This is a genomic window from Streptomyces sp. NPDC000075 (assembly GCF_040301925.1).
GTDB classification, from domain to species: Bacteria; Actinomycetota; Actinomycetes; order Streptomycetales; family Streptomycetaceae; genus Streptomyces; species Streptomyces polychromogenes.
The window spans coordinates 1-115343 of record NZ_JBEPFL010000006.1 but is presented as its reverse complement, the minus strand read 5'-3'; the positions used below and the strand labels follow the sequence as shown (position 1 = coordinate 115343).

86 protein-coding genes, 1 pseudogene and 1 riboswitch (1 of these 88 running past the window's edge) are annotated in these 115343 nt (G+C 72.5%); of the genes and pseudogenes, 25 read left to right on the top strand and 62 right to left on the bottom strand.

Translation table 11 applies throughout. The features are described 5' to 3' along the window. On the top strand, positions 1–593 hold the 3' portion of the coding sequence (locus ABT403_RS09795) for an NADP-dependent oxidoreductase (protein WP_344166145.1). 328 nt of this gene lie to the left of the window's left edge; only the last 593 of its 921 coding nucleotides appear in the window; its start codon lies beyond the left edge, outside the window; it ends in the stop codon at positions 591–593. A 41-nt stretch (positions 594–634) separates the two neighbouring features. Here ABT403_RS09795 and ABT403_RS09790 read toward each other — a convergent pair whose 3' ends face one another. From ABT403_RS09790 to ABT403_RS09755, 8 genes are read right to left on the bottom strand one after another with little or no spacing between them, the layout of a single operon-like run. After that, entirely contained in the window at positions 635–991 is a 357-nt protein-coding gene (locus tag ABT403_RS09790) for a 4Fe-4S dicluster domain-containing protein (RefSeq protein ID WP_344166144.1), read from the bottom strand. Beyond that, the gene (locus tag ABT403_RS09785) at positions 988–2574 is read right to left on the bottom strand and encodes an FAD-dependent oxidoreductase (protein WP_344166143.1); all 1587 of its coding nucleotides are present in this window, start codon (positions 2572–2574) and stop codon (positions 988–990) included. Before ABT403_RS09785 ends, ABT403_RS09790 begins: the two co-directional genes overlap by 4 nt. Further along, on the bottom strand, positions 2571–3902 hold the full coding sequence (locus ABT403_RS09780; RefSeq protein ID WP_344166142.1) for an LLM class flavin-dependent oxidoreductase: 1332 nt from the start codon (positions 3900–3902) through the stop codon (positions 2571–2573). The genes ABT403_RS09785 and ABT403_RS09780 overlap by 4 nt, the downstream gene beginning before the upstream one ends. Before the next feature lie 29 nt (positions 3903–3931). Then, positions 3932–4879, bottom strand: a complete 948-nt coding sequence (locus ABT403_RS09775; RefSeq protein ID WP_344166141.1) for an ABC transporter permease — start codon at positions 4877–4879, stop codon at positions 3932–3934. After that, positions 4876–5694 (bottom strand): ABC transporter ATP-binding protein, encoded by an 819-nt coding sequence (locus tag ABT403_RS09770; protein WP_344166140.1) that lies wholly within the window; start codon positions 5692–5694, stop codon positions 4876–4878. The genes ABT403_RS09775 and ABT403_RS09770 overlap by 4 nt, the downstream gene beginning before the upstream one ends. A 6-nt stretch (positions 5695–5700) precedes the next feature. Further along, positions 5701–6753, bottom strand: a complete 1053-nt coding sequence (locus tag ABT403_RS09765) for an ABC transporter substrate-binding protein (RefSeq protein ID WP_344166139.1) — start codon at positions 6751–6753, stop codon at positions 5701–5703. A 23-nt stretch (positions 6754–6776) separates the two neighbouring features. Next, positions 6777–7331, bottom strand: a complete 555-nt coding sequence (gene ssuE / locus ABT403_RS09760; protein ID WP_344166138.1) for an NADPH-dependent FMN reductase — start codon at positions 7329–7331, stop codon at positions 6777–6779. A gap of 21 nt (positions 7332–7352) precedes the next feature. Beyond that, positions 7353–8282 carry a TauD/TfdA dioxygenase family protein gene (locus ABT403_RS09755; protein ID WP_344166137.1) on the bottom strand — a complete coding sequence of 310 codons (930 nt, stop codon included), beginning with the start codon at positions 8280–8282 and terminating at the stop codon, positions 7353–7355. An 833-nt stretch (positions 8283–9115) separates the two neighbouring features. Here ABT403_RS09755 and mutA point away from each other — a divergent pair. The 3 genes from mutA to meaB are packed head-to-tail and all read left to right on the top strand — an operon-like array spanning position 9116 to position 14197. After that, on the top strand, positions 9116–10993 hold the full coding sequence (mutA, locus tag ABT403_RS09750) for a methylmalonyl-CoA mutase small subunit (RefSeq protein ID WP_344166136.1): 1878 nt from the start codon (positions 9116–9118) through the stop codon (positions 10991–10993). 7 nt (positions 10994–11000) lie between these two features. Then, positions 11001–13202: a methylmalonyl-CoA mutase gene (gene scpA, locus ABT403_RS09745; RefSeq protein WP_344166723.1), complete on the top strand. Its 2202-nt coding sequence runs from the start codon at positions 11001–11003 to the stop codon at positions 13200–13202. An 11-nt stretch (positions 13203–13213) separates the two neighbouring features. Continuing rightward, complete coding sequence (meaB, locus tag ABT403_RS09740) at positions 13214–14197, top strand: methylmalonyl Co-A mutase-associated GTPase MeaB (RefSeq protein ID WP_344166135.1); 984 nt, start codon at positions 13214–13216, stop codon at positions 14195–14197. 64 nt (positions 14198–14261) lie between these two features. On the opposite strand, the gene ABT403_RS09735 is transcribed toward meaB, so the two are convergent. Beyond that, complete coding sequence (locus ABT403_RS09735) at positions 14262–15263, bottom strand: asparaginase (RefSeq protein ID WP_344166134.1); 1002 nt, start codon at positions 15261–15263, stop codon at positions 14262–14264. A gap of 141 nt (positions 15264–15404) precedes the next feature. Here ABT403_RS09735 and ABT403_RS09730 point away from each other — a divergent pair, with 141 nt between their 5' ends. After that, entirely contained in the window at positions 15405–15854 is a 450-nt protein-coding gene (locus ABT403_RS09730; protein WP_344166133.1) for an Lrp/AsnC family transcriptional regulator, read from the top strand. A 50-nt stretch (positions 15855–15904) separates the two neighbouring features. On the opposite strand, the gene ABT403_RS09725 is transcribed toward ABT403_RS09730, so the two are convergent. From ABT403_RS09725 to ABT403_RS09710, 4 genes are read right to left on the bottom strand one after another with little or no spacing between them, the layout of a single operon-like run. Further along, positions 15905–17152: a TIGR02679 family protein gene (locus ABT403_RS09725; protein WP_344166132.1), complete on the bottom strand. Its 1248-nt coding sequence runs from the start codon at positions 17150–17152 to the stop codon at positions 15905–15907. Next, positions 17143–21276 carry a TIGR02680 family protein gene (locus ABT403_RS09720; RefSeq protein WP_344166131.1) on the bottom strand — a complete coding sequence of 1378 codons (4134 nt, stop codon included), beginning with the start codon at positions 21274–21276 and terminating at the stop codon, positions 17143–17145. Before ABT403_RS09720 ends, ABT403_RS09725 begins: the two co-directional genes overlap by 10 nt. Next, entirely contained in the window at positions 21273–22508 is a 1236-nt protein-coding gene (locus ABT403_RS09715) for a TIGR02678 family protein (RefSeq protein WP_344166130.1), read from the bottom strand. Before ABT403_RS09715 ends, ABT403_RS09720 begins: the two co-directional genes overlap by 4 nt. Next, on the bottom strand, positions 22505–24073 hold the full coding sequence (locus ABT403_RS09710; RefSeq protein ID WP_344166129.1) for a TIGR02677 family protein: 1569 nt from the start codon (positions 24071–24073) through the stop codon (positions 22505–22507). Before ABT403_RS09710 ends, ABT403_RS09715 begins: the two co-directional genes overlap by 4 nt. A 503-nt stretch (positions 24074–24576) precedes the next feature. Between ABT403_RS09710 and ABT403_RS09705 the strand changes: the two genes are divergently transcribed. Continuing rightward, positions 24577–25605 carry an AAA domain-containing protein gene (locus ABT403_RS09705; protein WP_344166128.1) on the top strand — a complete coding sequence of 343 codons (1029 nt, stop codon included), beginning with the start codon at positions 24577–24579 and terminating at the stop codon, positions 25603–25605. Positions 25606–25792: 187 nt separating this feature from the next. Further along, positions 25793–27526 carry an AAA domain-containing protein gene (locus tag ABT403_RS09700; RefSeq protein ID WP_344166721.1) on the top strand — a complete coding sequence of 578 codons (1734 nt, stop codon included), beginning with the start codon at positions 25793–25795 and terminating at the stop codon, positions 27524–27526. Between the two features lie 1168 nt (positions 27527–28694). Here ABT403_RS09700 and ABT403_RS09695 read toward each other — a convergent pair. The 4 genes from ABT403_RS09695 to ABT403_RS09680 all read right to left on the bottom strand — a co-directional run bounded on the left by ABT403_RS09695 (position 28695) and on the right by ABT403_RS09680 (position 35522). After that, complete coding sequence (locus ABT403_RS09695) at positions 28695–29498, bottom strand: hypothetical protein (RefSeq protein ID WP_344166127.1); 804 nt, start codon at positions 29496–29498, stop codon at positions 28695–28697. A gap of 68 nt (positions 29499–29566) precedes the next feature. Beyond that, positions 29567–31699 carry a UvrD-helicase domain-containing protein gene (locus tag ABT403_RS09690; protein WP_344166126.1) on the bottom strand — a complete coding sequence of 711 codons (2133 nt, stop codon included), beginning with the start codon at positions 31697–31699 and terminating at the stop codon, positions 29567–29569. Between the two features lie 63 nt (positions 31700–31762). Beyond that, positions 31763–33928 carry an AIPR family protein gene (locus tag ABT403_RS09685; RefSeq protein ID WP_344166125.1) on the bottom strand — a complete coding sequence of 722 codons (2166 nt, stop codon included), beginning with the start codon at positions 33926–33928 and terminating at the stop codon, positions 31763–31765. Between the two features lie 64 nt (positions 33929–33992). Then, positions 33993–35522, bottom strand: a complete 1530-nt coding sequence (locus ABT403_RS09680; protein ID WP_425580303.1) for a serine/threonine-protein kinase — start codon at positions 35520–35522, stop codon at positions 33993–33995. A gap of 763 nt (positions 35523–36285) precedes the next feature. Between ABT403_RS09680 and ABT403_RS09670 the strand changes: the two genes are divergently transcribed. Beyond that, a complete protein-coding gene (locus tag ABT403_RS09670; RefSeq protein ID WP_344166719.1) occupies positions 36286–36519 on the top strand; it encodes a DUF397 domain-containing protein in 234 nt (77 codons plus the stop codon). 60 nt (positions 36520–36579) lie between these two features. Here the strand turns inward: ABT403_RS09670 and ABT403_RS09665 are convergent, their stop codons facing one another. From ABT403_RS09665 to ABT403_RS09650, 4 genes are all read right to left on the bottom strand, one after another. Next, the gene (locus ABT403_RS09665; protein WP_344166123.1) at positions 36580–39765 is read right to left on the bottom strand and encodes a type I restriction endonuclease subunit R; all 3186 of its coding nucleotides are present in this window, start codon (positions 39763–39765) and stop codon (positions 36580–36582) included. Next, positions 39762–40976: a restriction endonuclease subunit S gene (locus ABT403_RS09660; protein WP_344166122.1), complete on the bottom strand. Its 1215-nt coding sequence runs from the start codon at positions 40974–40976 to the stop codon at positions 39762–39764. The genes ABT403_RS09665 and ABT403_RS09660 overlap by 4 nt, the downstream gene beginning before the upstream one ends. Next, complete coding sequence (locus ABT403_RS09655) at positions 40973–42964, bottom strand: type I restriction-modification system subunit M (RefSeq protein WP_344166121.1); 1992 nt, start codon at positions 42962–42964, stop codon at positions 40973–40975. The genes ABT403_RS09660 and ABT403_RS09655 overlap by 4 nt, the downstream gene beginning before the upstream one ends. Before the next feature lie 89 nt (positions 42965–43053). Continuing rightward, complete coding sequence (locus ABT403_RS09650; protein ID WP_344166120.1) at positions 43054–45228, bottom strand: N-6 DNA methylase; 2175 nt, start codon at positions 45226–45228, stop codon at positions 43054–43056. A gap of 146 nt (positions 45229–45374) precedes the next feature. Here ABT403_RS09650 and ABT403_RS09645 point away from each other — a divergent pair, with 146 nt between their 5' ends. Then, a complete protein-coding gene (locus ABT403_RS09645) occupies positions 45375–47063 on the top strand; it encodes a DUF6119 family protein (RefSeq protein WP_344166119.1) in 1689 nt (562 codons plus the stop codon). A gap of 1403 nt (positions 47064–48466) precedes the next feature. Here ABT403_RS09645 and ABT403_RS09640 read toward each other — a convergent pair. Then, positions 48467–49798, bottom strand: coding sequence for a class I SAM-dependent RNA methyltransferase (locus tag ABT403_RS09640; protein WP_344166118.1), 1332 nt, complete (start codon positions 49796–49798; stop codon positions 48467–48469). A 95-nt stretch (positions 49799–49893) separates the two neighbouring features. Then, positions 49894–51948 carry an APC family permease gene (locus ABT403_RS09635; RefSeq protein WP_344166117.1) on the bottom strand — a complete coding sequence of 685 codons (2055 nt, stop codon included), beginning with the start codon at positions 51946–51948 and terminating at the stop codon, positions 49894–49896. 210 nt (positions 51949–52158) lie between these two features. Between ABT403_RS09635 and ABT403_RS09630 the strand changes: the two genes are divergently transcribed. Together ABT403_RS09630 and ABT403_RS09625 are read left to right on the top strand one after the other, a co-directional pair. Further along, entirely contained in the window at positions 52159–52827 is a 669-nt protein-coding gene (locus ABT403_RS09630) for a potassium channel family protein (protein WP_344166116.1), read from the top strand. Then, on the top strand, positions 52824–53486 hold the full coding sequence (locus ABT403_RS09625) for a potassium channel family protein (protein ID WP_079430188.1): 663 nt from the start codon (positions 52824–52826) through the stop codon (positions 53484–53486). The genes ABT403_RS09630 and ABT403_RS09625 overlap by 4 nt, the downstream gene beginning before the upstream one ends. Positions 53487–53544: 58 nt before the next feature. Here ABT403_RS09625 and ABT403_RS09620 read toward each other — a convergent pair whose 3' ends face one another. The 7 genes from ABT403_RS09620 to ABT403_RS09590 all read right to left on the bottom strand — a co-directional run bounded on the left by ABT403_RS09620 (position 53545) and on the right by ABT403_RS09590 (position 60086). After that, complete coding sequence (locus ABT403_RS09620) at positions 53545–54258, bottom strand: DUF3159 domain-containing protein (protein WP_344166115.1); 714 nt, start codon at positions 54256–54258, stop codon at positions 53545–53547. A gap of 3 nt (positions 54259–54261) precedes the next feature. Continuing rightward, positions 54262–54681 carry an OB-fold nucleic acid binding domain-containing protein gene (locus tag ABT403_RS09615; protein WP_344166114.1) on the bottom strand — a complete coding sequence of 140 codons (420 nt, stop codon included), beginning with the start codon at positions 54679–54681 and terminating at the stop codon, positions 54262–54264. Positions 54682–54737: 56 nt separating this feature from the next. Further along, the gene (locus ABT403_RS09610; protein WP_344166113.1) at positions 54738–55424 is read right to left on the bottom strand and encodes a response regulator; all 687 of its coding nucleotides are present in this window, start codon (positions 55422–55424) and stop codon (positions 54738–54740) included. After that, complete coding sequence (locus ABT403_RS09605) at positions 55421–58030, bottom strand: DUF4118 domain-containing protein (protein ID WP_344166112.1); 2610 nt, start codon at positions 58028–58030, stop codon at positions 55421–55423. The genes ABT403_RS09610 and ABT403_RS09605 overlap by 4 nt, the downstream gene beginning before the upstream one ends. A 160-nt stretch (positions 58031–58190) precedes the next feature. Beyond that, positions 58191–58958: a DUF3710 domain-containing protein gene (locus tag ABT403_RS09600; protein WP_344166111.1), complete on the bottom strand. Its 768-nt coding sequence runs from the start codon at positions 58956–58958 to the stop codon at positions 58191–58193. Between the two features lies 1 nt (position 58959). Then, on the bottom strand, positions 58960–59502 hold the full coding sequence (gene dut / locus ABT403_RS09595) for a dUTP diphosphatase (protein ID WP_344166110.1): 543 nt from the start codon (positions 59500–59502) through the stop codon (positions 58960–58962). After that, positions 59502–60086: a PaaI family thioesterase gene (locus tag ABT403_RS09590; protein ID WP_344166109.1), complete on the bottom strand. Its 585-nt coding sequence runs from the start codon at positions 60084–60086 to the stop codon at positions 59502–59504. The genes dut and ABT403_RS09590 overlap by 1 nt, the downstream gene beginning before the upstream one ends. A gap of 58 nt (positions 60087–60144) precedes the next feature. Between ABT403_RS09590 and ABT403_RS09585 the strand changes: the two genes are divergently transcribed. Continuing rightward, positions 60145–60618, top strand: a complete 474-nt coding sequence (locus tag ABT403_RS09585) for a DUF3093 domain-containing protein (protein ID WP_344166108.1) — start codon at positions 60145–60147, stop codon at positions 60616–60618. Positions 60619–60632: 14 nt separating this feature from the next. Here ABT403_RS09585 and ABT403_RS09580 read toward each other — a convergent pair whose 3' ends face one another. The 4 genes from ABT403_RS09580 to ABT403_RS09565 all read right to left on the bottom strand — a co-directional run bounded on the left by ABT403_RS09580 (position 60633) and on the right by ABT403_RS09565 (position 64187). Continuing rightward, positions 60633–61595, bottom strand: coding sequence for a hypothetical protein (locus tag ABT403_RS09580; RefSeq protein ID WP_425580281.1), 963 nt, complete (start codon positions 61593–61595; stop codon positions 60633–60635). A 9-nt stretch (positions 61596–61604) separates the two neighbouring features. Further along, positions 61605–61901, bottom strand: a complete 297-nt coding sequence (locus ABT403_RS09575) for a DUF4193 domain-containing protein (RefSeq protein ID WP_344166107.1) — start codon at positions 61899–61901, stop codon at positions 61605–61607. 383 nt (positions 61902–62284) lie between these two features. Then, on the bottom strand, positions 62285–63529 hold the full coding sequence (locus ABT403_RS09570) for a sensor histidine kinase (RefSeq protein ID WP_344166106.1): 1245 nt from the start codon (positions 63527–63529) through the stop codon (positions 62285–62287). A gap of 4 nt (positions 63530–63533) precedes the next feature. Beyond that, positions 63534–64187 carry a response regulator transcription factor gene (locus ABT403_RS09565; protein WP_042809534.1) on the bottom strand — a complete coding sequence of 218 codons (654 nt, stop codon included), beginning with the start codon at positions 64185–64187 and terminating at the stop codon, positions 63534–63536. Positions 64188–64458: 271 nt separating this feature from the next. Here ABT403_RS09565 and ABT403_RS09560 point away from each other — a divergent pair, with 271 nt between their 5' ends. Next, complete coding sequence (locus tag ABT403_RS09560) at positions 64459–64626, top strand: hypothetical protein (protein ID WP_167747608.1); 168 nt, start codon at positions 64459–64461, stop codon at positions 64624–64626. A 149-nt stretch (positions 64627–64775) separates the two neighbouring features. On the opposite strand, the gene ABT403_RS09555 is transcribed toward ABT403_RS09560, so the two are convergent. Both ABT403_RS09555 and ABT403_RS09550 read right to left on the bottom strand, forming a co-directional pair. Continuing rightward, positions 64776–65579: an inositol monophosphatase family protein gene (locus tag ABT403_RS09555; RefSeq protein WP_425580280.1), complete on the bottom strand. Its 804-nt coding sequence runs from the start codon at positions 65577–65579 to the stop codon at positions 64776–64778. A gap of 8 nt (positions 65580–65587) precedes the next feature. After that, positions 65588–66754, bottom strand: coding sequence for a ferrochelatase (locus ABT403_RS09550; RefSeq protein ID WP_344166105.1), 1167 nt, complete (start codon positions 66752–66754; stop codon positions 65588–65590). 185 nt (positions 66755–66939) lie between these two features. On the opposite strand from ABT403_RS09550, the gene ABT403_RS09545 reads away from it, so the two are divergent. Both ABT403_RS09545 and ABT403_RS09540 read left to right on the top strand, forming a co-directional pair. After that, positions 66940–68196 (top strand): MFS transporter, encoded by a 1257-nt coding sequence (locus tag ABT403_RS09545; protein WP_344166104.1) that lies wholly within the window; start codon positions 66940–66942, stop codon positions 68194–68196. After that, on the top strand, positions 68144–69475 hold the full coding sequence (locus ABT403_RS09540) for a D-arabinono-1,4-lactone oxidase (RefSeq protein WP_344166103.1): 1332 nt from the start codon (positions 68144–68146) through the stop codon (positions 69473–69475). The genes ABT403_RS09545 and ABT403_RS09540 overlap by 53 nt, the downstream gene beginning before the upstream one ends. 7 nt (positions 69476–69482) lie before the next feature. On the opposite strand, the gene ABT403_RS09535 is transcribed toward ABT403_RS09540, so the two are convergent. After that, a complete protein-coding gene (locus tag ABT403_RS09535; RefSeq protein ID WP_344166102.1) occupies positions 69483–70322 on the bottom strand; it encodes a hypothetical protein in 840 nt (279 codons plus the stop codon). Positions 70323–70860: 538 nt separating this feature from the next. Here ABT403_RS09535 and sepH point away from each other — a divergent pair. Then, entirely contained in the window at positions 70861–71874 is a 1014-nt protein-coding gene (sepH, locus tag ABT403_RS09530; RefSeq protein WP_344166101.1) for a septation protein SepH, read from the top strand. A gap of 49 nt (positions 71875–71923) precedes the next feature. On the opposite strand, the gene ABT403_RS09525 is transcribed toward sepH, so the two are convergent. Next, complete coding sequence (locus ABT403_RS09525; RefSeq protein WP_344166100.1) at positions 71924–72757, bottom strand: sulfurtransferase; 834 nt, start codon at positions 72755–72757, stop codon at positions 71924–71926. 177 nt (positions 72758–72934) lie between these two features. Between ABT403_RS09525 and ABT403_RS09520 the strand changes: the two genes are divergently transcribed. Continuing rightward, positions 72935–73729 (top strand): VOC family protein, encoded by a 795-nt coding sequence (locus ABT403_RS09520; protein ID WP_344166099.1) that lies wholly within the window; start codon positions 72935–72937, stop codon positions 73727–73729. Here the strand turns inward: ABT403_RS09520 and ABT403_RS09515 are convergent. Together ABT403_RS09515 and ABT403_RS09510 are read right to left on the bottom strand one after the other, a co-directional pair. Then, positions 73726–74514, bottom strand: coding sequence for an SGNH/GDSL hydrolase family protein (locus ABT403_RS09515; RefSeq protein WP_344166098.1), 789 nt, complete (start codon positions 74512–74514; stop codon positions 73726–73728). The genes ABT403_RS09520 and ABT403_RS09515 overlap by 4 nt on opposite strands. Beyond that, entirely contained in the window at positions 74501–75070 is a 570-nt protein-coding gene (locus ABT403_RS09510) for a PadR family transcriptional regulator (RefSeq protein ID WP_344166097.1), read from the bottom strand. The genes ABT403_RS09515 and ABT403_RS09510 overlap by 14 nt, the downstream gene beginning before the upstream one ends. A gap of 112 nt (positions 75071–75182) precedes the next feature. On the opposite strand from ABT403_RS09510, the gene ABT403_RS09505 reads away from it, so the two are divergent. Continuing rightward, on the top strand, positions 75183–75608 hold the full coding sequence (locus ABT403_RS09505) for a nuclear transport factor 2 family protein (protein ID WP_344166096.1): 426 nt from the start codon (positions 75183–75185) through the stop codon (positions 75606–75608). A gap of 78 nt (positions 75609–75686) precedes the next feature. Here ABT403_RS09505 and ABT403_RS09500 read toward each other — a convergent pair whose 3' ends face one another. The 5 genes from ABT403_RS09500 to ABT403_RS09480 all read right to left on the bottom strand — a co-directional run bounded on the left by ABT403_RS09500 (position 75687) and on the right by ABT403_RS09480 (position 82507). Beyond that, complete coding sequence (locus ABT403_RS09500) at positions 75687–77009, bottom strand: cation:proton antiporter (protein ID WP_344166095.1); 1323 nt, start codon at positions 77007–77009, stop codon at positions 75687–75689. A 92-nt stretch (positions 77010–77101) separates the two neighbouring features. Further along, positions 77102–77752: a thymidine kinase gene (locus ABT403_RS09495; RefSeq protein WP_344166094.1), complete on the bottom strand. Its 651-nt coding sequence runs from the start codon at positions 77750–77752 to the stop codon at positions 77102–77104. Between the two features lie 62 nt (positions 77753–77814). Continuing rightward, on the bottom strand, positions 77815–79020 hold the full coding sequence (locus ABT403_RS09490) for an alkaline phosphatase family protein (RefSeq protein ID WP_344166093.1): 1206 nt from the start codon (positions 79018–79020) through the stop codon (positions 77815–77817). Further along, positions 79020–79616 carry a DUF5998 family protein gene (locus ABT403_RS09485; protein WP_211275092.1) on the bottom strand — a complete coding sequence of 199 codons (597 nt, stop codon included), beginning with the start codon at positions 79614–79616 and terminating at the stop codon, positions 79020–79022. The genes ABT403_RS09490 and ABT403_RS09485 overlap by 1 nt, the downstream gene beginning before the upstream one ends. A gap of 38 nt (positions 79617–79654) precedes the next feature. Then, entirely contained in the window at positions 79655–82507 is a 2853-nt protein-coding gene (locus ABT403_RS09480; RefSeq protein ID WP_344166092.1) for a bifunctional acetate--CoA ligase family protein/GNAT family N-acetyltransferase, read from the bottom strand. Positions 82508–82719: 212 nt separating this feature from the next. Here ABT403_RS09480 and ABT403_RS09475 point away from each other — a divergent pair, with 212 nt between their 5' ends. After that, entirely contained in the window at positions 82720–83001 is a 282-nt protein-coding gene (locus ABT403_RS09475; RefSeq protein WP_344166091.1) for an HPr family phosphocarrier protein, read from the top strand. 144 nt (positions 83002–83145) lie between these two features. Here ABT403_RS09475 and ABT403_RS09470 read toward each other — a convergent pair whose 3' ends face one another. The 4 genes from ABT403_RS09470 to ABT403_RS09455 form a co-directional block, all read right to left on the bottom strand. Then, positions 83146–83811: a GntR family transcriptional regulator gene (locus ABT403_RS09470; protein WP_344166090.1), complete on the bottom strand. Its 666-nt coding sequence runs from the start codon at positions 83809–83811 to the stop codon at positions 83146–83148. Between the two features lie 167 nt (positions 83812–83978). Continuing rightward, the gene (locus tag ABT403_RS09465) at positions 83979–84785 is read right to left on the bottom strand and encodes a M23 family metallopeptidase (RefSeq protein WP_344166089.1); all 807 of its coding nucleotides are present in this window, start codon (positions 84783–84785) and stop codon (positions 83979–83981) included. A gap of 12 nt (positions 84786–84797) precedes the next feature. Further along, a riboswitch (cyclic di-AMP (ydaO/yuaA leader) is annotated at positions 84798–84957 on the bottom strand. 225 nt (positions 84958–85182) lie between these two features. Then, a complete protein-coding gene (locus ABT403_RS09460) occupies positions 85183–86550 on the bottom strand; it encodes a M16 family metallopeptidase (RefSeq protein ID WP_425580302.1) in 1368 nt (455 codons plus the stop codon). 20 nt (positions 86551–86570) lie between these two features. Further along, the gene (locus ABT403_RS09455) at positions 86571–87917 is read right to left on the bottom strand and encodes a M16 family metallopeptidase (RefSeq protein ID WP_344166087.1); all 1347 of its coding nucleotides are present in this window, start codon (positions 87915–87917) and stop codon (positions 86571–86573) included. A 239-nt stretch (positions 87918–88156) separates the two neighbouring features. On the opposite strand from ABT403_RS09455, the gene ABT403_RS09450 reads away from it, so the two are divergent. Beyond that, positions 88157–90613: a DNA gyrase/topoisomerase IV subunit A gene (locus ABT403_RS09450; RefSeq protein WP_344166085.1), complete on the top strand. Its 2457-nt coding sequence runs from the start codon at positions 88157–88159 to the stop codon at positions 90611–90613. Between the two features lie 101 nt (positions 90614–90714). Then, positions 90715–92820, top strand: coding sequence for a restriction endonuclease (locus ABT403_RS09445; protein WP_344166083.1), 2106 nt, complete (start codon positions 90715–90717; stop codon positions 92818–92820). Here ABT403_RS09445 and ABT403_RS09440 read toward each other — a convergent pair. Beyond that, positions 92817–93902, bottom strand: a complete 1086-nt coding sequence (locus ABT403_RS09440; RefSeq protein WP_344166081.1) for a CobW family GTP-binding protein — start codon at positions 93900–93902, stop codon at positions 92817–92819. The genes ABT403_RS09445 and ABT403_RS09440 overlap by 4 nt on opposite strands. A gap of 14 nt (positions 93903–93916) precedes the next feature. Next, positions 93917–95083, bottom strand: coding sequence for a citrate synthase/methylcitrate synthase (locus ABT403_RS09435; RefSeq protein ID WP_344166079.1), 1167 nt, complete (start codon positions 95081–95083; stop codon positions 93917–93919). Positions 95084–95138: 55 nt separating this feature from the next. Here ABT403_RS09435 and ABT403_RS09430 point away from each other — a divergent pair, with 55 nt between their 5' ends. Then, complete coding sequence (locus ABT403_RS09430; RefSeq protein ID WP_344166077.1) at positions 95139–96395, top strand: citrate synthase; 1257 nt, start codon at positions 95139–95141, stop codon at positions 96393–96395. Between the two features lie 88 nt (positions 96396–96483). Here the strand turns inward: ABT403_RS09430 and ABT403_RS09425 are convergent, their stop codons facing one another. The 4 genes from ABT403_RS09425 to ABT403_RS09410 form a co-directional block, all read right to left on the bottom strand. Then, positions 96484–99045 carry an ABC transporter permease gene (locus ABT403_RS09425; RefSeq protein WP_344166075.1) on the bottom strand — a complete coding sequence of 854 codons (2562 nt, stop codon included), beginning with the start codon at positions 99043–99045 and terminating at the stop codon, positions 96484–96486. A 119-nt stretch (positions 99046–99164) separates the two neighbouring features. Next, a complete protein-coding gene (locus ABT403_RS09420; protein WP_344166073.1) occupies positions 99165–99953 on the bottom strand; it encodes an ABC transporter ATP-binding protein in 789 nt (262 codons plus the stop codon). A gap of 138 nt (positions 99954–100091) precedes the next feature. Then, entirely contained in the window at positions 100092–100766 is a 675-nt protein-coding gene (locus ABT403_RS09415) for a response regulator (protein WP_344166071.1), read from the bottom strand. After that, positions 100763–102463, bottom strand: coding sequence for a sensor histidine kinase (locus ABT403_RS09410; protein ID WP_344166713.1), 1701 nt, complete (start codon positions 102461–102463; stop codon positions 100763–100765). The genes ABT403_RS09415 and ABT403_RS09410 overlap by 4 nt, the downstream gene beginning before the upstream one ends. A gap of 493 nt (positions 102464–102956) precedes the next feature. Here ABT403_RS09410 and ABT403_RS09405 point away from each other — a divergent pair, with 493 nt between their 5' ends. Then, a complete protein-coding gene (locus ABT403_RS09405; RefSeq protein WP_344166069.1) occupies positions 102957–104573 on the top strand; it encodes a sensor histidine kinase in 1617 nt (538 codons plus the stop codon). A gap of 38 nt (positions 104574–104611) precedes the next feature. Next, positions 104612–105268, top strand: coding sequence for a DUF7342 family protein (locus ABT403_RS09400; protein ID WP_425580301.1), 657 nt, complete (start codon positions 104612–104614; stop codon positions 105266–105268). Positions 105269–105286: 18 nt separating this feature from the next. On the opposite strand, the gene ABT403_RS09395 is transcribed toward ABT403_RS09400, so the two are convergent. The 3 genes from ABT403_RS09395 to ABT403_RS09385 form a co-directional block, all read right to left on the bottom strand. Further along, a complete protein-coding gene (locus ABT403_RS09395; protein WP_344166065.1) occupies positions 105287–106879 on the bottom strand; it encodes a monocarboxylic acid transporter in 1593 nt (530 codons plus the stop codon). Beyond that, positions 106876–107364: a DUF485 domain-containing protein gene (locus ABT403_RS09390; RefSeq protein WP_344166063.1), complete on the bottom strand. Its 489-nt coding sequence runs from the start codon at positions 107362–107364 to the stop codon at positions 106876–106878. The genes ABT403_RS09395 and ABT403_RS09390 overlap by 4 nt, the downstream gene beginning before the upstream one ends. Positions 107365–107494: 130 nt before the next feature. After that, entirely contained in the window at positions 107495–109612 is a 2118-nt protein-coding gene (locus tag ABT403_RS09385; protein WP_344166061.1) for a DNA gyrase/topoisomerase IV subunit B, read from the bottom strand. Between the two features lie 446 nt (positions 109613–110058). Here ABT403_RS09385 and ABT403_RS09380 point away from each other — a divergent pair, with 446 nt between their 5' ends. Then, positions 110059–110295: a DUF7455 domain-containing protein gene (locus ABT403_RS09380; RefSeq protein WP_042813742.1), complete on the top strand. Its 237-nt coding sequence runs from the start codon at positions 110059–110061 to the stop codon at positions 110293–110295. A 197-nt stretch (positions 110296–110492) separates the two neighbouring features. Here ABT403_RS09380 and ABT403_RS09375 read toward each other — a convergent pair whose 3' ends face one another. The 4 genes and pseudogenes from ABT403_RS09375 to ABT403_RS09360 form a co-directional block, all read right to left on the bottom strand. Next, a complete protein-coding gene (locus ABT403_RS09375) occupies positions 110493–111347 on the bottom strand; it encodes a serine protease (RefSeq protein ID WP_344166059.1) in 855 nt (284 codons plus the stop codon). Between the two features lie 101 nt (positions 111348–111448). Beyond that, positions 111449–113020, bottom strand: a complete 1572-nt coding sequence (locus ABT403_RS09370; RefSeq protein ID WP_344166057.1) for an RNA polymerase sigma factor — start codon at positions 113018–113020, stop codon at positions 111449–111451. A 316-nt stretch (positions 113021–113336) separates the two neighbouring features. Next, on the bottom strand, positions 113337–114224 hold the full coding sequence (locus ABT403_RS09365; RefSeq protein ID WP_344166055.1) for a FadR/GntR family transcriptional regulator: 888 nt from the start codon (positions 114222–114224) through the stop codon (positions 113337–113339). Between the two features lie 201 nt (positions 114225–114425). Beyond that, a pseudogene (locus tag ABT403_RS09360) lies at positions 114426–115343 on the bottom strand (ABC transporter ATP-binding protein); the annotation flags it as partial.

Here is a 115343-nt window from a genome sequence, read left to right as displayed (position 1 = left end):
GCACCCTCGCCCGCAAGCCCGCGACGCTCTCGTTCGAGGAGGCCGCGGGCCTCCCCCTGGCCGGGCTCACCTCCTACCAGGCCGTCACCCGCGCCGGGGTCACCGCCGGCCAGACCGTCGTCATCCACTCCGCCGCCGGCGGGGTCGGCTCGCTCGGCGTACAGATCGCGGTCGCCCTCGGCGCCCGGGTCATCGGCACGGCCGGCGCCCGCAACCACGACTACCTGCGCTCGCTGGGCGCCGAACCGGTGCTCTACGGGGACGGCGTGGCCGAGCGGATCACCGCGCTGGCCCCCGGGGGTGTGGACGTCGGGCTCGACTTCTACGGCGAGGGCGGCGTCGAGCTGCTCCAGTCGGTCGTCCGCCCGGGCGGGCCGGTGATCTCCGTCGCCGACAACGACGCGGGCGACAAGGGCGCGAAGCACATCTGGGCGCGCTCCTCGACCACCGACCTCACCGCCCTCGCGGAACTGGCCGACACCGGGAAGCTCACCGTCAAGGTGGGGCACGTCCTCCCGCTGGCCGAGGCCGGCCGGGCCTGGGAGCTGAGCGCGGCCGGCGGTGTCGGGGGCAAGATCGTCCTCACGGTCTGAGCCGGACGCCGCACACGGCACACGCCCCGGCCCGCCCCTCCTCAGGAGGTGATCGGCTTGCCCCCGTCGGCGCCCAGTGCGGGCCCGATGGCCCTCAGCGAGCCGGGGGTGCGGCCGTGGCCCCAGCCGATCTCGCGGCGGTAGCTGCCGAGCAGCCCCCTGCCCGCCAGGCCGTCCTCGTCCCGCACGGCCGGGTCCTCGGGCAGCGGCCGGGTCAGCGGGGACACGAAGAGCGCGTCGACCGGGCAGTTGGCCTCGCACAGGAAGCAGGTCTGGCAGTCCTCCTGCCGGGCCAGGAGGGGGATCCCGTCCGGGCCGCGCTCGAAGACGTCCGTCGGACAGACGTCGACGCACTTGTCGCACGCGATGCACCGCTGCGCGGAGACCAGTTCGATCATGCCGCCACCTCCGCGGGCTGGGTCCACACCCGGTCCAGTCCGCCGGTCAGGATCCGGTGGTGCAACGCCGGGTCCTGGTCCGGATGGTCGAGCCGTCTGGCCATGCCCCGGCTCTCGCGGCGGGCCAGCGCGGCCGCGTACATCCACCGCGCGTGCGCCGTCATCGCCGCCGCCTCCCGTGCCTTGACCAGGCCCGCGCCCTCGCCGTGCAGGGAGTCCCGCAGCGCCGCCCAGGCCGTGTCGAGGGCGCGCAGGGACCGGGCGAGCCCGTCGCCGTGGCGCAGGTAGTTCTTGTCGTACGGGAGCACTTCCCCCTGTACGAGGTCCACGGCCGCGCGGTGGCCGGGAGAGGCGGCGGCGGATCCGCCGGGGCGGAGCCCCGCTCCGCCCGCCCCGCGCACCGGCCGGGAGGCTGCGCCCCCGGAGCCGAGCGCACGCGCGTGCCGGGCCGCGCCCCGCCCGGCCCAGCTGCCGGAGGAGATGGCCCAGGCGGCGTTGTGGCTGCCGCCTCCGGTGAAGCCCCCGCAGATCTCCTCGCGGGTGGCCGCGTCCCCGGCGGCGTACAGGCCGGGGACGCCCGTGGCGCAGTCTTCGCCGGTGAGCCGGATCCCGCCGGTGCCGCGCACGGTGCCCTCGGCCAGCAGGGTCACGGAGAAGCGGTCGGTGAAGGGGTCGATGCCGAGCCGGTCGAAGGTGAGGAAGAAGTTGGGCTGGGCGCGGCGCATGGCGGCCCGCGCGTCCGGGCCGGCACGGTCGAGGCGGGCGTACACCCTGGCGCCGGTGAGCAGTTCGCGGGCGATGGCCGAGCGGCCGCCCTGGCTGGCGGCGCCCTCCAGTTCCGCGCCGTCCTCCCGGTAGAAGGTGGCGAAGGAGTAGAAGGCGGTCTTGGTGACGGAGGTTCCCTCGGGGGCGATGCCGTAGGCGTTGGAGAACTCCATTCCGGAGAGCTCGGCCCCGGCCTCGGCGGCGAACAGGGCGCCGTCGCCGGTGTTGGTGTTGGTGCCCAGCGCCCCGCTGAGGAAGGCGCAGCCGCCGGTGGCGAGGACGACGGCGCCGGCCCGGACCCGGTAGTGCTCGCGGGCCTGGCGGCGGTATCCGGCGGCGCCCGCCACGGCTCCGTCGGCCGTGGTGAGCAGCTCGGTGACCGGGCTGTGGTCGAGGACGCGGACCCCGGCGCGGCGGATACGGGCGCGCATCCGCCGCATGTACTCGGGGCCCTGGAGGCCGCCGCGGAGCTGCTGCCCGTCGGGGCCGGCCGGGAAGGGGTAACGGCCTTCGACGGCGAGCTCGTTGATCCGCTCGTACGTCTCGTCGAGGACGCGGGCCATCCAGCGGCGGTCGGCGAGGTAGCCGCCGAGGCCCTCGCGGGAGGCCATGGCGGCCTCGCGGGCCGCGGGCTCGGGCGGGACGTACCAGACGCCGGTGCCGCCCGCGGCCGTCGCCCCGCTGGTGCCGCAGTAGCCCTTGTCGGCGAGGACGACGGACGCCCCGGCCTCGGCGGCCTTCAGGGCGGCCCAGGTGGCGGCCGGACCCCCGCCGACGACGAGGACGTCGGCGAGGTGGTCCGCGGCGGGGCCGCTCACGCGTGGTTCCGGGCGTACCGGTTCACGGGGCGCGCCAGGCCGTAGTGCTCGCGCAGGGTGGTGCCGGTGTACTCCGTGCGGAAGAGGCCCCGGCGCTGGAGGACCGGCACGACGTGGTCGACGAAGTCGGTCAGGCCGGTGGGCAGGACGGGCGCCATGATGTTGAAGCCGTCGGCGGCCCCCTGGGTGAACCACTCCTCCAGCTGGTCGGCGATCTGCTCGGGGGTGCCCGCGTGGACGCGGTGGCCGCGGCCCGCGCCGAGGCGGGCGATGAGCTCGCGCAGGGTGAGCCCGTCGCGGCGGGCGAGTTCGGCGACGAGGGTGAAGCGGCTCTTGTTGCCGTTGATGTCCCGCTCCTCGGGCAGCTCGGGGAGCGGCCCGTCCAGCGGGAGGCCGGTCAGGTCGGTGCCGAGCATCCCGGAGAGCTGGGCGAGCCCGTACTCGGGGATCTGGAGCTCGGTGAGCTCCTGCTCCAGGGCCTTCGCCTCGGCTTCGGTGGAGCCGATGACGGGGGCGATGCCGGGCAGGACGAGGAGGTCCTCCTCGGCCCGGCCGTACTTGCCGAGACGGGACTTGAGGTCCTTGTAGAAGCTCTGGCCGTCGGCGAGGGTCTGCTGGGCGGTGAAGACGGCCTCCGCGTACCGCGCCGCGAACTCCTTGCCGTCCTCGGAGGACCCGGCCTGGACGAGCAGCGGGTGCCCCTGGGGCGAGCGGGGAACGTTGAGCGGGCCGGCGACGGAGAAGTGCTCGCCCCGGTGGGCGGCGGGGTGCAGCTTGTCGGTGTCGGCGTAGATCCCGCGCTCCTTGTCGAGGAGGACGGCGTCGTCCTCCCAGCTGTCCCAGAGCTTGGTGGCGACGTCGAGGAACTCGCGGGCCCGCTCGTAGCGCACCGCGTGCTCCAGGTGCTCGTCGCGGTTGAAGTTGCGGGCCTCGTCGACGGTGCCGGAGGTGACGATGTTCCAGCCGGCCCGGCCGCCGCTGATGTGGTCGAGGGAGGCGAACTTGCGGGCCAGGTTGTAGGGCTCGTTGAAGGTGGTGGAGACGGTCGCGATGAGTCCGATGCGCTCGGTGACGGCGGCGATGGCCGACAGCAGGGTGAGCGGCTCGAACCCGCCGAGTGCGTTGTAGCGGGCCTTGCCCCACAGGGCCACACCGTCGGCGAAGAAGATCGAGTCGAGCAGGCCGCGCTCGGCGGTGCGCGCCAGTTCCTGGAAGTAGGCGACGTCGGTGACGCGCTCGGGGCTGGCCGCCGGGTGGCGCCAGGCAGCGTCGTGGTGGCCGGCGTTCATCAGGAAGGCGTTGAGGTGGAGGGTGCGGGGTGCGGGCATGTCGGTTCCCTTGGGTGTGGCGGGGCGGGTCAGGCGGGGACGCGCCAGAGGCTGAGGCGGCGTTCGACCGCGACCAGGAGCTGGTTGAAGGCCACCCCGATCGCGGAGATCGTGATGATCCCGGCGTACATCTGGGGGATGGCGAAGTTGAACTGCGAGGCGTTGATCAGGTAGCCCAGTCCGGCCTTGGCGCCGATCATCTCGGCGGCGACGAGGACCAGGATCGAGACCGCGCCCGCCAGCCGGATGCCGGTGAAGACGGCCGGGACGGAGGCCGGGAGGATCACCTTCTGGAAGAGCCGCGGGGTGGAAAGGTCCATCGAGCGGGCCAGCCGGACCAGTGTGGGATCGGCGTTGCCGACGGCGCTGATGGTGTTCAGCAGGACCGGCCAGACGCAGGCGTAGACGACGATCGACACCTTCGACGTCTCCCCGATGCCGAGGAGCAGCACGAAGACGGGCAGCAGCGCGAGGGCCGCCGTGTTGCGGAAGAGCTCCAGCAGCGGGCCGAGGAAGGCCGCGACGGGGCGGTACCAGCCGATCAGCAGGCCGAGCGGGACGGCGACGGCCACGGCGATGGCGAAGCCGCCGAAGGAGCGGATGAGGCTGGCCCGGGTGTGCTCGCCGAGCTGGCCGTCGGCGAGCAGCCCCCACCAGGCCCGGGCCACCTCGCTGAAGGGCGGCAGGAAGGTGGCGTCGACCAGCCCGAGCCGGGGGGCGGCCTCCCACACGGCGAGCAGGGCGAGCACCGCCGCCGAGCGCAGCAGCCCGGCCCGCAGCCACCGCAGCAGGGTCGTCGCCCCCGTCCGGCGGCGGGCGGGTACGGCAAGCGGCGGGGTGCCGGGCGGGGGACCGGCCGGGTCGGGGCCGGGTCCGGCGGGTCGCACCGGGCGCGCGGGGCCCCGTACGGCCCGGGCCTCGGGGGGTGTCTCCCCGGCCGGGGCGGGAAGGACGGGGACGGGGGTCTCGGTGCTCATACGGAGGCCTCTTCCTTCTCCAGTCGCTGGGCGCGGGCCACCTCGTCGTGGAGCAGGGTCCAGATCTCGTGGCGGTGGTGGGCGAACTCCGGGCTGGAACGCAGGTCCTCGCCCGTCGCCCCGGTGGAGCGGTCCCCGAAGGAGACCGGTACGACCTCCTTGACGCGGCCCGGCCGGGAGGTGATGACGGCCACCCGCTGCCCCAGGTACACGGCCTCCTCGATGCCGTGCGTGATGAAGACGACCGTCTTGCCGGTGGCCTGCCAGATGCGGCGCAGCTCGTCCTGGAGGGACTCGCGGGTCTGCGCGTCGAGGGCGGCGAAGGGCTCGTCCATCAGGAGCACGTCCGGGTCGTAGGCCAGCGAGCGGGCGATCGCGACCCGCTGGCGCATGCCGCCGGAGAGCTCGTGCGGATGCCGGTCCTCGAATCCGGTGAGACCCACCAGTTCCAGGAACTCCCGGGCCCGCGCCGCTCGTTGCCTGCGGGGGACGCCGGTCGCCTCCAGGCCGAACTCGACGTTGCCGAGTGCGGTGCGCCAGGGCAGGAGGGCGTACTGCTGGAAGACGATGCCCCGGTCCAGGCCCGGGCCGGTGACGGGTCTGCCGTCGAGGAGGATCTCCCCGGAGGTGGGCCGGGTGAGGCCGCCGAGGAGGTCGAGGAGGGTGGACTTGCCGCAGCCGCTGGGGCCGACGACGACGAGGAACTCCCCCGCCCCGACCTCCAGGTCGATGCCGTCGAGGGCGGTGAACTCCTCCTTGCTCCTGCCCTTGACCGGGAAGGTCTTCGTCACCGACCGGAACTCGATCTTCGCCATGACCGGTCAGCCCTTCCCGTACCCGTTGAACTCGTTCGTGTACAGATCGGACGGCTTGAGCTGCCCGGCCTTGATCTCCCCGCGCTCGGCGAGCCAGTCCAGCCAGAGGGCGAACTCCTTGTCCTCGATGCGGCCGCCGGTCTCGGCGACCCCGTACGAACGCCAGTACTTGAGCGTGGCCGTGTCCTCGTTGCGGCCGCGCTTCTTGATGATCGACTCCATCCGGGCGATGACCTCCTCGCGCGGGGTCGTGCGGGACCACTCGATGGCCTTGGCGACACCGGTGGTGAAGGTGCGGACGGTGTCCGGGTTCTCCTTGATGAAGCGCCGGGTCATCACGTAGGAGCCGGCGCTGAACTTGCCGAGCAGGTCGAAGTCGCTGAACAGCGGGCGTATCCCGCCGGCGGCGAGGGCCTTGTCGCGCAGGACGCCGCCCAGCACGCCCACGTCGATCTGCTTCTGGCGCAGCGTCTGTTCGGTGTTGACGGGCGGCACGACCAGGGCCTCGACCTTGGCCGCCTCCGCCTTGGGGATCCCGCCCCGGCTCAGGTAGATGTCGAGGATGGCCTGGGAGTGCGCGCCCAGGGTGTTCATGGCGACCTTCTTGCCGAGCAGGTCTCGGGCGGAGCGGATCGGGCTGTCCTCCAGGACGTAGTAGCCGCTGAAGACGTCCTGGTCGACCCCGTAGTAGGAGATGACGGCCTGGATCGGGGCCTTGCCGGCGGCGAGTTTGATGATCGCCCCGTTGAAGGCGCCGCCGAAGTGGATCTGGCCGGTGGCGGCGGACTGGATGTCCTGCGGGCCGCTGATGGTGTTGCCGACCCACTCCAGGGTGAGGCCGCCGAGGAAGCCGAGGTCGGCGGCGAGTTCGGGGAGGGTGACGGCGCCGACGCTGCCCTGGTACTTGAGCGTGGTGACCTGTCCGCCCCCGCCCGGGCGGCCGGACCCGCCGGTGGCGGTGGCGGTGCCGCAGCTCACCGCTGCCGCCGAGATGCCGAGCAGGGTGAGGAACTGGCGCCGGGTGCGGGCGGTCGGGGTGAGCGGGGCTGCTGCGGGCATGGCGGGTCCTTGTCGGTGCGGGGTTACGGGGTGGCGGCGAGGGTGGGGGTCGTGGCGCGCAGGGCGTCGGCGAACTCGTCGACGGCCTGGTAGAGGTCGAGTTCCGCCTCGGGGCGCAGCCGGTCCGGTCCCGCGCCACGCTCGACGGAGGAGTCCAGGACGAAGCGGCCGGCGGTGACGTGCCGGGCGCCGAGGGCGGCGAGGACCGGACGCAGGGCGTAGTCGATGGTCAGGACGTGGGCGAGGCTGCCGCCGGTGGCGAGCGGCAGGACCGTCTTGCCGGCCAGGCCGTCCTGCGGGAGCAGGTCCAGGAAGGCCTTGAGCAGTCCGGTGTACGAGGCCTTGTAGACGGGGGTCGCGATGACCAGGCCGTCGGCCTCGGCGACGGCCTCCAGCGCGCGGCGGATCTCCGGCTCGCCGCGGCGGGCGGAGAGCAGGTCGGCGGCGGGCAGGAGGCGTACGTCGAGGTGGGCGGTCTCGAAGCCGGCGTGGTCGAGACGGCGCAGCACGTGCTCGGCGACGACGAAGGTGCGGGAGTGGGCGGAGGGGCTGCCGGTCAGGGCGAGCAGCTTGGGCACGGGGGCTCCTCAGGGTTCGGGTCAGGCGGAGGTGGAGGCTCCGGAGGCGATGCCGAACGCCGGGTCCGGGACGCTCTCGGGGCTGATCAGGCGGGAGGGGACACCGTCGGGACCGACGGGGACGTCGCCGTCGACGGTGACGCGGCGCAGGGTGCGCTCGTGGTCGTCGGAGTCGTCGACGCCGTAGTGCTGGGTGGCCCGGTTGTCCCAGATCGCGACGTCACCGGTCCGCCACTGCCAGCGGACGGTGTTCTCGGGGCTCTCGATGTGCGCCTGGAGGAGGTCGACGAGGGCACGCGAGTCCCGGCCGGTCAGCCCGGCGATGCGCTGGACGAAGTTGCCGAGGAGCAGGGTGCGTTCGCCGGTCTCGGGGTGGACGCGGACCACGGGGTGCTCGGTGAGGAAGGTGGTGGAGGTGAACACCTCGCGGTACTGGGCGAGGGCCTCGGGCAGGGCGTCGGGCTTGAGGGCGGCGTAGTCGTACTCGTTGGAGTGGACGGCGCGCAGTCCGTCGGCGAGGGCCTGGAGCGGGGCGGGCAGGTGGGCGTAGGCGGCGGCGGTGTTGGCCCAGAGGGTGTCGCCGCCGTACGGGGGGATGGTGACGGCGCGCAGGATGGAGAAGGCGGGGTAGGCGGGGACGAAGGTGACGTCGGTGTGCCACTGGTTGGCGCGGGCGCCGTGGTGGGAGTCGATGCCGAGGGCGTAACGGCCGTCCGCGGAGGGGACGGTGGGGTGCGCGACGGGCGTCCCGAGCAGCCGGGCGAAGGCCTCGTGGCCGGCCTCGTCGAGGTGGTCCTGGCCGCGGAAGAACACGACCTTGTGGGCGAGGAGGGCGGCGCGGATCTCGCCGACGGTGGCGGCGTCGAGGTCACCGCCGAGGCGGACGCCGCCGATCTCGGCGCCGATGCGGCCGCCGATGCGGGTGACGGTGGTGGAGGCGACGGTGGTCATGGCAGCTCCTGGGGTGTACGAGGACACGGCTCCGCCGGGCGGCGGGGCCGTACGTGAGCGGGAGAGGGCGGCAGGGCGGACGCACCGGCCCGACGGGGCCGGGCGGACGCGGGGGCGGGGTGGGGGCCGGGCGGGCCCCCGGACCGGACCACGGCGCGGAAGGCCGTGCCGGACGGCCCGCCACCGGGGAGACGGGTTCCGGCCCGCGGGCCCGGCGGTGCGGGGGCCCGGCCGGGCGACGCCGACGGGGACCCCGGACCATCAGGTCCCGGCCGCCGACGGGTGCCGGGGGTCCGGGCCGTGCGGGCGGGGGGCCGGGCGGGCCGGAACGGTGCGAGGGCGCATCCGGGCGGGGCGGGCCCGGCCGGGGCCGACGGGTTCGGGGGTCAGACCCCGAGGGGGGCCGGACAGCGGCCCGGACACGCGCCCGGCGCGGTACAGGGGCCGGGGGTGTGGAGCCGCGGGACGAGGTGCTCGTTCGCGGTCATGGCTCGGAGCCTGTCAGCGCCGCCGACCGGGGTCAAGCCCCACTCCAGGCCCCGGCCGGGGTCGGCCGCACCCGGCCTGACCTGCGGGTTCGCCGTGCCGTGCGGCCGAAAACCCATGGCTGGATTTCACGGTCCCGCAACGCCACCGCCACGCCCCTTTCGCGCGGACCACCGCTGCGGGGCAGCCGTCCCCCCGGCCACCGCCCCCGGCCCCGCCCCCGGGGGCTCCGCTCCCGGCCACCGCCCCCGGACACCGTCCGACCAGGGCACCGGCTCATCTGAGAGGGGGAGATCACATCCGGTGGTTCTGGTCTGGCTTAAGCGGGCCCCCCTAGAGTTCGGGCCATGACGGTCCTGCCTGACGACGGGCTCTCCCTGGCCGCCGAGTTTCCTGACGCGACACATGAGCAGTGGCAACGCCTCGTCGAGGGCGTCCTGCGCAAGTCGGGCAAGGAACTGACCGGCGAGGCAGCGGAAGCAGCACTGTCCACGACGCTCGAGGACGGGCTCACCACCCGCCCGCTGTACACGGCGCCCTCCGGCGCGGACGCGAAGGCCGAGCCCACGGGGTTCCCCGGCTTCGCGCCCTTCGTACGCGGCGGCACCCCCGACGGCACCAGCACCTCCGGCTGGGACGTGCGCCAGCGGATCGCGGGCAGTGACCCCGTACGCGTCAACGAGGCCGCCCTGGCCGACCTGGAGAACGGCACCACCTCCCTCTGGCTGACCGTCGGCCGCTCCGGGATCCCCGTCGCCGGACTCGGCCGCGCCCTGGACGGGGTCTACCTCGACCTCGCGCCCGTCGTCCTGGACGCCGGAGCCGAATACGCCGAAGCCGCACGGGCGTTGCTCGCCCTGTACGCGGAGCGCGGCGTGGCCCCCGAGGCCGCCCGTGCCTCGCTCGGCATCGACCCGCTGGGCCACGAGGCCCGTACCGGCGAGGCCCCGGACACCGCTCCCGCCGTCGAGCTGGCCCGCGAGGCGGCCGCGTCCTGGCCCGGCGTCCGCGCCCTGGCCGTGGACGCCCTGCCGTACCACGAGGCCGGGGGTTCGGCCGCCGAGGAGCTCGGGCTGTCCCTGGCCACCGGCGTCGCGTACCTGCGCACCCTCACCGAGGGCGGCCTCGGCACCGAAGCCGCCCTCGGGCAGCTGGAGTTCCGCTACGCGGCGACCGCCGACCAGTTCCTGACCATCGCCAAGCTGCGCGCCGCCCGCCGCCTGTGGGCCCGCGTCGCCGAGGCCTGCGGCGCGCCGGAGGCCGGCGCCCAGCGGCAGCACGCCGTCACCTCGCCGGTGATGATGACCCGCCGCGACCCGTGGGTGAACATGCTGCGGACCACCGTCGCCTCCATGGCGGCCGGCGTCGGCGGCGCGGACTCCGTCACCGTGCTCCCCTTCGACGCCGAACTGGGGCTGCCGGACGCCTTCGCCCGGCGCATCGCCCGCAACACCTCCACCATCCTCCTGGAGGAGTCCCACCTGGCCCGGGTGATCGACCCGGCCGGCGGCTCCTACTACGTGGAGCGGCTCACCGACGAACTGGCGCACGCCGCCTGGGAGTTCTTCCAGACCGTCGAGCGGGCCGGCGGCCTGGCCGCCGCCCTGCGCTCCGGCCTGGTCGCGGAGCGCCTCGCCGCCACCTGGGCGGCGCGCTCGAAGAAGCTGGCGACGCGACGCGAACCGATCACCGGCGTCAGCGAGTTCCCGCTGCTCTCGGAGAAGCCCCTGGTGCGCGAGGCCGCTCCGGCGGCCCCCGCCGGCGGACTGCCCCGAGTGCGCCGGGACGAGGCGTACGAGGCGCTGCGCGCCCGCAGTGACGCGCACCTGGAGTCGACGGGCGCCCGCCCGAGGGTGTTCCTCGCCGCGCTGGGCCCGGCCGCCGCGCACACCGCGCGGGCCACGTTCGCCTCGAACCTCTTCCAGGCGGGCGGCATCGAGCCCGTGCACGAGCCGGTGTCGGTGGACGCGGCGACCGCCGCCGAGGCGTACGCCGCCGCCGGCGCGGACGGCGTGGCGGTGCTGTGCTCCAGTGACGCGCTGTACGAGGAGCAGGCTGCGGAGGTGGCGGCGGCCCTGCGCGCGGCCGGCGCGTCGACGGTGTTCCTCGCGGGCCGGCCGGGCACCTCGGCCGGCGCCGTGGACGAGTACGTCTTCGCCGGCTGCGACGCGGTCGCCGTGCTGTCCTCCGTACTCGACCGGATGGGAGTCCCCCGTGAACAGTGAGCACAGGGTGAGCGGCATCCCCGATTTCTCCGAGCTCGCCCTCGGCGCGGCCGCTCCGGCGGCCACCGCCGACCAGTGGCGCGCGGCGGTGAAGGAGTCCACCGGGGCCGCCGCGGGCGACCTGGTGTGGGAGACCCCCGAGGGCATCGGCGTACAGCCGCTGTACACCGGCCGGGACCTGGAGGGCCTGGACTTCCTGGGGACGTACCCGGGCGTGGCCCCGTACCTGCGCGGCCCGTACCCGACGATGTACGTGAACCAGCCCTGGACGATCCGGCAGTACGCCGGCTTCTCCACGGCGGAGGAGTCCAACGCCTTCTACCGGCGCAACCTCGCGGCTGGCCAGAAGGGCCTGTCGGTGGCCTTCGACCTGCCGACGCACCGCGGCTACGACAGCGACCACCCGCGCGTGACGGGCGACGTCGGCATGGCGGGCGTGGCGATCGACTCGATCTACGACATGCGCCAGCTGTTCGACGGCATTCCGCTGGACAAGATGTCGGTGTCCATGACGATGAACGGCGCGGTGCTGCCGGTCCTCGCCCTGTACATCGTGGCGGCGGAGGAGCAGGGCGTCTCCCCCGACAAGCTCGCCGGGACCATCCAGAACGACATCCTCAAGGAGTTCATGGTCCGCAACACCTACATCTATCCGCCGAAGCCCTCGATGCGGATCATCTCGGACATCTTCTCCTTCACCTCGCAGAAGATGCCGCGCTACAACTCCATCTCGATCTCCGGGTACCACATCCAGGAGGCGGGGGCCACGGCCGACCTGGAGCTGGCCTACACCCTGGCCGACGGCGTGGAGTACCTGCGGGCCGGGCAGGGCGCCGGGCTGGACGTGGACGCGTTCGCGCCGCGCCTGTCGTTCTTCTGGGCGATCGGCATGAACTTCTTCATGGAGGTCGCCAAACTGCGCGCGGCGCGCCTGCTGTGGGCGAAGCTGGTGAAGCAGTTCGACCCGAAGAACGCCAAGTCCCTCTCCCTGCGCACGCATTCACAGACCTCGGGCTGGTCGCTGACCGCGCAGGACGTGTTCAACAACGTGACGCGGACCTGTATCGAGGCGATGGCCGCGACCCAGGGCCACACGCAGTCGCTGCACACCAACGCCCTCGACGAGGCGCTCGCCCTGCCGACGGACTTCTCGGCGCGCATCGCCCGCAACACCCAGCTGCTGCTCCAGCAGGAGTCGGGGACCTGCCGGTCGATCGACCCGTGGGGCGGCAGCGCGTACGTGGAGCGGCTGACGTACGACCTGGCGCGCCGGGCCTGGCAGCACATCCAGGAGGTCGAGGCGGCCGGCGGTATGGCGCAGGCCATCGACGCGGGCATCCCGAAGCTGCGCGTGGAGGAGGCCGCGGCCCGTACCCAGGCGCGGATCGACTCGGGGCGCCAGCCGGTGATCGGCGTCAACAAGTACCGGGTGGAGAACGACGAGCAGATCGACGTCCTGGTGGTCGACAACTCCTCGGTGCGCGCCCAGCAGATCGCCAAGCTGCGCCGGCTGCGCGAGGAGCGCGACGAGGCCCGTACGCAGGACGCCCTGCGGGCGCTGACGAACGCGGCCGAGCGCGGGGCCGGTCAGGGCCTGGAGGGCAACCTCCTCGCCCTGGCGGTGGACGCGGCGCGGGCCAAGGCCACGGTCGGCGAGATCTCGGACGCCCTGGAGAAGGTGTACGGACGGCACGCGAGCCAGATCCGTACGATCTCGGGTGTGTACCGCACCGAAGCAGGCGAGTCCCCGTCCCTGGAGCGCACCCGTGCGCTCGTCGACCGGTTCGAGGAGGCGGAGGGCCGCCGTCCGCGCATCCTGGTGGCGAAGATGGGCCAGGACGGCCACGACCGCGGCCAGAAGGTGATCGCCACGGCCTTCGCCGACCTGGGCTTCGACGTGGACGTGGGCCCGCTGTTCCAGACCCCGGCGGAGGTGGCCCGTCAGGCCGTCGAGGCGGACGTCCACGTGGTGGGCGTCTCGTCGCTGGCGGCCGGCCACCTGACCCTCGTACCGGCGCTGCGCGAGCAGCTGGCGGAAGAGGGCCGTGAGGACATCATGATCGTGGTCGGCGGCGTCATCCCGCCGGCCGACGTCCCCACGCTGCTGGAGATGGGCGCGGCGGCCGTGTTCCCGCCCGGCACGGTCATCCCGGACGCGGCCCACGACCTGGTGACGCGGCTCGCCGCGGACCTGGGCCACGAGCTGTAGGCGGAGGCGGGATGCCCCCGAAGATCGACATCGACGTGTACGTGAAGGGCGTGCTCGACGGGAAGCGCGCGCAGATCGCGCGCGCCATCACCCTCGTCGAGTCCACCCGGGCCGACCACCGGGCCCTGGCCCAGCGGCTGCTGACGGAGCTCCTGCCCCACTCGGGGAAGGCGCGCCGGATCGGCATCAGCGGGGTGCCGGGGGTGGGTAAGTCCACCTTCATCGACGCGTTCGGCACGATGCTGACGGGCCTCGGGCACCGGGTCGCCGTCCTGGCGGTCGACCCCTCGTCCACCCGTACGGGCGGCTCCATCCTGGGTGACAAGACCCGGATGGAGCGGCTCGCGGTCGACCCGGCGGCCTTCGTCCGCCCCTCCCCCTCGGCGGGGACGCTGGGCGGGGTCGCGAAGGCCACCCGCGAGTCGATGATCGTGATGGAGGCGGCGGGCTACGACGTGGTCCTCGTCGAAACGGTCGGCGTGGGCCAGTCGGAGACGACGGTGGCGGGCATGGTGGACTCCTTCCTGCTGCTCTCCCTGGCCCGCACGGGCGACCAGTTGCAGGGCATCAAGAAGGGCGTCCTGGAGCTGGCGGACGTCCTCGCGGTGAACAAGGCGGACGGCCCCCACGAACGCGACGCGAAGGCCGCGGCCCGGGAACTGTCGGGCGCGCTGCGCCTGATGCACCCGGCGGACGCGGCGTGGACCCCGCCGGTGCTGACGTGCAGCGCGCGGGAGTCGACGGGGCTGGCGGAGGTCTGGAACCGCCTGGAGCAGCACCGGATCCTGCTGGAGGCGGGCGGCCGGCTGGCCGCCAAGCGGGCGGCGCAGCAGGTGGAGTGGACCTGGTCGATGGTCCGCGACGAGCTCCTGGAACGCCTGAAGGCGAACCCGTCGGTACGGGAACTGGCCCCCGCCCTGGAGGCGGGCGTCCGCGCGGGGACGGTCACGGCGACGTCGGCGGCGGACCGGATCCTGGCGGCGTTCACGGCCTGAGCCGGGACGCCGGCCCCCCGCCGCCGCGACGGCGTGCGCGTTGCGGCGGGGGTCGGCGCGAGCGTCAGGCGTCGACGAGGACCGGGTCCTCTTCGGACAGCGCCGCGCGCAGCACGCGGGCCTGCTCGACCGGGTTCTCGGAGGCCAGCAGCGCGGAGAGGACCGCGATCCGGGCCTGGCCGGCGCGCAGCGTACCGGTGGGGACGGCCCCGGCGGCGACCAGGTCGACCGCGCCGCCGTGCGTGTAGATCTCGGTGACCGGGCCGGCCGGGACGCGGGTGGTCAGAGCGACGAGCACGCCCCGGGCCACGGCTTCCCGCACCGCGTCGACGATCTCGGGGGTGGCGTTGCCCGCGCCGGTGCCGACGAGGACGACGCCCCGGGCGCCGGCCGCGACGGCGGCGTTCAGGAGCACCGGGTCGCCGTCGGCGTGGTGCATCACCATGTCCACGCGCGGCGGCAGCTCCGGCATCGCGGGCAGCGGCAGCGCCTGCGGCCGCTGCGGGCTGCGCAGGACGGTGACCTTGCCGAAGCCGATCTTGCCGAGGAGCTCGCGGGAGGGGTCCGCGAACGCGTCCAGGGCCACGGCCTGCGTCTTCATGGTGCCCCGGGCGGCGTGCACCCGGCCCGCGAAGGCGATCAGGACGCCGAGCCCGCGCGTGGTCGCGGCGGTGAGCAGGGCATCGTAGAGGTTGCCGGGGCCGTCGCCCTCGGCGGAGCCCATGGGCAGCTGCGAGCCGGTGAAGACGACGCTGCGGGGGTCGTGGTGGTGCAGGTCCACCAGGAACGCGGACTCCTCCAGGGTGTCCGTGCCGTGGGTGACCACGATGCCGTCGACGGTGGGGTCGGCCAGGACCTCGTGGACGGTGCGCAGCAGGGTCAGCTGGTGGGCGGTGGTGAGGCGGGGGCTGTTCACGCTGAACAGGTCGACGACCTCGACGGTGATGCCCTCGGGCAGCGGCGCGGTGGCCATGACCTCACGCCCGTCGGCCTCGGCGGCGAAACCCGAGCCCGTCCACCGGCTGGCTATCGTCCCGCCGGTGCTGATGACGACGATGCGCCCCATGACCACCCTTCCCTGACGTCCGGCCCCCGGAACGGGGCTCTCGCACAAAAGTCCTAGAAAGGGCAATGATAGTGAGATCTACGCGCAATGCGATTGCGCATTGAACGCCTCCTGTCACAAACCATGGCGGATAATTGCGCCATGGACGCCATCGATCGAGAAATCTTGCGCGAGCTCCAGCGCGACGGCCGCCTCAGCAACCAGGAACTGGCCCAGCGGGTCGGCCTGACCCCCTCCCCCTGCATGCGCCGGGTCCGGCAGCTGGAGCAGGACGGGGTGATCCAGGGCTACCGCGCGGTGATCGACCCCGAGGCGGTGGGCCGCGGCTTCGAGGTGCTGGTCTCGGTGGAGGTCCGCCGCGACCGCGAGGCCGTCGAGGCCTTCGAGGCGGCGCTCCAGGACATCCCCGACGTCATCGAGGCCTACCGCCTCTTCGGCAGCCCCGGCTGCCTCCTGCGCATCGCCGTCAACGACCTCCGCGCGTACGAACGCCTGTGGATCGAACACCTGACGGCCCTCTCGGGGGTCACGGAGGTCAACTCGCAGATCATCATGAAGCGCATCAAGGAACCGACGGGACTGCCCGTCTGAGCCCGCAGGGGTGCCAGGAGGATACCGGCGACTCCTACCGTGGGGGCCGATCACACCAGGTCGGTCAACAAATGATCGAGGACGGTCTCCTCCTCGACCCTGACGCCGAACTCCACGAGCGCGGCGGACAGTTCCGGGTCCCAGGGAGTCTCTGCCGGACGGCCGATGAGGGGCGGGCCCGCCGGTGCCGTGAGCGCCGCGGCCCTGTAGTCGGCGGCCGTGAAGCGCCACGGCCGCCACGGGACGCGGCGCAGGAGAGCGGAGGCGATGCGCAGACCGCCCCAGTCGAAGTCACCGTGGTAGCGCACCTTCGCACCGCCTTCATGGAGCCGGCGCAGGAGGGCGAGGGCAGCGGCAGACGGCTGGCCCTGCAGACAGACCAGCGGCGAGCAGTCCCGGCCGTGGGCGTCGGCCGCCGCCGCGATCACCGCAGGGTTCTCACACACGTGGATGACCCCGGTGGTGGAGTCGGGAGGGCGGCGCAGGAGCTGCCTCAGGGTCAGGACGGAGGGCTCGCCCGCGTCGGCCATCCAGTCCAGGGCGGGGGTGCCCCGCATGTTCAGCACGAGCACGGTCGAGGACAGCTCGTCGCGCAGCAGTCCCGCCGACGCCCAGGCGTCCCGTCGCCATTGGGCCCCGCTCCCGTCGGGGAAGCCCGTCATCGCACGGAGACCGGACAGGGTGACGGTGGCCAGAGGGGTACCGTCGTCCAGCGCGTGGGAGCTGTCCAGGAAGCGGGCTGCGAAGGCGGGCAGCGAGACCGCCGGGTCGGCGGGCAGGGCCCGCAGGACGGTCACCGCTTGGAGGAGCAGGTTCCGAGCGGCCGCCGGGTTCCCCGCCAGGCGCCGTACCAGGCCGTCGCCCCGGAGACGGACGGCCCACGGTGCCAGGCGGGGAATCTCCTCGGACAGCTCGTCGATCGGGGCGAACGCGTCCCGCCACGCCTCCTCCTCGGCCCGCCGGGCGGGACCGAGCAGGGTGACCGGTCCGGTCAGGGCGGTGACCGCTGCCGCGAGCCCGTCCTCGCTGATGCCGGACCGGCGCAGGACGGCGTCCACTGCTTCCAGGCGTACGGTGAGGGACCGGCCACCCCCGGGCGCGCGGCCGAGCAGGCGTTCGGCCCCGCGCCGTTGGTCCGGCGTGGGCCGGGTCAGGGTGACGGCGCCGGTCAGGGGCTCTTCGGCCGCCAGGCGTCGGCGTACCCGCTCCACGAGCCAGGCGAGCTCGGGAGCCCCGAGCAGGCTCCGCAGCCGTACCGTGTCGACCGGCACCCGTTCGCTGCCCGTCGTCAGCTCCACAAGGGCTCCCGGCCGGCGGGCACGGCCTTCCCGGCCCCCGAGGTGTCCCGGACCGGGTCGTCGCGGCGCGTCCGCCGCATGCCGTCCCACTCCCATCGGGTGACCAGTACGGCCGCCACGTCATCGATGCGGGACAGCTGGGCGATGGCGATGCCGGGCACCTGTGGGTAGCAGGCCCACTCCCGTTCACTGGTCATCACCACGTCCAGGTCGAAGGCGTGCAGCAGACCCAGGCACTTGGCACGTGAGTCGTCGTCCACGCCGGCGAACGCCTCGTCCAGGGTGACCAGGCGCGGTGCGTGGGGGCTGCCGGCGCTCGCGTAGTGCGACGAAGCGGCGGCGAACAGGGGCACGGACACCGCGAGGACCCGCTCGCCGCCCGAGGCGGGGCCCGTCGCGGGGACCCAGCGGCCCTGCTGGTGCCGTTCGACTCCGAACTCGTGCCAGGTCCGGTAGTCCAGGGCGGCGGTGAGGTGTTCCGTCCAGCTGCCCGAGGTGTCGTCGATCTGCTGGCGGGCGATCTGCCCCTGGAGGAACTCGCCCACCGCCGAACGGTCCTCCGGGGTCCAGGCGTCGGCGGACTGACGCAGGCGTTCGCGGGCCTGGGCCAGTCCGGCCGGGGCCTTGCGGGAGGACCGCCAGACCAGCCGCAGTTTCATGCCGGTGGAGGTCGGGCGGTCCTCCAGCTCGGCGTTCATGTCCCGGACCTGCCGTTCGGCCGCACCGATGAGTTCCTGCAAGGTGCCCGCCACCTCGGTGACCAGGTGGGTCTCGAGGATCTCGCGCTCGTGGGCGGACAGGATGCGGATGAGCTCACCGACCTCGGCGGTGAGCGCCCCGGCCAGTTCGGGTACGGCTCGTTCCCGCCCCTGGTACACGATGTCGACGACCATGCCGTCCTCGACCATACGGGCGGAGGCGGTGTGTCCGTGCCGGGAGAGGGCATCCTGGAGGATCTTGAACTCCTCGCCCAGACGGCGCTGGGCCCGGTCCCAGGCACCGTCCGAGTCGTCGGCGGCCGTCAGGCCCGATTCGATGGCACGGGCGAGGGCGATGGCGGGGGTCGCGGCCCAGGACCCGTCGTCCACGGCGGGCACCGTCAGATCGGGCAGGGCGACCGTGATGAGGCCGGTGGCGGTGAACCGCTGGAGTCCCGCGATGGCTTCTGCCCGGGCGGCGGCGGCTTCGGTCAGCCCCTTCTCCAGCTGCTCGATGCGGCCTTCGGCCTTGCCGGCCGCGCGGTCGGCCGCCGTGTATCGCTGCCGAGTCGCCTTCTGGTCGGCAAGGCAGTGCCGCAGGGCGTCGGCGGTCTCCGTGAGCCGACGCTGGAGTTCGGCCACGGCCGCACCGACGGTCGAGCGGAGCGTGTGGTGCCGCTCTTCCGCGGCAGCCGCCTCGTGCCCGGCCGCCTCGGCACGCCGGGCGAGTTCGGCGGAGCGCTCTTCCGCCCGGGACGCCTCGGCCCGTTCGTCCTCCACCTGGCGAGTGGCCTCGGCACGTTCGCGCAGCGCGGGCCACCATGCGGCCAGGGAGACGGCGAGGGCCCCGTGCGCGGCGCGCACGGTGGCGAGGCCTTCCCGGTCGGCGGGCAAGCCCAGATCGGCGGCCGTTCCGGTGAGCTCGGCGGCCGCCAGCTCGGCCGATTCGGCTGCCGCGGCAAGTCCGGCGGCCCATTGCTCGCGCCGGTGCCGGGCCGCGCGTACCGCCTCGACGGCAGCCGTGACCCGGGCATGGGCGCGGACGAGCGGGCCCTCATCGGGCACGCGGGCCAGCTCGCCGTCGAGGGTCAGGCGGCGCGCGGCCACGTTCTCCGCCTGGGCCCGTACCTCCTCGCACTCCTCCTGGAGCAGCCCGAGTTCGGCAGTCAGCGCGGCCAGGCGGGCCCTCCTCGCGGCTTCCCTCGCACCTTCACCGATGTACTCGGCGGCGGGCTTGCCCCAGCGTCCCGTCAGTACGCCCACGCGGAACCGTCCGTCGGTCGCCACCGAGGTGCCGGCTCCGCTCCGCTCCCCCAGGCCGACGGCGGCGAGCACCCCTGCCACGGTGCCCTCGCCCACCGCCGAGGCCCGAGCGTCGCCACTGTCCACGGCCGGTCGCAGCAGCTCACCGAGACGGGCTCCGGGCGCCGGGCCGGCATCGGGCGACAGGAGCACGTCGAATCCGTCCGGGGCGAGCGCGGTGCCGTCGGGCAGGATCCACGCGTCCAGCAGCCCCGAGGCCTCCAGTGCGGCTTCCAGTCCGGCGCGGTCCGCTTCCGGCAGTCCGTCGCGGAAGTCCACCAGCCGCCACAGCGGTGCGCCGGCCAGGTGCTCCCGGTAGCCGGGCGTGCGGGTGTACGGAGGGCGGGGAGGCCGGCGGCCCCCCTCCTCCAGTGCGCTCAGCTCCACACGGATCTCACCCGCACGCGCCTCAAGGTCGGCGAGTCGCCGGGCCGCATCCGCCCCGATCCCGGCCAGCCGCGACGATGCCTCTCCATGCGCCCGGGAGGCGTGGCCGCGGACCGGATAGGGGCCGTCGCAGTGCTCGGTCCACTCCTGGAGCTCGTCGAGCAGACCCGTCACGTCGGAGCAGGTCAGCTCGGTCCATGCGAGGACGCGTCCCCGTACGTCGTCCAGCAAGGCCCGCCCGGCGGCGGTCGCGGCTTCCTCCGCCAGGCCGAGCGCCCCGGTGGCCCGGTCGAGGTCGGTGTCCGCTTCGTCGAGGCGAACGGCTGCCTGACGCCGCTGCTCGGCCGCGCGTTCGGCGGCCCCTGCGAGCTCCTCCGTGTGGGCGAGCGCTCGGCGGCCTCGGTCCATCGCCTGGTCGGCGACCCGGCGGAGCTCCGCTTCAGCGGGCAGGGCGCCACCGGGTCCGAAGTCGCCGATCGGCCCGATCCGGGCCGCCTCGGCCGCTTCCCGCACGTCCCGGAACGTGTCCGCGGCGAGAAGTCCGGCCGTACGCAGCCGGTTCTCGGCTGCGCCGAGGCGGCCGAGCGCCCGGGTGCGATGGCCTTCGGCCTGTTGCTGGTCGTCCCGGGCCCGCTCCGCGGCCCGCATGGTCCGCTCCACCGACTGGGCGGCCTGCTCGAGCTCCCGTGCGCTGCGCATCTCCGGTCCCTCGCGCAGGGCCGCCTCCTGAGCCTTCAGCCGGGCCTCGGTCTCCTCCAGCTCGGCGAGGTGTTCCTCGGTGGCCGCTCGCTCCTCCTCCGCCCTGACGCGCTGCTCGTGGGCGCCGGCGAGGTCCCGTTGGAGGTGCTCGTAACGGGAGTGCTCCGCGCGCGGCAGCCGGGCTCGGCGCCTCGTGGCGATGCGCGCGTAGCGGCGGTAGTGGTCGAGGAAGCCGGAGGCCGCCCGCTCGGCGGCGGAGGCGGCGGCCAGTTCCTCCTTCTCCTCGTCCAGGGACCGGAAGGCCTCGGCCACATCCGCGATGACGGCCTGGTCCACGGGTGGCAGGGCCTCGGTCAGTGCCCGGGAGAGGGCGGCCTCGTTGGGCCGCTTGGACAGCTGCGGCTGACGCAGCTGGATCAGCAGGTCGACCAGGGCTCCGTACCGCTGCTCGCCCAGCCCGAACAGTGCCTCGTCGACCGCCCGTCGATAGCTCCTCGCCTGGTCGTACACCATGCCGTGGCCGGCGACGGCCTCGGCCAGCCGGTCCCGGGACAGCGCGGTGCCGGTGGCGTCGAGCAGGCTGAACGTGCCTTCCGCCGGCTCCTCCCGGCCGTGGTCGACGCGCTGGTCGGTGAGCGCGTACCAGTGGCGGGCTATGCCCCGCCCGCTCACGGCCTTGAGGCCACAGAGCAGGGTGCGGAAGTGCGGAACGCCGCTGGTCTCTTCGCGCCGGCCGAACTCGATCCAGGTGTACCCGAGCCGCTCGGAGTGCGGGTGCTCGCCGCCCAGAAGGAGGTTCCACTCCATGCGCTTGCCGGGATCGCCATCGGGCTCCACCCGGCGGGAGGTGAGGTCTCCGTCGAGCAGGAACGGCAGCGTCAGGGCCAGTACCTTGGATTTGCCGGTGCCGTTGTTCCCTCGCAGCAGCAGTCGGCCGTCGCGGAAGTGGAACTCCTCCACGTCGTAGTGGAACAGATCGACCAGGCCGATGCGCAGGGGCTGCCAGCGGGCTCGCCCGGGGGCGGGGAGGCGGGTCACGGATTACCGGCCTTTCGCTGCGCGGGCATCCGCGCTGTCGTGGGTTCGATGACGACGGCAGGACCGACCGCGTACCGGGCGAGGGCGGGAAGCGGCGCCACGCCCCCGTCGGTCCGCGAGGCGAGCCGCAGAGCGGTGAGCCGGGCCACGGCCTGCTCGACGAGTTCGGCCTCCATGCCCGGCTCCCTTGCGGACTTGGCCCAGAAACCGCCGTGTTCGGCGGCGAGCTCCCTGACACGGTCGGCCAGTGCGTCGACGCCCACGGGTCCGTCCGCGGCTGCCAGGTGTTCGGCCAGCAGCAGGGTGACATGGCCGTACGTGCCCTGCTCGGGCATCCTGAGGTCGGTCAGGTCATCGTCCGGGTCGACCATCGCGATGCCCTCGGCCCGCACTTCCGGGACGAGTCCGGTCAGCTCCGTGATGCGGGCGGTGAGGAAGCCGCGCTGTCGGGTGAGGTAGGCGAGTTCGGCATCGTCGAGTTCGTCGTAGTAGAGCACCGGATCGTCGAGCAGCCGCCGGGTCAGCTTGCGCCGCATCGCACGGAACCGCAGTTCGTCGCTGTCGAGCGCGGTCTCCGCGACGAGTTCGGCGAGCCGGTCCTCCGGGGATCGCGCGTGCACCGTGGAGGGCCCCCGGCGCGCGGCGAGCAACCCGGCCAGCACCCGCCGTTCCACGTCGTACAGAACGTCGCCCGCCCCGCTCACGTACGCGTCCTCGTCGCCGGCGACCCGCCGCAGCACGCCGAGTGCGAGCAGGAGCCGTACGACGGCGGCCAGATCGATCCTCTCGGCACGCCGGTCGAGGGTGAATTCGATGCCTGCGGCGATCAGGTGGGGGTCGGCTGCGTCGAGCACGACCTGTTCGGCGAGGCGGCCCAGCGCGATCTGGGCCTCGCCGCGTTCCAGGGCGGCCAGGGCGAGACAGAGCAGCACGTACCGGCGCCGGGTGAAGGGGGCGGCTGCGCGGGTCGCCTCGCGCGCCGGGTGGGTGGGGTCGGTGAGCGTACCGGGGATCTTGCGCAGGCGGGCGGATCCGGCATCCGTCTGGAGCCCCCAGCCGGTGTTCCGGTCGAACCATTCACGCAGTTCGGCGGCGTGCCGGCGGACGAGACGGAACTCCTCCGCAGCGGGGCCGCGCGCCAGCAGGAGGGGTTGTTTCAACAGGGCGCGCGCAGCCTTGCGCAGATCGGCGGCGTGCTGCCCGTCGAGCACCTCGGCCAGTTGATTGTTCACGGCTCTCCTTCCCCGCCCGTCAGGTCGACGATCTCGATCAGGTGGTCGGGCCCACGGAACACCCCACCGGGTGTGCGGACCTCCGCCGTGGTCGGGTCGGCCAGCGCGCTGAGCCGGATCTCCATGGAGCCGTCGCTGCTCGTGGCCACGGTGTGGCGCATGCCCGGCCGCCAGGTGGCCAGCGCGTCGCCGAGCAGATGCAGGAACAGACCGAACGCGACCGGATCGAGTTCTCCGAGCCCGGAGAGGCGGGTGATCCCGTCGGTGACGAGCCGTGCGCGCGCTGCCGCGATTTCGGCCCGCTGCTTGGCGGCCACCTCGGCGAGCTGCCGCCGCAGGTCTGCCCGGTCCTCGACCTTGCGCGGTTTGCCGCGCCGCTCGTAGCTGCCGGTCCGCCGCAGCTGGGGGCTGATCCGCAAGGGTTCCGCCCCGGCCCACGGCGTACCGGCGGGCACCGGCCGCTCGGCCCGTGCGGCGAGGGTGTCGGCATCGACGGTGAGGTGGCGGGCGGGATACAGGCCGAAGGCGCTCCGCCAGAGCCGGTGCCTGGCATCGTCATCGGCCGCCTCGGCGAACCAGCGGGCGAGGGTACGGAAGTCCGCGGACCGGTCGGAACGCCCGGCACGGCGCTCGTTCAGCGCCCGTACGACGGCCAGCAGCTGAGGGATCGCCCCGAGCGCCCGGCCGCGTAGCAGCCGGGCCTGCGACTCACGGCCGTCCCGGCTGATGAACCAGGCGGCGAGCCCTGCCCACTTCCCCGTCCATCGCTCCAGGGCGTCCCGCGCCGCCTGCGGCAGTTCCTCGGGGGCGGCGTCTTCGGCCTCCCGCGCGGCGGCGGCCCGGAGCAAGCCGTCGATCAGACCGCCTTCCTCCAGCTCCAGGATCAGGCGGGCGATCCGGCCGCCCAGCGTGATCAGATCCTGGATGAACCGCTCCAGGTACTGGATCAACCGGTCCTTGTACGCGAGGAACGCCTCCTCCTTCACCTCGTGGAGATCAATGGTGCGCTGCAGCGACCCCATGAAGGCGCGGGCGTTCTCGGCGAGCGCGCCGAACCGGCTGGCCAGCGCGTCCAGCGCCAGGTGTGCCTTGGCCGGATCGGGCTCGTCCTCGGCTGCGAGCACCAAGAGCGCCCGCAGCTGAGTGACGATGTCGTGCAGGGCCACGGCCTGGAGCGCACCGCGCCGCCCGAGCGCCTCGTCGTAGACGCCCAGGGCTTCCTCGGCGGCCTCCCCGGCCTGCGTGAGCTGGTAGATGTACCGCTTGCGGTAGAAGTCCTCGACGGCGGTGACCCGGGCGGTGTCCGGGTCGGCCCGCAGGTTCCCCCACCTCACCGCGGCCAGAGCGTCCAGCGCGCTCGCCACGGCCTCCACCTCGGCGGGCCTCACCGCAGCGGGCAGCGCGGCGTACACGTCCTCGGGCCGCAGGTGAACGGCGAACCGCTCCTTGGCGGTGACGAAGGCCCGCATCACGTGCCGGTACAGCACGGCGTTCGGTGCGGTGAGGTGGGCGAAGGGGCCGTACACGCCGGTCTGCGGTTCCGGCCCGGTGGTGCTGCGGGTCATCGCGGGCCATTCTCCCGCACGGGGAGCCATCGCGGCCGGGGACTGCAGCAGCTGGCCGGATCTCACCGGTCGGTCGACTCACGACCGCGTTGAGCCTGCCCGCCGTCGGACGTTCACTGCGTGTGACAACCACCAGGTGGGTAGGTACGCGGCTCAGCAGCGGGCCGCCCATCGGACCGGGCTGATCGGGGGACGACAGGTGGGATGGCGCGAGGAGATCGCCTCGGCACTCGGCGAGTGGATCGCCGTCGAGGGGGGCGCGGACAGGCAGCCACGTTGGCAGCGCGTCGGCAGGGCGGCCCGGAGCGGTGGTCCCGGCCGATACGTGGTCGATCTGCGGGGCTCTGACATCGGACCGGGCAGCAGGACCACCTGAGGCTGGCCGGACCGGACGATGACGGCATCGGATCCAAGGGCTTCGCCGTCTCCGAAACCGTACAGAACGACTCCCTGCTGACGCTGCGGGTACCGGAGTTCACCGAGATCACCGACCCCTACCTCTGATGCTCAAGCAGCCGCCCACCTTCCTGATCGAGGCTCTGCGCGACGGCATCGCGGGACTGGGCGAACATCCCCTCGCCACCGCTCTCGCGACCGGCACGATCGGCGGAGCGTCGGCCGAAGCCGTCGACCCGCCGGGATTCCATCCGGCCCAGGCCGACGCCTACCGGGCCTGCCTCGGTGAAGGCGTCCACCTGGTGTGGGGGCCGCCTGGCACGGGGAAGACCACCGTCCTCAAGCGGGCCATCGGTGACCTGATCGCCCAGGGCCGGCGTGTGCTGCTGGTGTCCGCGACGAACATCTCCGTGGACAACGCCCTGCTGGGGGTGGTGCGGGAGAAGCGCCACGCGTCCGGTGACGTCGTCCGGGTGGGACCGCCGCACCTGCGCGAGGTGGCCGAGGACCCTTCCGTGTCCCTGCCCCTGATGGTCCGGGCCCGGCTGACGGAGGCCGCGGCCCGGCGCGCGGCCCTCGAGGCCGAACTCGTCGCGATCGGGCAGCGGGCGGGGCGGTTGGCAGCGCTGGAAAGCAGCCTTGTGGGCTTCGACGCCCCGTCGTACTTCGCGGCGCTGAAGCTCGTACGGACGCCGGGACAGGACGTGGCGGCGACGCAGGCCCGGGCGACGGAGGCGGAGCAGCGGCTCAGCCGGGCGATCCGGATCCTGGCTGACTCGGGGGAGGCCATCGGGACGGCGCACGCACGTCAGAAGGCCGCCGACGCCGCGAAGGAGCGGTGGCGCGAGGTCGACGACCTCTCGGAGGAAATCACCCGAGTACGGGAAGCGGCCGGCAACCGCGAGGCCGACGCTCTCCTCGTGGAAGACCGCCGCCGCTCCCTGGAACAGAAGCTGAAGGACCTCGAGGCGAAGAGCGCCGTCGGCCGGTGGCGACAGCGCGAGCTGATCTCCGCGCTCCAGAACGAACTGGCGGACGCCCGGGGGCCGCCACCGGCGCCCGTGTGGCAGCCCAGGAAGCCCGCGCCACCGCGACCGCGCACATCGCCCGTCTCGGGGCACGTATCAACGCACTGACCGAGACCATCCCGCTCACCCGGGACCAGATCGCCCGGCTCGAAGCCGACGTCGTGTCCCTGGTGGCCGAGAGCAAGCAGGCGGAGCAACGGGCTCACGCCCTGGAGCAGGAGGCGATCCGGGCCTCCGAGACGGCCGCCCGCGCCCGGCAGGCCCACGCCCTGGCCGAACATGCCTCCGAACGGGGCTGGCCGGTCCAGCACGACCGGGCCGAACGACTGCGGCCCGCCGTGGCCGCCGACCGCACCCGCCGCCCGGAACTGGAGAAGCAGTACCAGCAGGCGAGGAGGAGTACGAACGGCTCGCCCACAACGCCCAGGGCGAGATCATCAAGTCCGCCAAGCTGGTCGCCACCACCCTGGCCCGGTTCCGGACCAACCGAACGGTCTTCGAGGGGCCGTATGACGTGGTCCTCGTCGACGAAGCGGGTGCCGCGACCCTCCCCGAGGTCCTGCTCGCCACCGGAAAGGCGGACCGGGCGGCCGTCCTGCTCGGGGACTTCATGCAGCTGGGGCCGGTGATCCCGCCGTCCCTCGGCAACAACGACCGCCCCGACATCAAGCAGTGGCTGCACCCGGACGTCTTCCAGCACTGCGGCATCCGTGAACCCTCCGACGCCCAGGCGCACCCGTCCTGCATCACTCTCACCGAACAGCACCGATTCGGCCCCGCCGTCATGCGCCTGGCCAACGACCTCGCCTACGGCGGTGTCCTCACAGGCGGCCCCCAGGCGCTGCGGGGGCGGCCGGACAACGACCCCGAGATCGTCCTCATCGACACCGACGGCCTGCACGAGCTGGCCCGCGCCCACCTGACCGGCAGTCGCAAGGGGTGGTGGCCGGCCGGCTCCCTCATTGCCCGGGCTCTGGTGGAACTCCACCGCGAGCAGGGTGAGGAGGCGGGCATCGTCACGCCGTACGGCGTCCAGGCCGAGGCCACCCTGGAAGCACTGCGTGACGTCGAAGGTGCCGACCGCCCGCTCGCGGACGTCGGCACGGCCCACGGGTTCCAGGGCCGCGAGTTCGACATCGTCGTTTTCGACACGGTGGAGGGCAGTGGGGACCGGGAGCTCTGGATGGCCCTCGCCCACCTGCAGCCCGGGGCCGACGCGTGGCTTCGTAACGGCGTCCGCCTGTTCAATGTGGCCGTGACCCGGACGAAGACCCGGCTACGTCGTCGCCGGCGGGGCCCGCCTCAGGAACGCCAAGCCCGGAACGGCCCTGGCCCGGCTTGCCGCACTGATCGGAACCCCGGGCGTCCGAATCCTGAAGGCCAAGCACCTGATCGCCCCGCCGAAGGCCCCGGTCCCGTTCCGCGGCGAGTTCGGCACGGCCCTGGCCGAGGTGCTGGGCCGGCACGTGGAGGTGACCGACGTCCACGACGAGACGACCTTCAGACACGCCACTCCCTGTGGCTCTGGGCGCCGTGGGTCGCCAAGCGGCTCCGCTCCCTGCTGCCCGCCCTGGCGGCCGCCGCCGACCGGGGTGTACGGATCACGGTCTTCATCCGTGACGACACGGAGCAGTTGCAGCGCAAGCCCGCGAGCCAGGCGCTGATCGCTGACCTGCGCGCCGTGGCCCACACCGTGATCCCGATGAACGTCATGCACCAGAAGATCTCGGTCTTCGACGAGCGCACCGTCCTCCTCGGAAGCCTGAACACCCTCTCCCATAGCTGGACCCGGGAGATGATGATCGCGATGCGCGGCGCGCACTTCGCCCGCAAGCTGCTCGCGCACGAGCACGCGGAGACCTTCGCCCGCCCGCCGAAGTGCGGCAGGTGCCGGGGTACGGAGATCGAGATCCGGCGGCGGAAGAACGGCAACTGGTTCTGGCGCTGCTACGCCACGTCGTGCAAGACCACCACTTCGGGCCGCTCCAACGCCTGGACCCAGGACATCCACCTACGGGCCGGCCGCTGACATCCTGTTCCGACCGGTGCGGCGGAGGTGCCGCAATACTGGGAGGGAGACCTCGCGCGTCGGCTACCAGCAACCGGGCGCCTGCACCGTGTACGTCTGCGGCTTCAGCCGTGGACCGTGCGTTCCAGGCGCACTCCAGTGCCCCCCCGATGGCGTCCGGGCAGCGCGGGCGGCCGCCGCCCGGTATTGAACGAGGCCGCCGGCGCGGCTGTCTGCCCGGTGTTGCGATGATTGCCGTCGCAGCCGTTGGCAATCGTCGGCGAGCACCGTGGCGGACTCTCCGATCATCCGGCCCTGCCGGTGGTGACGGCGGGAACGCCGACAGCATCCGGGGAGATCCGGCTGAAGCCGACGAGGCACGCTTCGCACAGCCGGTCGGCAAGCACGATCGTTCCCCTCCGCTAGCGGAGCCCCGCCCACGGTTCTTCGGTCTCCCGTCGAGTCCGGGAGTGGGATCAGCCGAAACAGGCCGACGACCGATGACCACCACAGAATGGCAGATCAGCGGCCCCTCGCAACCGGCTCCAGTATCGCCACGCACTCCACGTGGTGCGTCATCGGGAAGAAGTACACAGACCCAGAAGCCAAGAAACCTGCAGGTCCGAGTGGACTCGGCAACCTGGCGGGTGGGGCCCTGCGTCCAAACGAGCGTCACTGGCCACCTCGACGGGACGGGCAAGGCAACCGAGGTCGACGCAGGCACGGCGACGAAAGCGAAGTGAGTGCCCTGGTCCGCCGGACCTGATAGTGCTTGGCCTCTGCACAGAACTGGGCTTCCACTCCTACCGCAGCAAGATTGCACGCACCGCGGAAGGCACTCGCGCTCGCGTGCGACGAGGCGGCGGCGAGCAGGGACACGGACACCGCGAGGACCCGCTCACCGCCCAAGGCGGGGCCGTGTTCCGTCCAGTCGCCCAAGGAGCCGTCGCTCTGCTGGCGGGCGATCTGCGCCTGGAAAAACTCACCCAACGCTGAACGGTCCTCTGGTGTGCAGGCCAAGCGGACTGGCGCGGGCGTTCGCGGGCCCAGACCAGTCCGGGCCGAAGCCTTGGAGGAGGACCGCCAGATTTCGCAGTCTGGCAGCGTGACCGCCTCGGCTTCGGCTGGCCGCAGCCCCACGTACTACATTCCGTCGAAGAGACCGACCTGCGAACTCATGGCGGTGGTATCAGCCCTTCTCCTGAACGCCCAACCATGACTCGAAGGCCATCAGCTGCTCGCCCATGACTCCGAGCGAGTATGGATCCGACTCGTATTGCACCGACAAATTGGCCTCGTAAAGCTTGTATACCGCCGGGGCCGTCTCCCCCGCCAAGGACGCCTCCTTCAGGGCCCGCGCCACCCTTTCGAGGTCCGTCCTGCGGAGGCCATCCGTGACCTCCGGCCACACGGTCTCCGCGAGGTGATCGCAGAGCTCCATCAGCAAGCGGCCCGCTCGTACCGCACGCTCGGAGATCGCTTCCTGCCTCGCCTCGTGCATATGGTCGGCAAGGTGGTTTTCGCGCTCGTACTCGCTCTCCCATGAGCCGTCGTCGTAGATCTCCCTCCAGATCCCCTCGGCCCGATCCATAGCAGCCTGGAACTCTTGGTCGAGTTCTTCCTGTGTGAGTGTGGGATGCGATGCCTTGACGTCCTTCAGAGCGATGATGAGCGCGTCCACGGACGTGGCAGGGAGAGCACGCCCGTCTCGAATCGCGGTCAACAGCGCGACCGTGTCGACAGCACGCCGAGCCTGTTCGCTGTCGACCAGACCCCACAGCTCGTAGGCGTATCCTTCGACAGCGGCGTAGTTGTGATCGGCGATCTCTCCGTCGAGTTCCCCCGAGAGGTTGAGGAGCGCCTCGCACACGCTCTCGATCTCATCCATGGCGCTTTCGATCTCCTCGTCGATCTTCTCGACGACTCGCAACGCCTCTTGAGCCTCCGTGACCTCATGTTCCAACCGGGCCACGCGGTCCGCGAGCTCGCCCATCTCATCTGCTCGTCATGGTTGTCGTGACACCACAGACTGCTGGTGCGGGCGAGCCGGTGCGTTGCCGCTCACATCCCGGCGGTGAGCAGGAAGGGGCTGGGGTGCCCCGCCCAGGACACGTACAGGTCGTCGCGGGCCCGGGTGCAGGCGACGAAGAGCAGGCATCGTTCCGCCAGCAGATCGGCCTCGTGCTGGAGCCGGTCGACGTCCACGGGCGTCACCGCCTTGGGAAAAGGCACGGCGCCGTCATGGACGCCGACCACCGCGACGCACCGGTACTCCAGGCCTTTGAAGGAGTGCATGGTGCCAACGTTCACCGCGTCGGCCACCGCCGGCCGGTCCGCCCGCAGCCGCTGAGCGCGGATGCCGGCCGCCGACAGACGTTCCGTCACCTGGTCGCAGGTCCGGTTGAAGCGGGCGCTCACGCCGATGTCACCCGGGGCGATGCCGTCCTCCAGCCAACCGCGGACACGCGTGACGAGCGCGGCCAGCTCCGCCTCGGGGGAGCCGGCCGCGTGCGTCTCGGGGCCGCTCCCGTGGAGGGCCGAACGGTAGCCGAGCAGGGTTTCGTGCCGGGCGTCGTCCTCAAGCTCCGCGAAGGGGCGTCCGACGAGGAGCGCGGTGGACCAGCTCAGGATCTCGTGTGTGGAGCGGTAGTTCTTGCGCATCTTCGACGACCGCCCCGCGACTTTGATCCCGACCGCCTTCAGGGAGACCTTGCTGTCGTAGATCCGCTGGTGCGGGTCGCCCGCGATGAACAGGTCGTCTGGGCGCACGGGTGCGGCGGCGCGCAGGAGGCGCCACTGGGCGGGGTGCAGGTCCTGGGCCTCGTCGACGACGACGTGCCGGTAGCACGGTCCAGTCCGCTCCAGCAGGTCCGCAGCCTCCATGCAGGTGCCGAGATAGGTCCGCAGCCCGTCGGAGGCCAGCCGGGCGGCGAACTCCTCGATGGCACCCCAGACCAGCGGCCGGGCCGCCGCCGGCAGCGCGCCGCCACGCCCTTTGCGCTCGGCGGCTTCGTACTGCTCGTACGCGCGCAGGTTCTGGGCAAGGACGACGTGCCTATACTCCTGGGCGAGGAACTGCGGGCTCCCGGTGAAGCCTGCGGCCCTGGCGGCCTGCTGCCAGCGGGCCGGCTCCTCGTCGGCGCGCAGAGGTCGACGCGACGTGGACAGCACCCGCCCGGCGAACGCGTCGACGGTCATGATGTCCACCCGGTCCCGGAGCGTCACGTCGTCGACGAGCTCGGCGAGGCCCGCGCGCAGGGCGGCCACCAGTGCGTTGGTGTAGGTGGTGAGCAGGATGCGGTCGCCGTCGCGCAGGTGGCCGAGCAGGTGGCGTACGCGATGCAGGGCGACGACCGTCTTGCCCGTGCCGGGGCCCCCGGTGACCTGGGCCGGACCTGAGTACGAGGGCCGGTAGGCCACCTTGTGCTGGGAGGGGTGCAGGAAGACCCGCCACGCGGCGAAGGGCTTGTCGAGGATCTCGCGGAGCTCCTCGGACCCGGTGACCAGCGCGATACGGGTACGGGTGTGGCGGATGGCGGTCTCGTAGTCGGCCGGGTTCACGGGCTCCGAACTGTCGGCGGCGGCCAGGTTGACGGCCACCACGTCTCGCCACACGTCCTCCACCGTGAACCCGGCCGCGAGGTACTCCAGGACCTCGCGTTGGTCCTGTGGGAAGAAGGGCGCGAACGCCTCCAACTGTTCGAGGGTGGTCAGGACCCGTGCCTGGCGCAGGGTGGTCTCGTCGATGCCCAGCGCGGCCAGGTCCCCGTCCGAGAACGCCGCGAAGAGGCGCCGCGCGGGTTCCGGCGCCACCCGCTCGTAGACCGGGGTGAGTTCCTCCAGGACGGCGATGTCCCGGATCTCGACGGCGCGGGTGACCGTGTTGATGCTCGCCTTCTGCTTGACCGCCCAGGCGTTGGCCTTGTCGTGCGGCAGCACCCGCAGCAGGACGTACGTGTCCCCGCTGTCGGGTGCGAGCACGACGCCACGGGTGCCCCGGTCGATCCGGATCGTCCGGATATGCCGGTCACGAGCCCCTTCCAGGGACTCCAGCTTCAGTCCGGGGTCCTTGAACAGCTGCTCCTGGGTGAGCCGTTCGAACTTCTCCCAGGCATCGAACACCCCCTGCCGGACGGTCCCCTGGAGTTTGGGGAGCTGGGCGCAGAAGGCGATGTCGAAGGCGAGGTGGGGCATGGGTCGGTGGTTCTCCTCACAGGATGCGAGAGGGCCGCGTGAGCGCCCCCTCGCCCGCGTGCGTCAGTCGTCTTCGGGACCCGGTCCCGGCTCTTCGAGCCCGTTGAGGACTCGCCAGGCAAGGTCGGCAAGGGTCTCGCCGGTGGGAGCCACCCATCGGGCGGTGCCCTGGTTCGCCACTGGTTGTTCCGCCCATTCGGCGAGCTTCCACATGTGGGTGATCAGCCCGGAGGGCGAGTACCGCTTGCCGTCGGCCGCCCACAGGACGGGCTTGGTTCGGTGCTTCACCCAGGTGGCACGAGAGCGCTTCTCGTCCTGGGCGAGCCACTCCCGGAGTGCTTCTGCTTCCATCGGGTAGGCGGTGGTGAGGGTCAGCGGGTCACCTTCCTCAAGCACCCCTTGGTCGATGAGCACATGAACGGCGTTGGGGCGTCGGGGCTTGCGCTGTGCGGGGATGCGCCGGTACTTGTCCCGCGCGACCGGGCTTCGCGGGTCTGCGGCAGCGTCGAGTACCCGGCCGGCGACTTCGCGGCAGCGGGCGACGTCCGCACACACGCCACGGATCTGTGAGCGCTCGCCGTACAGCTCATCGATGACGGCGGCGACGGCGGGAAGCAGTTCCTTGATCAGGCCGGGCACGCGGGCGAGGGCATCGGCCGACCATTCGAGCTGGGGGTCGGGTTCGTCGATCGATTCGGTGTCCAGGCGCTGGAAAACCAGGTGGGCGAGGAGGTAGACGCCGTTGTCGATGAGGGCTGCGCCCCGTCCCTCGTAGCGCGGACGCAGGGCGTGCAGGGCGCTGCGTACGGCGCGCAGGACCCGCACGCTGTTCCACAGGAGGTAGGCGCCCGGCTGGGGCCGGAAGAGCACATCGTAGATGCCCTGGGAGCCGCGTTCCCACAGGACATCGAGGGTGGTGGCCATACGGGCCGCGTACTGGCTGTCAGGGTGCGCGCACGCCAGGGCGCAAGCCGCCTCCACCACCGAGCAGCCGGTGGCCTCCGGCGGCTCCAGCTCACCGCGCCGGACGCTGTAGTCGAGTCCGAGTTCGGCGCGCATCTCCTCCAGGATGGCGGCCTGGACGGGGTCGAGCGTGATGAAGTCGCGTGCTTCCACCCGGTTCTGCCGGTTGGTGGCCTGGGTGGTCCTCTTGGCGAAGTCGACAGCCTTTCCCGTCACGATGATCCGTACGGGAACCTGCGCGGAAGCCGCGCCTTCGTCTGCGGCGATCGCGTCCGCGACGGATCGGACCGTCTGGGCGCCGTTGACGACGCTGGCGTTGTGCAGCGTGAGCGTGAGCGGGGAGGCGTGAGGCGTCCGCATCGACTGGTACGTCTTCTCCACCGACTCGCACAGGACGGTGATGCCGTTGTTGAAGTACAGGAAGTGAGCCGGCTCCTCCGTGAGCGTCTCAATCAGCTCGTTGTTGATCGAGGTCCGGCCCAGCGGATTGCGGATGTTGAGGTTGAAGAGGTGGGAACCGTGCTCGGCCCATTCGGCGACCAGCTCCGCCGAGACGACGCCCTGATAGGAGTCGTAGGGGGTGTTGACCGCGAACCAGGGAAACAGAACCGTGGTGAGCTCGACGGGCTTGGGAGCCAGGTCATCCCGCACCGAGGCCCACACGTCCGGGGCCAGGATGATCCGGTGGTCGAGAAGTTCACCGAACCGGTTGAACTCCTTCTCACCGTTGACCAAGGCATGTCGGAAGCCTTCGATGACCTCGTCCGTGCGCATGAGCACCACGACCTGTGTGACGGGTACGGGTCCCTTCGACATGACCGCCTTCGCCTGCTCCGCCAGCTGGCGCCCACGTGGGTTGAACGGCGAGAAGTCCTCGTCGTCGATGAGCCGCAGGCCCGCCAGCAGTTCGAGGACGGCCTCCCGCTCGCTCTTGGCCTTCCCGTACTGGCTCCACTTCGCCTGGACGAGGTAGATATGGGGATCGGGGCCGTCCACCACCGCGATCGCGTCGATTCCCTGGTCGGCGATGCCGTCTATGACGGTGTCCGCGGCCTCCTGCGGACTGAAGCCGGTCACCATCCGCACGGCCTGCGCCGTCAGCGCGCGCGACAGCAGTCGCGGATCCCGTTCCTGAGGTGACTTGCCATCCAGATCGCTGACGTGCAGAAGGCCCGCGTCCACGTAGACGCTGCGGAGTGCCTTCTCCACCTGCCGCACCTGGAGCGCGACGCTCTCGCCGCTGCCCGCGGCCTTCTTCCCGCTCATGGTCTTCCCTTCGTTCTGGACCCCGGCCGAAGCCCGATACGGCTGATGAGGCCTCGAGGGCGGTTCAGGACCCTCCGGTCCCGTCGAGGTCGAGGCGGATCAGCGCCAGTGCCTCGGCGATCTCCGCGGTCATCTCGTCCTGCGGCCCGTAGACCAGGACGAGGTCGGCGTGGAGGGGTTCGAGGACGGCGCGGGCCTCGGCCGCCCGGCCCTGCGCGAGAAGCAGCATGCCGATGTCGCGGCGCAGTTCGAGGGCTTCCTCACTGGCGTCGCTGTCGACGGACCGTACGACGCCCAGTACCGCTTGCAGCGTGGCGAGCGCCTCCGTCACCTGGCCGAGTTCGGCACGGCAGCGGGCGGCCTGGGCCCGGCAGGCGCGGGCCTGTGCGCTGCTGGGGCCGTTGATGCGGCCGTACGCGTCGGCCAGCGCGGCGAATTCGGGCAGCGCGGCCCGGTAGTCACCACCGAGGAGCTGGATGGCGGCCCGCTGGGTGCGCAGCTCCAGCACCGGCCGGCTCTCCACGCCGAGCAGGCGAGCGGCCGGCTCGATGACCTCGCCGAGTACCTCGGCGGCCTGGGCGAACCGCTCCTCCTCAAGAAGGGCGTCGGAGTGCGCGTACGCCTCCTTGATCTCGGCCCGCATCACGGCTGGGACTGCGAGGGGTTCGGCGGCAGGGAGTCCCGGAGCGGGGGCTCCCGCCGCGCCTCGCCCGCTCTGGGCGCGGGCACGGGGGGCGTACGGGTTACGGAACAGCCCGGTCGGGTCGGGCGCACCGGCCGGTCCGGCTTCGCCCGGCGCCGGTGCCTGGCCGACCCTCGGCAGGAAGGGCCGCAGCCGCTCGTACACCTCCTGGATGTCGGCGGGCCGCGCTTCGGGGGCCTTGCGCAGCAGGTGGAGAACAAGCTCCTCCAGCCCGGTCGGCACCTCGGAACGCAGCTGCCGGAGCGGGGTGGGGGCTGCGCTGACGTGCTGGTACATGAGCAGGAACTCACTGTCCGCCTGGAACAGCACCCGCCCGCTGAGCAGCTCGTGCAGCACGCACCCGAGGGCGTACAGATCGGTCTGCGGGGTGATCCGGCCGCCACGGACCTGCTCGGGCGCCATGTACTGCGAGGTCCCGATGGGGGAGCCGGTCGCGGTCAGCTTGGTCGCGTCGTTGCGCAGGATGGCCGCGATGCCGAAGTCGAGGACCTTTACCGTCCCGTCGCGGGCGACGAGGATGTTGCCCGGCTTGAGGTCCCGGTGGATGGCCGGCACCTCGTGGGCGTGCGACAGGACCGTGGCCACCTGGGCGGCGACGGCCGCGGCCCAGCTCACGGGCAGCGGCCGGGCCGGGTCCACGTAGCCGGACAGCTGGACGCCTTCGACCAGCTCCATGACGAGGAACAGCCGCTCGTACGTGTCGTCGAGGACCGCGTCGTACACCTGGGGGACGCCGGGGTGCTGGATCCGGGCGGTGATCCGGGCCTCACGCCGGAACCGTTTGGCGAACTCCTCGGCGAGTTGAGGTGAGGTGACGGACTGCTGCCGGATCAGCTTCACGGCGACGGGCCGGTCCAGCACGGCGTCATAGCCGCGCCAGACATCGCCCATGCCACCGTGGCTGAGTTCCTCCAGGAGTTCGTACCTCCCGGCGATCACCTGCTGCGACACCTTGCTCCGCCCCCGTCGCGTCCGCGCGCCGGCGTGCGTACACAGGTGGTGTCGGCCGGCCCGACATGCCGGAACCAGTCTGCGGCGTGTGGCGATCTTCCGTCCAGTGAGGTTGGCCGGGTTCGTCGGCTATGGCCGAGAAGCGTCCATGGCGTCGAGGTTTCGCCCCCTCCCCCGTCGGTCCTGTCCAGGCCCGGCGGGCAGGTAGCGGGCTCGGGGAGGCGTTCGCCGCGGGTGTCGGTCGCCTCGATCGGTACGGTCGCGGGGTGCATGGCGGTGAGGCGCACGCGGAAGTCCCGGCTGGGGACACGGCCGTGACGGACGGCGTTCGTGGCGAGCTCGGCCACGAGCACGGTGAGGGTGTCGTGGGCCTCGGTGCCGTAGGGGAAGCCCCAGGCGTGCAGCCGCTCGCCCACAGGCGGCGCGCGAGGCGGGCGCCGCACGGGGTGGAGCTGAAGCGCATCTCGTAGTGGTGGGTGTGGTGCAGGGGTTGCGTGGTGGGGGTGGCACCGACGGGGTTGGTCGCCATGGCTCCACGGTGAATCGTGGTGGCGTAGCGTGACCATGGGTGACGCACCGTCGCGTTCGGTGTGCGCGGGAGTCGGCGCGATGCACTTGCGTTGGAGGGTGACTGCGGTGCGGGACGATGACGAGGCCGAGCGGGAGCCGGTGGGGCAGCACCCGGAGGACGAGCCGGGTCGGGGTGTGTGACGGCGTTCGGGCGGCAACTGAAGTCGTTGCGGACCCGGGCCGGGCTGGGCTTCTCTGGCGGAAGAGCAGCTACAGCGGGGCAGAGGGCGGCGAGTGCGTCGAGGTGGCCACCGCATCCGGCACCGTCCAAGTCCGGGACTCCCAGCGGCTCACCGGCCCCGTGCTGACCGTGGGCCCCGACGCCTGGGCCGGGTTCGTGGAGCTGGCGGCCGGGCCCCAGGCGTAGCCAAGCGCGGCGCTGGGCCCGCGTACACCGCCACGGTGTACGCGGGCCGGCGCCGGCTCCCTATGCCGCGTCGTCCACGCCCTCCTCGCGGCGGATCATCCGCCACGCGGCGCGGCGAGCGCTGCGGTCGAGGCTTGACTTGAAGTTCCGGTCGGCGCCGAAGTACTGGCGGCCGAGACCGGCGATGGTGTCGATGTGGTCGGCCATCTTGTCGGCGAAGACCTTGTCGAACACCTTTCCAAAGTTGTCCTCGTCGTTGACGACGGCCGCGGCCCGTACCTTCGCATCGGCCTTGGCCTCCTCGAAGGGACGGATGACGTCCTGTTCGGTGAAGTCAGTGCCGAACTTGGCGTTGAACTTCTCGATCAGTTCCGACAGGAGCGACTTCTCCGCCTCCTTGGCACCGCCTTCGCCCTCACCGAAGCCCGGCAGCGTCGCCGCCCCCTCGGGGCTGAGGGAGACGTCATACTCGCCGGTCTTCTGCACCCGCAGGTGGCTGAGGTCCACCTCGCCGATGTCCACGCCGCCGTCCGTGCGCCCGCGCAGCCGGGTAAGGAGGTAGCGCCCGTACAGGTGGAGGCGCTCCAGGTCGGGATCGTGGTAAGGCACGATCTGGGCGAGGAAGCCGTACTTGCGTACGTAGTCGATGAGGTCGGCGCGGAAGTCCTCGGCCGTCTTGACGTCGTCCTCGTCCTCGTCGTTGTCGCGTAGGGCTTCGTAGCGGGTGACGGCCGGGGACAGGCGGCGGTAGAGCTCGGCGTGCAGCTTCTCCCACTTGGCCTGAGAGCCGGCGGCCTTCTCCTTCGCCTCGAAGTAGGCGGCCGCGAACTCGTCCATCTCCGCTTCGGAGATGATCGGCGCGGACATGACCCGGCTCTGGGCGGTGTAGAGCAGGTTGGGGTCCGAGGGGAGGGTGTTCGCCTCCTCGAAGTACGGGCGGAACGCCTCCTTGATGTCCTCGGCCTCGTTGGTGAAGTCCAGGACGGCGAGGTCGGCTTGCGCCTTGCGCTCGGCGGTGCGGTTCAGACGGGAGAGGGTCTGGACTGCCGCGATGCCGGTCAGCGTCTTGTTGACGTACATGGTCGTCAACAGGGGCTGGTCGAAGCCGGTCTGGTACTTCTCGGCCACGACCAGGATCCGGTACTCCTGCTGCCCCTTCGCTCCCGCCTTGACAGCCTTGTCGTCAGCACGCGTGTAGCCGAATGCCTTGGGCAGGGCCGTCTCGGAGAGGCCGCCGTTCTCCTTCGGCTCGGTGGTCTCCTCGCCGTCGATGGTGAGGGAGCCGGAGAAGGCGATCAGGACACCCAGGTCCGGGTACCTGGTGTGGTAGTCGCGGTCCTTGATGTAGCTCTTGATGGCGCGGGCCATCTGGACGGCGGAATGCCGGGAGGCGGTCACGACCATGGACTTGGCGCGCCCGCCGAGTCGGCCCCGGGTGTGGGCGACGAAGTGCTCGACGATCACCTGTGCATGCTGGGAGACGGTCGAGTCGTGGGTGAGGACGTACCGGGCGAGGAGCGAGTTCGCCTTGGCGGGGTCGACCTCGCGCTCGTCGTGGTTCTGGTTCACCAGCTTCCAGTACGTGTTGTACGTGACGTAGTTGCGCAGCGGGTCGAGGATGAACCCTTCCTCGATGGCCTGGCGCATGGAGTACGTGTGGAAGGGACGGTAGGCGGCCTTGCCGTTCACCTGATCCGGGGTGCCGAAGAGTTCGAGGGTCTTGGACTTGGGGGTGGCGGTGAAGGCGAAGTAGGAGAGATTGGCGGCCTGGGAGCGTTCGAGCGCCTTCTTCTTGAGCTTGTCGGTGACGGTGACGCTGGTCGCGCCGGCGTCGTCGGAATCGGAGTCGAGGCCGAGTTCGCGGAGGGCGGCCCGGACGGAGGTCGCTGCGTCGCCGGACTGGGAGGAGTGGGCCTCGTCGATGACGATCGCGAAGGAGGTGCCCTTGATCTCGGTCGGGTTGCGCTGGAGGTAGTCGAGCAGTGCGGGGAACGAGTGCAGGGTGACAGTGACGATCTTGCCGGTGTCGCGGGAGAGGGCGCGGGCGAGCTGCTCGCTCTTGGCGCCGTGCTTCTCGTCGATCTTGACGACCAGGCCGTCGGTCTGGGAGAAGCTGCCGACCGTCTCGCGGAGCTGGGCGTCCAGGTTCCGGCGGTCGGTGATGACGATGACCTTGTCGAAGACAGGCGCACCGGGCTTGATGAAGCCGGCGGAAAGGGCCTCGGTGTCCAGCGTGCGGGGATCGTTGTCCGCGTGCAGGTCGGAGAGGCGGTGGACGAGCCAGCCGATGGTGTTGGACTTGCCGGAGCCGGCCGAGGCCATGATCAGGTAGTTCTGACCGGCACCGTGGGTGGCTGCGTGGGCGGTCAGCTTCTTGACCACGTCCCACTGGTGATAGCGCGGGAAGATCGTGGTGCGGGTGGTGGTGCCACCGGAGGTCTTGGACTTCTGCTGGTGGGCGAAGCGCTGGAGGAGGTCCAGCCAGTTGTCCCGCTCCCAGACCTGCTCCCAGAGGTAGGAGGTGGCGTACTGGCCGAAGGCGGAGGGGACCGGGTTGCCGGCGCCGCCGGGGCGGCCGGGGCCTTCGGAGCCGGTGTTGAAGGGCAGGAAGCGGGTGTTCTTGCCCTTGAGCTGGGTGGCGACGAAGACCAGGTCCGGGTCGACGGCGAAATTGGCGATGACCCGGCGGGTGAAGATCAGCTCGGTGGGGTCGCGGTCGGTCCGGTACTGCTCCTTGGCGTGCTCGATACCCTGGCCGGTGAGCGGGTTCTTGAGCTCGGCGGTGGCGACGGGGATGCCGTTCAGGAAAAGGGTGAGGTCGAGGCGGTGGTGCCAGTCGAGCTGCTTGGTGGCGTAGGGAAGCTCGCGGACGACGGTGAGGCGGTTGGCGTGGTAGCCGTCGAGGGCGGAGTCGTCGGGCACCAGGTTTGGCTTGAAATAGGCCACTCGGATGAGAACGCCGCGATCCTTGACGCCGTTGCGCAGGACGTGGAGCAGCCCGTCGTTGGCGATGGCCTGGTCGAGCCGTCGGGCGAAGCCGCGCTGGGCCTCGTTGGCGTCGCCGTAGACGGTCCGGAGCTCGTGCCACTCCTCGGCCTGGGTCTTGCCGATGAACTCGAACAGCTCCTGTGTGTCCAGGCCGAGGTCGGGCTGATACCCGGCGGGGCTGGCCGCGCGCCAGCCGCGCTCGGCCAGGGCCGCGACTATGGCGGAGCCGAAGGCGGACTCGTCGTGGACGGGGCTCATACGGTGATTCCCTCCGTTACGTTGCGCCCGCTGGCGGTGGATACGTCGAACTGGCCTGTGACGGCGGCGGTGATGAGGGCTTGGCGGCGCTCGGCGAGGAGGGCGAGCTGGCGTTCAATCTGCGGGCGCAGCCTGTCCAGTGCAGCTCGCTCCTCCGCCACCCGCGTCACAAAGTCGGCTTGCGCATCCAGACCAGCCGCAGGGATTGGCCAAGCCTTGACCTCTTCGAACCGAATGTTCGCCATGGACTGGGAAGCACCGTTCGACCCAGCCGCACAGAGGGCGCGAATTCGACGTCCTCGCGCCACCGTTGCCACGAAGTTGGCGGCAATCCTGCCGTCCAAGCGGACGCGGAAAATCTTGTCCGAAAGGAGCAGCCTCCGGCGAACCTGGGGTACAACAGCAGTTGAACCTACAAGTTGGGGAGTGTTCGCTCGAACAATGAGCAAGTCCCCTTCACGCACCTCACTTCCCTGATCGGGTTCAACTTCCGCCGGGAGTCTCTTGTTCTCTGAGGGGATAAACAGACCGGGCCTTAGACAGCTGACCTTCAGAACCCCCCATTCTTCGTCGGCAGCCGGTACTGCATCGCATTGAGGACTGACACCTTGGTCAACACCCAAGAGGAATCGGCGAAGCGGCACAACACCGTGGGACTCCATGAACTCATTAATTCCCAGGTCCAGCTGAGCTGATTCCCGCTCGTCGAGTTTTTGGATGGCACTCCGCTGAAGAATGCTCAACCTATCGATCCGAGCGGTCTCGGCGTCGAGGAAGTCAGCAATGCGGCGCTGCTCTTTCCTGGACAGGACTGGGAACGAGAGCGCCCCGACATCTTCGGAAGTAATGGCCCGATAGGTGGTACCAGTAGAGACGGCATCGAGCTCAGGGCGGGCATAGTGGAGCCACCACCACAGAAAACGGGCGTCACAGTCGATGGCAGTGACGGCACACAGACCACGGCCGATACCGTACGAGAGGTCTGCGATGTTTAGTGCGCCGACCGGAGCTCGAACGGACAACAGCACATCCCCAACACTCGCCACCTTAGGGGCGGCGTCGCACTGATAGCGGGCGGAGGGGTTGGCCTCCCGAAACTCGGCATTTCCCTGGAGGAACGGCCGCCCTGCCACGAGTTCGCTCACCTCAGCAGAGGGAGGTGACTGGCCGGCGTTGATCCGCGCGACATATTTCAGCGGGATAGTCGTCATTCCGTTACCTCCCCCAACAGTGCCTGGATCTCCGCCTCCAGGGCTTTAAGCTCCGTGTCGATCTCCGACAGTGGCCTCGGCGGTTCATACACGTAGAAGTGCCGAGTGAACGGGATCTCGTAGCCGATTTTCGTCTTCGTGTGGTCGATCCACGCGTCCGGGACGTGCGGGTGGACTTCTCGCTTCAGGTACTCCTCAACGTCTTCGCCCAGCGAGACGTTCTCGTAGTCCCGCAGTTCCGTGTCCGGTTCCGGCTCACCCTTGATCTTCTGCACCTCGCCTCCGGGGTCGCGGACGCCAATCGCGTCGCGGAGAGCCTTCGCGAAGGGGGCACCCATCGGCCACAGCAGGCCGGCAGCAACCACCGCGTCCTTCAGCGCCACCAGCGCGTCGGACTTGGTCTGCCACGACGAGCCGAGCAGCGTGCGGACGGCGGCTACGAACGCTTCCGCGTCCGCCAACTTCTGGACCGGCTTCGCCGACGCCAACGCCTCAAGCGTCTCCTCCGTGACCTCGAAGCGGAGCTTCAGGGGGCGTTCGACCGTAATGCGCTGGTAGCCGAAGGCCTCGTTGTCGAAGACCTTCACCTTGCCGTGGAGCTCGTGGTCCGGGTCCGCTGCGGCCTGGATGGCCTCCGCGTACAGGCGCGTCACGTCCGCAATGTGCTGCTTGCCCAACTCCTTGCGCTTGTCGCCCAGCGACTTGCGCATCTTCTGGAACTGGTCGCGCGCATCCAGCAGGACGACCTTGCCCTTGTGGTCAGGGGACTTGCGGTTGGTGAGGATCCAGAAGTACGTGGAGATGCCCGTGTTGTAGAAGAGCTGGTCAGGGAGAGCGACGATCGCCTCCAGCCAGTCGTTCTCCAGGATCCAGCGGCGGATCTCGGATTCACCCGAGCCTGCCGCGCCGGTGAAGAGCGGGGAGCCGTTGAAGACGATGGCGATGCGGGAACCGCCACCGCCCTTCGCGTCCACCGGCTTCATCATCGAGATCATGTGCTGGAGGAAGAGCAGCGAACCGTCGTTGATGCGCGGCAGGCCCGCGGCGAAGCGGCCGGCCTCGCCCATGTGCTTGTGCTCGTACTCGACCTCGTCCTTGACCTTCTTCCACTCCACGCCGAACGGCGGATTGGCCAGGAGGTAGTCGAACTTCTCCCTCCGGTGGGCAGGGTCGCTGAAGGAGTTGCCGAACGCGATGTGCTCCGGGTCCTGGCCCTTGATCATCAGGTCGGACCGGCAGATGGCCCAGGACTCGGGGTTGAGCTCCTGGCCGTAGACCTCGACCGTCGCGTCCGGATTCAGGGCCTTGATGTGGTCCTCGGCGGCCGACAGCATGCCGCCCGTGCCGCACGCTGGGTCCATGACCGTGCGGACCGCGCCCGGCACCGTCAAGGCGTCCCCGTCGGGCGCGATCAGGAGGTTGACCATCAGCTTGATGACCTCGCGGGGGGTGAAGTGCTCACCCGCCGTCTCGTTGGACTGCTCCGCGAAGCGGCGGATCAGCTCCTCGAAGATGTAGCCCATGTTGTGGTTGGAGACGACCTCGGGGTGCAGATCTAGGTCGGTGAACTTGCCGATGACCTGGTAGAGCAGGTCGGCATCGTCGAGCCGCTTGATCTGCTGGGTGAACTCGTACTTGTCGAGGACTTCGCGGGCGTTGTCCGAGAAGGCACCCACGTACTTCTGCAGGTTCTTCGCCGCGCTCTTCGGGTCCCCGGCGATCTTCTTCAGGGTCAGGCCGCTCCTGTTGTAGAAGGAGTGGCCCGAGGCCTTGCGCAGCCAGTGGTCCGGATCGATCTCCTGGCCCTCGTACTGGGCTGCGGTCTCCGCGACCTTCGCCCGGGTCGGCTCCAGGACGCACTCCAGCCGGCGCAGCACCGTGAACGGCAGGATGACCTTGCCGTAGTCGGACTGCTTGTAGTCGCCGCGCAGGAGGTCGGCGACGGACCAGGCGTGGTTCGCCAGTTCCGTGTGCTTACTGCTGTTCAAGGGGTTCCCCGGTTTCCTTCCGGACCGTCCCGCCCAAGGGAAGCGGGTGCGGACAAGTGTGGTGGATGGTCGAGAAGTACGCGTGTGGTTCAGGCCGGTTCGGTATCGGACGACACCCCGGCCGGGGCCGGGAGTAGGGCGCCGCCCGTGAGGCCGCCCGTCAGCAGGGCCGCCGTCTCCTCCGCGAGGCGCGCGGCCTCCCGCGCCCGCGCACGCAGTTCATGGACGTGACGGAAGGCCTCGCCGTAGCGGCGCTGCTCGTCCAAGGGCAGCAGCGGGACCCGTAGCCGGCCCGGAGCCACGTGCAGGACGGTGCTGCCGGTGGAGGCCCCCGCGATGTTCTCCGCAGAGCCGACAAACCCGGCCAGGAACCAGGAATCCAGGCGGGCCGGGTCCGGCCGCAGGAGATGGACCTGGGGGCCGAGAAGAGCCCCCGCGTCCCCCTCGTCCGCCACTCGAGCCGTCGGCCCGGCGCCGCCCACGACCGCCCGTACCAGGACATCGCCGACGGCGACCACGGGCACGGGAGCCGCCGAACGGAGTTCCGCAGGATCGCCGGTCGGGCCCGTCCCGCGCGCGATGTCCGCTCCGGTGAGGACCGGCGCCGCCGTTGCGGAGGCGGCGCCTTCCGGCTCCGGTTCCGGGCCCTTGGCGTCCGGCACGGTACGGAGCAGGGTCAGTGCCCCGCCCCGGGCAAGGTCGGAGGCGGTGGCCGTACGCCATTCCCGGGCCGGGCCGCCGGGTTCGGGTGGGGTCCAGGCGGTGAGGTCCGCCGCGTCGAGGAGGGAGCGGGCGGCTTCGGTCAGCTCACGGCGGCCCGTCTCCGTGCGCGTGGACAGCTCGACGGGGTCGACGTCCGTGCGGGAAATACGGACCTGGCGGGCCGGGGTGAGGTCGACAAGCTCGTCGAGGAGGTCCACAACCGGTACCGCACGTGCGCTGCCGGGCTCGGCCGCGAACCCGTCCGGGTCGGCGGTGAAGGCCGCCCAGTGGGCGAGCGTCCGCGCCGTCAGGTCGGCCCAGTCGATCGGGGCACGGGAAGAACCCGTTCGCGGCGAGCCTGCCGCCTGTTCCCCGGCACCCGACCCGGGCGCCCCTGCCATGTCGACGAACAGCACCGACTTCCGCTCCAGACCGCCCGGCTCGGGCCGTTGCAGTACCCACAGCTGCAGGCCCACGTGCAGCGGCGGTGCGGCCCCGGCCGGGAGAGCCAGTACGGCCCGTACGGCGCCACCGCGCACCAGCTCCGCCCGCACCCGGCGCCCGGAGGGGCGGGAGGCGGTGGCGGGCGGCAGGAGCAGCACGGCCCAGCCGCCGGGGATGAGGTGGGCGAGGCAGTGCTGCACCCAGGCGAGCTCGGATTCGGCCCGGCCCGGTACCCCGTACGCCCAGCGCGGGTCGTAGGCGAGCTCGTCGTGGCCCCAGTCTCGGTCTCCGTACGGCGGGTTGCACACCACGGCATCCGCCGTCAGGCCGTCGAAGGCGTCCGCACGAAGGCTGTCCCCGAGGCGTACGGTGACCTCGGCCCGCGGCGCGGCGAGGCTCAGCCCGACCGCGGCGCGCTGGGCCTGTACGGGTACGGAGTCCTGGCCGAGGAGGGTGGTGGCGCCGCGCCCTGCGGCGGCCGCCAGCAGCGCGCCGCTGCCGCAGGCCGGGTCCAGCACCAGCGCGACCCCGGCCGGGAGCAGCTCCGCGACCAGCCGCGTCAAGGGTTCGGGGGTTCCGTAGACACCGGTCGCGGCGCTGTCCTCCAGCTCCCTTTCCGCGAGCACCGCGAGCGCAGCCGGGCCGCCCTGCTCACGCACGCAGCGGAGGATCGCGCGCAGTGTGGGGCCGTCGGATGCGGAGAACGGGGGACTCGCGGGCGCCTGCCCAGGGAGCGAGGCCAGGAGCTCGGTCACCTCTTCGGCGGCGCGGGCGACGAGCTCGGCGTCCGTGAGGTCGGCGAGCGCCGCCGTCTCGTCCGTGGAGCGGCGGGCGAGCGTGAGGACGAAGCCGATGCGCCAGGTCGTCCTGTCCGGGTCGGAGGCCTGGAAGCGGACCGCGGTGCGCAGCTCCTCCCGGGGGTCGGCAACCTGCGTGTGACCGCGCGAGCCGAGCCACGCCTGGACCGCTCCAAGGTCGTAGAGCGGACTGGTATCGGTGCCGCCGGACGGATGGGGGAAGTCGGCGTGCCGTCGGCGCCAGTTGCTGACGGTGGCCCGGGTGACACCGGCGATGCGGGAGATCTCCGCGGCTGTCACGTGGGCTGTTGTCTCGGGCATGACCGGGCGGCACCTCTCCTCTGGGCGGGCAGTGCACACCCTACACCACAACCCGAACGTGAATACATGTTTGACAGCGCTTTCACTGACACATCTACTGAATGTCGTAAGCACCACGGTCTCGCCTCACAACCTCGGGAGTCCTCATGCCGCTCGACCCAACCGTCACCCCCAGCCCTGCCACCGCCCCCAGGACCCGGCGCAGCACTCTCTACCTGCTCCGGGACACGGGCCCGTCTCCCGCGGACCTGCGCGCAGCACTCAACGCCAGGTATGAGCACGATCACTCCTTCGCCGTCGAGGACTTGACGGTCGGGGGCGCCCCCGCGCTCCTCTGCCACGGTGTGATCGGCCACCACCGGCCGCCCGACTGGACCTCCGCCGTGCACACCCTCACCGGGCGGAAGCCGCCCGTGGAGAACCGCACCTCGGCGTGCGTCCTGCTCCTCCCCGTCGCCGACGACGTCTTCGCTCTCACTTTCGGCATGGGGCATCTGCTGCTCGACCAGAGCCGGATCTCTCCCGGCTTCGGCTTCGATTTCGTCCTGCGCGCCGCACAGCCCGACGCCATCCGCCAGGTCACGCACAGCCTGATGGACGCCAGAGGCCGCACGGACCGGAGCTCGGCCGCCCAGGGCCAGCACATCCGCGCGTTCCCCATCGAGGAGTACGGAGAGGTGGTGAGCCGGCTGGTCGGCACCCTGAGCTCGACGGAGCTCACGATCGGGAAGCACAGCCGGCGAACGGCTCAGGTGGCGGGTACGGACGCCCTCAAGATCCATCTCGGTGCGCAGCCCGAGGACCTGCTCCACGATCTCAGGCAGATCCGGGCGATCCTCGCCCGCCGCTCTCCCGCGCCGGAATTCGAGGCCATCGCCCGTGTCCGGCCCCTCAAGAACGGAGACCCGCGGCGCAGCGCCCTGGAGGTACGCCTCGACGATCTGCTGGGTGCCTCGGCGGATACCGGATCACTGGCCCTCGCCGTCCCCGCGACCTGCCTCGACCAGGAGGACGCCGCACTCTCCTACCAGGTGAAGGTCGGACCCATCCGCCGCCTCATGCCTTCTCTTCCGGGGACCGACGACATTCTGGAACTTCTCGACGGGATCCCGCCCGGCAGGCGCCTGGAAGCCCTGACAGCGGGCTACATACAGATGCATCGGGACGAGGAGGGCACCGATCCGGTGAGCGCCCAGGTGAAGGCCCACAAGTGGATCGCGGCGGAGATCCCGCTCGGCTCCAGCCGCTACTTCCACCACGAGGGGCGTTGGTTCGAGATCGGGGACCAGTACCTGGAGGGCATCCGGAGCGAGGTCGACACCCTGCTCACCGCGCCGGCCGGCTGTCCGCTGCCGGACTGGTCGGCCGATCTCGCGACGGAGGAGGAGTACAACCTGGAGGCGGCGAAGCGCGGTTACCTCTGCCTAGATCGTCAGCTGATCCGGACCGCCTTGCATCCGCACGGATTCGAGGCCGCGGACCTGCTCGCTGAAGACGGGACCCTGGTCCACGTCAAGCAAGCAGCCTCCTCGGCACCGCTCAGCCACCTCTTCGCCCAGGGCAGGATCTCCGCCGATGCTCTGCGCAACGACGCGCAGGCGCGCGCCGAGTTCGTCCGGCGCGTGCGGGAAGGGCGTCCGGGGCACCCCGTCGGCGAGGACTTCACTCCGAGGAAGGTCGTCTACGCCATCTCGCTCAAGAGCGGCAAGGCCCTGACGACGAAGAACCTGTTCACCTTCGCCCAGGTGTCCCTGCTGCAGGCGGCCCGTGCACTGCGCGCCCAAGGCATCAACGTGTCCGTGGTCGGCATTCCGTCTGTGGACACCAGCGCCTGACCCACGTCCGCGAAGGCTCGACCTTCACGCCGTGCATGGACCTCTTCACACACCCTTCCGACAGGCAGGTCGCCCGCAAAGGCGTCACCGGATACTCCTGGTGGTAAACCTCCACGCAGCACCCGCCCTGCACCACGGTCACTCACGCCATCCGCCCCGTCAGGTAGGTCATGAGTCGAGGGCGAACCCTTGGAACGGCCGGTCAACGCATCGGAGCACAGGAGACTCCGGCCTTCGGACAAGAGCCAGCTCTCCTTCACAGCATCGTGCGACGTTCACGGAGCAGCTGCTGCTGCAAGAGCTCGCAGAGGCGGACGGCCGGATCGTCGAGAAGCGGAGGCGTTCCAGACGTGGAGAAGTGGCCTGCCCGCGTCGCCGCTGCACGCAGGTCCGGGAAGGATCCCCAAGACGAATGAACTGTACGGGGGTTGGTGGCGTGGCGGGTACGAGATCAAGCTCGTCGACATCCCCGCCCGGCGCCTTGCCGTCCCCGTACCGTCGCGCTCACGGCCGCACGCCGTGGTCCGGGCCGTGCAGAACGAAACCCATCCTTGGCCAAGTCCGTCCAAGGACGTGCCCTCCAACTCATCCAGACGCTGATCCTCGCCTTCGACGGGATGGTCGGGGTGTCGGTCCATTCACTTGCCCGATGCTGTCGGCCGCCGCAGGGGACGAAACGGAGGCGTCCGGACGGGGTGCGTAGCCGAATCGGGAGATCCTGACCCCAGGAGTGCTTTTTAGCCTCGTCGATTTCCTTCCCGGTGGCGACGCGCTTGGTCCGGTCCTGCTCCTGGAGGACGAGGAACCCCACTGACTGGCCCTGTGCGGTGATGGTGAAGTGGGGAGACGAACAGCGGCGGGGGATGAGACGGGGGCGGAGCCGGCCTGTCCTGCTGAACCGGAATGTCCTGCGGTCTCAGCAGCGGTGCTCGCCGAGATCGCGGAGGAGGTCACCCCTCGCGGCGGAGCCACCGAACACAGACGTCTCAACGAGATCGAAGGGGCCCGCCAGTAGCGCATCCGCCGGGAAGCCGTCATGGAGGTAGCAAGTGTCCAGTACGCCGAGGCTTGCCGCGTCAGGTACTTCGAGGGGCAGGAAGCGGCAAGGTGTGACGCCGTCCGACTGCCGGACTACGTGAGCGCCGTACGCACCCGGGTGAGTCATGACCCCAGGCCGAGCCAGGAGGAACGTCACTACTGAGAAGCGGCTGGGGAGGGGCCTGCCAATGGCTCGGCAGCCTGCCCCTGCCGCCTCTAGGTGTCGACGACCACAGCTGAGCGCCACTCGACGGTCGCCAAGCTTGCATGCCGACTCATCAGAATTTCGCGCCGTTCGTGCGTCAAACGTGTGTCACGTCCTAACGCACGTAACGCCCATAACGCACACTCGGAGAAGCGCCAGGTCAGCGGCCCTTTTCCAGGGGCTCCAGGATCGCCACGCACTCCACGTGGTGCGTCATCGGAAACAGGTCGAAGACGCGGAGGGTGCGGGGCTTGTAGCCGGCTTCGGCGAAGTAGGCCAGGTCGCGGGCCAGGGCCGCCGGGTCGCAGGCCACGTAGGCGATGCGGCGGGCCGAGAGGCTCGCGATGTGGCGGACCGTCTGCTTGCCGGCGCCCGCGCGCGGGGGGTCCAGGACGATCAGGTCGCACTCGGTGATGCCGGTGCGCGGGAGGGCGGTGTCGACCTTGCCCTGCTCGATGCGGACCCGGGGGAAGTCCGCCAGGTTGTGGCGGGCGTCCTCCACCGCGCGCTTGCCCGACTCGATGCCGAGGACGGCCCCGGTCTCGCCGAGGCGCTCCGCGAGGGCGCCCGCGAAGATGCCCACGCCGCAGTAGAGGTCGAGGGCCATCTCGCCCTTGCGCGGCATCAGGCCCTGCATGACGGCCTTGATCAGGGTGTCGGCGGCCTGCGGGTGGACCTGCCAGAAGCCGCCCATGCCGACGCGGTACGTGCGGCCGTCGGCGCGCTCGCGGACGAAGGGGCGGCCGTGGACGCGGTGCACGCCCCCGTCCTTCTCCTCCACGCGCAGGACGGAGACCGGCTTGTCGAGCTCGACGAGCGGGAGGCGGCCGCCCGGGCGGGGGGTGAGGACGACCTGGCGGTCGTTCGAGCCGGAGGCGGCGATCGCCTCGACGGAGGCCATCGCCGGCCAGGAGCGCTTCTCGATGCCGAGTTCCGTGACCCCGGCCGCCGCGATCATGCAGTGGTCGACGGGCTCGATGTCGTGCGAGCGGTGCTTGCGCAGGCCGACGCGGCCGTCCTCGTCGATGGCGTACTGGACGCGGGTGCGCCACTGCGGGACCTCGCCGGCCGGCAGCTTGTCGCCCTCGGCGGGGGCGACGGTGCCGTCCCAGCCGGCCTCCTCCGGGGTGAGGCCGGCGAGCCGCTTCAGCTGCTCGGCGACGACCTCGCCCTTGAGCCGGCGCTGGGCGCCCGGCTTGGCGTGCTGCCAGTCGCAGCCGCCGCACTTGCCGGGGCCGGCGAACGGGCAGGGGGCCTCGACCCGGTCCTTGGAGGGGGTGAGGATCGTGACCGCGTCGGCGCGCAGGAAGCGGGAGTCCGTCTCGCCCTCCGTCACGCGCGCGACGACCTTCTCGCCGGGCAGGGTGTGCCGGACGAACAGGACGCGGCCGTCGGAGGTCCGCGCGATGCAGTGGCCGCCGTGCGCGACGGGGCCGACCTCGACCTCGTACTCCTCCCCGACCAAGGACTGCTTCTCGTTCTGCTCGGTCATGGTGGGGAGGCTCCAAGGATCAAAAGAAAGAACGGCCGGACGACCGACCCACCAGTTTACGTGGATCCCGTCCGGCCGTTCGCCACCCGCCGGGGCTACTTCCCCGCCGGGTCCTTCGCACGCGGCCGCGGGGTGTCGACGGGGCCGCGGCGCACCGCGCCCGGGGCGTTCCACTCCTGGCGCTTGCGGGCCCGCCGGCGGGCGAGCTCCGAGGACTCCAGCTGGTAGGGCACCGAGGTGACCATCACGCCGGGGGTGAAGAGCAGCCGGCCCTTGAGGCGCAGGGCGCTCTGGTTGTGCAGCAGGTGCTCGTACCAGCGGCCGACGACGTACTCGGGGATGTAGACGCTGACGGCGTCGCGCGGGTTCTCGCTGCGCAGCCCCTTGACGTACTCGACCACCGGGCGGGTGATCTCGCGGTAGGGCGAGTCGAGGATCTTCAGCGGGACGTTGATCCCGCGCCGCTCCCACTCCGCCTTGAGCGCCTTGGTCTCGGCCGGGTCGACGCTGATGCTGAGCGCCTCCAGGGTGTCCGAGCGGGTCAGCTTGGCGAAGGCCAGGGCGCGCAGGGTGGGCTTGTGGACCTTGGAGACCAGGACGATGGAGTGGACCCGGGAGGGGCGCACGCTGTCGTCGCTGGGGCCCTCGTCCGCGGCGATCTCGGAGGCGACCCGGTCGTAGTGCTTCCGGATGGCCGTCATGGTGCCGTAGAAGATCAGCATGCCCAGCAGGGCGACCCACGCGCCGTGCGTGAACTTGGTGGCCAGGACGACGACCAGCACCAGCCCGGTGAAGATCGCGCCGAAGGTGTTGATGGCCCGGGAGCGGTGCATCCGGCGGCGGGCGGCCTGGTCGCGCTCGGTCGACAGGTGGCGGTTCCAGTGCCGGACCATGCCGATCTGGCTGAGCGTGAAGGAGACGAACACGCCGACGATGTAGAGCTGGATCAGCTTGGTGGAGTCGGCGTCGTAGATCCACACCAGCAGCATGGCGGCGCCCGCGAGCAGCACGATGCCGTTGGAGAAGGCGAGCCGGTCGCCGCGGGTGTGCAGCTGGCGCGGCAGGTAGCGGTCCTGGGCGAGGATCGAGCCGAGCAGCGGGAAGCCGTTGTACGCGGTGTTGGCGGCCAGGAAGAGGACCAGGGCCGTCGCGGTCGCCAGGACGACGAACAGGATGCTGCCGTTGCCGAAGACGGCCTCGGCCACCTGGGAGATCACCGGGTGCTGGACGAAGCCGTCGCCGACCGGGACGCCGTTGTCGAGCAGGTTGGTGGCGGGGGCCTCGGCCATGCGCACCTTGGTGGCCATGGCCAGGCCGATGATCCCGCAGAACATGGTGACGGCCAGGCCGCCCATGAGGGCGAGGGTGGTGGCGGCGTTCTTGCTCTTGGGCTTGCGGAAGGCCGGCACGCCGTTGCTGATCGCCTCGACGCCGGTCAGGGCGGCACAGCCGGAGGAGAAGGCGCGCAGCAGCAGGAAGACCAGCGCGAAGCCGGCGAGCCCCTGGTGCTCGGCCTTGATCTCCAGGTGGGCGGTGGGCGCCGTCATGGTGTCGCCCATGACCAGGCCGCGCCAGGCGCCCCAGCCGATCATGACGAAGACGGCGCCGACGAACACGTACGTCGGGATGGCGAAGAGTTTCCCGGATTCCTTCACTCCGCGCAGGTTCATCAGCGTGAGGAGCAGAATCATGATGATCGCCGAGAGCACCTTGTGCTCGATGACGAAATCGACGGCCGAGCCGAGATTCTCGACGCCGGAGGAAATGGACACGGCGACGGTCAGGACGTAGTCGACGAGCAGGGCGCTCGCCACCGTCAGCCCGGCCTTGGGGCCGAGGTTGGTGTTGGCGACCTCGTAGTCGCCGCCGCCGCTGGGGTACGCGTGGACGTTCTGCCGGTAGGAGGCCACGACGGTGAACATCAGCACGACGACCGCGACCGCGATCCAGGGGCTGAAGTGGTACGCCGACACACCCGCGATCGACAGGACCAGCAAGACCTCGCCGGGGGCATATGCCACGGACGAGAGCGGGTCGGAGGCGAAGACGGGAAGGGCGATCCGCTTGGGGAGGAGCGTTTCCCCGAGGCGGTCGCTGCGCAGCGCCCGGCCGATCAGGATCCGTTTGGGCACGTCGGTCAGTTTGGACACGCAGAGGATCGTAAGCGTTCGATATAGGACTGACGAACCCCCGGTCCGTGATCCTCACCAATGCGCCGCCAATGAGGCACCGCGCGGACCCCAAATGGTCACACCGGTGACCGCCCGTGTGTAGCTTGGGCCATGGTCTGAGACCCTGTTTAGCCAGAGCATGCAATGAGGCTGGAAACCAGCGAGCCGCTGTCAGCCGGAAGGACGGCCGTGCACATCGTCATTATGGGCTGTGGAAGAGTGGGTTCCGCTCTCGCGCAGACCTTGGAGCAGCAGGGGCATACGGTCGCCGTGGTCGACCAGGACCCCACCGCATTCCGCCGGCTCGGGGCTTCGTTCGGCGGCCGCCGCGTCACCGGGGTCGGCTTCGACCAGGACACCCTGCGCGAGGCCGGGATCGAGGAGGCCGGAGCCTTCGCCGCGGTCAGCAGTGGTGACAATTCCAACATCATCGCAGCCCGCGTGGCCCGCGAGATGTTCGGCGTCGAGAACGTCGCCGCCCGCATCTACGACCCCAAGCGCGCCGAGGTGTACCAGCGCCTGGGCATCCCCACCGTCGCGACCGTGCGGTGGACCGCCGACCAGATGCTGCGCCGGCTGCTGCCGTCGGGCGCCGAGCCCCTGTGGCGGGACCCGAGCGGCGGCGTCCAGCTCGCGGAGGTGCACACCTCCCCCGCCTGGATCGGGCACAAGGTCAGCAGGCTCCAGGAGGAGACGGGCGTGCGCGTCGCGTTCCTCACCCGCCTGGGCGAGGCCATGCTGCCGACTTCGCAGACCGTGCTCCAGGAGGGCGACCTCGTCCACGTGATGATGCGCACGGACGAGATCGACAAGGTCGAGGCGGCCTTCGCCGAGGGTCCCGAGGAGGCACACGCATGAGGGTCGCGATCGCCGGAGCCGGGGCCGTGGGCCGCTCCATCGCGGGCGAGCTGCTGGAGAACGGCCACGAGGTGCTCCTCGTGGACAAGGCGCCGACCGCCATCTCGGTGGAGCGGGTGCCGCAGGCGGAGTGGCTGCTGGCCGACGCCTGCGAGATCACCTCGCTCGACGAGGCGGCGCTCCAGCGCTGCAACGTGGTCATCGCCGCCACCGGTGACGACAAGGTCAACCTGGTCGTCTCCCTCCTCGCCAAGACCGAGTACGGGGTCCCCCGGGTCGTGGCGCGGGTGAACAACCCGAAGAACGAGTGGCTCTTCAACGAGTCCTGGGGCGTCGACGTGGCGGTGTCCACGCCGCGCCTGATGTCGGCCCTGGTCGAGGAGGCCGTCAGCGTCGGCGACCTGGTGCGCCTGCTGCGCTTCAGCCACGGCGACGCCAACCTCGTCGAGCTGACCCTGCCGGCCGACTCCTCGGTCGCCGGTACCCAGATCAGCGAGATCAACTGGCCCGAGGACACCTCGCTGGTGACGATCATCCGCGGCAACCGGGTGCTCACCCCGCACGGCGAGGAGACCCTGGAGCCGGGCGACGAGCTCCTCTTCGTGGCCGCCCAGGCCCGTGAGGAGCAGCTGGAGGACCTCCTCCAGGCCAAGCACTGAGGGAACGCCGAAGGGGCGGGGTGACCACCGTCACCCCGCCCCTTCGCCGTGTCCGGGCTCAGCCCCGCTTCTCGCGGGCGGCCTCCTCGGCCTCGTACTCGGCGATCACGTCGATCGGCGGCGGCGCCTTCGCCAGGAAGACCCAGGTGAAGTACACGGCGAGCACCATCGGCGGGAGCTTCAGCGCGATCAGCACCCAGCCCAGCTGGGTCTCGTCACCCCACCAGTAGAGCGGGAAGAGGATCGCGTACTTCGCCAGGAAGATCAGGCCCCAGGCCAGGCTGGCCTTGGTGTAGGCCTTCTTGCGGCCGGGGTTGCGGGTGCGCCAGGACAGGTTCTCCTTGAAGACCGGCCCCAGGATGACGCCCAGCAGCGGGAAGCCCACCAGCGCGGAGAGCGTGAAGGCGACGCCGAGGCCCACGCCGTAGATCATGCCGGGCAGGTAGAAGCCCTTGGCGCTGCCCGTGAACAGGGCGAAGGCCACGCCGACGCCCACGCCGAAGACCCCGCTGAAGGCGTGCTTGACGGTGTCCTTGCGCACGAGGCGCACGATCACCAGGAGCACCGCGACCACGCCCGCCGCGATGGCGGACATCTTCACGTCCTTGTTGATCGTGTAGATCATCACGAACAGCAGGCCGGGGAGCATCGTCTCCACGGTGCCCCGGATGCCGCCGAAGGCGTCGAACAGCGCCGCCTGCGTGACCTCCTTCTGGTCCCCGGAGGGGGCCGGGGCGGACTCGGGCGGGGTCGGACGGTCGAGTGACGTCACCGGTTACTGCTCCTGTCCCACGGGTCGGAGTTCGTACTTCGGGTTGAAGAGGACCCGGCGCCCGTGGCTCATCGCGATCCGCCCGGAGGCGATCATGCGCCGCCCGGGCTCGATTCCCACGATCGAGCGACGCCCGAGCCACACCACGTCCAGCGCGGCCGAGCCGTCGAAGAGCTCCGCCTCCAGGGCGGGTACGCCCGCGCGCGGCCGCAGGGTGACGGTACGCAGGGTTCCGGTCACCTTGACTATCTGGCGGTCGTGGCAGTCGCAGATCCGCGTGCACCCCGCGGCTTCTGCGTCCTCCTGCAGCTCCGCCGAATGCAGCTCCTCCTGGGAGGTGGACAGCCGCTCAATCATCCGGCGGAACCGGCCCGCCGGCCTGGCCGGTTTCGCGGGCTTCTCGGGACGCGGTTCAGCACTCATACAGGAAGCGTACCGGCGCCCCCGCCGGCACTCGAAGCCCCACCGCCCCCGCCCCACTACTTCTCGAAGCGGTAGCCCATGCCCGGTTCGGTGATGAAGTGCCGCGGGTGCGAGGGGTCCGCCTCCAGCTTGCGGCGCAGCTGGGCCATGTAGACCCTCAGGTAGTTGGTCTCGGTCCCGTAGGAGGGCCCCCAGACCTCCTGGAGGAGCTGTTTCTGGCTGACCAGCTTCCCGCCGTTGCGCACGAGCACCTCCAGCAGGTGCCACTCGGTGGGGGTGAGCCGTACGTCGCGTCCCTCGCGGACCGCCTTCTTGGCCGCGAGGTCCACCGTGAACCCGTCGGTCTCGACGACCACCTCGTCCTCGCCCGCCCCGGCGGGCGGCTCGGCCCGGCGGACGGCCGCGCGCAGGCGGGCAAGGAGCTCGTCCATGCCGAAGGGCTTGGTGACGTAGTCGTCGGCGCCCGCGTCGAGGGCCTCGACCTTCTCGTCGGAGCTGTGCCGGGCGGAGAGGACGAGGATCGGGACGCGGGTCCAGCCGCGCAGCCCCCTGATCACCTCGACCCCGTCCATGTCGGGCAGGCCGAGGTCGAGGACCACCACGTCGGGGTGGCGGGCGGCCGCGAGTTCCAGGGCGCCCGCCCCGTCGGCCGCGGCGTCGACCTCGTACTTGCGGGCCTTGAGGTTGATCACGAGGGCTCGGACGATCTGCGGCTCGTCGTCCACCACGAGCACCCGGGTCATGGGGGTCCTGCTTTCTGTCGTTCGGGGAGGTCGGGCAGGTCGGGGAGGTCCCCGGCCCGCTGGGGCGCGCGGGGCTCCGGGTGGTCAACGCCGTCGGGGCGGTGCGGGGTTCCGGCGCGGAGGGTGAGCACCATGGTCAGCCCGCCGCCCGGGGTGTCCTCGGCGGCGAGGGTGCCGTCCATGGCCTCGGCGAAGCCCCGCGCCACCGCCAGGCCCAGGCCCACCCCGGCGCCGCGCGGGGCGTCGCCGTGCCGCTGGAACGGGGCGAAGATGCGGTCCTTGGCCTCGTCGGGCACCCCGGGGCCGCGGTCGACGACCCGGACCTCGACGCGGTCGCCGAGGGCGCTGGCCGCGACCAGCACCCGCCGGCCGCGGGGGCTGTACTTGACGGCGTTCTCCACCACGTTGGCCACCGTCCGCTCCAGCAGCCCCGGGTCCACCCGCACCATCGGCAGCGTCTCCGGCACGTCCAGCTCCACGCTGTCCTCCGGTACGCCGCCCAGCGCCATCGGGACCACCTCGTCGAGGTCGATCTCCCGGATCAGCGGGGTCACGGTGCCGGTCTGCAGCCGGGACATGTCGAGCAGGTTGCCCACCAGGTGGTCGAGCCGGTCGGCGCCGTCCTCGATGCCCTCCAGCAACTCGGCCCGGTCCTCCTCGGACCACTCCACGTCGTCCGAGCGCAGGGAGCTGACGGAGGCCTTGATGGAGGCCAGAGGGGTGCGCAGGTCGTGGCTGACGGCGGCCAGCAGGGCGGTGCGGATCCGGTTGCCCTCGGCCAGCCGGCGGGCCTCCTCGGCCTCGCCGACGAGCCGCTGGCGGTCGAGCACCACAGCGGCCTGGGCGGCGAAGGCGCCGAGCACCCGGCGGTCCTCGGCGGGCAGCACCCGCCCGGACAGGGCCAGCGCCATGTGGTCGCCGATCGGCATGTCCACGTCGGCGTCCTCGGGCCGGGCCGCCGGGCCGGGGCCCACTCCGGCGGCCCGGGTCCAGGGCTCCCGCTCGTCCGCCCGCTCCAGCAGCGCCACCGACCGCATGGCGAAGGTCTCGCGGACCCGCTCCAGCAGCGCGTCCAGGGCGGTCTCGCCGCGCAGGACGCTCCCGGCCAGGGTGGACAGGATCTCGGACTCCGCCCGCAGCCGGGCCGCCTGGTGGGTGCGCCGGGCGGCCAGGTCCACCACCGAGGCCACCGAGACGGCGACCCCGAAGAAGACCGAGATGGCCATGATGTTGCGGGGGTCGGAGATGGTGAACCGGTGCAGCGGCTCGACGAAGAAGTAGTTCAGCAGCAGCGAGCCGAAGGCGGCCGAGGCGAGGGCCGGCCAGAGGCCGCCCAGCAGAGCGGCCGCCACCGTCAGCCCCAGGAACAGCAGCATGTCGTTGGCGAGGCCGGGGTCCGTGCTGATGTGGGTCAGCAGCAGGCACAGCAGCACCGGGAAGACCACCCCGACCAGCCAGCCCGCGACGATCCTGGTCCGCCCGAGCCGGGCGGCGGAGCGGGCCACGGGCAGCCCGCGCCCCTTGGCCACCTCCTCGTGGGTGACGATGTGCACGTCGAGGTCGGGTCCCGAGTCACGGGCCACCGTGGCGCCCACCCCGGGGCCGAGGACGTACTGCCAGGCCTTGCGGCGGCTGGAGCCCAGGACGATCTGGGTCGCGTTGACCCCGCGGGCGAAGGCGAGGAGGGCTTCGGGGACGTTGTCGCCGATCACATGGTGAAACGTTCCTCCCAGGTCCTCGACCAGGGTCCGCTGAACCGCGAGCTCCTTCGGGGAGGCCGAGGTCAGCCCGTCGCTGCGGGCGATGTAGACGGCCAGGATCTCGCTGCCGGAGCCCTTCGCGGCCATCCGGGAGGCCCGGCGGATGAGCGTGCGCCCCTCGGGGCCGCCGGTGAGGCCGACGACGATGCGCTCGCGGGCCTGCCAGGTGGAGCGGATGCCGTGCTCGCCGCGGTACCGCTGGAGGTACTCGTCGGCCCGGTCGGCCGTCCACAGCAGCGCCAGCTCGCGCAGGGCGGTGAGGTTGCCGGGGCGGAAGTAGTTGGACAGGGCCGCGTCGACCTTGTCGGGCTGGTAGATGTTGCCGTGGGCCATCCGCCGGCGCAGGGCCTGCGGGTCCATGTCGACCAGCTCGATCTGGTCGGCCCGGCGGACCACCTCGTCCGGGACGGTCTCGCGCTGGCGCACCCCGGTGATCGTCTCGACCACGTCCCCGAGGGACTCCAGGTGCTGGATGTTGACGGTGGTGACCACGTCGATGCCGGCGCGCAGCAGTTCCTCGACGTCCTGCCAGCGCTTGGCGTTGCGCGAGCCGGGCACGTTGGTGTGGGCGAGCTCGTCGACGAGGGCCACGGCCGGGCGGCGCGCGAGGACCGCGTCCACGTCCATCTCGCTGAAGGACGCGCCCCGGTGGACCATCTCCCGCCGTGGCACCTGTTCGAGGCCGTGCAGCATGACCTCGGTGCGCGGGCGCCCGTGGTGCTCGACGAAGCCGACGACGCAGTCGGCGCCCCGCTCCACCCGCCGGTGGCCCTCGGAGAGCATGGCGTACGTCTTGCCCACACCGGGTGCCGCGCCCAGATAGATCCTCAGCCTGCCGCGTCCCATGCGCTCATTCTCGGGGACGTTTGCGCTGTTCACGCACCGATCGGCCGCCGGAGGGGGATCCCTGACGCATCCCTGACGCCCGGCGGGTACGGCAGCGGGCCGTATCCCCGGAGGAGTACGGCCCGCGGTCTGGAAACGGGTGGCGCCGGGGTCCGCCGGTTCAGCGGATCTCGGTGATCATCGGGCCCTGCTCCAGCTGGCCCATGCCGCCGGAGAAGCGGGAGCTCTCCTGCTCCTCGGCCGTCTGCACGCCGTCCGGCACCATCTGGGCGTCGTTCGGCAGCTTCAGGACGATGGGGTCGCGCGGGGCCATCGGGCCGTCGCCGCGCACGACGACGGTGTCCCGGAAGATCTGCTCCAGCACGCCGGCCGACTCGGGGCGCACCGCGCCCTGGCCGGAGATGACGCCGCGCAGGAACCAGCGCGGGCCGTCGACGCCGACGAAGCGGACCAGCTGGGCACCGGTCTGGCCGTCGGGCAGCGGTACGGGGACCTGCGCGCGCAGCTCCCAGCCCAGGGGGCCGTCGACCTCGTCGATCAGACCGCCCTGCTGGGTGATGCCCGAGGCGATCTCGTCGCGGACCTCGCCCCAGATGCCCTCCTTCTTGGGGGCGGCGAAGGCCTGGAGCTGGACGGCGCTGTCCCGCAGGACCACGGTGGCGGCGACGATCGCGTCCCCGGCCACCTCGACGCGCAGTTCCATGCCCTCGACACCGGGTACGAGGATGCCGCCCAGGTCGACCCGGCCGTCGGCGGGGTTTCCGGGCACCTCGGAGACGTCCCAGGGGCCGTCCGGCCGCGGGGCCGGCGGCAGGTTCAGCCGGCGGGGTTCCCCGGCTTCGGCCGCCTCGTCGGCGCGCACGCCGTCGACCTGCTCGGCCGCGCCGCCGTCGTCGGCGGAGTCGTTCTTCTTGCGACGTCCGAACACGTCACTGTCCTTCCCGGTCGGTTACGACCGAAGCGTAGCCATTCCCACCCTGCTGACCAGCGCCGGATCCGGCCACGGCCGCATGACCGCCGGTGGAGCCGAACCCCCCGTCGGCCCGGGCCGAGCCGGGAAGTTCCGCCACCTCGTGGAAGCGGACCTTCTCGACCCGCTGGACAACCAGCTGGGCAATGCGGTCGAAGCGCTCGAACCGGACGCTCTCGCGCGGGTCGAGATTGACCACGATCACCTTGATCTCCCCACGGTACCCGGCATCCACCGTCCCCGGGGCATTCACGAGCGCGAGCCCGCAGCGGGCGGCCAGGCCCGACCGGGGGTGCACGAAGGCGGCGTACCCGTCGGGCAGGGCGATGGAGACGCCGGTGGGCAGCACGGCCCGCTCGCCCGGCTCCAGCTCGGCGGCCACGGTGGTCACCAGGTCGCAGCCGGCGTCGCCGGGGTGGCCGTAGGCGGGGATGGGCACCTCGGGGTCGACGCGGCGGATCAGCACGTCGAGCTCATGACGGGGTCCGTTGTTCTGGGACATCAGGGGTTCACCTCGAAGGCGCGTGCGCGCCTGACCTGGTCCGGGTCGGCCATCGCCGCCCGGATCTCCTCGGGCCGACCGTTGTCGATGAAGTGGTCGACCTTCACCTCGATGAAGAGCGCGTCGGCGCGGACGGCGACGGGGCCGTCCGGGCCGCCTATCCGGCCCACGGCCGTGGAGTAGATCTTGCGGCCGGCGACGGCCGTGACCTCGGCCTCCAGGTACAGCACGGTGTCCACCGGGACGGGCCGCACGAAGTCGGTCTCCAGCCGGCCGGTCACCGCGATGACCCGCAGCAGCCAGTTCAGGGAGCCCAGCGTCTCGTCGAGCGCGGTGGCCAGCACCCCGCCGTGGGCGAGGCCGGGCGCGCCCTGGTGGGCGGGCCGGACGGTGAACTCGGCGGTGACGCGTACGCCCTCGCCCGCGCGGGCCTCCAGGTGGAGCCCGTGGGGCTGGCCCCCGCCGCACCCGAAACAGTGTTCGTAGTGCGCACCGAGGAGCTCTCCGGGTGCCGGGGCATCGGGATGCCGGACCGGAGCGACGGCATCGGCCGGCGGCGTCAACGCTGTGTTTCGTCCACTCACAGCCGCAGACCTTACCCGCGCGGCTACCCGCCGGTCGCCTCGTGGGAGGCTTGTGGGCATGCAGCCCTCCCCCGCGCACCACGAAGAACGCCTGTCCGCCCCCCGCTCCTGGTGGGGCATCGCCGCGCTGACCGGTGTGGCCGGTGCGCTGATCACGCTCCCGCTGGGCACCCTGCCGCTGCTGGCCGGGTTCGTCGGCGGCGGAGCGCTGGCGGGGATGCTGGTGAGCTCGATCGGCTCCGCGCGCGTGCGGGTGGTGAACGGGGTGCTGGCGGCGGGCGAGTCCCGGATCCCGGTGTCGGCCCTGGGCGAGCCCGAGGTGCTGGAGGGCGAGGAGGCCCGGGCCTGGCGCACGTACAAGGCCGACATGCGGGCCTTCATGCTGATGCGCAGCTACATCCCGACGGCGGTCCGGATCGAGGTCACGGACCCGGCGGACCCGACCCCGTACGTGTACGTCTCCACGCGCGAGCCGCAGGCCCTGGCCGCCGCGGTCCGGGCGGCGCGGGAGGCCTCCGCCCGCCAGGCCTGAACGCCGGGGGGCGGTCAGCGGCCGAACCCGTCCACGTCCGGATCCGCGTCGGCGTCCGCGTCGGGGGGTTCCAGTGCGGCCGGGGCGGCCCCGGGAAGGGCCTGGACGGGGCGCTGCGGGGACCCGGCGGCGGGGAGGGCCGCCCAGGGCACGGCCCGGCGGCGCAGGTCCGTACGCACCTTCTCGGCGAGTTTCCTGGTGTCCCGGCGGTTCATGACCGCGCCGACGGCGGCGCCCACCATGAACGGCATCAGGTTCGGCAGGTTGCGGAACATCCGCTTCATGATCTGCTGGCGCAGTTCGCGCTTCATCTGGCCGCCGAGCGCCGCGTTGAGCGTGGTCGGCTTGGTCAGGTCGATCCCGCGTTCCTCGGTCCACGCCGTGAGGTAGGCGAGGCTGCGGTCCTTCAGGGTGCCGGGCGGCCGCTGTCCGTAGACCTCGTGCAGTTCGGCGATGAGCTTCAGCTCGATGGCGGCGACGCCGGTGATCTCGGCGGCCAGCTCCGCCGGCATGGCGGGCGGGACCGGCATCATGGCGGCCGCGCCGACGCCCGCGCCCACGGTCGAGGTGGCGTTCGCGGCGCCGGCGATCAGCTTGTCGGCCAGTTGTTCGGGGCCGAGGCCGGGGAACTGCGCGCGCAGTGTCGCGAGGTCCCGGACCGGAACGCGCGGGGCGTTCTCGATGATCAGGTCGGTGATGTACAGGGCGGCGTTCCGCGCGCTTTCGCCGCCCTTGCGCACACCGTTCTTGACGGCTTGCATCCGACGCGTCCCGGGCTTGCCCCGGGACTCCTCGTCCGCCACTGTCGCCGGCGGCACCGCCGCGGCGGTGTCGGACGGCACGACAGTCGTCCCGGCGGCCGGGTCGCCGACGGCCCCGGGGCCCGTTTCCGGGCCCGTGGCTTCCGCCCGCGCTCCTGCCCCCGGTCCGCCGTTCTTCCGAAAGCGGAGCTTCCGGAACGGCGTCGAGCCGGTCACGGCCGAGACCTAGTCGCAGTCACGGCAGATCGGCTGGCCGTCCTTCTCACGAGCCAGCTGGCTGCGGTGGTGCACCAGGAAGCAGCTCATGCAGGTGAACTCGTCGGCCTGCTTGGGCAGCACCCGTACGGCCAGTTCCTCGTTGGAGAGGTCCGCGCCGGGCAGGTCCAGCGTCTCGGCGCCGTCGAAGTCCTCGATGTCGACGTTGGAGGACGACTTCTCGCTCCGTCGAGCCTTGAGCTCTTCGATGCTGTCGTTGTCGACGTCGTCGTCGGTCTTGCGTGGGGTGTCGTAGTCCGTTGCCATTTTTTCGCTCTCCCCCTCTGGGATTTAGCGGTGTCTCAGCGCACGTAACGCGCGAGAGGCCGGACTTGTGCCCGACCTGAGGCGGAGATTTTGCCTCACATCAAGGTCTGTTACTCAATCGACACCCAGCCCCATGCCCACAGGGGCCCGCGGCTGGGATGACGACCGGGACCGTACACGGTCCGGGGGCCGTCTTGCACGAACGCCACCCCGTGTATTTCCCGCCATTGGAGGGGCCGGAAACCCGGACTTCCCGGGCTTTCCGGCCGTCGCGGGGTCACGGAACGCGCATGCGTGGACACTCGACAATGTGATCGATCACACAGCCGAGCAGCTCCGCCCCGCCGGGTCATTCCGCTGACAGCGAACAACCCGGGGGCGGATCAAAGGGGCAACGTGACACGCATCACCAGGCCGCCGCCCTCGCGCGGGGTCGCCAGGATGCGGCCGCCGTGTGCGCGCGCCACGGAGCGCGCGATGGACAGGCCGAGGCCCACACCCTTGTCGCTCCCCGTTCGCTCCGTACGCAGCCGCCTGAAGGGCTCGAAGAGGTTGTCCACCTCGTACGCGGGAACCACGGGACCCGTGTTCGAGACGAGCAGCACCGCCTGGCCGTGCTGGATCTCGGTCGTGACCTCCACCCAGCCGCCCTCCGGCACGTTGTACCGGACGGCGTTCTGCACCAGGTTGAGGGCGATCCGCTCCAGCAGCACGCCGTTGCCCTGGACCACGGCCAGCGCGCGCTCGCCGCGGATCTCCACGCCCTTGGCCAGTGCCTCCCCGCGCGCCTGGTCGATGGCGCGCGAGGCGACCTCGGCCAGGTCCACGGGTTTGCGCTCCACGATCTGGTTCTCGCTGCGGGCCAGCAGCAGCAGGCCCTCGACGAGCTGCTCGCTGCGCTCGTTGGTGGCCAGCAGCGTCTTGCCCAGCTGCTGGAGCTCCACCGGCGCACCGGGATCCGACAGGTGGACCTCCAGCAGCGTCCGGTTGATGGCCAGCGGGGTCCTCAGCTCGTGCGAGGCGTTGGCCACGAACCGCTGCTGGGCCGTGAAGGCCCGCTCCAGCCGGTCGAGCATCTCGTCGAAGGTGTCGGCGAGCTCCTTCAGCTCGTCGTCCGGCCCGTCCAGCTCGATCCGCCGGGTCAGGTCGGAGCCGACCACCCGGCGGGCGGTCCGGGTGATCTTGCCCAGCGGCGAGAGCACCCGGCCGGCCATCGCGTAGCCGAAGGCGAAGGCGATCACGCTCAGACCCATGAGAGCCATCAGCGAGCGGCTGAGCAGGTCGTCCAGCGCGTGCTTGCGCTGGTCGAGGATGCACTGCCCGATCGCGGCGTTGAACTGCTCGATCGACTGGTCGATGCCCACACCGGGACAGGTGCTGCTGGAGACCTCGACCTTCTGGCCGCCCACGATCTTGAACGGGAGCGCGTTGCCCTCCCGCAGGGCCTGCGCGGCCAGCAGGTAGATGATCGACAGCAGCAGGATCCCGGCGATCAGGAACATGCCGCCGTAGAGCAGCGTGAGCCGTATCCGGATGGTCGGCCGCAGCCAAGGGAAAGGACCCTCGGGCTGGCCGGGGTCCCAGGTCGGTTTCGGTGGCGCCGCCGGCGGCGAGGGGGTCGCTGCCACCGGGTCAGATCCGGTAGCCGGAGCCGGGCACGGTCACGATGACGGGCGGCTCGCCCAGCTTGCGGCGCAGGGTCATCACCGTCACGCGGACCACGTTGGTGAACGGGTCGGTGTTCTCGTCCCAGGCCTTCTCCAGCAGCTGCTCGGCGGAGACCACGGTCCCCTCGCTGCGCATGAGCACCTCCAGCACCGCGAACTCCTTGGGCGCCAGCTGTACCTCCCGGCCCTCGCGGAAGACCTCACGCCGGTTGGGGTCGAGCTTGATCCCGGCCCGCTCCAGCACCGGGGGCAGCGCCACGGTCGTCCGCCGTCCCAGGGCCCGGACGCGGGCGGTCAGCTCGCTGAAGGCGAAGGGCTTGGGCAGGTAGTCGTCGGCCCCCAGCTCCAGGCCCTCCACGCGGTCGCTGACGTCACCGGAGGCGGTGAGCATGAGGACGCGGGTGGCCATGCCGAGTTCGATGATCTTCCGGCAGACGTCGTCGCCGTGCACCAGCGGAAGGTCCCGGTCGAGCACCACCACGTCGTAGTCGTTCACCCCGACGCGCTCCAGGGCCGCGGCGCCGTCGTACACGACGTCCACGGCCATGGCCTCCCGGCGCAGGCCGGTGGCCACCGCATCGGCGAGCAGCTGCTCGTCCTCGACGACGAGTACGCGCACGTCGTTTCCTTCCTTCGAGCCCCCGAGGGCACTCCTGAGGGCACACCTGTATTGCGCCTCCATCCTGCCGGTTTCGGCCGTAAACCGGCTGTAAGGCGCCCCTGACGCCCTTTCCGGGGCCCCGGAGGCGGCGGACGTGAGGATTCCCTCGCCTTACGAGGTTTCTGGGCCCAGGGTGCCGGGGAGGACGTCTGCACACCCCATCCACTCCCTGACGGCGGACTGCCCCGCGCAGGTACGCCGCGACCCACGAAGAGGGGGCGCACCCACCATGGACGCATTCACCGCGGGTCTCCTGCAGCGCATCAGCGCCACGCAGTCGGACCTGAGCAAGGCCCGTGAGACGGGCGACGACTACCTCGCGGATGTGGAACAGGCCGCGCTGGAGGACCTCCAGCGGCTCGCCGCGGAGCACGGAGTGGCGGTCAAGGCGGCCTGACCGGGGCACCCGCCCCGGCCTGCCACCGGCCGCCTCGGCCCGAGCGACGGCGCCCCCGCCGGAGCCCCCGCTCCGGTACGGCGCCCCGAACGGCGACGGACCCCCTGCCGCACCCGCGGCGGGGGGTCCGTTCGCGTCCGGGCCCGGGTTCAGTCGTGCCAGGCCCCGGCTTCCTCCAGGAGCGGCTGGAGCGAGGCGAACACCGCCGGGGTGGCCGCGACGGTCAGCTCGCCGGAGGCCGGCTCGGAGGGCCGCCCCCCGGTCAGCGCGCCCGCCTCGCGGGCGATCAGCTCGCCCGCCGCGTAGTCCCAGGGGTTCAGCCCGCGCTCGTAGTAGCCGTCGAGCCGGCCCGCCGCGACGTCGCACAGGTCGAGCGCCGCCGAGCCGGCGCGCCGGATGTCCCGTACCCGGGGGATGATCCGCCGGGCCACCTCGGCCTGGTGCTCCCGCCTCGTCTGGAGGTACCCGAACCCGGTGGCGACCAGCGCCTGGTCCAGCGGGGCGGCCGCCCGGCAGGCCAGCCGCGCGCCGCCCGACCAGGCCCCGCCGCCGAGGACGGCGTGGTACGTCTCCCCGCGCATCGGCGCCTCCACGACGCCCACGACGGTCTCGCCCCCGTACTCGGCGGCGATCGACACGCCCCAGCCCGGGAGCCCGTAGAGGTAGTTCACGGTGCCGTCCAGCGGGTCGACGACCCAGCGGATCCCGCTGCTGCCGGGGACGTCCGCGCCCTCCTCGCCGAGCAGCCCGTCCTCGGGCCGGCGCTCCGCGAGGATGCCGGTGATCAGCTTCTCCGCCGCGAGGTCCATCTCGGTGACGACGTCGATCGGGCTGCTCTTGGTCGCGGCCACCGCCAGGTCGGCCGGGCGGCCGTCGCGCAGCAGCTCTCCCGCCCGCCGGGCCGCCTCCAGACCCACGGCCAGCAGTTCGGCCTTCAGCTCTTCGGAGATCACGTCGCCCCCTACGCGTACGGGCTGTCCGCGCCGGCGGCCGCCGGGCGGGGTGCGCGCGACGGGCAGCAGCCCACCGCGCACAGGTCGTGGCTCTGGCCCAAGGCGCCCACCCAGCACTCGGCGGGGCGCTCGCCGCGCTCGCGGGCGGCGCGCTCCAGCACCAGCTCCCGTACGGCGGCGGCGAAGCGCGGGTCGGCGCCGACGGTCGCGGAGCGCGCGACGGGCAGGCCCAGTTCGGCGGCCTTGGCCGTGGCCTCGGTGTCGAGGTCGTAGAGGACCTCCATGTGGTCCGAGACGAAGCCGATGGGGACCATGACGACGGCCGGCGCGCCCTGCTCGTGCAGGGCCTCCAGGTGGTCGCAGATGTCCGGCTCCAGCCAGGGGATGTGCGGGGCGCCGCTGCGGGACTGGTAGACGAGCTTCCAGGGGCGGTCGGTGCCGGTCTCGGCCGCGACGGCGTCGGCGATGACCCGGGCCACGTCGAGGTGCTGCTTGACGTAGGCCCCGCCCTCGCCGCCCCCGGTGTGGTCCTCGACCGGGCCGGAGGTGTCGGCGGCCGCGGTGGGGATGGAGTGCGTGGTGAAGGCGAGGTGGGCGCCGGCCCGTACGTCCTCGGGCAGGGCGGCGAGCGAGGCCAGCACCCCGTCGATCATGGGCCGCACGAAGCCGGGGTGGTTGAAGTAGTGCCGCAACTTGTCCACGCGGGGGAGCTCCAGGCCCTCCTCGGCCAGGGCGGCCAGCGCGTCGGCGAGGTTCTCGCGGTACTGGCGGCAGCCGGAGTACGAGGCGTACGCGCTGGTGGCGAGGACGGCGATGCGGCGGCGCCCGTCGCGGACCATCTCGCGCATCACGTCGGTCAGGTACGGGGCCCAGTTCCGGTTGCCCCAGTAGACGGGCAGGTCCACCCCGGCGTCCGCGAGGTCCTTGCGCAGCGCGGCCAGCAGTTCCCGGTTCTGCCCGTTGATCGGGCTGACCCCGCCGAAGCCGAAGTAGTGCTGCCCGACCTCCTTGAGGCGCTCGCGCGGGATGCCTCGGCCGCGGGTGACGTTCTCCAGGAACGGCACGACGTCGTCGGGTCCCTCGGGGCCGCCGAAGGACAGCAGCAGGAGGGCGTCGTAGGGGGCCGCGAGGCCTTCGGCCGCGGGCGCGTCGGGAGCACGGAGCTGGTCTGACATGCCCCGAATCCTGCCACCCGGGGTGCGCGCCGGAGAACCGGCCGGTCCGTATGCCGGGACGGTTCACAGGTAAGGTGACCCTAAGTTCCGCCGTCTGAAATGTCGGTGTCGCCATATTCCCCGTGCGGGTGCCTCGTCGGCGGTCGTAACCTGTATGGGCCGAAGACGTCCCTTACGGAGAGCCCTTGCCCAGTCCCTACCGCGCCATATTCGCGGCCCCCGGCACCAAGGCCTTCAGCGCCGCCGGCCTCATAGGCCGGCTGCCGATATCGATGGTCGGCGTCGGGATCCTCACGATGATCTCGGAGATCACCGGCCGCTATGCGATGGCGAGCGCCCTGACCGGCACCCTCGCCCTGGCGGCCGCGGTCATGGGCCCCCAGGTCTCGCGACTGGTGGACCAGTACGGGCAGCGCCGGGTACTGCGGCCCGCGACCCTGGTCTCCGTCGCCTCGGTCACCGCCCTGGTGCTGGCCGCCGCCAACGGACTGCCCGACTGGACCCTGTTCGTCTTCGCGGCCGTCGCGGGCTGCGTGCCGAGCGTCGGCTCGATGGTCCGCGCCCGCTGGACCGAGCTCTACCGGGACGCGCCCCGCGACCTGCACACCGCGTACTCCTTCGAGTCCGTGATCGACGAGGTCTGCTTCATCTTCGGCCCGATCCTGGCCATCGGGCTGTCCACCACCTGGTTCCCGGAGGCCGGTCCGGTGATCGCCGCCGGCTGCCTGCTCGTCGGCGTCTGGCTGCTCACCGCGCAGCGCGCCACCGAGCCGCCGCCCCATCCGCGCAGCCTGGACGGCGACCGCTCGTCGGCCCTGCGCTCCCCCGGACTCCAGGTGCTGACGGCCACCTTCGTGGCGACCGGCGCGATCTTCGGCTCCATCGACGTGTCCACGCTCGCCTTCGCCGAGGAGCAGGGTCACAAGTCCGCCGCCAGCTTCATCCTGGCCATCTGGGCGGCCGGATCCTGCCTGGCGGGCATCGTCTTCGGCCTGCTCCATCTCAAGGGGCGGATGGAACGCCGGTGGGTACTGGGCATCTGTGCGATGGCCGTGAGTATGATCCCCCTCCTACTGGCCGGGAACCTTCCGTTTCTGGCCGTGGCGCTCTTCGTCTCGGGCCTCGCCATCGCTCCCACGATGATCACCACGATGGCCCTGATCGAAGCGCACGTACCACGCGCGAAGCTCACCGAGGGCATGACGTGGATCAGCACCGGCCTGGCGGTCGGTGTCGCGGTCGGTTCCTCCGTGACCGGTCTGGTCATCGACGCGGCCGGGGCCCAGCGCGGTTACGTCGTCTCGATCTCGTCGGGGGCCGCCGCGGCGGCGGTGGCGTTCGCGGGTTACCGCCGGCTGACGAGGCCGGCGCAAGGGGAGGAGCCCTCGCGTGACGGCGACATCGGGGACAGCAGCGGAGAGCGGGCGGACCGCGTGGCGTAACTGGGCGGGCAACGTCCGCGCCACGCCGGCGCGGGTGGTGGCCCCGGCCTCGGTCGGTGAGCTCCAGGAGGCGGTCCGCCGGGCCGCGGCGGAGGGCCTGCGGGTGAAGGCGGTCGGCACCGGCCACTCCTTCACGGCGGCCGCGGCCACCGACGGCGTGCTGATACGGCCGCAGGCGCTCAGCGGGATCCTGTCGGTCGACCGGGCCGCGGGCACCGTCACCGTGGCGGCCGGCACGGCGCTGAAGGACCTCAACCGCGCCCTGGCCGCCCAGGGCCTGTCGCTGACCAACATGGGCGACATCATGGAGCAGACGGTCTCCGGCGCCACCAGCACCGGCACGCACGGCACCGGCCGCGACTCGGCCTCCATCGCCGCGCAGATCCGCGCGCTGGAGCTGGTCACGGCCGACGGCCGGCTGCTGGTCTGCTCCGAGAAGGAGAATCCGGAGGTGTTCGCGGCCGCCCGCCTGGGCATCGGCGCGCTGGGCGTCGTCACCTCGATCACCTTCGCGGTGGAGCCGCTGTTCCTCCTGACCGCCCGTGAGGAGCCGATGCCCTTCGACCGGGTGACCGCCGAGTTCGACCAGCACGTCGCGGAGAACGAGCACTTCGAGTTCTACTGGTTCCCGCACACCGGCAACTGCAACACCAAGCGCAACAACCGCAGCCAGGGGCCCGCCGCCCCGCCCGGCGCGGTCAGCGGCTGGATCGAGGACGAGCTGCTGTCCAACGGCCTCTTCCAGGCCGTCAACTCGCTGGGCCGCGCGGTCCCCGCGGCCATCCCCACCATCGCCCGCGTCGCCAGCCGCGCCCTGTCGGCGCGCACCTACACCGACATCCCGTACAAGGTGTTCACCAGCCCGCGCCGGGTGCGGTTCGTGGAGATGGAGTACGCCCTCCCGCGCGAGCGGGCGGTCGCGGCGCTGCGCGAGCTCAAGGCCATGGTCGACCGCTCCGGCCTGCGGATCAGCTTCCCGGTGGAGGTGCGGACGGCCCCGGCGGACGACATCCCGCTGTCGACGGCCTCGGGGCGGGAGACGGCGTACATCGCGGTGCACATGTACCGGGGCACCCCCTACCAGGCCTACTTCACGGCGGCCGAGCGCATCTTCACCGCCCACGGCGGGCGCCCGCACTGGGGCAAGGTGCACACCCGGGACGCGGAGTACCTGGCCGGGGCCTACCCGCGCTTCGGGGAGTTCACGGCGGTGCGCGACCGGCTGGACCCGGACCGGGTGTTCGGCAACGACTACCTGCGGCGGGTCCTCGGGGACTGACGCCCGCTCACTCCCGGCCGGAGGCACCGCTCCCGCCCGGCGCGCCGGCGCCGCCGCCGCTCGGAGTGGGGTCCGGGCCGGGGGTCTGCCGGGAGGGCGTCGGGGACGGGTCCGGGCGGGCCGAGCCGGAGGGGGTGGGCGTGGGCGCCGGGTCCGGGCCGCGTCCGCCGTGCGAGGGGGAGGGGCTCGGGGAGTTCCCGGAGCCGGAACCGCGTCCGTCCGTCCCGTCCTTCGTCCCGTCCCCGCCGCCCTCTCCACCCTTCCCGTCCTTGCCGCGCTCTTGGCCCCGCCGGTCTCCGGATCCCGGTCCGCCCTCCGGCCCGGAGGGGCGGTGGTCGGGGGCCGTGCGGAAGCCGCCCGACAGGAGGGTGCCGCCGCCGCTGCTGACGGAGGTGCCCGCGAAGGCCTCGTAGGTTCCGAGGCCGCCGATGGCCAGGGCGAAGGCCGCTCCGGAGGCGACCGCCGTGCGCTTCCAGCCCCGTACGCGGGTGCCGTGCACGGTGGCCTCGCCGAACTCCCCCTGCGGCGGGGGCGCGGGCGCCTCCCCGGAGCCGGGCGCGGGGACCTGACGGCCCCTGGGGCGGGCGCCCTCGCGCAGCCGGTCGCCGGTGCGGCGGAAGGCGTGCTGGATGACGGGTCCGCCGGCGGTGGCCACCACGCTGACCACGCCCGCGCCGAGGATGGTCCCGTAGACGCCGAGTTGGGAGGCGAGCAGGGCGGCCGCGACGGTGGCGAGGGAGCTGCCCGCGACCTGGGCCACGCTCAGGTCCAGCTTCTTGCGCTCCGCGCCCCGCCCGTCGTCCTCGGGAGCACCCGGCTCGCCCTGCCTCGGCGTCTTCTGACCCATCGCCATCCCCTGCGTGTCCTGCCCCTCGCGCTTCTCCTCTTCCAGCAGTTACTGACACATGAGCGAAATGAGAAGTTCCGTTTCTGCGGATTCTGTGAAGCAGGACACCCCGAAACGGCCGCGTACGCAGGTGGACCGCCTTACGGGCCCGATTCCGGGCACGCCAACTCCCGCCGCCCCGGACAAGTTCGGCGGCGCGGCGGTCCACCCAGGTGGCCCGAATGGAGTACTGTGGCGAGCCCTGGGGCCGTCCTTCCTTTCGGATGTCCGGACCCGGGAGAGGGGGCCGGCTGACGGAGAAGCGGCACTCACGACCGGTGATGCCGCGGTATCGCACGGGCTCCTGCTGCGCACAGTAACCACTTGGTCACTGTGCGTGCCCAACAGGTAACCGTGCCATAACGTCGATCAAGGGCGCATGCCCGACACGCCGGTTTAACTCGGCAAGGTTGTGGCAGGCTGCACCCGGGCAGGCCACACTCGACTAGCGGAAGCAGCGACGCACGTGACGTCGGCAGGCACCACCCGGGAGGTCCCCATGCCCGAACTGCGTGTCGTGGCCGTCTCGAATGACGGAACACGACTGGTGCTCAAGGCTGCGGACAGCACGGAGTACACGCTTCCGATCGACGAGCGGCTGCGGGCTGCCGTGCGCAATGACCGCGCGCGCCTGAACCAGATCGAGATCGAGGTGGAGAGCCACCTCCGCCCCCGTGACATCCAGGCCCGCATACGGGCCGGTGCCTCCGCTGAGGAGGTCGCACAGCTCGCCGGCATCCCGGTCGACCGGGTCCGCCGCTTCGAGGGTCCCGTCCTGGCCGAGCGTGCCTTCATGGCCGAGCGGGCCCGCAAGACCCCCGTACGCCGCCCCGGGGAGAACACCGGACCGCAGCTCGGCGAGGCCGTGCAGGAGCGGCTCACCCTGCGCGGGGCCGACAAGGACTCCGTCCAGTGGGACTCCTGGCGCCGCGACGACGGCACCTGGGAGGTCCTGCTGGTCTACCGGGTGGTGGGCGAACCGCACTCGGCGAGCTGGACCTACGACCCGCCGCGCCGGCTGGTCGTCGCCGTGGACGACGAGGCCCGCTCCCTGATCGGCGAGTCGGACGACCTGCCCTCGACCCCCGAGCCGAGCTTCCCGTTCGTGCCGAGGATCGCCCGGCTGCCGCGCGACCGGCCGCTGGACCGCACCCTCGACCGGCCGATCGAGCGGCCCGCCCCGCCGCCCGCGCCGGAGCCCGAGGAGGAACGGGACACGCTGACCAGCCTGTTGGAGGCCGTCCCCAGCTTCCGGGGCGACCTGGTGGTCCCCGAGCGGACCGACGTCGCGGACGAGGAGGCCGAGACGGAGGAGCCCCCGGCCGCGGCGGCCTCGGCCGGCGCCGCGTACGCGGACGTGCTGATGCCCCGTACGGTCGCGGGGCACCGCGAGCGGCTCACGGGGACGACGGACCGGCAGGCCGAGGCCGACGGGGTCCGGCCCGGGCGCCGCGCGGCGGTGCCCAGCTGGGACGAGATCGTCTTCGGGACCCGGCGCAAGAAGCAGGAGTAGCGCGCGGCGGCGATCCTCCCCGGGAGGATCGCCGCCGGACGCGGACCCGTCAGGGGTTGGGGCCGGTGGCCACGGGGCGCTGCGGGTCCGAGGACCAGTGCGACCAGCTGCCCGCGTACAGGGCGGCCGGAATGCCCGCCACCTCCAGGGCGAGGACCTCGTGCGCCCCGGAGACCCCCGAACCGCAGTACACGCCGACCTCGGTACCCGGCCGCGCACCCAGCGCCGCGAACCGGGCCCGCAGGGCTTCCGCCGGCAGGAACAGGCCGTCGGGGCCCGTGTTCTCGGTGGTCGGGGCCGACACCGCGCCCGGGATGTGCCCGCCGACCGGGTCGATGGGCTCGACCTCGCCCCGGTAGCGCTCCCCCGCCCGGGCGTCCAGCAGCAGTCCCGTCCGGGCCAGCGCGGCCGCGTCGTCGGCTTCCAGCAGGCCCAGCGCTCCCGGGTTTGGCTTGAAATCGCCCTCGGCCGGAGTGGGCACGTCGGCGGTCACCGGGCCGCCCTCGGCCGTCCATGCGGCCAGGCCCCCGTCCAGGACTCGCACGTTCGGGTGACCCGTCCAGCGCAGCAGCCACCAGGCGCGGGCGGCCGCCCAGCCCTGGCCGCCGTCGTACACGACCACCGGTTCGTCCGCGCGCACCCCGGCGCGGCGCATCACGGCGCCGAAGGCCTCCGGGTCGGGCAGCGGGTGGCGGCCGCCGGCCCCGGGCGGACCTGCCAGTTCACGGTCGAGGTCGACGTACACGGCGCCGGGCAGGTGCCCGGCCTCGTAGGCGGGGCGCTGATCGGGGCCGCCGAGCTGCCAGCGGACGTCGAGGAGCACCGGCGGGCGGGGGGAGGCCAGCTCGTCCGTCAGTGCGGAGGCCGTGAGGATCGCAGTCATGGGCCCATCTTCCTCCCCGCCCGCAGGCCCGTGTAACAAGCCGGACATCGACGGGCCGTAGCGATCCGGTCATCTCCGTCCACCCCCGTACCGTCCGGCCCGGTCGGGGCGCGCCGCGCCCCGCGGAGTGGAAGCATCAGCGGCGTCATTCGGGACACGACGGAGGAGACTGCTGACATGACCGAGGCAGCGGGGGCTTCGCGGCGGCCGTCCGGCACACCGTGCTGGGTGAGCCTGATGGTGCACGGCCTCGGGAGGACCGAGGACTTCTACGCCGACCTGTTCGGCTGGGAGTACGAGCCGGGACCCGCGCAGCTCGGCCCGGGCGTCCGGGCGGTCCTCGACGGGGAGGAGGTGGCCGGCATCGGTGAGATGCCGCCGGACCGGCACCTCCCGGTCGCCTGGACCACGTACTTCGCCACGGACGACGCCGACTGCGCGGCCGAGGCGATCCGCTCCTGCGGCGGCACGGTGGCGGTGGGCCCGATGGACGCCGGGGCCGAGGGGCGGGTGGCGATCTGCTCCGACCCGCTGGGCGCGATCTTCGGGATCTGGCAGGACTCCGGGCGGCACGGGCGGCCGTACGGGAAGCCGGGGACGCCGGTGTGGAACGAGCTGGTCACCCAGGACACACTGACGGTCGGCAAGTTCTACCAGCACGTCTTCGGCCACGAGTCCGAGCGGCACCCGGCCGCCTCCGCCGACTTCGACTACCTGACCCTGCGGCTGGACGGGCGGCCGGTGGCCGCGGTGCACGGGGTCGGCCGGTCGCTGCCGCACGACCGGGGGCCGCACTGGATGACGTACTTCGAGGTCCACGACACCGACGCGGCGACGGCCCGGGTGGCCGAGCTGGGCGGGCGGGTGCTCAGCCCGCCCCGGGACCGGATCCGGGGACGGCTGGCCCTGGTGGCGGACCCGGAGGGGGCTGTCTTCGCCCTGGTGCAGTCGGCCGGGGAGGACGCCCCCTAGGCCACGGGCAGGGGCTCCGGGCGCTTGGGGGTGCGGCCGTCGCCGGAGGAGGTGCCGCGCAGTCTGCGGCCCAGCCAGGGGCCGAGGAAGCCGGCCGCCCAGCCCAGCTCCGCCGCCGCCGTCCGGACGGCCGTGCGGGGCCGCAGGGGCGGCAGGGGGCGCTGCCAGGCGTCGTCGGAGCCCGGTACGCCGAGGGCCTCGGCCAGGGCCGCGGCGATCCGGGCGTGGCCGAGGGGGCTCGCGTGGAGCCGGTCGGTGCTCCACATGCGCGGGTCGGTGGCGACGGCCGCCCGGGCCGTCTCGGCGACGGCGACCCCGTGGCGTGCGGCGGCGGCCCGGACGCGGGCGTTGAGCTCGTCCACGCGCGGGCGCAGCGGCCGGGCCAGGGGCGCGATCCGGCCCACGTCGGGGAAGGTCGCGGTGGCCACCCGGGCCCCGGCGGCGGTCAGCGCGGCGAACATCTCCTCCAGCTCCCCGGCCACCTCGGCGGCGTCGAACCGGGGCCGGAGCAGGTCGTTGACGCCCGCCACGACGGTCGCCACGTCGGGCCTCAGCTCCAGGGCCGGGCCCAGCTGTTCCGCCCGGATCCGGCCGGCGAGGCGGCCCCGGACGGCGAGGTTGGCGTAGAGCAGGCCCGGGTGGGCCGCCGCGAGGTGCTCGGCGAGCCGGTCCGCGAAACCGCGCAGGCCCACCGTGTCGTCGCCGTCCCCGACCCCCTCGGTCTGGCTGTCGCCCAGGGCGACGTAGCGCAGGGGTCCGGCGTGCGGGGGTTCAGCGTTCCTCATCCGTCTGCTGCCTTTCGCGTAGTACGGCCGCGGAGCGCAGGCACCAGTCCCGGTGCTCCCGTTCGAAGGCGATGCCGCGCAGGCAGGTCAGGTAGCGCCCGACCCGCTCGCCCCGCCGGAGGTACTCGGCCTCGTCGAGGTCGCCGCGCATGCCGTCCAGGAGCTTTCCGAGGAGTTCGAGCTTGGCCTCGGCCGCGGCCGCCCGCCGCTCCAGCTGCTCGATGACGGGGCCGGTGCCGACGCGGTCGGCGGTCTGGACCTTGACGAGGAGGTCGTCGCGGATGGAGGAGGGCTTGGACGCCGCCTCGGCGAACCGCTCCAGCTCGGCGCGGCCGGCGTCGGTGACCCGGAAGAGCCGCTTGTTGGGCCGGGTCTCCTGGACCACCTCGCGGCCCGCGACCAGTCCGTCCGCCTCCAGCCGGGCCAGCTCGGCGTAGAGCTGCTGGGGCAGGGCGTGCCAGAAGTTGGCGACGCTGATGTCGAAGGCCTTGGCCAGCTGGTAGCCGCTGTACTCGTCGTCGAGCAGTGCCGCCAGGACCGCGTGCCGCAGTGCCATGCCGGGCCCCTTCCGTTTCCTCGTGCGCCTCGGCATCATACTCAAGAATGTGACTAGTCACATTCTTGAGTAGTAACCACGTCTTGGAGACATGAGAGTCCCTGGAGGGGTCATGGAGACTGCCGAACGCTTCCGCGCCGCCGTGGAGAAGCGTGATCTCGCCGCGCTGGACGAGCTGTTCACGGAGGACGTCCGCCTCTACAGCCCGGTGAAGTTCGTCCCCTTCGAGGGAAAGGCGATGGTCATGGGCCTGTTCGGGGTCCTGCTGCGCACCTTCGAGGACCTGCGCTATCTCGGGCGGCTGGAGGGGGAGGTCGAGACCAGCGCCGACGGGGAGGCCGCCCCGACGGTGGTCCTGCCCTTCCGGGCGCTGGTGGCGGGCCGGCAGATCCACGGGATCGACCAGCTGCAGTTCGACGGGGAGGGCCGGATCAAGGAGTTCACGGTGATGGTCCGCCCCCAGTCCGCCGTCCACGCGCTGGGCCAGGCGGTCCTCGCCGGCCTGGTCGAGGACGGGCTCGCCCCCGGGCCCGCCTGATCGTCCGTCAGCCCTACGGGGTTCCCGCGGCCCTGGCCCGGCGTGCCACGGCCGCCGTCCGGGCCGGTGCGGGCCGCCTCAGACCTTGGCGGGCGGGGGCGGCGCGAGGCTGCCCCCGAGGGCCTTTCCCGTCTCCGTCCCCTCCTCCACGCGGGCCATGGCGGCACGCAGCACGGGCGGGGCCATGAGCGAGGTGACGATCGCGACGAGGATCACCACGGTGTACGTCTCGGGCCCGAGGATGCCGAGCCGCAGTCCCGTCATCGCCACGATCACCTCGATCACCCCCCGGGAGTTCATCCCGGCGCCGAGCGCGAGGGCCTCCCAGCCGGTCATCCGGCTGAGCTTCGCTCCGGCGTAGGCGCCCGCGAACTTGCCGAGGACGGCCACCGCCAGCACGGCGCACGCCGCGCCCAGCACCTCGGGCCTGGCCAGCGCGGTCAGGTCCATCCGGAGGCCGGCCGTGGCGAAGTAGAGCGGCGCGAGGAAGGCCAGCACCGTGGTGCGCAGGGGGGCCAGCTTGCGCGGGTCCAGCTCGCCGCTGGTGCTGATCAGGACCCCGCTCACGAAGGCGCCGAAGACCGCCTCCAGTCCCAGCGCGTGCGTACCCGCCGCCCCGAGCAGGACGGCCAGGGCCGCCACGGCGACGGTCGGCCCGGGCTCCGGCGACCGGCCGGCCGCGCGCAGGGCGAGCCGGACGGCGGGCCGGCCCACCAGCAGGGCGGACACCACGACGGCGACGGGGTACAGCAGGGAGGCGGTGAGCCGGCCCGCGGTCAGGCCCGCCGTGGCCATCGCCGAGACGACGGAGAGCAGGAACCAGCCGATGACGTCGTCGATCACCCCGGAGGCGAGGGTCAGCTGGCCGACCTCGCGGTGCAGCAGGTCCATGTCCAGCAGGGTCTTGGCGATCACGGGAATCGCGCTGACGCACAGGGCCACGCCGAGGAACAGGGCGAACACCGTCGGGTCGGTACCGTCCGGCAGCAACGAGGCGGGCAGCAGCAGGCCCGTGCCGACGCCGAGCCCCAGGGGCAGGATCAGCCCGGCGAGGCTCACCCGGACCGCGGTGGCGCCCCGGCGTCTGACGAGACCGAAGTCCAGCTCCATGCCGGTGACGCCGACGAGCAGCAGGACGCCCAGCTGGCCGACCGCGTCGAGGAGGTGCATCTGCGCGGCCCGCTCGGGCAGCAGCCAGCCGGCCACGCCGGGCAGCAGGTGGCTGAGGACCGAGGGGCCGACGAGCACGCCCGCGAGGAGCTCGCCGACGATCGCCGGCATCCTGAAGCGCGCGGCCAGCTGCCCGAGGGAGACGGCGAGGAGCAGGAGGAGCGCCAGCTGGAGGAGGAACACCAGCAGCGCGTGGTGGTCGATGGCCGGAACGGGTGCGGCGGTCGTCATCCCACGAACGTTAGGACGCTCCCCCGCCCCCGGCCTCCCCCCGGCACACGCTTCGTCAGGAGTTACGGAAGTCCGGGCACCGGGTGGCGGGTTCAGGCGGAGTTGACCGGGAGGACGTCCGGGGAGAGGGCGCCCGCGTGGGCGGAGGCGGAGGTCAGGCGGCGGCGGTGGTGGCGGCGGCACAGGACCTCGTAGCCGATCTCCTCCGCCGGGCGGTTGACGTCGCCGACCACCACCTGGGCGCCCTCGACGACCATGACCCCGCCCACCGTGCGGGCGTTGTGGGTGGCCCGGGCGCCGCACCAGCACAGGGCCTCGACCTGGAGCTGTTCGATCCGGTCGGCCAGCTCGATCAGCCGCTGGGAGCCCGGGAAGAGCTTGGTGCGGAAGTCGGTGGTGATGCCGAAGGCGAAGACGTCCATGTCGAGGTCGTCGACGATCCGGGCCAGCTGGTCGATCTGCTCGGGGCCGAGGAACTGCGCCTCGTCCACGATCACGTAGTCGGCCTTGCCGCCCTTGGACAGCAGCTCCACCAGGTACGCGTACAGGTCCATGCCCTCGGCGGCCTCGACCGCCTCGGTCACCAGACCGAGCCGGGAGGAGATCTTGCCCTCGCCCGCCCGGTCGTCGCGCGTGAAGATCACGCCCTGGAGGCCTCGGGCGGAGCGGTTGTGGCCGATCTGGAGAGCCAGTGTGCTCTTCCCGCAGTCCATCGTTCCGGAGAAGAACACCAGCTCGGGCATGGGAAGTACGGGACCTTTCGGGTCGGGGCGGCGAAGGGGGACGGGGCGGGCGGCGGAAGCCGTCAGGTGCGGACTTCGAGCAGCGGGACCAGCTGTTCCGCCGCCGTCATGGAGCCGTGCATACCGGTGAGGGCCGACTCGTTGGGCTCGTTGCGGGAGGCGGTGATCGCGACGTCGGCCTGGGCGGCGGCGACCACGTCGCCGATCCGCCCGAGGACCCGCTCGTCGCACTCCCCCGGCGCCCCGAACCAGCCCAGTTCGAGGGCCTCTTCGCGGCTCGCGACCCAGAAGCGGTCGCCGAGGACCTCGCGCCAGACGGTCAGGACGTCGGCCTCGGCGCCGGGTACCGCGTAGACGTGCCGGGCCCGGCCCTCACCGCCGAGCAGGGCCACGCCCGCGCCCAGCTCCCAGTCCTCGTCGAAGTCGACGCGGGAGTCCTCGTCGAAGGGGACGTCGACCATGCCGTGGTCGGCGGTCACGTACAGGGCGGTGCGCGGCGGCAGCTGCTCGGCGAGCCGCTGCACGAGCCGGTCGACGTACATGAGCTGGCCGCGCCAGGCGTCGGAGTCCACGCCGTGGCGGTGTCCGGCCCCGTCGAGCTCGCTGTAGTACGTGTAGACGAGGGAGCGCTCACCGGCCGCGAGCTGGATCGCGGCGAGGTCCATCCGCTCCTCGCCGGTCATCCGGCCGTGGAAGGTCCCGCCGCTGAGGGCGATCTGGGTGAGCGGGGTGCTCTGGAAGTTGGGGGCGGACACCTGGGCGGTGTGCACGCCGGCCGCGTCGGCGAGCTGGAAGACCGTCGGGTACGGCTGCCAGGGCTTCGGCGGGGTCCATGGGTGCCAGCGGAGCTGGTTCATCAGCTCGCCGGAGGCCGGGTTGCGCACGGCGTAGCCGGGCAGGCCGTGCCGGGCGGGCGGCAGGCCGGTGCCCACGGAGGCGAGGGAGGTGGCGGTGGTCGCCGGGAAGCCCGCGGTGATCGGCCGGCCGGTGCCACCGCGCGAGCTCGCGAGCAGCGAGGTCAGGAAGGGGGCGTACTCGGGATGGGCCTTGATCTGCTCCCAGCCCATGCCGTCGACCAGGAAGACGCAGTTGCGGTCGGCCGGGGTGAGCTCGGCGATCCCGGCGGTGAGGCCGGGTACCCCCTGGCCCGCCGCCAGGGTGGGCAGCAGGTCCGCGAGCGAGCCGGTGCCGTACTGCGGGACCGGGGCGCCGGCGAGGTCGAGGAGTTCCGGATCGCCTGGCCAGTTCAGCGGCGCGGAGTACGACATCAGCGGGCGGTGGCCGCGGTCGCCTCGGACAGGGCCTGGGCGAAGAGGAGCGTCTGGCGGACGGTCTCGGGGCCGTCGCCGGCCTCGCTGACGCGCAGGCTGAGGTCGTCGGCGGTGGAGTTGCCGGTGTAGCCGTGGTCGGAGTCGCAGTTGGGGTCGCCGCAGGCGGCGGGCTCCAGGTCGATGCGGGAGACCGCGCCCCAGCCGATGGTCAGGACGACCTCGCGGGGCAGCTGGCCGGGGGTGTAGGACTCCGGGTTGGCCACGACGCGGCTGAGCACCACGGAGGAGATGGAGCCGAGCTTGACCGACTCGGTGGAGGTGGTCGCGTACGGGGACGGGGACCCGGCGTCGGCGGCCTGCTCGTCGGTGTGGCTGACGATGAACCGGTTGTCGGTGAGGACCAGCACGGTCACGTGCCGGCGGACCTCGTTGGAGTCGAAGGTGGTCTCCTGGTGGACCACGTACGACGAGACCGGCTCGCCGCCCACAGCGGCCTCCACGGCCTCGGCCACGAGGGCCGGGTAGTAGCCGCTGCGCTCGATCGCCGCGCGCAGCCCCTGGGTCGTCGTACCGGATTTCGCCATGAGGTCCATCCTAAGGCCCGTCCGGGGTCCCCCTACCTGCCCGTCGGTCAGTAGCTGGGCAGGGTTCGCGGGCCGAGGTCGGTCCGTGCGGGCGGGTGGGCGACACGGACGGTGGCGCTGAGCACCGTGAGGCCCTCGGTGGCGACGACGACCGGCTCCAGGGAGATTCCGGTCACCTCGGGGTGGTCGTCCACCAGCCGGGACAGCCGCAGCAGCAGTTCCTCCAGGGCGGGGGTGTCGACGGGGTCGCTGCCGCGCCAGCCGAAGAGCAGGGGGGCGGCGCGCAGGGAGCGGACCAGTCCGGCGGCGTCGCGGTCGGTGACGGGGACCAGCCGGTGCGCGGTGTCGCCGAGCAGCTCGGAGGGGACTCCGGCGAGCCCGAAGGAGAGGACGGCGCCGGCGCCGGGGTCGACGACGGCGCGGACGACGGTGTCCACCCCGCGCGGGGCCATCGACTGGACGACGGGCAGCAGCTCGGCGGGCTTGCCGAGGGCCTCGGTGAGCTCCTCGTACGAGCGCCGCAGCTCGGCCTCGGTGGTGAGGTCGAGGCGTACGCCGCCCAGGTCGGCGCGGTGGCGCAGGTGCGGGGCGGTGGTCTTGAGGGCGACGGGGTAGCCGAGCACCCGGGCCGCGCGGACGGCGGCGTCGGCGCTGGGGGCGGGGAGGACGGGCAGGACGCGGATCCCGTAGCGGGCGAGCAGCGCGCGGGCGTCGGTCTCGTCCAGGGTCAGCGCGGCGTCCTCGCCGACCCCGGCGAGGAGGGCGGTGAGCTGGGCGGCGGCGCCGTTCTCGTCGATGTCCTCGTACTCGGGGACGTGGCCCGCGTCGGCGTTGGCCCGGCGCCACTGGGCGTAGCGGACGGCCTCGGCGAGGGCCTTCACGGCCCGCTCGGCCGCGGGGTAGGCGGGGATCCGCCCGCCGGGGGCGGAGGCGACGGGGCCGTCGGGGGCCGGGCCGCCGGGGGCGGAGGGTGTGGCGGCCGGGGTGCGGTCGCGGGGTGCGGGGGCTGCGGGCTCCGGGGCGGAGGCGGGCTGCCGGGCGGCGGGCGGGAGGGCGGTGGCCCGGGCGGCGGAGAGGGCCTCGACGAGTTCGCCGAGCTCGACGTGGACGACGGCGACGGGCTTGCCGGGGACCTCGGCGACGGCCTCGCGCAGGGCCTCCGCGAGCTCGTCGGCCAGGGCCCGCTCGCCGACCCAGGGGATGGCGGTGACGACGACGGCGTCGCAGTCCTCGGAGGCCAGGGCGGCGGTGAGGGCGGCCCGGAAGTCCTCGGGGGTGGCGGCGGTGGTGAGGTCCAGCGGGGGCGACGGCCGCAGCCCCTCGTTCAGGCAGGCGTCGTACGTGAGCACGCCGAGGGACTCGGAGTTCCCGAGGATCGCCACCCGGGGCCCGGCCGGCAGGGGCTGCCCGGCCAGCAGGAGCCCGGCGTCGACGAGCTCGGTGACGGTGTCGACCCGGATGACGCCGGCCTGCCGGAGCAGCTCGGAGACGGTGGCCTCGGGGAGCCGGGTCCCGGGGACGACGTGCCCGGCGGGGGTGTGGCGGCCGCCGAGGGCGACGACGAGGGGCTTGACGGCGGCGGTGCGGCGCGCGAGGCGGCTGAACTTGCGGGGGTTGCCGAGGGTCTCCAGGTACATCAGGGCCACGTCGGTGGCCCCGTCCTCGTACCAGTACTGGAGGATGTCGTTGCCGGAGACGTCCGCCCGGTTGCCGGCGGACACGAAGGAGGACAGCCCCTCGCCGCGGCGCAGGACGCCGGACAGCAGGGCGATGCCGATGGCCCCGGACTGCGTGAACAGCCCGATCCGGCCACGGGCGGTGGCGGGGGCGGGCGCGAGGGAGGCGTTCAGCTCGACGTCCGCCGCGGTGTTGATCACCCCGAAGGCGTTGGGCCCGATGAGCCGCATCCCGTACGAGCGCGCCTGCCGTACCAGTTCGCGCTGCCGGGCCAGCCCTTCCGGGCCGCTCTCCCCGTAGCCGGCGGACAGCACCACCAGCCCCTGCACCCCGTGCTCCCCGCAGGCGGCGACGGCCTCCGGGACCCGCTCGGCGGGGACGGCGATCACGGCGAGGTCCACGGGGGCGCCGATGTCGGCGACGGTGCGGTAGGCCCGTACCCCGTCCAGCAGGTCCCCTTCCATCCCCGCGGCCCGGGCCTCGTTGACGGCGTAGAGGTGGCCGTGGAAACCGCCGTCGCGCAGGTTGCGCAGCGCCGCGGCGCCGACGCCGGATCCGGAGCGGCTGACGCCGATCACCGCGACCGAACCGGGGGCCAGCAGCCGCTGGACGGACCGGGCCTCGGCGCGCTGTTCGCGGGCGCGCTGGACGGCGAGGGACTCGGCGGTGGGTTCGAGGTCGAGGGTGAGGTGGACGGAGCCGTCCTCGAAGCTGCGCTTCTGCTGATAGCCGGCATCCGTGAACACCTTGATCATCTTGGTGTTGGCGGGCAGCACCTCGGCCGCGAAGCGGCGGATGCCCCGCTCGCGCGCCACGGCCCCGATGTGTTCGAGCAGGGCGGAGGCGACCCCGCGGCCCTGGTGGGCGTCCTGGACGAGGAAGGCCACCTCGGCCTCGTCGGCGGGGGCGGAGGCGGGCCGGCCGTCGGGGCCGATGCGGTCGTAGCGGACGGTGCCGATGAACTCGTCGCCGATGGTCGCGGCGAGGCCGACGCGGTCGACGTGGTCGTGGTGCGTGAAGCGGTGCACGTCGCGGTCGGAGAGCCGGGGGTAGGGGGCGAAGAACCGGTAGTACTTCGACTCGTCCGAGACCTGCTCGTAGAAGCTGACCAGCCGGCCGGCGTCCTCGGTCGTGATGGGGCGGATCCGGGCGGTGCCGCCGTCGCGCAGTACGACGTCCGCTTCCCAGTGGGCCGGGTACGAGAGGTCCGACGCGGTGGTCATGGGGTCAGCCTAAGGGGAAGATCCGGCCAGGTGTCCGAGTAGCTCCGGCGGACCGCACGGCGCGTACGCCGGGAATGAGGCACGCTGGGGCGAATCAGTGCAAAGCTGAGCAGGGCCGAACGGCGGCGGGATCGGGCCGAAGGTCGGTCCGAGCATTCCGGGCGACGTGAGAGACTGGTCTAGACAACCGCGAGAACCTGAAGGGCATCACCATGGCAGAGCGCCGCGTCAACGTCGGCTGGGCCGAGGGCCTGCACGCTCGTCCCGCCTCGATCTTCGTCCGCGCGACGACCGCTTCCGGCGTCCCCGTGACCATCGCGAAGGCGGGCGGCGACCCCGTCAACGCCGCTTCCATGCTGGCGGTCCTGGGTCTGGGCGCCCAGGGCGGCGAGGAGGTCGTCCTGGCGTCCGAGGCCGACGGCGCGGAGGCCGCGCTGGACCGTCTCGCGAAGCTGGTCGCGGAGGGCCTGGAGGAACTCCCGGAAACCGTCTGACCCCTTCACACGAAGCCGCGGCCCCGCCATCAGGGGGCCGCGGCTTCGTGCTGTCCGGACGCTAGGGCCCGCCGATAATCACCCCGCCGTGAATACACGGCGGAAAACAATTCCGGCGCCCCTCTTTTTCTTACACGCCCCGCGTTAATTCCGGCCACCCGCCGTGTTTACGGCACGTTGCAAAGTCCTCACCCGGGGCCGGAAAACACCCATCGCCCGCTCCGCGTGGAGCGCGGCCAGCGTGCGGGCCCGTTCCGCGTCCCCCCGCGCCACCGCGTCGACGACCGCCCCGTGCTCCGCCCAGGACTCCACGGGCCGCACCGGCGCCCCCACCTCGTACAGCCAGGCGACCTTGCGCCTGGTCTGCGTCAGCAGCGCGATCAGCCCCGGGCTGCCGGACGCCTGCGCCAGGGTCTCGTGGAACCAGCTGCCCAGCGACCGCAGGTCCTCCCCCTGCGCCCGCCTGGCCCGCTCCTGGCCCAGCCGCACCAGCCCCCGCAGCACCCTCAGGTGCGCCTCGGTCCGCCGCCGGGCCGCGCGCGAGGCGGCGAGGGGCTCCAGCAGCATCCGCAGCTCCAGCAGATCGGCCGCCTCCTGCTCGCTCGGCTCGGCCACGCAGGCCCCCGCGTGGCGCCGGGTGATGACGAACCCCTCCGACTCCAGCGTGCGCAGCGCCTCGCGCACCGGCACGCGCGAGACCCCGTACCGGCGGGCGAGCACCTCCTCGGTCAGCCGGCCGCCCGGCCCGAAAAAGCCCGAGACGATATCGTCGCGAATTGCTGTACACACCGCGTGCGCCGGAATACGCAAGGCCGGACCTCCGCTGGGTTTCGTTCCGATCGACCGTGCTGCCACTGCGACTCTATTGCAACACACGAGGATTTCCGAGAACGCCCGGAAATCCGGAACGGAAACGCGGAAGGCCCCGGCTCGGGGAGCCGGGGCCTTCGCGTGGAAAGGTCAGGTCGGGTGCCGGGTCAGATGCCGACGCCGTGCTGGCGCAGGTAGGCCAGGGGGTTGATGTCCGTGCCGTACGTGGCGCCGGTGCGGGCCTCGAAGTGCAGGTGCGGGCCGCTGGAGTTGCCGGTGGAGCCCGACAGGCCGATCTGCTGGCCGGCGGTGACGGTCTCGCCGACCGAGACGCTCAGCGACATCAGGTGGCCGTACTGGGTGTAGGTGCCGTCGTTGTGGCGGATCACGACGTTGTTGCCGTAGGCGCCGCCCCAGCCGGCCTCGACGATCGTGCCCGCGCCCACCGCGTGGACGGAGGTGCCCTCGTCCGCGTGGAAGTCGATGCCGGTGTGGCTGCCGGAGGACCACATGCCGCCGCCGGCGCCGTACTGGGTGCTGACGTAGGAGCCGTCGACCGGGGCGACGAAGGTGTTGGCGCGCTTGCGGGCCTCTTCCTTGGCGGCCTTCTCCGCGGCTTCCTTCTCGGCCTTCTCCTTGGCCTCGGCCATGCGCTTGGCCTCGAAGGCGCGGGTCTTCGCGTCGGCCTCGGCCTGCGCCTGGGCGGCGACGGACTCGGCGGCGGTCTGCTGGGTCGCGGCCTGGACCTCGATGTCGTCCTGGAGGCCGTCGGCGACGACGACGGCGTTCAGCGCGCCGGTGTCCTCGACGGAGGGGCCCCCGTGGGAGTCGGCGGCGAAGGCGGGGGCCGCCAGGGTGCCCACCACGCCGGTGGTGGCAAGGGCGGCTATGCCGGCGTAGCCGGCGGTCTTGCGGCTCAGACGGCTCGAACCACGGTGCTTACCGGAACCGGCTGCACGACTGCCAAACGCCATGGCGGGGGTGATCCTTTCCTTCCCTCTCGCCTACCGGGTTAGCTGACGGGTTCGGAGCAGGAAGGTCTCCTACGGCCCCCCTCTGACGAGGCGGTCCGATTCACCCCAGGGACTGATGTGGGTCCCCGGCTCCCCAGGCTCGCGCCTGACGGGGACTCGGCGATCGCTGTCCGGTGCCGCGGATGCGGCTGGCACAACTGACGGACAGCACGCCTGACGCTAGGCGGATCATCAGTCAATCGCCAAACAGACGAGCGGATTTGTTGCGTACGCCACACCGCATAACCGCAACCACATCACTAAACGGACAAAGGGGGCCCGGTGGACGCTCCACCGGGCCCCCTCCGCGTGGGGTGGGATCAGGCCGACTTCCGGTCAGTTGCCGGTAGACCGCCGGTCAGTTGGTGACGACCGTGACCTCGCCGATCCCGAGGGCCAGGACGGGCTCCTCGATCTGCGCCGCGTCGCCGACGAGGATCGTGACCAGCCGGTCCACCGGGAAGGCGCTCACGACCGCCGAAGTGGCCTCCGCCGTACCGGTTTCGGCCAGCCGCGCGTACAGCCGCGCCTGGTAGTCGTCCGGCAGCTCCTGCTCCACCTGGTCGGCCAGCGTCCCGGCGACCGAGGCGGCCGTCTCGAACTTCAGCGGGGCCACGCCCACCAGGTTCTGCACCGCCACGTCGCGCTCGGCGTCCGTGAGGCCCTCGGCGGCGAGGGTGCGCAGCACCTGCCACAGGTCCGCCAGGGCCGGACCGGTGTTGGGGGTGTCCACCGAGCCGCTGATGGCGAGCATCGAGGCGCCCTTGCCGTCGGCCGTGGAGCGCAGCACCTGGCCGAAGGCGCGCACGCCGTACGTGTAGCCCTTCTCCTCGCGCAGCACCTTGTCCAGACGGGAGGTCAGGGTGCCGCCCAGGCAGTAGGTGCCGAGGACCTGCGGGGCCCAGACGATGTCGTGCCGGTCCGGCCCGATCCGGCCGATCAGCAGCTGGGTCTGGACGGCCCCGGGCCGGTCCACGATGATCACGCGGCCGGTGTCGTCGGCCGTCACCGGCGGTACCGGCAGGGGCTCGGCGGTGTTGCCCGTCCAGGCGCCCAGGGTGTCGGCGAGGACAGCGTCCAGGTCGACGCCGGTCAGGTCGCCGACGATCACCGCGGTGGCGGTGGAGGGGCGTACGTGGGCCTCGAAGAAGGCGCGCACGGCGGCGGAGTCGATCCGCGCGACCGTCTCCTCCGTGCCCTGGCGGGGGCGGGACATGCGCAGCGTGGCCGGGAACAGCTCCTTGGAGAGCTCCTTGGCCGCGCGGCGCTGCGGGTTCGCCTGCTCGTGCGGGATCTCGTCGAGCCGGTTGCGCACCAGCCGGGCGACCTCGGCGTCGTCGAAGGCGGGGGCGCGCAGCGCCTCGGCCAGCAGCCCGAGCGCCTTGGGCAGGCGGGAGACCGGGACCTCCAGGGAGACGCGCAGGCCGGGGTGGTCGGCGTGGGCGTCGAGGGTGGCGCCGCAGCGCTCCAGCTCGGCGGCGAACTCCTCGGCGGAGTGCTTGTCGGTGCCCTCCGACAGGGCGCGGGCCATGATGGTGGCCACCCCGTCGAGACCCTCGGGCTCGGCGTCGAGCGGGGCCGCGAGGTTGACCTCGACGGCGACGACCTGCTGGCCGGGGCGGTGGCAGCGCAGCAGGGTCAGGCCGTTGCCGAGGGTGGAGCGCTCGGGGGCGGGGAAGGCCCACGGCGCGGCCTCGCCGGCCTCCGGGCGCGGGTGGAAGGTCATCGTGACGGCTGCGGTGTCGCTCACTGCTCCGCCCCCTCGTTCTCGTCGCTCTCGTCGTTCTCTTCGGAGCCGGGCAGCGGCTCGTAGACCAGGACCGCGCGGTTGTCGGGGCGCAGCCGGGCGGCGGCCACGGCCTGCACCTCCTCCGCGGTGACGGCCAGGACCCGCTGGACGGCGGTCAGGGCCAGCTGCGGGTCGCCGAACAGGACCGCAAAGCGGCACAGTTCGTCGGCGCGGCCGGCGACGGTGCCCAGCCGGTCCAGCCACTCGCGCTCCAGCTGCGCCTGGGCGCGCTCCATCTCGTCGGCCGTGGGGCCCTCGGCGGCGAACCGGGCGAGCTCCTCGTCGACGGCCGCCTCGATGGCGGGGACCTCGACGCCGCTGGAGGTCTTGACGTCCAGCCAGCCCAGGGAGGGGGCGCCGGCCAGCCGCAGCAGGCCGAAGCCGGCCGCGACGGCGCTCTGGTCGCGGCGGACCAGGCGGTTGTGCAGGCGGGAGGACTCGCCGCCGCCGAGGATCGTCAGCGCCACGTCGGCGGCGTCGCACTCGCGGGTGCCGTCGTGCGGCAGGCGGTAGGCGGCCATCAGCGCGCGGGCCGGGACCTCCTCGACGATCTCCTCGCGGAGCTGCCCGCCCATGGTCTCGGGGAGGGTGCCGTCGCGGGGCGGCTGCTTGCCGTCGTGCGCCGGGATGCTGCCGAAGTACTTCTCGACCCAGGCGAGGGTGCGCTCGGGGTCGATGTCGCCCACGACCGACAGGACGGCGTTGTTGGGCGCGTAGTACGTACGGAAGAAGTTCCGGGCGTCCTCGAGGGAGGCGGCGTCCAGATCGGCCATGGAGCCGATCGGGGTGTGGTGGTACGGGTGGCCCTCGGGGTAGGCCAGGGCGGTCAGCCGCTCGAAGGCCGTGCCGTACGGGACGTTGTCGTAGCGCTGGCGGCGCTCGTTCTTGACGACGTCGCGCTGGTTCTCCATGGACTCCTCGTCCAGGGCGGCGAGCAGCGAGCCCATGCGGTCCGCCTCCAGCCACAGGGCGAGCTCCAGCTGGTGGGCCGGCATCGTCTCGAAGTAGTTCGTGCGCTCGAAGCTGGTGGTGCCGTTCAGCGAACCGCCGGCGCCCTGGACGAGCTCGAAGTGCCCGTTGCCCGGTACGCTCGCCGAGCCCTGGAACATCAGGTGCTCGAAGAGGTGAGCCAGACCGGTCCGCCCCTTGACTTCGTGGCGCGAGCCGACGTCGTACCAGAGGCAGACGGCGGCGACCGGGGTGAGGTGGTCCTCGGACAGCACCACGCGCAGGCCGTTGGCCAGCCGGTGCTCGGTCGCTGTCAGGCCGCCGGAGCCGGCCTGAGCTGTGGCCGTGTGACCCATGGGCATGTGGTCCCTTCGATCGCGATGCAGAGATTTCCTATCGGCCTGCCACTGTATGCAAGCGCGCAGGTGCGCGGAGAAGTTCCCAGTCCCCGGGCTCCCCCGAGGACTCCGTCCAGGGGGTACCCCCAGGGTCGGGGTCGGCGTTGTCGGTGCCTCGGGCCACAATGGTCCGCGTCGACCCCGTCGCACACCCCAGCACGTACACCCCCCGAATCTTGGTTAGGAGCGCCGCAGCGATGGCCCGCCGCAGCACGAAGACCCCGCCGCCGGAGGATTTCGAGGAGAAGATCCTCGACATCGACGTCGTCGACGAAATGCAGGGCTCCTTCCTCGAGTACGCGTACTCGGTGATCTACTCCCGGGCCCTGCCGGACGCCCGGGACGGCATGAAGCCGGTACACCGGCGCATCGTCTACCAGATGAACGAGATGGGCCTGCGCCCCGACCGCGGGTACGTGAAGTGCGCCCGCGTCGTCGGCGAGGTGATGGGCAAGCTCCACCCGCACGGCGACCAGTCGATCTACGACGCCCTCGTGCGCATGGCCCAGCCGTTCTCGATGCGGCTGCCGCTGGTCGACGGCCACGGCAACTTCGGTTCGCTCGGCAACGACGACCCGCCGGCCGCGATGCGCTACACCGAGTGCAAGATGGCCGACGCGACGTCGCTGATGACGGAGTCGATCGACGAGGACACCGTCGACTTCGCCGCCAACTACGACGGCCAGGAACGCGAGCCCGTCACCCTGCCCGCCGCCTACCCGAACCTGCTGGTCAACGGCACGTCCGGGATCGCGGTCGGCATGGCCACCAACATGCCGCCGCACAACCTGGGCGAGGTCATCGCGGCCGCCCGCCACCTGATCCGCTACCCGGAGGCGGACCTGGAGGCGCTGATGCGCTTCGTGCCGGGTCCCGACCTGCCCACCGGCGGCCGCATCGTGGGCCTGTCCGGGATCAAGGACGCCTACGAGAACGGCCGGGGCACCTTCCGGATCCGCGCGACGGTGGCCGTGGAGGACGTGACGGCCCGCCGCAAGGGCCTGGTCGTCACCGAACTGCCCTTCACGGTCGGACCCGAGAAGGTCATCGCGAAGATCAAGGACCTGGTCGGCTCGAAGAAGCTCCAGGGCATCGCCGACGTCAAGGACCTCACCGACCGGGCGCACGGCCTGCGCCTGGTCATCGAGATCAAGAACGGCTTCCACCCGGAGGCCGTGCTGGAGCAGCTGTACAAGCTGACGCCGATGGAGGAGTCGTTCGGCATCAACAACGTCGCGCTGGTCGACGGACAGCCGCTGACGCTGGGCCTCAAGGAGCTGCTGGAGGTCTACCTGGACCACCGCTTCGAGGTCGTGCGCCGGCGCAGCGAGTTCCGCCGGGGCAAGCGGCGCGACCGGCTGCACCTGGTCGAGGGCCTGCTCGTGGCCCTGCTCGACATCGACGAGGTCATCCGCATCATCCGTGACAGCGACAACTCCGCCCAGGCCAAGGAGCGCCTGATGGAGCACTTCTCGCTGAGCGAGGTCCAGACCCAGTACATCCTGGACACGCCGCTGCGCCGGCTCACCCGCTTCGACCGGATCGAGCTGGAGTCCGAGCGCGACCGGCTGACCGCGGAGATCGAGGAGCTGACCCGGATCCTGGATTCGGACGCGGAGCTGCGCAAGCTGGTCTCCTCGGAACTGGCCGCGGTCGCCAAGAAGTTCGGCACTCCGCGCCGTACGGTGCTGCTGGAGTCGGCGGGGACGGCCGTGGCCGCCGTCCCGCTGGAGGTCGCGGACGACCCCTGCCGCGTGCTGCTGTCGTCCACGGGCCTGCTGGCCCGCACGGCGAACGCCGAGCCGGTGGTGGTGGACGAGGGCGCCGCCCGCGCCCGGCACGACCTGGTGGTCTCGCAGGTGGCGGCGACCGCCCGGGCCGACGTGGGCGTGGTGACCTCGTACGGGCGTCTGCTGCGGCTGTCGGTGATCGACCTGCCGCAGCTGCCGGACACCCACGCCGCGCCGAGCCTGGCGGGCGGGGCCCCGGTCTCGGAGTTCCTCTCCGGGCTGGAGGCCGACGAGGCGGTGATCTGCCTGACCTCGCTCGACGAGTCCTCGCAGGGCCTGGCGCTGGGCACCGAGCAGGGCGTGGTCAAGCGGGTCGTGCCGGACTACCCGGCGAACAAGGACGAGCTGGAGGTCATCACCCTCAAGGAGGGTGACCGGATCGTCGGCGCGGTCGAGCTGCGCACGGGTGAGGAGGACCTGGTCTTCATCACCGACGACGCCCAGCTGCTGCGCTACCCGGCGGGGCAGGTGCGCCCCCAGGGCCGCCCGGCGGGCGGTATGGCGGGCATCAAGCTCGCCGGGAACGCCAAGGTGATCCACTTCTCGGCGGTGGACCCGGCCCGGGACGCCCTGGTGTTCACGGTGGCGGGCGCGCAGGGGACGCTCGACGGCGCCCCGGCCTCGGGCAAGCTGACCCCGTTCGACCAGTACCCGCGCAAGGGCCGGGCCACCGGCGGTGTCCGCTGCCAGCGGTTCCTGAAGGGCGAGGAGCTGCTGGTGCTGGCCTGGGCGGGCAACGCCCCGGCCCGCGCGGCCACCGCGAACGGCACCCCGGCGGCCCTCCCGGCCCCGGACCCGCGCCGCGACGGCTCGGGCACCGCCCTGCCGGCCGAGGTCGCGGTGCTGGCGGGGGCGGCGCTGTAGGACCGTAGGCCGGCGTTCGGGTGGTGCGACCCTGGGGACGTACCACCCGAATGCCGACTAGTGTTTTCCTTCCTGGCGTTGGTGGGGGGAGTGCACGGCTGATGAGTCGTCGGGCGGGCGGAGTGATCGGGGACTGGGCCGAGGCCCAGCGTCGGCAGCAGCAGACACAGCTGATCCAGCAGCGGGAGGCCGAACGCCGCCGGCGGGCCTACGAGCGGGACGCGAACCGCAGCCACCGGCAGTACCGTGAGGCCGAGGCCGTGCGCCGCACCGCCCAGATCGACGCCGAGGTGGAGGCCCTCAAGGGACTGCTGGTCGCGGGGTGCGCGGCGCCGGCGTTCCGGATGTCCTCCCTGGTGCGGCCCGAACGGCTGGAGCCCTTCGACGCCGGGGCGCTGGGGCAGCCCGTGCCGATGCCCCGCATCGAGGACTTCCGGCACCAGGGCGACGGCTGGCCGCCCGGCTCGCACCAGCGGGCCCAGGCGGAGCGGGAGGCGCACGACCGGTACACCGCCGCCTGGCAGGCGGCGAACGCGGCGGAGGCGCAGCGCCGGCAGCGGCTTTCGGCGTACCGCCTGCAGTACGACCGGTGGGCCGAGGAGCAGCTCGCCGGGGTGCGCGCCCACAACAGCGGCCTCGCCGCCCTGGCCGACGCCCTGCGCGCGGGCGGTGCCGACGCCGCGGTGGAGTACTTCTCAGCGGCTCTGTACGCCTCGACGGCCTGGCCCGAGGCACTTCCCCGCCAGGTGTCGGCCGCCTACGACCCGGCGGCGCGCCAGCTGGTGCTGGACTGGGAACTGCCCGGGTTCGCGGTGGTGCCGGAGGCCCGGTCGGTGCAGTACCTGCCGAGCACGGACCAGGACAAGATCAGGCCCCGCCCCGTCACGGAACGCCGCGCGCTGTACCGGGACCTGCTGGCCCAGTGCATGCTGCTGGTGGTGCGGGAGCTGTACGCGGCGGACGAGTTCGGCGTCCTGGACTCGGTCGTCGTCAACGGGTTCGTGGACTGCCACGACCCCGCCACCGGGCAGGAGGCGAGGTTCGTCCTGTCCACCGTGCCGGCGGGGCGCAGCGCCTTCGCCGGGGTGCGGCTGGAGCAGGTCAGCGCGGTGGACTGCCTGGTGTCGGGGCTGGGCGGGCAGCTGTCGGCGCGTCCCGACCAGCTGACGGAGGTCCGTCCGGGGCGTCGGCCCGCCGAGGTCGGCGACGTCGTCAGCCACGGGGGGCACACCGCAGGGGACGAGGACGAGCCGGACCTCTTCACCATGGATCCGATCGTCTTCGAGAACCTGGTCGCCGAGCTGTTCCGGGCGATGGGCATGGAGGCGGTGACCACGCAGCGGTCGGGTGACGGCGGCGTGGACGTGGAGGCCGTCGACCCGGCGCCGATCCGGGGCGGGCGGATCGTGGTGCAGGTGAAGCGCTACCGCAACACCGTGCCTCCGACGGCGGTGCGGGACCTGTACGGCACGGTCCAGGACAAGGGGGCGAACAAGGGGGTGCTCGTCACCACCGCGTCCTTCGGTCCCGGGTCGTACACCTTTGCCAACGGCAAGCCGCTGGAGTTGGTTCCCGGCGCGGAGCTGGTGGAGCTGCTGCACCAGTACGGGCTCCGCGGACGGCTCGGCCCCGGCGCCTCCGGCGGCCGCCCGGCCTCCGGGGCGCCCGCGCCGGCCTCCCCGGCGCCGACCCTCGTCGACACACCGCTGGCCGCCGACCCGGCCGACCACAACGTCCTGGGCATGTACTGGTCGGGGACGGTGGCGCTCGACGTGTGCGCGCTGGTCTGCACGGGCAGCCGGGTGCTGAGCGAGGATCACTTCGTGTTCTTCAACAACCCCCGCACCCCGGACGGCTCGGTCCGCGCCCGCCCGCACTCCGCTCCGGACAAGGCCGCCGTCGAAGTGGCCTTCGACGGGCTGCCCGCGCAGGCCGACCGCCTGGTGCTGGTGGCCGCCGTGGATCCCGAGGTCAATCCGGACGCGGACCTGGCCGGCTTCACCGACGCCCACATCCGGCTGCTGGACGCGGCGGGCGGGGAGCTGGGCCGCCTGGAGGTGTCCGACGGCCGCGCCGGTGAAACGGCCCTGGTGCTGGGGTCGTTCCGGCGCCGGGCGAACGGGGACTGGGACTTCGTGATCGGCGGCAAGGGCTACCGCGACGGGCTGGAGGCCCTGCTGGGCGACTTCGGCGTCGAGGTCGCCTAGAGGTCCTCGGCGCCGGAGGAGGCCTCCTGCGCCGGCCGGGGCACGTAGCGCAGTACTCCCCACATGCTCTCGGGCAGGGCCCTCCCCGGGTCCGGCTCGCGGCAGGCCTCCAGGCCGGCCAGCAGGGCCGGGCCGTCGATGCCCTTGCCGATCAGGACGAGCCGGGTGCCGCGCGGCTCTCCCCGGCCCCAGGGGCCGGGGTCGAACCGCAGGAAGCGGCCGACCGCGTGGACCTCGTACCGCTCCTGGTGGCCGGGGACGCCGAACCAGACGAAGCCCTTGATCCGGTAGAGCCCGGCGGGCCGGCCGTCGAGGAAGTCGACGAACCGGCGCGGGGAGAGGGCCTGGTCGGTGGTGAAGGAGACGCTCTCGTACGCCGTGTGCGCGTGCCCGCTGTGGTCCTCGTCCTCGTGCGCGTGCTCCCCGGCCTCCGCGAGCAGGTCCTCGAAGGAGAGCTGGCCGCGCGTCTGGGTCCAGGGGCGGCGGTCGAAGAGGAGTTCCGAGTCGATCCGCCCGTGGTCGGCGCCGACGAGCGGGGTCCCGGGTGCGGCGAGCGCGGCGATCTCCGTCTCGATGCGGGCCCGTTCGGCGGGGCCGACCCGGTCGGTCTTGTTGAGCACCACCAGGTCGGCGACGGCCAGGTGGCGGTCGGTCTCGGGGTGCGCGGCCCGGGTGGCGTCGAACTCGGCGGCGTCCACGACCTGGACGAGGCCGCCGTAGCGGACAGCCGGGTTCTCGTTGGCCACGAGCATCCGGACCATCTCCTGGGGCTCGGCGAGTCCGCTGGCCTCGATGACGATCACGTCGATCCGGTGGACGGGCTCCGCGAGCTTCTCCAGGTACGCGTCCAGCTCGCTGCCGTCGACCGCGCAGCACAGGCAGCCGCCGCCGAGGGAGACCATCGAGTCGCCGACCTGTCCGGCCACCGACATCGCGTCGATCTCGATCGAGCCGAAGTCGTTGACGACGACCCCGATCCGGGTGCCCCCGCGGTGGGTGAGGAGGTGGTTGAGGAGCGTGGTCTTGCCGGAGCCGAGGAATCCGGAGAGGACGACGACGGGGATGGGCTGGACGCTGTTCACCCGGACGATCGTAGTCAGCCCAGCGGGGGTACCGGCTGGGGCGGGGTGGAGCCGGTGTAGCGGGCGGCCGGTCGGATGATCTTCGAGTCGGCGGCCTGTTCCAGGACGTTCGCGCTCCAGCCGACCACGCGGGCGGCGCAGAAGGTCGGGGTGAACATCTCGCGCGGCAGCCCGCACAGCTCCATGACCACGCCCGCGTAGAACTCCACGTTGGTGTGCAGTTCCCGCCCCGGCTTGAGTTCGGCGAGGATCTCCTCCACCTGCCGCTCGACCTCGACGGCGAACTCCACGAGCGGCCCGCCGAACTGCCGGGCGATGTCGCGCAGCATCCGCGAGCGCGGGTCCTCGGTGCGGTAGACGGGGTGTCCGAAGCCCATGATCCGGTCTCCGGCGAGGACGCGTTCGCGGATCCAGGGGCCGATCCGGTCGGCCGTGCCGATGGCATCCAGGGTGTCCAGGGCGCGGCTGGGCGCGCCGCCGTGCAGCGGGCCGGAGAGGGCGCCGATCGCCCCGGTGAGGCAGGCCGCGACATCGGCGCCGGTGGAGGCGATGACGCGGGCGGTGAAGGTGGAGGCGTTGAAGCCGTGGTCGACGGTGGAGATGAGGTACCGCTCGACGGCGCGGGCCTTGACGGGGTCGGGCTCCTCGCCGGTCAGCATCCACAGGTAGTTGGCGGCGTACGGGAGGTCGTCGCGCGGGCCGACCGGCTCCAGGCCCCGGCCGAGCCGGTGCAGGGCGGTGAGCAGGGTGGGTACGGCGGCGCAGGCGGCGAGCGCGTCGGCGGCCCGGCGGCCGGGGTCGAGGTCGTAGACGGGCCGGAAGCCGGCGCAGGCGCCGAGGAGCGAGAGCGCGGTGCGCAGTCCGGCGAGCGGTCCGGACAGGGCGGTGGCGCGGGCGAGGGCGGGCAGGGCGGCCCCGACCTCGGCCGGCAGGTGGCGCAGCGGGGCGATCTCGGCGGCGAAGGCGTCCCGTTCGGCGCGGTCCGCCGGGAGGGCGCCGCGGAACATCAGGTGCCAGACGTCCTCGAAGGTGCGGGATCCGGCCAGTTCCACGGCCGAGTACTGGCGGTAGTGGTAGAAGCCTTCGCGGCCCCGGACGTCACCGAGCTGCGTGTCGGTGACCACGACTCCCGCGAGACCGCGGGGTACTTCGACGGTGGTGTTCATGGATTGACCATCCATCCTTGATTGGATCGATGTCAATATTGATTGAATCAACATATGTATGCTGACCGTCATGAGCGACCAACCGTCCGGCTCCCCCTCCGAGGCCGGCCCGCACCGGATCACCACGCAGGAGGCCGCCCGGCTCCTCGGGGTGAAGCCGGCGACCGTCTACGCGTACGTCAGCCGGGGCCAGCTCGGCAGCCGCCGCGACCCGGCCGGGCGCGGCAGCACCTTCGACGCCGCCGAGGTGGAGGCGCTGGCCCGGCGCAGCCGGCGCGAGGCGGCGGGCCCCGCCGCCGGGGAGCTGAGCGTCCGCACCGCGCTCACCCTCATCGAGCCCGGGGCCGACCGGTACTGGTTCCGCGGCGTGGACGCCGTGGAGCTGGCCTCCCGTTACGCCTTCGAGGAGGTCGCCGAGTGGCTCTGGACGGGGACCCTGGCGCGCGGGGCCCGGTTCGCCGCTCCCCCGGAGCCCCTGGCCGCCGCCCGGCGGGCGGTGGCCGCGCTGCCCGAGCACAGCGGGCCGCTGGACCGGCTGCGGGTGGCGGTCGCCGCCGCCGCGGTCGCGGACCCGCTGCGCTTCGACCTGTCCGAGGAGGCCGTACTGGGCTCCGCCCGCTGCCTGATCCCGACGCTGGTCGCAGCCCTGCCCGAGGCGGGCCCGGCGCGTGCCGGCGACGGGCGGCTCGCCTGGGGGCTCTGGTCCCGGCTGACCGCGCTGGAGCCCGACCCGGTGGCCCTGGACGTGCTGGACCTGGCGCTGGCCCTGCTGGTCGACCACGACCTGGCCGCCTCCACCCTGGCCGTACGGGTCGCGGCCTCCGCGCGGGCCCACCCGTACGCGGTGGTCTCGGCCGGACTCGGCGCGCTCGAAGGCCCCTTGCACGGGGCGGCGGGCCGGCTCGCGCACCGGATGCTGGCCGAGGTGCTGGAGCGGGGCGGCGCCGCGCCCGTGGTGGCGGAGCACCTGCGCGCCGGGCGCCGGGTGCCGGGGTTCGGGCACCGCCTGTACCGGGGCGAGGACCCCCGGTCCCGGGCCCTGTCCGGCCGGCTGGAGGAACTGCCCCGGGCCGCCTCCGCGCTGGGCGCGGCCCGGGAGGTGGCGGCGGTGATGGCCCGGCACGGGCTGCACCCGAACGTGGACCTGGCGCTGGCGGTGCTGACGGTGTCCTGCGGGATGACCGCCGAGGCCGGGGAGACGGTGTTCGCGGTGGCCCGCACGGCGGGCTGGATCGCGCACGCGCTGGAGGAGTACCAGGAGCGGCCGCTGCGGATGCGCCCCAGCGGCCACTACACGGGCCCGCGTCCGCCCCGCCCGCTCCCCTGACCGGCCGCTCTCCTGACCGCCCGTTCCCCTGACCGGCCGCTCTCCTGACCGCCCGCTCTCCTGACCGCCCGCTCCCCTGACCGGCCGTTCAGCCGCCGGACACCGCGCGCAGGGGGCCGAGCGCGGCGGCCCGGCGGGCCGGGAGGGCCGCCGCCGCGGCGCCGACCGCCAGCGAGAGGACGACGACCAGGGCGAGGGTCCCCCAGGGGAGGGAGAACGCGTACTGGGGAATGGCCCCGTTGGCCAGTCCGCTGACCCGCCACGCCCCGAACAGGCCGCCGGCCAGGCCCAGCAGGGTCCCGAATGCGGCGACGGCGAGGGATTCGAGCCCGATCATGCGGCGGATCCCGCCCCGGTCCATGCCCAGGGCGCGCAGGACGCCGATCTCACGGGTGCGTTCGGCGACCGACATGGCGAGCGTGTTGACCATGCCGAGGGCGGAGATGACCACACCGATGGCGAGCAGCCCGAAGACCATGGTCATCAGGTCGCCGGCCATCCCGGCCTGCTCCTGGACGAGCCGGCTCCGGCTCTGCACCTTCAGCAGCGGGCTGTCGTCGACGGCGCCGCGCAGCCGCTTCTCCACGTCCACCGCGCCCGGGCCGGTCCGGACGAGGACGCGCTGGACGGAGTCGCGCAGGAAGCCGTACCGCTGGACCTCGCCCCGGTCGGCGAGGACGTCCTGCGCGGTCGGGTTGTCCTCGTAGATCCCGACGACGGTGAAGGTCCGGTCGCCCTCGCCCTGGCCGGGGCCGATGGCGCCCTGGATCCGGCCGCCGGTGACGAGCCGGTGCTCGCGGGCGAAGCTGCTGGAGACGGCGATCCGGCCCGGCCCGATGCCCTCGGCCGAACCGCTGGTGAAGCGGAGCTTCATGACGGCCCCCACGGTCTTCGGGTCGACGCCGGAGACCTGCCGGGCGAGGGCCCCGGCCGAGAAGGTGGAGTCCGCGACGGCCGAGGCGGTCGCGACCCCGGGCAGGGCGGCGACCCGCCCGACGGCGGCCGCGTCGACGGCCGTGGTGGTGCCCCGGGTGCTGATGACGTAGTCGGCGCTCAGCCCGGCGGCCGCCTGGGCGTCCAGGGCGCGGCTGGAGGAGTGCTCGATGACGGCGAGTCCGCAGACCAGCGCGGTGCTGATCATCAGGGCGACGGCGGTGGCCGCCGTACGGCGCGGGTCGCGCAGGGCGTTGTCCCGCGCGAGGTCGCCCACCACGCCGAACCGGCCGGTGAGACGGCCGAGGAGGCGGATCACCGGGCCCGCCAGTAGCGGAGCCAGCAGGATCAGCCCGGTCACGAGGAGCCCGCAGCCGGACATCGCGGTCCGCAGGTTCGCGTCCGAGGCGCTGCGGGCGTCGTCCAGCGAGACCAGCAGCCCGGCGCCGACGAGGAGTACGAGGGCGCCGGCCGCGCCCCGGATCCGGGACAGGGTCGCGGAGGGCGGCTGCTCGGCGGTGCGCATCGCCTCGACGGGCGCGATCCGGGCCGCCCGGCGGGAGGGCAGCCAGGCGGCGAGGACCGTGACGCCGACGCCGACGGCCAGGGAGGCGAGCACCGGGGCGGGGCCCACCACGAGCGGGCCCCGGGGCAGCAGGTCGTCCGCGCCGCCGAGGAGGCCGGGCAGGACCGTGGCGACGCCGAGCCCGAGGAGGAATCCGAGCGCCGAGGCGACGAATCCGACCAGGGCCGCCTCGGCGAGCACGGAGGCGACCACCTGCCGGCGGGTGGCGCCGATCGCGCGCAGCAGCGCGATCTCCCGCGAGCGCCGGGTGACGAGCATGGTGAAGGTGTTGATGATGAGGAACGAGCCGATGAAGAGGGAGACCACGGCGAAGATCAGGGGCAGCCGGGAGTAGCTGCTGGTCTTCGTGTCGATGTAGACCGCCCGCTGGGCGGCGAGCGCGGCCGTGGTGGTCGCCTCGGCCCGGTCGGCGGGCAGCAGCGCGCCGACGCGCCGGGCGAGGTCTCCGGGGTCGGTGCCGGGCGTGGCGGAGAGGTCGATCCCGGTGTAGCGGCCCGGGGTGGCGAACAGCCCCTGGGCGGTGGCCTTGTCGAGCACGGCGAGGGTGCCGCCGGAGGTCACCCGGGTGTCGGTGGTCGAGACGGTGCCGACCAGCCGCAGCCGCAGGACGGGGCCGTCGGTGGCCAGTCTGACGGTGTCGCCGAGCGCGTACCCGCCGGCTTCGGCGGTACCCCGGTCCAGGGCCACCTCGCCGGAGGTGCGCGGGGCCCGGCCGGCGGTCAGCGGGTAGCGGTCGTCCTTCCCGTCGGGGCCGGGGACATAGGCGGCGGCCAGCTTCCCCATCGTGTCGCCGGCGCGCAGCGGGGTGCCGTCCTTGGCGGCCAGGGTGGCCGAACCGTCGACGGAGGGACGGGCCGCGGCGACGCCCGGGACGGCGGCCAGCCGGGCCGTGAGCGCGTCGTCGAGGACGGATTCGCGCTGGTCCGCTGGGGCTCCGAGGGGGTACTTGGGGTCCACGGTGACCGCGATCCCGGCGTAGTTGCGCGCCATGGAGGCGCGGTAGGCGGCGGCGGTGGAGTCGGCGAAGACCAGTGAGCCGGAGATGAACGCGACCCCGAGGCAGACCGCGAGGACGGTCATGGCCAGACGGGCCTTGTGCGCGAGGACGTTGCGCAGGGCTGTTCGCAGCATGGCGGGCTTTCAGGAGGTGAGGCGCGGCGGACGGGAGGAGCGGGGCGGACGGTCAGGAGGTGCGGGGCGGACCGGTTAGGAGGCGCGCGGCGGACGGTCAGGAGGTGCCGGGCGGACGGTCACGAGGTGCGGCCGCGGGCCTCGAAGGCGAGCATCCGGTCGAGCACCGCCCCGGAGGTCGGCTCGTGCAGCTCGTCCACCAGGCGTCCGTCGGCGAGGAACACCACCCGGTCGGCGTGGGCGGCGGCCACCGGGTCGTGGGTGACCATCACCACGCTCTGGCCCAGCTCCCGCACCGAGTCGCGCAGGAACCCGAGGACCTCCGCTCCGGAGCGGGAGTCGAGGTTGCCGGTCGGCTCGTCGGCGAAGACGATCTCGGGCCGGGACGCGAGGGCGCGGGCCACCGCCACGCGCTGCTGCTGGCCTCCGGAGAGCTCGGCGGGGCGATGCGCGAGCCGGCCCGAGAGGCCGACGGTGGCGACGACGGTGTCCAGCCAGGCGGCGTCGGGCCGTCGCCCGGCCAGCCGCAGCGGCAGGGTGATGTTCTCCAGCGCGGTGAGGGTGGGCATCAGGTTGAAGCCCTGGAAGACGAAGCCGACCTTCTCCCGGCGCAGCCGGGTGAGCTGCCGGTCGTTCAGGGAGGACAGCTCGACCCCGCCGATGCGTGCCGATCCCGAGGTCACCGGGTCCAGGCCCGCCATGCAGTGCATCAGCGTGGACTTGCCGGAGCCGGAGGGGCCCATGACGGCGGTGAACCGGCCCCGGGCGAAGTCCACGGACACCGCGTCGAGCGCGGTGACGCGGGTCTCGCCCTTTCCGTACGTCTTGGTCAGGCCGCAGGCGCGGGCGGCCGGTTCCGCGAGGGCCGTGCCGGAAGGGGCGGCCGAAGAGGGGAAGGTCTGTGACATGGATCCATCGTCACGGCCCTGACCTGCGTAAACATCGGCCTGGAGGCGGGAGTTCGGCTCTGCCGAAGGAGGGGTGTGAGCCGGCCTCGCTCTGCCGAAGGGCAGAGGGCCGGGCGGCCGCCCTCTGCCCCCGGGAGGTCAGGGGGCCAGGCCGGACCGGTGGGCCAGCAGCGCCGCCTGCACCCGGCTCGTCGACCCGGTCTTGTCGAGGATGGCGCCCACGTGGGTCTTCACGGTGCCGGTGCCGATGCCGAGCCGGGTGCCGATGTCCTGGTTCGAGAGGCCTTCGCCGAGCATCGCCAGGACCTCCCGCTCCCGGCCGGTCAGCCGGGCGATCCGCTCGTCCGCCGCTCCGCCGGCGCCGCGCGGCTCACCGGCGGTCAGCATCCGGGAGATCACCGCCCCCGTCACCCCCGGGGAGAGCACGGCGTCCCCGGCGGCGGCCGCCCGCACCGCGCTGATCAGCTCCTGCGGGCCCTCGTCCTTCAGCAGGAAGCCGGCGGCGCCCTCCCGCAGTGCCCGCACCACGTTGTCGTCGTCGCCGAAGGTCGTCAGCATCACCACGCGCGGCGCCGGGTCCAGGGCGAGCAGCGGGGCGATCGCGGCCAGGCCGTCACAGACCGGCATCCGGACGTCCAGCAGCACGACGTCCGGATGGTGCGCGGCGGCCAGTTCGACGGCCTGCCGTCCGTCGGGGGCCTCGGCGACGACCTCGATGCCGTCGGCGTGCCGCAGGATCAGGCGCACGCCGGCGCGGATCATCGTCTCGTCGTCGGCGAGCAGGACGCGGATCGGGTGGGCGGGCGCGGTCACGGGATCTCCCAGGGTGTGGCGTCCCGGACCGACGGGACGGTGAAGCGGTCGATGGCGATGAGGCGTTGTGCGGCGTCGAAGCAGTAGCGGGCGATGGTCAGCGAGCCGGGGCGGGATTCGGTGGCCCCGTTGAACGGGTACACGCAGCCGGCCGTGCCGGGCGGGCGCGCCGGTTCCCGGCCGGTGGCCGCGGCGCGGATCGCCCGGTTGTCGCTCACGCCGCTCGCGATCACGTCGTCGTAGGTCATGCCGACGCGGGGCAGCGGGCGCGGCCCGGCGTCCCGGTGCGGTGCGGTGGCGTAGACGAAGAGGGTCCCGAGGGCCATCAGCACGCTCAGCGCCACCATGCCGAGGGCGAGCGTCAGCGCCTGCGCGGTGCCGCGTCCGGCCGGGGCGGACGCGGCGGGGGCCGGGTCGCCGCCGGTGGCGGCCTCCTCGGCCCCGTCCCTCCTCGGGGCGGGGGCGTCGCCGGGTTCGGCGGGCAGGTCCGCCTCCACCCGGAAGCCGCCGGACGGCAGCGGGGCGGCGTCGAAGGTGCCTCCCAGCAGCTCGATCCGCTCCCGCAGACCGGTGAGCCCCCGGCCGGTGCCCAGGCCCGCGGCGGGGGTGGCGGAGGCGGGCGGGGCGCCGTTGCGGACGGTGACCCGTACCGTCTCCTCGCCGTGCGCCACGCTCACGACGACGTGCGCCGCGCTCGCGTACCGGTGCACGTTGGTCAGGGCCTCCCGCACCACCCGGTGCACCGCCCGCCGCACCCCCGCCGGGCGGGCGTCCAGGTCCGGCCCCGTCCAGTCGAGGCGTACGGCGACCCCGCCGTCCCGGGACTCCGCCACCAGCGCCTCGATGTCGGCGCGGGTGCCGGTGGCGTCGGTGAGGGCCTGCGGACCGGTGTCCCGGCCCAGCGGACCGAGTACGCCCAGGGCCTGGCGCAGCTCGCGCAGGGCGTCCCGGGTGGTCCGCCGGACCAGGACGGCCTCCTCGCGCAGTTCGGGGTCGGCGTGCTCCAGGGCCAGCTCCAGCCCGCCCGCGTGCAGGGAGATCAGGCTGAGCCGGTGCCCGACCAGGTCGTGCATCTCGGCGGCGATCCGGGAGCGCTCGTGGATGCGGGCCTCGCTGTCGGCGAACCGCCGGGCCCGCTCCGCCGCGTCCCCGCGCTCGCGCAGCGCCCGCACCAGCCGCCGCTGCTGCCCGTACGAGGTGCCGACCAGCCCGGGGACGAGCACCGCCGTCGGCGTCAGGACCAGCCCGAGCGCCGGGCCGTAGGGCAGCGGTCCCGGACCGAGCCAGGGCGCGGCCGCGGTCGCGCACACCACCAGCAGGGCGGCCGCCGCCGCCAGCAGCCGGGCCCTCCGCCGCGCCCGGACCGTCCGCCGCGCCACCGTGTACGCGGTCGCCGCGGTGACCGGGCCGACGCAGGGGGCCAGGCCGGTCAGCGCCGCGAGGACGAGGAGGACGGCGGCCGGGAAGCGGCGGCGCAGCGGGAAGAGGCCCGCGCCGACGGCCAGCGCGGTCAGCTGGAGGTACGGGCGCGGGAGCACCCCGGCGTAGCCGGCCACCAGCCACACGCCCAGCCCGGCGAGCAGCACCCAGGCCGTCTCCGCCACCGCGCGCACGGGGTCCCGGAGCGGACGGGGGAAACGGAACGGACCTGTGCTCACCACGCTGACCAGTATCGATTCCGGAACGGCCGAGGGCATGCGCCTCACGGCCGATCCGCCCCTCTCCCGAAAGACAGAGACCCCGCCCCGACCCCACCGCCTCGCGCCCCCCACCCCGGCCACCCCCGCCTGCCGGCCACACCCCGGCGCCCACCCCGGCCACCCCCGCTTGCCGGCCACACCCCGGCGCTCCCGACCCGGCGCCCACCCCGGCCGCCGCGCCCACCGACCACACCCCGGCGTTCCCGACCCGGCCGCCGCGCCCGCCGACCGCACCTCGGCGTTCCCGACCCGGCCGCCGCGCCCGCCGACCGCACCCCACCCGCCGGCACCCCGCCCGCAGCGCCCGCAGCCCCCGCCGACCGCACCTTGCCCGGCGCGCCCGCTCGACGGCACCCCGCCCGGCGCGCCCAGCACGGCCCTCCGGGGCGGCGGCGACCGGCCCGGCGCCCGCTCACCGTCCGTGACCGCCCGGGCGGGTCTGCGCGACGGACATTCCGCTTCCGCGCCCGCCGCCCTACCGTTACCGGTCATGCGGTTCCTCCCCCTGCGCACCCGGCGCCTCGGACTGCCCCGACGCGCCGTCTCGCAGATCCTGCTCACCCAGCTGGCCATCGCCGCCGGGGTCCTCGTGCTGGCCACGGGGCTCTTCCTGGCCCCCTTGAGCCACCAGCTGGACGACCAGGCGATGCGGCGCGCCCTGGCCATCGCCCAGAGCGCCGCGGCGGACCCGTCCCTGGCGGCCGACCTGCTCAGGTCGGGGCCCACGGCCGACGGCCCCGTCCAGGCCGACGCCGAGCGGATCCGCAGCGCGACCGGCGCCGAGTACGTCGTCGTCCTCGACCTGAAGGGGATCCGCCGCTCCCACCCCAGCCCCGACCGCATCGGGCTGCCCGTCTCCACCGACCCCAGCGACGCGCTCGCCGGACACGAGGTGATGGAGATCGACCAGGGCACCCTCGGCCGCTCCGCCCGCGGCAAGGTCCCCCTCGTCGCCGCCGACGGGGAGATCGTCGGGGCCGTCTCCGTCGGCATCGCCTACGACAGCGTGCGCGACCGGCTGCTCGGCGCCATCCCCGGCCTGTTCGCCTACGCCGGCGGCGCCCTGGCCGCCGGGGCGCTCGCCGCCTACCTCCTCTCCCGCCGGATCCAGCGGCAGACGCGGGACCTGGCCTTCTCCGACATCGCCGGCCTCCTCGCGGAACGCGAGGCGATGCTGCACTCCATCCGCGAGGGCGTGATCGCCCTCGACCGGGACGACCGGGTACGCCTCGTCAACGACGAGGCGGCCCGGCTGCTGGGCCTCCCCCAGGACCCCCCGGACACCCTGGCCGGCCGCCCGCTGGACGAGGTCCTCGCCCCGGGCCGCACCAGTGACGTCCTGGCCGGCCGCGTCACCGGCCGCGACCTGCTGACCGTCCAGGGCCCGCGCGTCCTGGTCGCCAACCGCATGCCCACCGCCGACGGCGGCGCCGTCGCCACCCTGCGCGACCGCACCGAACTGGAGCACCTGAGCCGCGAACTCGACTCCACCAAGGGCCTGATCGACGCCCTGCGCGCCCAGGACCACGAGCACGCCAACCGCCTCCACACCCTCCTCGGCCTCCTCGAACTGGGCCTGCACGAGGAAGCCGTCGCCTTCGTGACCGAGGTGGTGGGCGTGCACCGCACCACGGCCGAGCAGGTCACCGAGAAGGTCCACGACCCCCTGCTGGCCGCGCTGCTGGTCGGCAAGGCCACCGTCGCGGCGGAGCGCGGCGTCCCGCTGCGCCTCGCCCCGGACGCCTTCCTCCCCGACCGGCTGACGGACCCCGGCGGCCTCGTCACCATCCTCGGCAACCTCGTCGACAACGCCCTGGACGCGGCGGCCGGCTCGGCCGCGCCCCTGGTCGAGGTCGACATCCGCGCGGAAGGACGCTCCGTCGTCCTGCGGGTGCGCGACAGCGGCCCCGGGATCCCCGCCGGACGGCGCGAGGAGATCTTCACGGAGGGCTGGTCGACCAAGCGGCCCGCCGCCCACCGCGAGCGCGGGCTGGGCCTCGCCCTGGTGCGCCGCCTCGCGGAGCGGCAGGGCGGCAGCGCCCGGGCCGGTGGCGCAGAGGACGGAGGGGCGGAGTTCTCCGTCGTACTTCCGGAGGCCCTGCGGTGAGCGAGTCCCCGATCCACGTATTGGTCGTCGACGACGACATGCGTGTTGCCCGTATCAACGCGGCGTACGTGGCGAAGGTTCCCGGGTTCCAGGTGTCCGGCCAGGCCCATTCGGCGGCCGAGGCACTGGAGTTCCTCACCGCCCGCCCGGTGGACCTCGTCCTCCTCGACCACTACCTCCCCGACGGGTCCGGCCTCGACCTGGTGCGCCGCCTGCGCCAACTCGGCCGCCACACCGACGTGATCATGGTCACGGCCGCCCGTGACCTGGCCACGGTCCAGGCCGCCATGCGGCTCGGCGCCCTCCAGTACCTGGTCAAGCCGTTCACCTTCGCCGGTCTGCGCGCCAAACTGGAGGCCTACGCGGACCTGCGCCGCTCGCTGTCCGGCGGCGGCGAGGCCGAACAGGCGCAGGTGGACCGGATCTTCGGGGCCCTCGCCGCGGCCGGAACCCCCAACGAGCTGCCCAAGGGGCACTCCCCCACCACCGCGGAGCTGGTCCGCGGGGTGCTGCGCACGGCCGAGGGGCCCCTGTCCACCCAGCAGATCGCCGACCGGGCCGGCATCAGCCGGCAGACGGCGCAGCGCTACCTGAAGCTCCTGGACCGCGCCGGCCGGGTCTCCCTGGCCCTGCGCTACGGCGAGACCGGCCGCCCGGAACACCGCTACACCTGGGTCCCGTCGGCCGGCACCTGAGCCACCGTCCCGGGCGCCTCACACCGCGCCGGCCCCCGTCAGGGAACGCACCTCCGTCTGCGCGTACTTGCGCTCGTCAGGCTCCTCGGCGGAGGTGACCGTACCCAGCCAGCCCGCCAGGAAGCCGAGCGGGATCGAGACGATCCCCGGGTTCTGCAGCGGGAAGTACTGGAAGTCCAGGCCGGGGAAGAGGGATCCGGGACTCCCGGAGACCACCGACGACAAGGCGACCAGCAACAGCGCCGGAACCAGCCCCCCGTACACCGACCACACGGCCCCCCTGGTCGTGAAACCCCGCCAGAACAGCGAGTACAGCAGCACCGGCAGGTTCGCCGAGGCCGCCACCGCGAAGGCCAGCCCCACCAGGAAGGCCACGTTCATGTCCTGGGCGAGCAGCCCGAGGCCGATGGCCACCGCCCCGATCCCCACCGCCGCCACCCGGGCCACGGTCACCTCGCTGCGCTGCCGGGCCCGCCGCCGCCGGAGGGAGGCGTACAGGTCGTGCGCGACGGAGGCCGACGAGGCCAGGGTGATCCCGGCGACCACGGCGAGGATCGTCGCGAAGGCGATGGCGGCCACCAGGGCGAACAGCACCGCGCCCCCGGTGGAGTCGGCGCCCCCGCCGAGGAAGCCGGCCAGCAGCGGGACGGCCGTGTTCCCCGAGGCGCTGGACGCCCGGACGGCGTCGGGGCCGACCAGCGCGGCCGCTCCGAAGCCGAGCACGATCGTCATCAGGTAGAAGCCGCCGATGAGCCCGATCGCCCACACCGCCGACCGGCGGGCGGCCCGCGCGGTGGGCACGGTGTAGAAGCGCGACAGGATGTGGGGCAGCCCCGCCGTGCCGAGGACCAGGGCCAGACCCAGGCTCATGAAGTCCAGGCGGGCGGTCCAGCCGCCGCCGTACTTCAGGCCGGGGCTCAGGAACCGGGCCCCGTGCCCGCTGCGTTCGGCGGCTCCGGCGAGGAGCTGGTCGAGGTTCCCGTGGAAGCGCAGCAGGACCAGCACGGTGAGCGTGATCGCCCCGCCGATCAGCAGGACGGCCTTGACGATCTGGATCCAGGTGGTGGCCCGCATCCCGCCGAAGGCCACGTAGACCACCATCAACGCGCCGACCCCGACGACCGTCAGGGTCCGGGCCCCGGGGCCCGCGTCCGACAGGAGCAGGCCCACGAGGCTCCCCGCACCGACCATCTGCGCCACCAGGTAGAGAACGGAGACCACCACCGAGGAGGTTCCCGCGGCGATGCGTACGGGCCGCTCGCTCATCCGGGCGACGACGACGTCGGCCAGCGTGAAGCGCCCGCAGTTGCGCACCAGCTCGGCCACCAGGAACAGCACCATCAGCCAGGCCACCAGGAACCCGATCAGGTACAGCAGGCCGTCGTAGCCGAAGAGGGAGATCAGCCCGGAGACCCCGAGGAAGGAGGCGGCGGACATGTAGTCGCCGGCGATGGCGAAACCGTTCTCCATCGGTGAGAACAGTCGCCCGCCCGCGTAGAACTCCTCCGCCGAACCGTGTCTCCTGCGGCTGACCCAGGTGGTGATGCCGAGGGTGACCGCGATGAACAGGCTGAAGAGGATCAGCGCGAGTGTCTGGTGCTCGGAGGTCACCGCTCCTCCCCCCGGCCGGTGCGGGCGCACCCCTGGCCGCGTTCCCGCTCGAAGACGGTCCAGCGCAGGTCGAGCGCGGCGCTGTCCCGGCGCAGCCGTGCGTGCCGGGAGTAGGCCCAGGTCAGCAGGAAGGTGCTCAGGAACTGGCCGAGACCCGCCACCAGGGCCACGTTGAACGAGCCCGCCACCGGCCGGGCCATCAGCCCCGGCGCGGCGGTCGCCGCGATCACGTAGGCGACGTACCAGAGGAGGAAGCCGGCGGTGGCGGGGACGACGAACCGCCGGTAGCGGCCGCGGACCTCCTGGAAGGCGGCGCTGCGCTGCACTTCCAGGTAGATGTCGGAGGCGCTCGGGGCACCGGGGGCCGCCGCGGGCCTGCGCGGCGGAAGGGCTTCCGCGCCCTCGCCCCAGCCCACGGCCAGCGCGTCGTACCAGGGGTCGTCGAGCCGGATCGTTCCGGCTTCGCGACCTTCGTGCTTGTCCACCGAACTCTCCTTGTCCGCTGCCGCCTTGGCGGCGTGCTCACAAGGATGTGCCGAATGGTCGCTTTCCGGACTGGTGTCCTGGCGCTCTTCACTCCATCAGGTGAGGGGCGAAGAGCGCCGGGACTCCGGATCAGGCGTCGATGCGCGAACGGTCCAGGGTCGCGGCCGAGCTGGTGATGAACTCCTTGCGGGGGGCGACCTCGTTGCCCATGAGGAGGTCGAAGACCTGCTCCGCCGCGTCCAGGTCGCCGATGTTGATCCGCCGCAGGGTGCGGTGGCGGGGGTCCATCGTGGTCTCCGCGAGCTGGTCCGCGTCCATCTCGCCGAGGCCCTTGTAGCGCTGGATGGCGTCCTTGTACCGGATGTTCTTGCGCTGGAACTCCAGCAGCGTCTGGCGCAGCTCGTTGTCCGAGTACGTGTAGACGTACTTGTCCTGGCCCTTCTTGGGCTGGACCAGCTCGATCCGGTGCAGCGGCGGGACGGCCGCGAAGACCCGGCCCGCCTCGACCATCGGCCGCATGTACCGCTGGAAGAGGGTGAGCAGCAGGGTGCGGATGTGGGAGCCGTCGACGTCGGCGTCGGTCATCATGATGACCTTCCCGTACCGGGCCGCGTCGATGTCGAAGGTACGGCCGGAGCCGGCTCCTATGACCTGGATGATCGCGCCGCACTCGGCGTTCTTGAGCATGTCCGAAACAGAGGACTTCTGGACGTTGAGGATCTTGCCCCGGATCGGCAGCAGCGCCTGGAACTCGGAGTTCCGGGCGAGCTTGGCCGTACCGAGCGCCGAGTCCCCCTCGACGATGAAGAGCTCGCTGCGGTCCACGTCGTCGCTGCGGCAGTCGGCCAGCTTGGCCGGCAGCGAGGAGGACTCCAGCGCGGTCTTGCGGCGCTGCGCCTCCTTGTGCTGGCGGGCCGCGATCCGGGTCCGGGCGGCCGCGACGATCTTCTCCATCACGGCACGGGCCTGCTGCTTGTCGTCGCGCCTGGTGGAGGTCAGGAAGGCCTTGAGCTCCTTGGCGACGACGGCGGCGACGATCCGGGTGGCGGCGGAGGTGCCGAGCACCTCCTTCGTCTGGCCCTCGAACTGGGGCTCGGCGAGGCGGACGGTGACGACCGCCGTCATGCCCTCCATGGCGTCGTCCTTGACGACGTCGTCCTCGGCGACGCGCAGCAGCTTGGCGGAGCGCAGCACCTCGTTGACGGTCTTGGTGACCGACCGCTCGAATCCGGCCACGTGGGTGCCGCCCTTGGGGGTGGCGATGATGTTCACGAAGGACTTGACGTTGGTCTCGTACCCCGTGCCCCAGCGCAGGGCGATGTCCACGCCCAGCTCGCGGGTCACCTCGGTGGGGGTCATGTGACCGCGGTCGTCGAGGACCGGGACGGTCTCCTTGAAGGTGCCCGATCCGGTCAGGCGCAGCACGTCGCAGACGGCCTTGTCCTGGGCGAGGTAGTCGCAGAACTCGCTGATGCCGCCGTCGAAGCGGAAGGTCTCCTCGGTCTTGCCGGCGCCGTCGATGGCCCGCTCGTCGCGCACGACGATGGTCAGGCCGGGCACGAGGAAGGCGGTCTGGCGGGCGCGCTGGTAGAGCGTCTCCAGGGAGAGGCGGGCGTCCTTGAGGAAGATCTGGCGGTCGGCCCAGTACCGGATCCGGGTGCCGGTCCGGCCCTTGGGCACGCGCTTGCCCTTGCGCAGGCCGCTGCCCGGCTCGAACGGGGCGTCGGGGCCTTCGTCGGTGAACGCGCCGGGAACGCCGCGACGGAAGCTGATGCTGTGGGTGGTGCCGCGGTCGACCTCGACGTCGAGGCGGGCCGACAGGGCGTTGACCACGGAGGCGCCGACGCCGTGGAGGCCGCCGGAGGCGGCGTAGGAGCCACCGCCGAACTTGCCGCCGGCGTGCAGCTTGGTCATCACGACCTCGACGCCGGACAGGCCGGTCTTGGGCTCGACGTCGACCGGGATGCCGCGGCCGTTGTCACGGACCTCGACGGATGCGTCCTCGTGGAGGACGACCTCGATGTGGTCGCAGTAGCCGCCCAGGGCCTCGTCGACGGAATTGTCGATGATCTCCCAGAGGCAGTGCATCAGGCCTCGGCTGTCGGTGGAGCCGATATACATGCCGGGGCGCTTGCGGACGGCCTCGAGGCCTTCGAGGACGAGCAGGTGCCGCGCGGTGTAGTTGGAGCCGTCCCGGTCTGCTCCGGACAGCAGCGCGCTGGAAGGCACGGACGTGTCGGCGGTCACGCAGTTCGCTCCTCGCTGAATTTCTTTTCTGACCCGCTGGGGCGCAGGGGTGGCTCGGTTGCCCGTCGAAGGGTACCGAGGCCAGGTAGAGCCGGTGCAACGCCACCCTCGCGCGTTCCACAGCCTAGTCCAGATCCGCACGGGTGTTCGATCCCCCGTGGGGGTGAAGCAAACATCACGTTCCCTTCCAGGCATGAACCATTTAGGGTTCGGGCACGTCCTCATCAACATCCGGCACTCAGCCGGGGAGGACGAGAACTGCTACAAGCGAACGACTGACAACGCGAAACCGTAAAGCAACGCAATACGGCTCCTTCGCCGCCAACCGGCAGCAGCCGGCCAGCTTCGGAAGGAAGTTTCGAGGAAAAGCCGCGAGCGGGAACGTTTTCGGCCTGGTTGGATGTTGACCCTGGTACGACAGCTCGTCGAGCTAGAGAAGAGGCGACGTGACTACTGTTCTGACACCCGCGACCCCGCTGACGGCCGCTGACCGATGCGACCGTTGCGGCGCCCAGGCATATCTGCGCGTCGTCCTCCTGAGCGGTGGTGAACTGCTCTTCTGCGCCCACCACGGGCGTAAGTTCGAGCCGGAACTCAAGAAGATCGCCGCGGAAATACAGGATGAGACCGAGCGGCTGACGTCCGCTCCGGCCGCCCACGCAGCCGACCACGAGGACCGCTGACACAAGGCCTGACCTCGCATCCGACGAGCCAGGACCGGCTAGGCCGGTCGACGGGCGGCGCCTCTGAGACCCAGAGGCGCCGCCCGTCCTCATATCCGCGGCCCGTCCCCCGCTCCGGAGTCACCCTCCGGCCCCGCCACCCCCGCGCCGGGCCGTGCCGGGCCCCTGGAGCTCCTGGGGGCGTCCGCCGCGCGGTGCTAGGCCCCGCCCGGCCGCCGTCCCCTCTGCGGGCCGCTGACGAAGTCGATCAACGGGGCGATCCGGGTGTACACGCCCGGGCTGTCGGCGCGCCCGCAGCCGCGCCCCCAGGACACCAGGCCGATCAGCCGCCCCCGTGCCACCAGCGGCCCGCCGCTGTCGCCCTGGCAGGCGTCCTTGCCGCCTGAGCTGTCGCCCGCGCACACCATGGAGTCGGCCCGGTACCGGCCGTCGGAGTTCCCCGGGTACGCCCGCCGGCAGACCTCGTCGTCCAGGACGGTGACCTGTGCCGCCCGCAGCCCGTACGCGTAGTCGCCGAAGCCGCTCGTGTCGCCCCAGCCGTACACCGCCGCCCCGGTACCCGCGTCGTAGCCGGGGTGGCCCTCGCCGGCCATGGGAAGCACGTGGTCCGCGGGCACCGCTTCGGCCAGCTCCAGTACGGCGAGGTCGCCGGCGTTGGTCCCGGGGTCGTACGCCGGGTTCACCCGGGCCGACCGGACCGCGATCTCCCGCCCCTCGGGGGCGCGCAGCTCCGTACGTCCGGTGATCACGCGGAAGTCGGCGACGGAGTCCACCGGGCCGCCCAGCACCTGGCGGCCCAGGCAGTGGGCCGCCGTGACCACCGTCGTCGGGGCGACGAGGACGCCCCCGCAGAACTGCCCGTCGCGGATACCCCCGAACCGGTCACGGCTGGCGAGGGCCACGACCCACGGGCTGTCGGCCACCTTCACCGGCTTCCCGCCTATGACGACGCTGTCGGCCGCCGCCGTGGGCGCCTGGGCCAGCGGCGCCGCGGCCGCTCCCGCCACCAGGGTCAGTGCGCCCGCCAGGGCACGGGCGAAGGGACGACTCATGGGGCCTCCTGACTCCGAGTGTGCATGACTCCACCCAGAGTGGGATGCCCGGTGGCCGCGCGCACCCGCGCGGCCACCGCCGCGTACTCCTGCCGGTCCGGTCAGTCCAGGTAGTCGCGCAGCACCTGGGAGCGCGACGGGTGGCGCAGCTTCGACATCGTCTTGGACTCGATCTGGCGGATGCGCTCACGGGTGACCCCGTAGACCTTGCCGATCTCGTCGAGGGTCTTGGGCTGGCCGTCGGTCAGGCCGAAGCGCATCGAGACCACGCCCGCCTCGCGCTCGCTCAGGGTGTCGAGCACGGAGTGCAGCTGCTCCTGCAGGAGCGTGAAGCTCACGGCGTCGGCCGGGACGACCGCCTCGGAGTCCTCGATCAGGTCGCCGAACTCGCTGTCGCCGTCCTCGCCGAGCGGCGTGTGCAGGGAGATCGGCTCGCGGCCGTACTTCTGGACCTCGATGACCTTCTCCGGGGTCATGTCGAGTTCCTTGGCCAGCTCCTCCGGGGTGGGCTCGCGGCCCAGGTCCTGGAGCATCTGGCGCTGCACGCGGGCCAGCTTGTTGATCACTTCGACCATGTGCACCGGGATGCGGATGGTGCGGGCCTGGTCGGCCATGGCGCGGGTGATCGCCTGGCGGATCCACCACGTCGCGTAGGTGGAGAACTTGTAGCCCTTGGTGTAGTCGAACTTCTCGACCGCGCGGATCAGGCCCAGGTTGCCCTCCTGGATCAGGTCCAGGAAGAGCATGCCGCGGCCGGTGTAGCGCTTGGCCAGGGAGACCACGAGGCGGAGGTTGGCCTCCAGCAGGTGGTTCTTGGCGCGGCGGCCGTCCTCGGCGATGATCTCCAGCTCGCGCTTGAGCTTGGGGGCCAGCTTGTCGGAGTTGGCCAGCTTGTCCTCGGCGAACAGGCCCGCCTCGATGCGCTTGGCGAGTTCGACCTCCTGCTCGGCGTTGAGGAGGGGGACCTTGCCGATCTGCTTGAGGTAGTCCTTGACCGGGTCGGCGGTGGCACCGGCCACGACGACCTGCTGGGCGGGGGCGTCGTCCTCGTCGTCGGAGATGACGAAGCCCTTGGCCTCGCCGCTCTCCTCCTCTTCCTCGCCCTCGGCCTTGCCCGCGTCGGGACCCTCGTCGACGGCCTCTTCGTCGCCCTCGTCCAGGTCCTTCTTGGCGGCGGTCTTCTTGGCCGCGGTCTTCTTCGCGGTGGCCTTCTTGGCGGGCGCCGCCTTCTTGGCCGTCGTCTTGCGGGCCGCCGTCTTCTTCGCGGCGGGCTCGGCCACGGGCTCCCCGGCCAGGGCGTCCGCGAGGTCGGGTTCCGCCGTCCCGGCCTCCGCCGGGGTCTCGGCCGCGGTCGCGGCGGCCGCCGGTTTGGCGGCGACCGGCCTGGTCGTCGTACGCTTGGCGGGGGTCTTCGCTGCGACGCTCTTGCGTGGGGTGCGCTTGGGCGACTCTGCGGCACTGACCATCAGCGTCACACCCTCTTCCTCGAGGATCTGGTTGAGGCTGCGCAGGACATTCTTCCACTGGGTCGCAGGAATCTGGTCAGCCTCGAAGGCCCGACGCACGTCATCGCCGGCGATCTGCCCCTCGGCCTTGCCCCGCTCGATGAGCGCCATCACGGACTCGGATTCGGCGATCTCCGGCGGGAGCGTACGGGATGTGCTGGCCGACACGAACAACCTCTCGGAACGATGGGAACGGGTTCCGACCCCGGCCTGGTGCTGGACCGGAGCCGACGACCACCGACTGGGGATGGGCCGGGGGCGCGGGCAGGGGCCGGGGAGCTGCACAGCACCCCAAGGGCTGCTGTCTTCCCTCCGTCGGCCATCACCGCTTAGGTCATCGCGTGACGTCGCAGAGCGTTACGCCCAATCTTCGTGGCCCAGATCACACCGGGGTGCCGGCGCCCCCCCGCACACCGGTGTCGCCGGGCCCGAAATCGGGCCCGGCGACCGGTGCTGCACCCCCGCGCCCCCGTGCGCCGGAGGTTCAGTGCTCGCGCGGGGCGGGCACCACGCGCTCGACCTCCGGATGCACCGTCAGGAGTTGGCGCATGGCGCTCTCGGCACCCGCGCCGTCACCGGTGGCGAGGGCCTCGACCATCCGCGCGTGGTGTGCCACGCAGGTCTCGCTGGGGCGGTCGCAGGAGGTGACGGGTGTGCCGGAGACCTGGAGGGCGGCGGAGACGATCCCCGACAGGTGCTCCAGCATGCGGTTGCCGGCGACCTGGATCAGCAGCGCGTGGAACTCGTTGTCGGCGCGGGCGAAGGTGATCGCGTCGCCCTGGCCGAGGGCGTGGCCCATGATCTCGACCATGTCGGAGAGGCGCTGCTGGACGTCCGGGCGGCCGTGGCCGGCGGCGAGGCGGGCGGCCAGGGGCTCGATGGTCCAGCGGAGCTCGTTGAGCTCGCGGCGCTGGTCGTCGCGCTGGGGGCCGAAGGCGCGCCATTCGATGATGTCGGGGTCGAGGAGGTTCCAGTCGGCGACCGGGCGGACCCGGGTGCCCACGTTGGGACGGGCGCTGACGAGGCCCTTGGCCTCCAGGACCCGGAGCGATTCGCGGACGACGGTGCGGGAGACCTCGAAGCGCTGGCCGATCTCCTCGGGGACCAGCGGCCGGTCCGCGCCGAGGTCGCCGGAGACGATCATCTGGCCGAGCTGCTGGACGAGTTGACCGTGCAGCCCGCGGCCGCGGCTGCCTGCCGCCCGGCGGCCCACACGGCTCAACTCGACGTCGGCGCCGTCCCAGTGGGGCGGCCCGACCCGGTCCGACCCGGAGGTCTCCGCGTAGGGGTAGCGGTCGAGTTCGCCCGGGCCGGCGAGGCCGGTGTCGGCATGGCGGGCGGCGGTCATCATGGTGTGCGCAAGGGTACTCACGAATCCTTTGTCGGCCGTGCCTCCACCGCCCTTGAGGTCTTTGGTGAAAAGCACACGAAAGGGTGATCGGTGCCACCTACGCAATTGACGACTTATCGTAAAGAACCGGGCGTTTTGCGGGGAGTTGCGGTCCGCTTCGTCTGAGGGGGCGCGAAGCGGACTTCTCCGGTCCCGGCGGGAACGGCTACCGCACCGGAACGATCACCAACGAACCCGGCTGCGCAGTCCTGTGAACCCATAGGCGCACAACAGGACCATCAACGACAACGCCAGTGCTGCACCCACGGGTTGGGCCATCACCCGGAAGGCCCCCAGTACGTAGCGGTCCGCCTCCGCCGGCCAGGGCGACGAGGCCAGACCGCGCAGCCGGGAGGCGAAACCGGTCGCGGGGTACGCGGAGGGCCCTTCCAGCACCTTGCGCACGAGCGGTACGACCATCACCGGTACGGCGAGCACGGCCGCGAGGCCGGCGGAGGCGGAGCGGAACACCGCGGAGGCGAGCACCCCGGCCCAGGCGCAGCCGGCCAGCAGTCCCGCCCAGCTCGCGGCGGGGGCGACCCATTCCGCCCAGGTGCCCAGGGGGGCGCGGCCGAAGACGAGCCGGACCGCGGCGGCGTCGGCGGTGACGGTGAGGGCGCCGAGCAGCAGGGCGAAGGCGGAGCAGACGCCGAGCTTGGCGGTGAGCAGTCCGAGCCGGCGGGGAACGGTGCCCCGGTCGGCGGCGAGGGCGGGGTAGCGGTACTCCTCGCCGAAGGCCAGCGCGCCCAGCAGCCCCGCCCCGAGCGCGGCGGGGGGCAGCGGGACCAGCTCCGGCCAGGCGGCGAGCACCCGGTCGCGGGGGGTGTGTCCGGTCCGGGCGAGCACCAGGGCGGTCAGGGCGGAGACGGCGACGACGAGGGCGGTGGTCAGGAAGGGCGTGGCGGTGCCGAAGAGGCGGCGCAGTTCGTAGCGCAGCGGCCGCAGCGGCCCGCCCACACGGCGCACGGCCGACGCGGGGGGCTCGGAACGGGCGTACGGGGGGCGCGCGCCGTCGGCGGGACGGCCCTCGGACTGCGGGCCGGGGGCGGGCCAGGACCCGGCCCCGGGACCCGGCTCGGCGCGGAACCCGTGGCCGGGGGC

Bases quoted from the DNA above. Each gene is read 5' to 3' on its own strand.
- meaB (WP_344166135.1), top strand. From the start codon at position 13,214: ATGCCCCCGAAGATCGACATCGACGTGTACGTGAAGGGCGTGCTCGAC.
- ABT403_RS09560 (WP_167747608.1), top strand. From the start codon at position 64,459: ATGGACGCATTCACCGCGGGTCTCCTGCAGCGCATCAGCGCCACGCAG.
- ABT403_RS09790 (WP_344166144.1), bottom strand. From the start codon at position 991: ATGATCGAACTGGTCTCCGCGCAGCGGTGCATCGCGTGCGACAAGTGC.
- sepH (WP_344166101.1), top strand. From the start codon at position 70,861: ATGCCCGAACTGCGTGTCGTGGCCGTCTCGAATGACGGAACACGACTG.
- ABT403_RS09685 (WP_344166125.1), bottom strand. From the start codon at position 33,928: ATGAGCGGGAAGAAGGCCGCGGGCAGCGGCGAGAGCGTCGCGCTCCAG.
- ABT403_RS09625 (WP_079430188.1), top strand. From the start codon at position 52,824: ATGAGGGTCGCGATCGCCGGAGCCGGGGCCGTGGGCCGCTCCATCGCG.
- ABT403_RS09490 (WP_344166093.1), bottom strand. From the start codon at position 79,020: ATGTCGTACTCCGCGCCGCTGAACTGGCCAGGCGATCCGGAACTCCTC.
- ABT403_RS09515 (WP_344166098.1), bottom strand. From the start codon at position 74,514: ATGAGGAACGCTGAACCCCCGCACGCCGGACCCCTGCGCTACGTCGCC.
- ABT403_RS09445 (WP_344166083.1), top strand. From the start codon at position 90,715: ATGAGTCGTCGGGCGGGCGGAGTGATCGGGGACTGGGCCGAGGCCCAG.
- ABT403_RS09510 (WP_344166097.1), bottom strand. From the start codon at position 75,070: ATGGCACTGCGGCACGCGGTCCTGGCGGCACTGCTCGACGACGAGTAC.
- ABT403_RS09425 (WP_344166075.1), bottom strand. From the start codon at position 99,045: ATGCTGCGAACAGCCCTGCGCAACGTCCTCGCGCACAAGGCCCGTCTG.
- ABT403_RS09550 (WP_344166105.1), bottom strand. From the start codon at position 66,754: ATGTCAGACCAGCTCCGTGCTCCCGACGCGCCCGCGGCCGAAGGCCTC.
- ABT403_RS09475 (WP_344166091.1), top strand. From the start codon at position 82,720: ATGGCAGAGCGCCGCGTCAACGTCGGCTGGGCCGAGGGCCTGCACGCT.
- ABT403_RS09705 (WP_344166128.1), top strand. From the start codon at position 24,577: ATGCTCAAGCAGCCGCCCACCTTCCTGATCGAGGCTCTGCGCGACGGC.
- ABT403_RS09680 (WP_425580303.1), bottom strand. From the start codon at position 35,522: ATGGGCGATGTCTGGCGCGGCTATGACGCCGTGCTGGACCGGCCCGTC.
- ABT403_RS09465 (WP_344166089.1), bottom strand. From the start codon at position 84,785: ATGGCGTTTGGCAGTCGTGCAGCCGGTTCCGGTAAGCACCGTGGTTCG.
- ABT403_RS09665 (WP_344166123.1), bottom strand. From the start codon at position 39,765: ATGAGCCCCGTCCACGACGAGTCCGCCTTCGGCTCCGCCATAGTCGCG.
- ABT403_RS09710 (WP_344166129.1), bottom strand. From the start codon at position 24,073: ATGACCCGCAGCACCACCGGGCCGGAACCGCAGACCGGCGTGTACGGC.
- ABT403_RS09525 (WP_344166100.1), bottom strand. From the start codon at position 72,757: ATGACTGCGATCCTCACGGCCTCCGCACTGACGGACGAGCTGGCCTCC.
- ABT403_RS09405 (WP_344166069.1), top strand. From the start codon at position 102,957: ATGCGGTTCCTCCCCCTGCGCACCCGGCGCCTCGGACTGCCCCGACGC.
- ABT403_RS09660 (WP_344166122.1), bottom strand. From the start codon at position 40,976: ATGACGACTATCCCGCTGAAATATGTCGCGCGGATCAACGCCGGCCAG.
- ABT403_RS09730 (WP_344166133.1), top strand. From the start codon at position 15,405: ATGGACGCCATCGATCGAGAAATCTTGCGCGAGCTCCAGCGCGACGGC.
- ABT403_RS09650 (WP_344166120.1), bottom strand. From the start codon at position 45,228: ATGCCCGAGACAACAGCCCACGTGACAGCCGCGGAGATCTCCCGCATC.
- ABT403_RS09775 (WP_344166141.1), bottom strand. From the start codon at position 4,879: ATGAGCACCGAGACCCCCGTCCCCGTCCTTCCCGCCCCGGCCGGGGAG.
- ABT403_RS09690 (WP_344166126.1), bottom strand. From the start codon at position 31,699: ATGCCCCACCTCGCCTTCGACATCGCCTTCTGCGCCCAGCTCCCCAAA.
- ABT403_RS09575 (WP_344166107.1), bottom strand. From the start codon at position 61,901: ATGGCAACGGACTACGACACCCCACGCAAGACCGACGACGACGTCGAC.
- ABT403_RS09420 (WP_344166073.1), bottom strand. From the start codon at position 99,953: ATGTCACAGACCTTCCCCTCTTCGGCCGCCCCTTCCGGCACGGCCCTC.
- ABT403_RS09605 (WP_344166112.1), bottom strand. From the start codon at position 58,030: ATGGGACGCGGCAGGCTGAGGATCTATCTGGGCGCGGCACCCGGTGTG.
- ABT403_RS09400 (WP_425580301.1), top strand. From the start codon at position 104,612: ATGCGTGTTGCCCGTATCAACGCGGCGTACGTGGCGAAGGTTCCCGGG.
- ABT403_RS09520 (WP_344166099.1), top strand. From the start codon at position 72,935: ATGACCGAGGCAGCGGGGGCTTCGCGGCGGCCGTCCGGCACACCGTGC.
- ABT403_RS09375 (WP_344166059.1), bottom strand. From the start codon at position 111,347: ATGAGTCGTCCCTTCGCCCGTGCCCTGGCGGGCGCACTGACCCTGGTG.
- ABT403_RS09505 (WP_344166096.1), top strand. From the start codon at position 75,183: ATGGAGACTGCCGAACGCTTCCGCGCCGCCGTGGAGAAGCGTGATCTC.
- ABT403_RS09460 (WP_425580302.1), bottom strand. From the start codon at position 86,550: ATGACCTTCCACCCGCGCCCGGAGGCCGGCGAGGCCGCGCCGTGGGCC.
- ABT403_RS09500 (WP_344166095.1), bottom strand. From the start codon at position 77,009: ATGACGACCGCCGCACCCGTTCCGGCCATCGACCACCACGCGCTGCTG.
- ABT403_RS09770 (WP_344166140.1), bottom strand. From the start codon at position 5,694: ATGGCGAAGATCGAGTTCCGGTCGGTGACGAAGACCTTCCCGGTCAAG.
- ABT403_RS09485 (WP_211275092.1), bottom strand. From the start codon at position 79,616: ATGGACCTCATGGCGAAATCCGGTACGACGACCCAGGGGCTGCGCGCG.
- ABT403_RS09615 (WP_344166114.1), bottom strand. From the start codon at position 54,681: ATGAGTGCTGAACCGCGTCCCGAGAAGCCCGCGAAACCGGCCAGGCCG.
- dut (WP_344166110.1), bottom strand. From the start codon at position 59,502: ATGTCCCAGAACAACGGACCCCGTCATGAGCTCGACGTGCTGATCCGC.
- ABT403_RS09450 (WP_344166085.1), top strand. From the start codon at position 88,157: ATGGCCCGCCGCAGCACGAAGACCCCGCCGCCGGAGGATTTCGAGGAG.
- ABT403_RS09495 (WP_344166094.1), bottom strand. From the start codon at position 77,752: ATGCCCGAGCTGGTGTTCTTCTCCGGAACGATGGACTGCGGGAAGAGC.
- ABT403_RS09695 (WP_344166127.1), bottom strand. From the start codon at position 29,498: ATGGGCGAGCTCGCGGACCGCGTGGCCCGGTTGGAACATGAGGTCACG.
- ABT403_RS09780 (WP_344166142.1), bottom strand. From the start codon at position 3,902: ATGCCCGCACCCCGCACCCTCCACCTCAACGCCTTCCTGATGAACGCC.
- ABT403_RS09410 (WP_344166713.1), bottom strand. From the start codon at position 102,463: ATGCCCTCGGCCGTTCCGGAATCGATACTGGTCAGCGTGGTGAGCACA.
- mutA (WP_344166136.1), top strand. From the start codon at position 9,116: ATGACGGTCCTGCCTGACGACGGGCTCTCCCTGGCCGCCGAGTTTCCT.
- ABT403_RS09585 (WP_344166108.1), top strand. From the start codon at position 60,145: ATGCAGCCCTCCCCCGCGCACCACGAAGAACGCCTGTCCGCCCCCCGC.
- ABT403_RS09735 (WP_344166134.1), bottom strand. From the start codon at position 15,263: ATGGGGCGCATCGTCGTCATCAGCACCGGCGGGACGATAGCCAGCCGG.
- ABT403_RS09610 (WP_344166113.1), bottom strand. From the start codon at position 55,424: ATGACCCGGGTGCTCGTGGTGGACGACGAGCCGCAGATCGTCCGAGCC.
- ABT403_RS09645 (WP_344166119.1), top strand. From the start codon at position 45,375: ATGCCGCTCGACCCAACCGTCACCCCCAGCCCTGCCACCGCCCCCAGG.
- ABT403_RS09480 (WP_344166092.1), bottom strand. From the start codon at position 82,507: ATGACCACCGCGTCGGACCTCTCGTACCCGGCCCACTGGGAAGCGGAC.
- ABT403_RS09640 (WP_344166118.1), bottom strand. From the start codon at position 49,798: ATGACCGAGCAGAACGAGAAGCAGTCCTTGGTCGGGGAGGAGTACGAG.
- ABT403_RS09435 (WP_344166079.1), bottom strand. From the start codon at position 95,083: ATGGATGGTCAATCCATGAACACCACCGTCGAAGTACCCCGCGGTCTC.
- ABT403_RS09765 (WP_344166139.1), bottom strand. From the start codon at position 6,753: ATGCCCGCAGCAGCCCCGCTCACCCCGACCGCCCGCACCCGGCGCCAG.
- ABT403_RS09430 (WP_344166077.1), top strand. From the start codon at position 95,139: ATGAGCGACCAACCGTCCGGCTCCCCCTCCGAGGCCGGCCCGCACCGG.
- ABT403_RS09535 (WP_344166102.1), bottom strand. From the start codon at position 70,322: ATGGGTCAGAAGACGCCGAGGCAGGGCGAGCCGGGTGCTCCCGAGGAC.
- ABT403_RS09455 (WP_344166087.1), bottom strand. From the start codon at position 87,917: ATGGGTCACACGGCCACAGCTCAGGCCGGCTCCGGCGGCCTGACAGCG.
- ABT403_RS09755 (WP_344166137.1), bottom strand. From the start codon at position 8,282: ATGACCACCGTCGCCTCCACCACCGTCACCCGCATCGGCGGCCGCATC.